Source organism: Micromonospora sp. NPDC049282, from assembly GCF_043197045.1.
Lineage (GTDB): Bacteria > Actinomycetota > Actinomycetes > Mycobacteriales > Micromonosporaceae > Micromonospora.
This window is the reverse complement of sequence record NZ_JBICSL010000020.1, coordinates 1-99,119: the sequence shown is the minus strand read 5'-3', so window position 1 is coordinate 99,119 and position 99,119 is coordinate 1. Positions and strand designations below refer to the sequence as shown.

Genomic DNA, 99,119 nt, shown 5'->3' with positions numbered 1-99,119 from the left:
GACCGGGCTGCCGGCGGCCCGAGAGGGCCGGGCTCCACGCGGTCTGCCAGGTATAACGCCCCGCCCCCGGCGCCGATTCCGCCATGACGGTGGCGCCGACCACGCCCGGCCCGCCCGAACCGGACAGACCCCACCCCACCCCACCCACCCCACCCCCGAACTGCACAAATCACCCACCGAGCCCAGAGGTGGGCGGGTTCCCCGTGCACCGACTCCAGTTCGCCGAAGGGGCGGGATCGGACGCGCCGGGACACCGCCACCACGGCGACCTGGAGTCGATCAAGGGGCGGGATGCCGCCACCTCGGCGAGGTGGCGTCGATCAAGCGCGGGATACCGCCGTGTCGGCGAGGTGCAGTCGCGGCACGTCGACCACGTGCGGCCGTGACCCGGGCGGACCGGTCCACGCCGAGCCACCCCGCTCGGGCCGTGCGGGGGCGGGTGGTTGAGAGTGGGGTTCGTGAGGTATCTGCGCAGCGACGGCCGAGTCGCGATCCGCCGTCCCCGCCCCGCCGACGAGGCGGAGTTCGTGGCCGCCGCCCGGCGCAGCCGGGACCTGCACCACCCGTGGCTGGCCGCGCCGGACGACGCCGAGCGGTACGCGGCGTACCTGCGCCGGACGCGGACGCGGGACACCTCCGGGTTCCTGTTCTGCGACCACGTCAGCGGCGAGATCGCCGGGTACGCGAACATCGGCGGCATCGTGCTCGGCGCGCTACGAGGCGGCTACCTCGGTTACGCCGCGTTCCGCCCGTACGCGGGGACCGGTCACGCCTCGGCCGGCGTGCGACTGGTGATCGAGCACGCGTTCGGCGCGCTCGGGCTGCACCGGTTGGAGGCGAACATCCAGCCGGGCAACGAGCCGTCGCGGCGGCTGGCCCGCCGTCTCGGCTTCCGGCTGGAGGGCTTCTCCCCGGACTACCTGTTCGTCGACGGGGCGTGGCGCGACCACGAGCGCTGGGCGATCACCGCCCCGCCGACGCCCTGACCGGCCGCCGCCTCAGCTGCCGGGCTTCGGGAACGCGACCGGGCTGCGGTGCCCGGCCCGGTCCACCGCCCGCACGCCGAAGAACACGTTGTCCTTGGACAGGTCGATCGTCACCTCGGTGACGTCCCCGACCGCCAGCACCTTCTGCCACCGGTCGGCCGTGGTCTCCCGCCAGACCACCTCGTAGCCGGCCAGGTCCGGTTCGGCGCCGCGCTGCCAACGCAGCGTCGTGTCGTTGGTCAGGTTCGTGGTGACCACGATCGCCCCCTTCGGCGTGCCCGGCGCCTGGGCGAGCGACCACAGCGTCGCGGCGTTCACCCGGGCCACCCGGGTGATGTAGTCGAAGTCGCAGAACTCCGGCAGGTCGCCGTACTGCACGCCGTCCACCACCCGGACGTCCTGGTGCTGGTGGGCGAAGTCCTCGGCCGGCTCGGTGAACCGGCCGGCCGGCCAGCCCTCGCGCAGGAACGAGATGTGGTCGCTGCCGCGCAGGTAGCGGTCGCGCCGGTAGATCACCCGGACGTCCATCCCGGTCGCGCCGTTGTCGGCCACGTCGCTGACGAACCGGGCGAGCTGTCGCGACGGGGAGTCGTTCTCGCCGCCGACGGACTGCCGCACGCTCGCCTCGGCCGGCGTCTCCGCGGTCGGCACGCCCTCGGCGAAGAGCCGCACGGTACGCGGGTCGCGGGTGCCGTCGTCGGCGGTGCTGCTGCCGACGATGTCGTTGCTGAACATGGCCTGCACGTCCACGCCGGCGGCCTTCAACCGGCCGGCCAGGTACGCCGAGCCGTACAGTCCCTGTTCCTCGGCGGCGACGGCGGCGAGCACGATGGTGGCCTCGGTGCGCCGGGTCGCCAGCACCCGGGCCAGCTCCATCACCACGGCCACCCCGGACGCGTCGTCGTCGGCGCCGGGCGCGTCGCCGACCGCGTCCATCACGTCGGTGGCGCGCGAGTCGTAGTGGCCGGTGATCACGTACACCCGCTCGGGCGTGACGTCGCCGCGCAGCGTGGCCACCACGTTGGTGATGGTGGTGGCGGTCGGGATCCGGGAGGCGGGCTCCTGCACGTACGACTGGAGTTCGACGGTCATCCGGCCGCCGGACGCGGCGGCGTACCCGGACAGTTGCGCGTGGATCCAGTCGCGGGCGGCCCCGATGCCGCGTACCGGATCGTCCTGGCTGGATAGGGTGTGCCGGGTGCCGAACGCGGCGAGTCGCCGGACGGTGGCCTCGATCCGGGCTCGGTCGATCTCGCGCAGCAACGCGGTCAGCTCGCGGTCCGGCGGCTGCGGCCGGGCCGGCCGGCCCGGGCCGTGCGGGACGGCGGCCGCGGCGGACGCGGGGTCCGCGGCGAGCGGCGTGGCGACGGCGGCGGCGGTGGCCGCGGCGGAGGCGGTGAGGAAGGTACGCCGGGTCGACCTCGTGGGTCGGCCCTCGGCGGTCTCGTGGTTTCCCATCCCGGCATCCTCGCGCCGATCACGAGGAATGTCCATATCGGCGCAGGTGGATGGATGGTCGGGACGTTTGTCGGAGGTCTGCCCGGGAACGGCAGCAGACATGACGAAACCACGTGTGGTGATCGTGGGGGCCGGGTTCGCCGGGTACCACGCGGCCAAGACGTTGTGCCGGCTGGCCCGCGACCGGGCCGAGATCGTCCTGCTGAACACGACCAACTACTTCCTCTACCTGCCGCTGCTGCCCGAGGTGGCGGCCGGCGTGATCGAGCCGACCCGGATCTCGGTGCCGCTCGCCGGCACCCTCGACGGCGTCCGGGTGGTGGTCGGCGAGGCGGACCGGGTGGACCTGCAGAACCGCTGGGTCGGCTACCGCTCCGCCGAGGGCGACCACGGTCAGCTCGCGTACGACCGGCTGATCCTCTCCGTCGGCAGCGTCAACAAGCTGCTGCCCATCCCCGGCGTGACCGAGTACGCGCACGGCTTCCGCGGCCTGCCCGAGGCGCTCTACCTGCACGACCACGTGGTCCGGCAGGTCGAGCTGGCCGAGCTGACCGACGACCCGGCCGAGCAGCGGGCCCGCACCACGTTCGTGGTGGTCGGCGCCGGCTACACCGGCACCGAGGTCGCCGCGCACGGACAGCTCTTCACCGACCGGCTGCTGGCCCAGCGCCCGCACCTCAAGGTCCGGCCCCGCTGGATGCTGTTGGACGTCGCCCCCCGCGTGCTGCCCGAACTGGACCGGCGGATGTCCGTCACCGCCGACCGGGTGTTGCGCCGCCGAGGCGTCGACGTCCGGATGGGCACCTCGGTCGGCGAAGCCACCCCGGACGGGGTGATGCTCACCGACGGCGAGTACGTCCCCACGTGCAGCCTGATCTGGTGCGTCGGGGTGCGCCCCGACCCGCTCGTGGCCGAGCTGGGACTGCGCACCGAGAAGGGCCGGCTGGTGGTCGACGAGTACCTCAACGTCCCCGGCTTTCCGGAGGTGTTCGCCTGCGGCGACGCCGCCGCCGTACCGGATCCGACCCGCCCCGGCCAGGTGTGCGCGATGACCGCGCAGCACGCCCAACGGCAGGGCAAGCTGGCCGCGCACAACATCGCCGCCTCGTACGGGCAGGGCGCCCGTAAGTCGTACAAGCACCACGACCTGGGCTGGGTGGTGGACCTGGGCGGCAAGGACGCGGCGGCCAACCCGCTGAAGGTGCCGCTGTCCGGCCTGCCGGCCAAGGCGGTCACCCGGGGCTATCACCTGCTGGCCATGCCCGGCAACCGGCCCCGCGTCGCCGCGGACTGGGCGCTCGACGCCACGCTGCCCCGCCCGGCGGTGCAGCTCGGCCTCGTCCCGGCCAACGCGGTGCCGCTGGAGAGCGAGTCGCCGGAGCTGGTCCGCCGGGCCTGACGGCCCGGCGCTCATCCACCGGCCGGCGGCCGGTCCCACGTCACCGGGCCCGGACCGTCGGCCGGACCGCCTGCGGCGGCCGGGTCGCCGTCGGCCGGCGCGGCCAGGGCCAGTCGCCCGGCGGGGACGAACTCGCGCAGCAGCACCTGCACGACGCCGGCCGCCGGGATCGCCAGCAGCGCGCCCACCAGGCCCGCCAGCTCGGCCGCCAGCAGCACGCTGAACAACACGGTCAACGGGTTCAGCCGGACCGCGCGGGACATGATGACCGGTTGGAGCAGATGGTTCTCCACCTGCTGGTACAGCACGAAGAAGACCAGCACCACGATGCCGGCGGTGGGGGAGCGGGCGAACCCCGCCCCGGCCGCGACGATCGCCCCCAGCGTGGCCCCGACCAGCGGGATCAGGTCGGCCACGGCGACCACCAGGGCGATCACCGCGGCGAACGGCACCCCGAGCAGGAGCAGCACGGCGAAGGTCAGGACACCGCAGATCAGGCTGATCACCAGGTTGCCGCTCAGGTAGCCGGTGACGATCCGGGACGAGTCGCGGCCGATACGCCGCAACCGCTCCGCCGGGCCGTCACCGACCAGCCGCAGTGTGGCCGCCGTGATCCGGGGCGCCTCCAACACCATCAGGTACGCCAGCACCACCACCGTGACCAGCGCGGCGACGGCCTGCGCCACGCCGCGCACCAACCCGACCGTCGGTTCGCCCAGCCGGGAGCCGTACCGGCGCAACTGGCCGGGCTCGGCGTACCGCAGCAGGTGCAGGCGGTCCAGCAGCTCGCCGACCGGTCCCCGGCCGGCCTGCGCCTCGTGCACCACGTGCGGCGCCCGGTCGGCCAGCCGACCCAACTCGTCCACCAGCGGCAGGACGATGAGCGTGCCCAACGCGGCGAGCAGCACGAACGCCACCAGGAAGACCAGCAGGGTGGCCAGCGCGCGCCGGCGTACCCGGCGCTCCAGCCGGTCGACCAGCGGCTTGAGGGCGACCGCGAGGAACGCCGCGACCAGACCCCAGACGAGCACCCGCCGGGTCGCCCAGACCAGCGCCAACCCGACCACGCTGGCCAGCACGAGGCCGATCACGATCAGCGTCCGGCGGGCGGTGGACCGGTCGTCGGCGACGCTCATCCGGCGCGGCTACCCGCCCTGCCCGGCGGAAAACCCGGGCTCAGGCCAGGTCGGCGTCGGTGACCGGCCACGCGTCGGCGGCGAACGCGTCGAGCGTCGCGCCGTGCAGCACGGTGCCCGGCACCGGGTCGCCGGCGACCCGGGCGGCGAGGCGACGCACCGGCAGCCGCCCCGGGCGGAGCGTGCCGGCGAGCACCACGTTGCCGTACCGCCGGCCGCGCAGCATCCGCCGGTCGGTGAGCAGGCAGACGTCGGCGAAGACGGCGCGCAGCGTGGCCACCTGCGCGCGGGTGTGCGCCAGCGGCGGCAGGTCGGTGAGGTTGACCAGGTAGACGCCGTCCGGGCAGAGCACCCGGGCCACCTGCGTGGCGAACTCCACGGCGGCCACGTGCGCGGGCATCCGGGCCGCCCGGTAGACGTCGCCCACCACCACGTCGTACGCCCCGGCCGGCGCCTCGGTGACCGCGTCGCGGGCGTCGCCGAGCGCGACCACCACCTCCGGCGGCACCGGCGGCAGCCGCCGGCGGACCAGGTCGACCACGCCGGGATGGCGCTCGACGACCCGCTGCGCCGAACCGGGGCGGGTGGCGGCCAGCCAGCGCGGCAGGGTGAGCGCGCCGCCGCCCAGGTGCAGGGTGCTCAGCGGCCGGCCGGGCGGCGCGCTCAGTTCGATCACGGCGGCGATCCGCCGTACGTACTCGAAGTGCAGGTGGCGGGCGTCGGCCACGTCCACGTAGGACTGCTCGACCCCGTCGGCGAGCAGCGTGCGCCCGGTGGGCCGGGCCGGGTCCACGACGATCTCCAGGACCTCGGTGTCGCTCTCCACCTTCGGCAGGCTACCGGGCCGTCCAGATGTCAAGCGGGGGCCCCGCCTATGCCGGAGGCGTTGAGCGGGGCCCCGCCTTGCACCTCAGCCGGCGGCCATGCCGGCGCCGGCCTCGTCGATCGCGGCGTCGACCCGGTGCGCCAGGTCCACGTCCGCGGCGGTCACGCCGTCGACCTGCTGGGTCCGGACGGTGAGCAGGGCGTTGTCCGGATCCGGCCGGCCGATCTGCGGACCGCGGCCGCCGCTGTCCCTGAGCCGGTCCAGCCGGTCGAGCACCCGGTCCAGGTTGCCGCCGGGCAACTCGATGGTGCGCACCAACGTCCGCCGGTCGCTGGACCAGTAGGGGAGCGCGGCCAGCGCGTCCCGCAGCTCCGGCTCGGTCAGCGGCGCGGTGGCCGAGGAGGCGCCCACCAGACCGCCGCCGTAGTCCGCGGGCGCGAGCAGATCCCGCAACCCGTCGGGTACGCGCAGCGAGCCGACCAGCTCGGCGTCGGCGTCGGCCAGCGCGGCCAGGGTCGCCTCGGCCTGGTAGCGCGCCTGTTCCGGGGTGAGCCGGCTGCGCCGCCCGACCTCGGCCAGGAAGCCCGGCAGGTCCTGCCGCCGCTCGATGCCGTCCACCGGCACCACGTCGTGCAGTTTCACCGGCACCGCGTCGAGCAGCCGTTCCCGCTCGGTCTCGTCGAGCGCCCAGGCCAGGGCGAGCACGGTGGCCTCCGCCGCGATCTTCGCCTCGGCGAAGTCGACGCCGGCCCGCCGACTCACGGCGTCCACGAGATCCCGGTAACGCATCGGGACCGCCGCGTCCGGCCGTGGGTCGGGCAGCGGGCGCGGGCGCTCCGCCACCCCGACCGCCGGCGGTGCGGGACCGCCACGCGTGCTGTCCGGCTTGTGCCGGCCGGCCGGCGGCGGACCGGACCGGTCGTGCCGGTCCAGCGAGGTGACCTGCTTGGACGCGCTCAGGCTGGCACCGGTCTGGCTCGGCCGCCGGCCCTGCTCCCGGGCCTGGCGGGCCAGGGCCCGGCGGCGCTGGTTGTCGCCCTCCATCTGCTTCCGCATCTCCTCGCACCTCGTTCCTGGTCGGTGGCGCTTGCGCCGGTCGCCTTCCCGGCGCTGCGGGGAAGCTAACGGGCGCCCGTGGAGCGACCCGCTTCATTCGCTGCGGGTGAGGGACGCTCACCCGCCGGGGCCGCACGATCGCAGGGACCGGACAACTTCCGACGCACGCGGAAGGGTAGGTCGTCATGAAACGGATCGTGGAGATCGTCCCCGCCCGTCCCGGTTGGTACGCCCGCTGGCGCCTCGGCACGGACGCCACCCGGTGCTACCCGGTGACCCTGTGGGCGCTGCTGGAGGAGAACGACGGCGGCGGGCGCGAGGTGGTCGGGGTCGACTGCGTCGGGCAGTGGCCCGGCGAGGACGACGACGCGGACGCGGACTTCGTCCGTTACCTGTTCCAGACGCCCGATTCCGGTGTGCCGGAGGACGCCGAACCGCCGCTGGCGGGACGGGAGCGCGACAGCGGGCCGAGCCGTCCGGCCGTGCCCGCCGCCTGAGCCATCCTCCCGGCCCCCGACCCCTGGTCCCAGGGTCGGGGGCCACCCCCTGCCCGTGAACCCGGTGCGGGTTTCCTCAGCCCACCTCGCGGGCGTCGCCGGCCGCCGCGCGGGGCGGAGCGGGGAGCAGCTCGGTCAGGCCGGTACGGTCCAGCAACCGCCGGACGTGCGGGCTCACGTCGATCAGGTGGATCCCGGCGGTGCCGGACCGGTGGATCACCACCAACGCGCTCAGGCCGGACGAGTCGCACAGCGTCACCCCGGCGAAGTCGAGCCACAGCTCCTGGTGACCGTCGCGGCGCAGCTCGGCGGCGGCCTCGACGAGCTCCGCGGCGGTGTCGAAGTCGAGCTCACCGGCCACCCGCAGCCGGGCGGTCCCGGCGTCGAGCCGATCCACCTCGATGGTCAACAGCGGGGAGGGCATGGGCTCATGTTCCCAGTCGGCGGTGGTCCGGAAACCCCGGGGTCACGCGGACGCGGCCGAGCGGGACGCGGACCGCCCGTCGGCCGGCGGGCGGTCCAGCAGACCGGTGACCCCGGTCATGTCGAGGATGGTCGCCAGGAAGCGCGGGACCGCCCGCAGCGCGATCGCCGTCCCGATCTGCTGCCCCTCGCGCCAGGCGTGCACGATCACGGACAGGCCGGTGCTGTCCAGGAAGTTCAGCCCGCCGAAGTCGAGCACCAGCACCGCGGGCCGACCGGCCAGCAGGCGGTCGACCTCGGCGCGCAGCGGCGCCGCGGTGGAGTAGGCCAGGTCGCCGCCGACGCTGATGACCGGGGTGGCCGGGTCGGAGCGGTCCACGGAGATGCTCAGCGGTGCGGCTTCGGGCATTCTCCGTTGGGAAACCACCATCACGCCTTTCCGCAGGCTGCCGGCCGGGCAGGGACGACCGGATCGTAACAATGCCGGGCCCGGGCCGCTCGGCGCGTGCCGGACCGCCGCGACGTCGTCGAGTGGCGGTCGGGGCGTACCGGCGTAGGGTGGGGTGACGAGATCGACCACAGGCGCCGCCCCCGGCGCCCCGCGGATGTCGACGAGGAGAGTGGGGCTCAGCTGGTGACTGCTGCCGACGTCAGGGGTTCCGACCCGGGCGACGGACGGATCTCCACGCCGAGGGCCGCACGGGCTCGGATGTGGTCCGCCGCTACCGCGACGACGTCCGCGCTCCCGCCGCTGGCCCCCGACCACGACCTCGCCGCCGTCCCGGACTGGTCCGAGGTGGTGGAGCACTTCCGCGAAGGGCTCATCGTCTGCGACGCCGACGGCGTGGTGCGGCAGTTGAGTCCGGTCGCGGAGCGGCTCGTGCCCGAGGTGGTGCCCGGCGAGGTGCTCGCCGCCGCCGGGGTGGCGCCGCTGCGCGGCGACGGTCCGGCCGAGTTCACCCACCACGGGCGGCGACTGCGCCTGCGTCCGGTGCCGCTCTCCTCGGCCCGGCGTTGCTGGTACGTCGAGGACGTCACCGAGAGCGTCAGCCGGGCCGACGCGCTGCTCGCCGAGCGGGCCCGCTCGCTCTTCCTCGCCGTGGTCGGCGACAAGCTCGGTAATCCGCTGCACCCCGACCGTGCCGCGGCCGCCGTGGCCCGGCTCGCCGTGCCCACGGTCGCCGACGTGGCCGTGCTGGTGCTGGCGCCCCGATCCGGCCGGGCCCGCTGGTGGCGGGCGGTGCGCGCGGATGACGAGGCCCCCGCCGTGGACAACGGCGTGCTGCCGGCCACGGCGCTGCCCGCGGCGATCGAGACCGGTCTCGCCGGCACCGAGCCGCACGCGCTCGACTGGCTGGTCGAGCAGGCCGCCGAGGCGGGCTGGTTGCCCGGCCTCGACGTGCCCGGCGCGACCGCCCGGGTGGTGCCGCTGCCCGGCCGGGAGGCCCCGGCCGGGGTGCTGCTGGTGGCCCGCCGCGCCGGCCGCTGGTACGACGAGGCCGACGTCGACCTGGTCCGCGCGTTCGCGGCCCGGGCCGGGGCGGCGCTGACCACCGCGATGCTCTACCGCGACCAGGCCGAGGTCGCCGACACCCTGCAGGCCAGCCTGCTGCCGGTCGAGCCGGCGGCGGCCCCGGGCGTGCAGTGGGGCACCGCCTACCGGCCGGCGCAGGCCGGGCTGCGCATCGGCGGCGACTTCTACGGTTCGCACCGGCTCGCCGACGGTGGTTCGGTCTTCTTCCTGGGCGACGTGTCCGGCAAGGGCGTGGAGGCGGCGGTCTTCACCGGCCAGCTCCGCCAGTGCCTGCACGCCCTGCACCGGGTCGAGGCACAGCCGGGACGGCTGCTGAAGCTGCTCAACGACGCGCTGCTGGAGACCACCCAGGCTCACGGGCAGGGCCGCTTCGCCACCATGGTGCTCGGGGTGACCCGCCCGCACCGCGACGGCGGGCTGACCCTGGCCCTGGCCGGCGGCGGCCACCTGCCGCCGCTGGTGCTGCGCGAGTCCGGCGAGGTCGAGGTGGTGCCGTTGCGCGGTATGCTGATCGGCGTGGTGCCGGATCCGCGGATCGGCGAGACCACCGTGCACCTGGCGCCCGGGGAGACCTGCCTGCTCTACAGCGACGGGGTGACCGAGGCGCGCGGCGGATGGCGCGGCGACGAGCAGTTCGGCGCCGACCGGCTGCTCAACGCGGTGACCGGCTGCCACCGGATGCCCGCGCCGGCGTTGGCCGAGCGGGTCGAGCAGGTGACCTGTGACTGGCTCGCCCACGGCGACCACGACGACATCGCGGTGCTCGCGCTGCGGGCCACCGGCCCGGCCGGTCGGGCGTCCCGTCACCTGCACGCGGTGCCGGAGCCGAGGAGAGCCGACCGATCGACGGAGCTGCCCGCGTGAGCGCGACCACCACCGGGGCCGACCCGGCCCTTGCCTTTCCCGGCTACCTGGCGTGCCTGGCCGAAGCCGACGAGCAGGCCGCCGTGGCGGTGGCCCGAGGGCTGCTGGAGGCGGGCGCGCCGGCCGAGCGGGTGCTGCTCGACCTGGTCGCGCCGGCCCAGGCCGAGGTGGGGGAGCGGTGGGCGCGCAACGAGTGGAGCGTGGCCCAGGAGCACGCCGCCACCCACATCAGCGAGCGGGTGGTGGCCGCGGTGGCCGGGTACGCCGATCCCCGCCCGACCCGCGGCCGGATCGTGATGGCCTGCATGGACGGTGAGTGGCACGCGCTGCCGGCCCGGCTGGTCGCCGAGGTGCTGCGGCTGCGCGGCTGGCAGGTCGTCTTCCTCGGCGCCAGCGTCCCCGCCGCGCACCTGGTGTCCTACCTGCACCGTTACGACGCCGACGCGGTGGCGTTGGCCTGCGCGCTGCCGATGCGGTTGCCGCACGCCCACCGGATGATCGAGGCGTGCCGCCGCTCGGACGTGCCGGTGGTGGTGGGCGGGCGTGGCTTCGGCGCGGACGGCCGCTGGGCCCGGGTGCTCGGCGTGTCGTGGGCGCCGGACGCGCCGGGCGCGGCCGACCTGGTCGCCGACGACCGGGCGCTGCGCGCGGCGCCGGCGGCGCGGCTGGACCACCTGGCCGACGACGAGTACGCCAGCCTGGTCAAGCGCCGCGCGGAGCTGATCGACAGCGCGCTGGCCGACCTGCGTGAGCGGGTGCCGGCGGTGGCCGACTACACCCGGCGCAGCTCGACTCCACGGTCGCGGATCTGGGCTACATCGTCGACTTCCTGGCCGCCGCGCTGTACGTCGACGATCGGACGCTGTTCGCCGAGTTCGTGGAGTGGCTGGTGGAGATCCTGGTCAGCCGGGGCGTGCCGGCCGGCGCGGTCGCCCTGACGCTTGACCACTACGGACACCAGCTGCGTGACTTCCCCCGTGCGTCCGGCTTCCTCGACCGGGGGCGTGCCGTGGTCGGGGGACTGTCGGCGGCGGCCGTGGGCCGCTGACTCGCGAACGCTCCGATGCCCCCTATACTTGCTGCACTGCAAGGGTTCGCCTGTGGTGGGAGCGAGAGGGGCCACGGTGACGTTCACCGTCACGTACGCCCAGCGGGGCGAGGCCGGCGCCGGTCTGCGGCTAGTCGGTGAACTCGACCTGGGCACGGCCGGCGAGCTGAACACGGCGATCGACCGGCTGGTCGCCGAGGGCCGCCGTGAGCTGCTGCTGGACCTCACCGAGCTGACGTTCTGCGACTCGACCGGCATCGCCGCCTTCGTCCGGGGGGACAACCTCGTCGCCGTCGACGGCGGCTGGTTGCGGCTGACCGGGGCGACCGGCCGGGTGGCCCGGGTGCTCCAGGTGACCGGCCTGGCCGAGGTGCTCGCACACCGCCGTGACGCGGTCGACCCGACGGCGTCGGCCAGCTCCTGATCGGATAGATTTTCCCGCCAGCGGCCGGCCGTGGGGCCGGTGCCCTCCTCGAGACGAAGCAGGTAGTCCCATGGGTCAGCCCAGCCCCAACCCCGTTCGCATCCTGGTGGTGGACGACGACCCGGGTGACGTCCTGATGATCGAGGAGGCGCTCGAGGAGTCGGACGTCGAGAAGGTCATCGACGTGGTCGCCGACGGCGAGGAGGCGATGGAGTTCCTGCGCCGCGAGGGCCGGCACACCGAGGCGCAGCGGCCGGACGTCATCCTGCTCGACCTGAACATGCCCCGGATGGACGGGCGGCAGGTGCTCGGCGAGGTCAAGCAGGACGAGAACCTGCGGACCATCCCGATCGTCGTGCTGACCACCTCCAACGCGGACACCGACGTGGTCAGCAGCTACACGCTCCAGGCCAACGCGTACGTGACCAAGCCGATCGACCTGGACGACTTCAACGACGTGGTGCGTCGCATCGACGAGTTCTTCGGCCGGGTGGTCGTGCTCCCGAAGCACGCCTGACGGCCCGGAGGTTCGGGCCTGGCGGATACTGAACATTTTGCGCGAACGGCCGTCCCCGGCCTCGTCCGCCCCGCAGGATCGTCGGTGGGGGACGTAGGCGGCTGCCTGGGGGGCGACGATGAGGTTCTCGGTGGTGGAGTCCGGTTACGACCGGCGCCAGGTGGATTCCTGCCTGGACGAGCTGGATCTCCAACTGGGCCGGCTGGCGGCGCGCGTGGAGGGCGCGACGGGCACCGGCCGGGAGTGGGACCAGATCCGGTTGGACGCCCGGCACCTCGGTGATTTCCTCCGGCGCCGTGCCGCGCCGGCCGAGGACGCGTCCGCCGCCGATCCGTCCGCCGCCGATCGGCAGGCCGCCGCCCTGCTGGCCCGTGCCCGCGCCGAGCTGGAGGCCGCCCGGGACGAGGCCCGCCGGGTGCGGGAGGAGGCGTACGCGGAGGCGGTGCGGGCACGTCGCGAGTTCGAGGCCGCGTTGCTGGCCCGCCGCCGCCACGAGGCCCGCGTCGAGGACATCCTCTCCGGCGTCCGGTGAGGAAGGGCCCCTTGTCAACGCCTCGGGTAGCGGCGGGGCCCCCGCTCGACACGTGCGGGCGCACAGTCAGGTGAGCGCCGCCACCACGGCGGCGGCCCGGTCCTCGTGCTTGGCGTAGGCGTCGGGGTAGGCGGACACCTGCACCGCCTGGGCCGCGCCGGTGACGCTCATGTCCTCCCAGCCGGGCACCTCGGCCAGCGCGGTGAAGAACGCGCGGGCCGCGTACGCCGGCCCCATGAGCTGGGCGACCGTGCCCCAGCCGCTGCTCGGGCGCTGCTGGAACAGCCCGACCGAGTCGTGGTCGGAGCCGCTGCCCTGGTGCGGGTAGTCGAACGACTCGGGCAGCACGTCGCTGGCCAGGTTGTGGAGGTCGCTCTCCTGCATGGCGGTGGCCACCGCCACCACCAGTGCCCGGCGGGGGAGTTTCATGTCCCTCCCGACGTCGACGACTGCCTTGGCGTTGTCCATCTGCCGTTGGTCGAGGCCGGCGACGGGACGGGGGTGCGCGGGACGGACGGCCTTCCTCGGCGCCTTCCTCCGGGTCGGCGCGGGGCTCGGCGTCACCGCCGGGGCGGGCGGCGCCGGCGCGGCGACCGGCGGCGCGGCGCGGGTGAAGTCGCGGGAGGCCCGCTGCTCGGTGACGGCCCGGTCGGCCAGGGCCTCGCGGACCTTTAGGTTCGGCGGCGCGGCCTCGCCGACGCCGACCACGCCGACCAGACCGAGGCAGCAGGTCACTCCGGTGGCGACCGCGATCCGGCCGGGGACGGAGCGTCCCGGGCCGCGACGGGGCGGTTCCGGGGCGCGGTGCCGTCCCACTCTCCGTTCGGCCGATGTCGGGTCGATCGTTCGGCGAACCGGGCGCTCTGCGGACGGTGGCTGGGGATCGGAGTGGTCGGGGTGCACCCGCCGAGGCTAGAGATCCTCCCGCCGCTTGCCATCGGGCTACTTGGTGGGATGCGCCACACTTTGCCGGAATCCGCCCCCGCATTACCGTCGGTGGATCGCAAACGGCGCCAACCTCTCGTCTCCGAAAAGCCTTTGATGTCGGTTCTGTCGGTAGGAAAGGTGCTCCCGGTGGGGCGCGACACCGACGTCCGCAGCCTCGTCCGTTCGGCCGAGGGCCCGCCGTTCACCTGGTCCGCCACCGCACACCGGCCCACCGATGCCACCGGCCGGCCCGGGTACCCGAATCGGTCGCACGGAACGCCCGGCCGCTCGATACGATCCGGACGGTGACGGGGCAGATGGTCGACGAGCGGGCCGCCGGCGAGCCCGCCGGGCGGCGGGGCCGGCGGGGGATGGTCGTCGTCGCCTGCGCCGTGCTGCTCACCGTGCTCCTCGTCGGGCACCGGGCGGTGCCCAACGTGCAGGGCCTGGGCAGCCTGGTCGACAGCGCCACCCCGCTGCTCGGTCTCGGCGTACCCCTGCTCGGGCTGGCGGCGCTGCTGCGCCGCTCCCGCCGGGCGCTGCTCGCCACCCTGCTGCCGGCGCTGGTCTGGGCCGGGCTCTACGGCCGCGCGTGGCTGCCCCCGGCCGCCGGCGCCGACGGCACCTCGGTGCGGGTGGCCAGCCAGAACCTGCGCGCCGGCAATCCCGACCCGGCCGCCACCGTCGACGCGCTGGCCGGCGGGTCCCCCGACCTGATCGGGCTCCAGGAGGTCGACGACGACGAGCGGATGGCGCCCGCCCTGTCCGGTCGCTACCCGCACCGCACGGCCGTCTCCACCGTCGCGCTGTGGAGCCGCTGGCCGATCCGTGAGGCCCACGGCGTGGACACCGGGCTGGGCTGGGACCGGGCCCTGCGCGCCGTGGTGGCCGCCCCGCCGGGCGACCTGACGGTGTACGTCGTGCACCTGGGCTCCGCCCGGGCCGGGCACACCGCCACCCGGGACGAGACGGTCGGGGCGCTGGCCCGCACGGTCCGCGCCGATCCGGCCGAGCGGCTGGTGGTGCTCGGCGACCTGAACACGGCCACCACCGACCGGGCCTTCGCCCCGCTGACCCGGCTGCTCGGCGACGCCCAGGCCGAGGCCGGGCAGGGCTTCGGCTTCACCTGGCCGGCGGAGGTCCCGCTGACCCGGCCGGACCACGTCCTCTACCGAGGGCTCACCCCGACCACGGCCGGCGTCGTACACACCCCGGACACCGACCACCGCGCGGTGACCGCGGGCTTCCGTTGGTGAGACGACCGCTCAGTGCCGGCCGCTCTCGGCCGGGGTGACCGTGAGCCGGTGACGGCTCGGGTCGCTGCTGGAGAACGGCCAGAGCCGGTCGGCGTACGCGACCAGATCGGACAGTTGCTCTCGGGTGAGCCCGGCCGAGGAGATCTCGGCGTGCACGTCGGCCCGGTAGCGGCCGTCGTCGTCGCGGCCCAGCTTCGCCTCCGCGGTCACCTGCACGGTGTGCGCCTCGTCGGTGATCTCCCCGGCCGCCTCGACGGCGGCGTGGTGCAGGCACGAGGCGAACGCGGCGGCCAGGAGCTGTTCCGGCGTCAGACCGGTGCAGTGCGGCGCCAGCGGGGACGCCAGGGCGGAGGAGAAACCGCCGTCGTCGGTGCGTACGTGGCCACCCGCCGCGGTCGCCGTGGCCGACTCGGCCAGCCAGGAACTCGGATCCGGCATCGCGTGCCTCCCGTCACTCACCGGCCGGTGTTCCCGGCCCCCGACCGGCGAAACCGCGGCCGGGCCGGGAGTGCGGTCAGCGGATCCGGCCGCTCGTGGCGGCGTCCACGGCCATCGCCTCGGTCGCCTCGGCGGCGGCCCGGCCGGTCCACGGCGACACCTCAGGGATCCGCTGGCGGGGCAGCACCACGGTCATCGGCACGTAGATCCGCGCGTCCACCGCCTCGGCGAGCAGCAGCGCGGCCATCGGGCTGGTCGGGCGCGCGGCCGGATCGGAGTCGAGGCAGCGCTCGCACAGCTCCGCCACCTCGGCCGGCAGCCCGGGAACCTCCGGCAACGGCCGGGGCGGCAGGCGGCGGCGCACGCCGAGCAACTGGGTGGTGCTGGCGGCCTCGTAGGGCAGCCGGCCGGTCAGGCAGTAGTAGAGCAGCACGCCGAGCGCGTACATGTCGGCGGCCGGGGTCGCCGGTTGCCGGTCGAGCTGCTCCGGGGCCAGGTAGGCCGGCGTGCCCACCACGATCCCCTCCGGCGCCTGGTCGGGTGCGCCGGCCGGGGTGGCGATGCCGAAGTCGAGCACCTTCACGCCCGACGGGGTGAGGATCACGTTCGCCGGTTTCACGTCCCGGTGCACGATGCCGTGCCCGTGCGCGGCGGCCAGCGCGGCACACACCTCGGCGCAGACCCGCACCGCGATGCGCCAGTCCAGCGGACCGGCGCGCAGGTGCGCGGCGAGCGTCTCACCCTCGGCCAGTTCCATCACGATGTACGGAACCGGGCGTCCGTCCGGCAGCGTGGCGGTGCCGAAGTCGTGCACGCTCGCGACGTTCGGGTGCACCAGCCGGGCCGCCGAGCGGGCCTCGGCCCGGATCCGTTCCACCGAGCCGGCGTCGCCGTCGAGCCCGGGTGAGATCACCTTGATCGCGACGGTCCGGTCCAGCACGCGGTCGTGGGCCCGCCAGACCTCGGACATGCCACCCAGCGCGGCTCGCTGTTCGAGCTCGTACCGCCCGCCCAGCGTCCTCATCGACCACTCCTCGTCCTCATCCCGATCCCCCGGGTTCCGCTACCCCGGGCCCGAGCTGCGCAAACCGCCGGGAACGGGTGGGCCGCCGGGGTAGCTTCGCGAGCGGGGGTGTCGACACCGGAACGGAGGGTGAGCGGTGGCGCTGGTGCGCGTGCGGTTCGTCGGCGGGCCGGCCGACGACCTGGTCCGGGATCTGCCGGCCGAGCCGGACGGCGCGCCACCGGCCCGCTGGATCCTGCGCCACCCCGACCAGCCGGCCGACGGCGTGGCGGACCACCTCTACGAACGTGGCGTACGGGCCGGGCCGGACGGCTGGACCATGCGCTTCGTGCGCACCGACCCGTTCGGCGCGACCGAGTGAACCGGCGGCCGGCTCAGGTCGGTCGGAGCCCGGTGGTGCCGAGGATGACCGAGGCGACCAGCTCCGGGTCGTCGTGCATCGGCACGTGCCCGCAGCCGGGCAGGTCCAGGTGCCGCGCGGTGGGCAGCCGGGTGCGGGCCAGCGCCGCCTGCCGGTGGGGCAGGATCCGGTCCCGGGTGCCCCACGCGACGGTCACCGGGACGGTGGGCGCGCCGGCGAACGCGTAGCCCCGGCCGGCCCGGGCGACCGCGCGGAACGCGCGCGCCTCGCGCAACGCGCGGGCGTCGGCGAGCGCCACGTCGAGCGCCATCCGGTTCGGCCGGGCCAGGAGCATGCCCATGGCCAGGGCTCGCAGCGCCGGCGCGGCGAACAGGTGACGCAGCACCGGCTCGGGCAACCGGGCCGCGTTGCGGTGCAGGGTGAGCACGGTGAGCGCCCAGCGCAGCTCGCGCGGGGTGCAGAAGCCGGCCGGCGACAGCGCGGTCGCCGAGGAGACCGCGCCGGCCGCGGCCAGTTCCAGCGCGATGGCTCCGCCGAGGCTGTTGCCGGCCACGTGCGGCCGGTCCAGCGCGAGCGCGGCGAACAGCTCGACCATGCCGGTCACCAGCGCGGGCATGTCGGCGGGCAGGCCGGCGGCGGGCACCGGGGACCGTCCGAAGCCGGGCAGGTCGACGGCGATCACGTCGTGGGTCTCGGCGAGCCGGTCGAGCACCGGCAGCCAGGCGCCGGAGTGGTGACCGATGCCGTGCAGCAGCACCAGCGTCGGCCCGGCGCCGCGTCGCTCGAAGACCACCTCCACCGGCGTGCTCACCGCCGTGACCCCGGGGTGCTCGCCCCGAAACCGCGGCCCAGCGACCGGGCCTGCTCCTCGATCAGCGGCACGGTGACCCGGGCGGTCCGCCGGACCAGCCGGTCGGCCAGCGGGCTGACCAGCAGCGACCGCACCGCCTGCACCGCGCCCACGGCACGCGGCACGTAGACCCGGCGGCTGCGGCGCTCGATCGCCCGGACGAACGCCTCGGCGCACTCGGTGACCGTGGTGTTGCGCCGCATCGGCCAGGGCAGCCGCGCCAGCGCCGTGTCGAACGCCGGCAGGTCGGCCCGGGCCTCCCGGACCAGGTCGGTGTCCACCCAGGAGGGATGCGCGGTGCCCACGGCCACCCCGCGGTGTGCCAGCTCCAGCCGGACGGCGGTGCCGAAGTGCTCGACGCCGGCCTTGGAGGCGCAGTAGGCGGCCATGCCGGGCAACGCGGCGAACGCCGCGGCCGAGGAGACGATCAGCAGGTAGCCGCCGCGGTCGATCAGCGCCGGCACGGTGGCCGCCGCCGTGCGCATCACCCCGATCAGGTTGACCTCGACGGTGCGCGCGAGCGCCTCGACGTCACCCACGGCGATGGTGCCCCGGTTGGCGACGCCGGCGTTGGCCACCACCGCGTCGATCCCGCCGAGCGCGGCGACCGTGCCGTCGACCGCCGCGGTCAGCGCGGCCTGGTCGGTCACGTCGGCGGCGAACCAGACGTGCCCGGGACCGAGTTCGGCGGCGAGCGCGGCGAGCCGGTCGGGTTCCAGCCCGACCAGCGAGAGTCGCGCGCCACGGGCCGCGGCGAGCCGGGCGGTGTGCGCGCCGATGCCCCGGGCCGCCCCGGTCACCAGCACCACCCGGCCGGCCAACCGGCCGCCGGGACGACCGTCGATGGACATGCCGGTAAGTTACCACCGGGTAGCCTGCCGGGGAAGCCCCGTACGCGCCGCCGCGACCCCGCACAGCTGGTACACAGGATCGGAACAGCGCCGGTACAGCGGGTGCGCCCACGATGGGGAGCATGGTCATGAACGGGCAGGCCGCGCAGGGCCGGATCGAACTGCGCCGACCGGACGGCGAACCGGTGCGGGTGCTGGTGGTCGACGACGAGCCGACCCTCACCGACCTGCTCTCGATGGCCCTGCGCTACGAGGGCTGGCAGGTGAGCACCGCCGGCAACGGGATGGCGGCGATCAGCGCGGCGCGGCAGTTCCGGCCGGACGCGGTGGTGCTCGACGTGATGCTGCCCGACCTGGACGGCTTCCAGGTGCTGCGCCGCCTGCGCGAGCAGTCGCCCAGCGTGCCGGTGCTCTTCCTGACCGCCCGCGACGCGGTGGAGGAGCGGATCGCCGGGCTCACCGTCGGCGGCGACGACTACGTCACCAAGCCGTTCAGCCTGGAGGAGGTGATCGCCCGGCTGCGCGCCCTGCTGCGCCGCTCCGGGTTCGCGGTGGCCGCCCGGGAGGAGGCCGTCCTCACCGTCGGCGACCTCAGCCTCGACGAGGACAGCCACGAGGTCCGACGCGGCGACGACCTGATCACGCTCACCGCCACCGAGTTCGAGCTGCTGCGCTACCTGATGCGCAACCCCCGCCGGGTGCTCAGCAAGGCGCAGATCCTGGACCGGGTCTGGAACTACGACTTCGGTGGCCAGGCCAACGTGGTCGAGCTGTACATCTCGTACCTGCGCAAGAAGATCGACGCCGGCCGGACGCCCATGATCCACACGCTGCGCGGGGCGGGTTATGTCCTCAAGCCCGCCGAGTGACGCGCGCGGGCGGCTGAGACGCCGGCTGGCCGGCTGGTCGCTGCGCCGCCGCCTGGTGCTCTCCGTGGTGGCGCTGCTGGCGCTGGTCAGCGTCGGCATCGGCGGCCTGACCACGGTCGCCCTGCGCCACTTCCTGATCACTCGGATCGACGACCAGCTCACCGGGGGCGAATCGCGCCGGCACGTGCGGCAGCCCTCACCCTTCGAACTGCCGGCGAGCCGGCCGGACAACTTCCGCCCGGGTTTCCCACCCGGCTACCCGGCCGAATCGGTGGCGGCGCGGGTGATCGACGGGAAGGTGGACCTGGCGTTCCGGCAGACGGCCGCGCAGCCGGCCACCGTGCCGGTGGACGAGGTGGCCGCGCTGGCCCGGCTCCGCTCCGGCGACGGGCCGCGCACCGTCGGGCTCGACGGGCGCGGTGACTACCGGGCCGTGGCCCGGCAGATGCCCGACGGCGACATCCTCGTCTTCGCCATCCCGCTGTCCGAGGTCGACGAGACGGTCATGTGGATGGTGGTGGCCCAGGCCGGGGTGATCGGCGCCGGCCTGGTCGTCGCCGGCGGCCTCGGCGCGTTGATCGTGCGGGGCACGCTGCGCCCGCTGAACCGGGTCGCCGCCACCGCCGCCCGGGTCACCGAGCTGCCGTTGGACCGGGGCGAGGTGGCCCTGTCGGTCCGCGTCCCGGCCGCCGACACCGACCCCCGCACCGAGGTCGGGCAGGTCGGCGGCGCGCTCAACCGGATGCTCGGCCACGTCGCCGCCGCGCTCGCCGCGCGGCAGGCCAGCGAGACCCGGGTACGCCAGTTCGTCGCCGACGCCAGCCACGAGCTGCGGACGCCGCTGGCCGCCATCCGGGGCTACGCCGAGGTGGCCCGGCGCGGCCGGCAGGAGGTGCCGCCGGACGTGGCGCACGCGCTGCGCCGGGTCGAGTCGGAGAGCACCCGGATGACCAGCCTCGTCGACGACCTGCTGCTGCTGGCCCGGCTGGACTCCGGCCGCCCGCTCACCGCCGAGCCGGTCGACCTCACCGCCATGGCGGTGAACGCGGTCAGCGACGCGCACGTGGCCGGCCCGGAGCACCGCTGGCAGCTCGACCTGCCGGACGAGCCGCTCACCGTCACCGGCGACGCGCACCGGCTGCACCAGGTGCTGACGAACCTGCTCGCCAACGCGCGGGTGCACACCCCGCCCGGCACCACGGTGACCACCCGGCTGGCGGCCGCGCCGGACGGGGTCGGGCTCAGCGTCACCGACGACGGGCCGGGCATCCCGGAGGACCTGCAACCGGAGGTGTTCGAGCGGTTCGCCCGGGGTGACAGCTCCCGCTCCCGGGCGCACGGCAGCACCGGCCTGGGCCTGGCCATCGTCGCCGCCGTGGTGGAGGCGCACCACGGCCGGGTCGAGGTGGCCAGCCGAGCCGGCCGCACCGCGTTCACCGTGTGGTTGCCGGGATCCACAGCGGAGGCATAGGCGGTTCACGGGCACGCGCCAGTGGGCTCTCCGAGGCTTGCCGGCATGGACAGAACCGAGAGCCTGCTGAACGCGCCGACGGGCGGGCCGCCCGCGACCGTGCCGCCCGCGGCCCCCGTACCCGAGCCGACCTCCACCCCGGCGGACCCGCCGGCCCGCGACCCCCGGTGGGCCCGCCCGGCCCTGCTGGGTCTGCTGACGGCCACCGGGTTGCTCTACCTGTGGGGCCTGGGCGCGTCCGGTTGGGGCAACGCGTTCTACTCGGCGGCCGTTCAGGCCGGGTCGGAGAGCTGGACGGCGTTCTTCTACGGGTCCTCGGACGCGGCCAACTCGATCACGGTGGACAAGACGCCGGCCTCGCTCTGGCTGATGGCGCTCTCGGTGCGCCTCTTCGGGCTGAGCGGCTGGTCGATCCTGGTGCCACAGGCGCTGCTCGGCGTCGCGTCGGTAGGCGTGCTGTACGCGGCGGTCCGCCGCTGGTACGGGCCGGCGGCCGGCCTGCTCGCCGGCGCGGTCCTGGCGCTGACCCCGGTGGCCACGCTGATGTTCCGCTTCAACAACCCCGACGCGCTGCTGGTGTTCCTGCTGCTGGCCGCCGGGTACGCCGTGGTGCGGGCGGTCGAGACCGCGAGCACCCGGTGGATCGCGCTGGTCGGCGTGCTGGTCGGCTTCGGCTTCCTCACCAAGATGCTCCAGGCGTTCCTGGTGGTCCCGGTGTTCGCCGGCGTCTACCTGCTGGCCGCGCCGACCGGCCTCGGGCGGCGGATCCGCCAGCTCCTGCTGGCCGGGCTGGCGGTGCTGGTCTCCGCCGGCTGGTGGGTGGCGATCGTGGAGCTGGTGCCGGCGAGCGCCCGCCCGTACGTCGGCGGCTCGCAGCACAACAGCATCCTGGAGCTGACCCTCGGCTACAACGGCCTGGGCCGGATCACCGGCGACGAGGTGGGCAGCGTCGGCGGGAGCGGCCGGCCGGGCGGCGGGGGCGGGCCGTTCTCCGGTCAGGCCGGCCTGCTGCGGATGTTCGACACCGAGATCGGCGGGCAGATCTCCTGGCTGCTGCCGGCCGCGCTGATCCTGCTGGTGGCCGGCCTGTGGCTGGCCGGGCGGTCGGCGCGTACCGACCGGCGCCGGGCCGGCCTGCTGCTCTGGGGCGGCTGGTTGCTGGTCACCGGGCTGATCTTCAGCTTCATGTCCGGCATCTTCCACGCCTATTACACGGTCGCCCTGGCCCCGGCCGTCGGCGCGCTCGTCGGCATCGGGGTCACCCAGCTCCGACGGGCTCGCACCGCGCCCGGCCGGTGGCGCGGGTACGCCGCCACGCTCGTCCTGGCCGGCGCGCTGGCGGTCACCGCCTGGTGGTCGTGGCGCCTGCTCGGTCGCAGCCCTGCCTGGCAGCCCTGGCTGCGGACCGCCGTGCTGGCCACCGGCCTGACCACCGCCGTGCTCCTGGCCCTCCTCGACGCCCCGGTGACCAAGGCGTTCGCGTCGCGTCGGGCGGCCCGCGGCGACGCGCACCCCTTGATCACCTGGCCCGGGGGTCGGAGGTGGGCGCGGTGGGTGTCGGCGGGGGTGCTGGCGCTCGGGCTCGGTGCCGGGCTGGGCGGGCCGGCGGCGTACGCGCTGCAGACCGCGGCCACTCCGCACACCGGCTCGATCCCGAGCGCCGGCCCGTACGTCGCGGGCGGTTTCGGCCCGGGCGGCCGGGGCGGCTTCCCGGACGGGCGGATGCCGGGCGGCGCGGAGTTCCCCGGCGGCGGGTTCCCGGGCTTTCCGGGCGGCGGCGCCGGACCGGTTCCGGGCGGCACGAACGCCGGCCGCAACGGCGCGTTCCCGGGCTTCCCCGGCGACGGGCGCGGGCAGCGGGGCGGCGGCATGGGCGGGCTGCTCGACGCCCGCGAGCCGAGCGCCGAGATGACCGCGCTGCTCACGGCCGACGCCGCCGACTACACCTGGGTCGCGGCCACGATCGGCTCGAACAACGCCTCCGGCTACCAGTTGGCCACCGGCGAGCCGGTGATGCCGGTCGGCGGCTTCAACGGCAGCGACCCGTCGCCGACGCTGGCGGAGTTCCAGCGGTACGTGGCGGACGGCCGGATCCACTGGTTCCTCGGCGGCGGCGGGTTCCGGGCCGAGGGGGGCAGCAGCGCCTCGGCCGAGATCAGCGCCTGGGTCACCGAGAACTTCACCGCGACCACCGTCGACGGGGTGACCGTGTACGACCTGAGCAGCGGAACGCAGGGCTGAGCGATGATCCTCATGCCGGAGCCCCGGGCCGCCGTGCACGCCCGGCCCACCGCCGACGGCGCCGTGCTGGACGTGGTGGTCCCGGTGCACAACGAGGAGGTCGACCTCGGCCCCTGCGTGCGGCGGCTGCACGCGTACCTGACCGCGCAGTTCCCGTACCCGTTCCGGATCACGGTGGCCGACAACGCCAGCTCCGACGGCACCCGGGCGGTGGCCGAGACGCTCGCCGCCGAACTGCCCGAGGTGGGGGTGCTGCACCTGGCGGAGAAGGGGCGCGGACGGGCGCTGCGGGCCGCCTGGTCCGCCTCGCCGGCGCCGGTGCTCGCGTACCTGGACGTGGACCTCTCCACCGACCTGGCGGCCCTGCCGCCGCTTGTCGCGCCGCTGCTGTCCGGCCACTCCGACCTGGCCATCGGCACCCGGCTGGCGCGCACCAGCCGGGTGGTCCGGGGCGCCAGGCGGGAGGTGATCTCCCGGGGCTACAACCTGCTGCTGCGCGGCACGCTCGCGGTGCGCTTCTCGGACGCGCAGTGCGGGTTCAAGGCGATCCGCGCCGACGTGGCGGCCGAGCTGCTGCCGCTGGTCCAGGACACCGGCTGGTTCTTCGACACCGAGCTGCTGGTCCTGGCCCAGCGGGCCGGGCTGCGGATCCACGAGGTGCCGGTGGACTGGGTGGACGACCCGGACAGCCGGGTCGACGTCGTCGCCACCGCCCTGGCCGACCTGCGCGGCATCGGGCGGCTGGGGCGGGCACTGGTCACCGGCGCGCTGCCGTTGGCGCGACTGCGCGCCCAGCTCGGCCGGGGGCCGCTGCCGGTGCCACCGGCGCAGGTGCCGGTCGGACTGCCCGGCCAGTTCGTCCGCTTCGCCGCGGTGGGGGCGGCCAGCACGCTCGCGTACCTGCTGATCTTCGTGGTGGCCCGCGGCCCGCTCGGCGCGCAACCGGCGAACCTGCTGGCGCTGCTGCTGACCGCGGTGGCCAACACGGCGGCGAACCGGCGGCTGACGTTCGGCGTCACCGGCCGCCGGAATGCCGGGCGGCACCACGCGCAGGGGCTGCTCGCGTTCGCCCTCGGTCTGGCCGTGACCAGCGGCTCGTTGGCGGCTCTGCACGCGGTCACCGCCCCGCCGCGTGCGGTGGAGCTGGCCGTGCTGGTGGCGGCCAACCTCGCCGCCACCGCGCTGCGCTTCCTGCTGCTCCGCCTGGCCATGCACCACCGCCGCTGACCCCGACCCCGTCGATCATGAGGTTGGCGGTCGCGACACGCCGCCGCCCCGGCCGCCGACCTGATGATCGACGGTGGGTGGCAGGGTGGGTGGATGTACCGGGAACGGGCGGCGGTGGGGATCCGGTCGGCGGTGCGGTGGACGAGCGTCTCGTCCGGCGACGGGTCGGTGCGGGTGCTGCCGGACGGCTGCCTGGACCTGCTCTGGTCCAGCCGGGCCGGGCTGCTGGTCGCCGGGCCGGACCGCACCGCGCACCTGTCGCGGTCGGCGCCGGGGGAGCGGTGGATCGGGCTGCGCCTGTCCCCGGGCGTCGGCCCGGCGGTGTTCGGGGTGCCCGCCGAGGAGTTGCGGGACCGCCGCGTCCCGCTCGCCGAGCTGTGGGGCCGCGTCGCCGGCGAACTGGCCGAGCGGGTCGAGGCGGCGACGGCCGGGCCGGGATGGTCGGCGGCGGGCGCCACGATCCTGGAGGAGGTGGCCCGGGCGCGGCTGCGGGCCGCCGGTGGGCCCGACCCGCTCGGCGCGCGGGTGGCCGCCCGGCTGGCCGCCGGGGCGACGGTGGCCGCGACCGCCGCCGAGGTCGGCCTCGGCGCGCGGGCCCTGCACCGGCGCAGCCGGCTCCTCTTCGGGTACGGGCCGAAGACGCTCGCCCGCATCCTGCGCATGGGCCGCGCGCTCGACCTGGCCCGGGGCGGCGCGCCGCTCGCCGAGGTCGCGGTGCGGGCCGGGTACGCCGACCAGGCCCACCTCACCCGCGACGTGCGCGAGCTGACCGGGGCGCCGCCGACTCGGCTGCTCACCCGGACCGTCGACTGACCGGGCGACGGGCGCGGCCCCGCCGCCCCGGATCACCCGGCCGGCAGCGGTGCGAACAGGTCCACGCCGTTGCCGTCCGGGTCGTGCACGACCGCGTACCGCTGGCCCCAGACGGCGTCCCACGGGGGCAGCTCCCCGTGGTGGCCGGCGGCGGTCAGCTCGGCGTACCAGCGGTCCACCTCGGCCGGGTCGGCGCAGCGGAAGGCGAGGCTCATCCGTGAGTTGCCGCCGCTCGGGTCGAAGTCGGGACGGAAGCCGCGGATGGTCTCGACGGTGTCCCAGGCCAGCCGTACCCCGCCCGGCAGGGTGACCTCCACGTGCGGTTCCGCCTCGGCGCCGACCGGGATCGGCAGCCCCAGACGGCGGTAGAAGTCGAGGGTCCGGGCCATGTCGGTGATGACCGTCCCGACGAGATCGAACTGCGGTGTCATGCCGGCCACGGTAGGCGCGCCCGGCCCGGCCCGTCTTGAACGGATCGGACGGACGGGAGTGTCCCGGTGTGCCCGCGCGGTGTCCGGTCGACAGCGTACGGTAGGGGACGAGTCCGGCTTTGAGTAATAAAGCTCGCATACCGGGCCGCGCACCGATGACCGGCGAAGGAAGGGAAGCAGCCGTGACGCACCTGGCCTACCTGGACGCGGGATCCGGCAGTCTCATCGTGCAGGCGGTGGTCGGCGGGGTGGCCGGAGTGGCCGTGGCCGCCAAGCTCTACTGGCGCCGACTGGTCACCCGGTTCCGTCGCCAGCCCACCGACCAGGGCTGACGGCGTGACGGTCCCCGACACCGGCGTCCGCGTCGAACCCGGCTCCTTCCGCGACCCCGGCAACCGGGTCTTCCACCGGGGCGGGGAGGTGCTGCGCGGGCTCGACGAGCGCTCCGCCCGCGACTGGCGGGCGCTGTCCGCCACGGACTTCTTCCGCGACCTCACCGCCGCCGGCCAGCTGGTCGGCACGGAGGAGCTGACGCCGACCCCGGTCGACGCGTCCTGGGCCGCGGTGCTGCGGCACGACCGCATCCCGTTCGTCTCGCACCCCTACGAGTGGTCGTACGCGATGCTGCGCGACGCGGCGCTGCTGCACCTGGACGTGCTGCGCGCCGCGCTGGAGGCCGGCTTCACCACCAAGGACGGTTCGGCCTACAACGTGCAGTGGCACGGCGCCCGCCCGGTGTTCATCGACGTCGGCTCGTTCGAGGCGCTCCGCGAGGGCGAACCGTGGGCCGGCTACCGGCAGTTCTGCCAGACGTTGCTCTACCCGCTGCTGATCCAGGCCCACCTCGGGCTGGACTTCCAGCCGTTCCTGCGGGCCCGCGTCGACGGCGTCGAGCCGGACCAGATGCGGCGGCTGTTCGCCGGGACCCGCCGCTGGCGCGCCGGCGTGCCCACCCACGTGCACCTGCACGGCGCCATGCAGGCCCGCAACTCCGGCGCCAGCACCCGCGACGTCCGCGCCCAGCTGCGCGCCGCCGGGTTCTCCCGCGAGCTGGCCCTGGCCACCGTGCGCGGACTGACCCGGCTGGTCCGCCGCCTCGACCACCGGCCCGGCGACAGCCACTGGTCGGACTACCAGCGCACCTGCGCCTACTCGGTGCCGGACCGGCAGGCCAAGGAGGCCTTCGTCGACCGGGCGGTGGCCGCCGTCGGTCCCGGCTCGGCGCTGGACCTGGGCGCCAACGACGGCCGGTACGCGCGCATCGCGGCCCGGCACGCCGCCCACGTGGTCGCCGTCGAGCAGGACCCGGCCGTGGTCGACACGCTCTACCGCGCGCTGCGCGACGAGCGGGAGCGGCGGATCCTGCCACTGGTCATGGACCTGGCCGACCCGTCGCCCGGCGGCGGCTGGCGGGGCGTCGAGCGGGCCGCGTTCACCGACCGGGCGCGCGCCGACGTGGTGCTCGCCCTGGCCGTCGCGCACCACCTGGCGATCGGCCGGAACGTGCCACTGCCCGATCTGCTCGACCAGCTCGCCGCGCTCACCGAGGCCGGCGGCAGCCTGGTGGTGGAGTTCGTCCACCCGGACGACCCGATGGCCCGCCGGTTGCTGGCAAACAAGCCCGACGGCCTCTTCCCCGACTACCGGCGGGACACGTTCGAGGCGCTGCTGGCCCGGCGCGGCCGGGTGGTGGCCCGCACCGAGCTGCCGTCCGGCACCCGCACCCTCTACCAGGTGGTGGTGGGTGGCTGAGGGCACCCTCGCGCCGCCCCGCGAGCGCCCGACCGAGACCGACCGGCCCCGACGCCCGGGCCGCTGGCGGGCCGAGGCGGCGCGGCTGGCGGAGGTGGTGGCGCTGGTCGGCCTGGTGATCACCCAGCCGCTGTTGGACGTGCTCGGCCGCAGCCCCGACTTCTTCCTGTTCCACCGGGCCTCCCGGGGCGACGTGCTGCTCCTGGTCGCCCTGATCGCGCTGGCGCCGACGCTGCCGTTCGCCGCGCTCGGCGCGCTGGCCCTGCTCGGCGGTCGGGTCACCCGGACCGTGGTGCACACCGTGCTGGTGGGGCTGCTGCTCGCCGCGCTGGCGATCCAAGTCGGCCGGCACCTCACGCCGCTCCGGGGCGTACCGCTGCTGCTGGTGGCCGGCGGGGCGGGCACCGCCGCGGCGGCCGCGCACCGGCGGTGGCGGGCGCTGCGCCGGGTGCTGCGGGTGGCCGCGATCGGCCCGGTGTTCTTCGTCGGGCTGTTCCTGTTCGCGTCGCCGGCCTCGGCGGTGGTGCTGCCCCGGGGCGACGGCGGCGCGGCCGGCGTGGCCGGGGCGGGCGCGCATCCGCCGGTGGTCATGATCGTGCTGGACGAGCTGCCGCTGGTGTCCCTGCTCGGTCCGGACGGGCGGGTCGACGCCACCCGCTATCCGAACTTCGCCGCGCTGGCCGCCGGGTCGACCTGGTACCGCAACGCCACCGGGGTCAGCGGCTGGACGCCCTACGCGTTGCCGGCCATGCTCATCGGCCGCTACCCGGAGCGGGCCGTGGCGCCGCACTACTCGCAGTACCCGGACAACCTGTTCACCGCGCTCGGCGGCCTCTACCGGATCAAGGCCGAGGAGAGCATCACCCGGCTCTGCCCACCCAGCCGCTGCGAGCAGCCGGCCAACCGGCCGCAAGGGCTCGGGGTGCTGACCCGGGAGAGCGGCAAGCTGCTGCGCCAGCTCACCGCGCCGGTGGACAGCCGGGTCGACCCGGAGGACTCCTACCGGGAACAGACCGCGGCCGAGGCCGGGCTGGACGCCGCCGAGCCGGTTCCCGACGACCCCAAGTTCCGCTGGGACACCCTCGACGACAACCAGCCGGCCCGGTTCACCTCGTTCCTCGCCGGGCTGCGCCCCGCCACCCGGCCCACGCTGCACTTCCTGCACCTGCTGATGCCGCACTCGCCGTGGGCGTACCTGCCCTCCGGGGCGCACTACGACGCGCCGGAGGACCTGCCCAACGACGGCGCCGGCTGGGTGGACCTGGCCCGCGCCCGACACCTGGCCCAACTCGGCTACACCGACCGGCTGATCGGCGAGACGCTGCGCACGCTGCGCGCCACCGGCCTCTACGACCAGGCGCTGGTGCTGGTCACCGCGGACCACGGGGTGAGCTTCCGCCAGGACTGGCAGGGGCGGGGGATGGGCGCCATCGACCACGCCGCGAACCAGGTGGCCTGGGTGCCGATGTTCGTCAAGGAGCCCGGCCAGCGCGCCGGCCGGGTGGACGACCGCAACTGGGAGCACGTCGACCTGCTGCCCACGATCGCCGACGAGACCCACGTGCGGGTGCCGTGGCGGATGGACGGCGTCTCGGCCAAGGCCGCCCCGCGCGGGCGGGCCGACAAGCGCTTCTACGACCGGCCCGGGCAGCCGGTGACGATCACCGGCGGGTCGCCCACGCCGGTGCCGCTGCCCACCGCCGACCCGCTGGTGGGCACCCGGGTCGGCGCCGTGCCGACCGGCGGTTCCGCCTCGGTGGCGAACCGGGCCGCGTTCGACGCGGTCGACCCCGGGCGCGGGCTGCCGGCGCTGGTCTGGGGGACCGTGCCCGGCACGGTGCCGGACGGCGCCCGGCTCGCGGTCGCGGTCAACGGCACGGTCGGCGCGGTGGTGCCGGTGGTGCCGCCGGACGCCGGCGGGCGGCGGTTCGCCGCGTTCCTCCCCGACGACCGGCTCTTCGCCGCCGGGGCCAACCGCCTCGACCTCTACCGGATCGGAGCCGGCGGGGCGCTGCGGCGGCTCAACCTGTCCTGATCCGCGCTCCCGGCGGTTTCCGACCCAGCAAGTCGGGAATGAGGTGACGCACACCTCACCCCCAAACCATGCCGAGCATTGTCCACCACACCGTGATTACGGTAGAAGCGAAGGCAATTCAACGAAGATCTTGCCGGCGAAGCGAGGAACAGATGACGGAAGTCAAGCTCGACCACCCCGGTGGGCAGCTGTCGATGCCGGTGCAGTCCGCGGTCGAGGGCCCCGCCGGGATCGGGGTGAGTAAGCTGCTCAAGGAAACCGGGATGACCACCTACGACCCCGGTTTCGTCAACACCGCGTCCTGCTCGTCCGCGATCACCTACATCGACGGTGACGCGGGCATCCTGCGGTACCGCGGCTACCCGATCGACCAGCTGGCCGAGAAGTCCTCCTTCCTGGAGGTCTCCTACCTGCTGATCTACGGCGAGCTGCCGACCCAGACGCAGCTCACCGAGTTCAGCGAGCGGATCCGGCGGCACTCGCTGCTGCACGAGGAGATGCGCCGCTTCTTCGACGGCTTCCCCCGCGAGGCGCACCCGATGGCCGTGCTCTCCTCGGCCGTCAGCGCCATCTCGACCTTCTACCAGGACAGCCTGGACCCGTTCGACTCCGAACACGTGGAGATGTCCACGGTGCGGCTGATGGCGAAGGTCCCCACCATCGCCTCGTACGCCTACAAGAAGTCGATCGGCCAACCGCTGCTCTACCCGGACAACTCGCTCGGCTACGTCGAGAACTTCCTGCGGATGACGTTCGGCGTGCCGGCCGAGCAGTACGAGGTCGACCCGGTGGTCGCCCGGGTGCTGGACATGCTGTTCCTCCTGCACGCCGACCACGAGCAGAACTGCTCCACCTCGACCGTGCGACTGGTCGGCTCCAGCAACGCCAACCTCTTCGCCTCGGTCTCGGCCGGCGTGAACGCGCTGTTCGGCCCGCTGCACGGCGGCGCCAACCAGGCCGTGCTGGAGATGCTCCAGAAGATCCAGGCCGACGGCGGCGACGTCCGCACCTTCGTGCGGAAGGTGAAGGACAAGCAGGACGGCGTGAAGCTGATGGGCTTCGGCCACCGGGTCTACAAGAACTACGACCCGCGCGCCGCGATCGTCAAGAAGGCCGCCCAGGACGTGCTCGGCCGGATGGCCAAGCCGGACCCGCTGCTGGACCTCGCGATGCAGCTCGAGGAGATCGCGCTCGCCGACGACTTCTTCGTCTCCCGGCGGCTCTACCCGAACGTGGACTTCTACACCGGCCTGATCTACAAGGCCATGGGCTTCCCGACCAAGATGTTCACGGTGCTGTTCGCGCTGGGCCGGCTCCCCGGCTGGATCGCGCAGTGGCGCGAGATGATCAACGACCCGGAGACCAAGATCGGTCGCCCGCGGCAGATCTACACCGGCGCTCCCGAGCGCGACTACGTCCCCGCCACCGACCGCTGAGGTGTAAGGAGGGGCTCCCTGTCAACGCCTGAGGTATAGGCGGGGCCCCCTCTCAACACGGCGCACGCGAGAAAGGCCGCCGACCCGGGTAGGGTCGGCGGCCTTTCGCGTGCGCCGGAGCGCCGGTTGTCAGGAGGGGGCCCCTGCTCTACCGGAGGCGTTAACCGGGGGCCCCCTCCTTCACCGCAGGTCGGCGGCGGTGAGGAGGTTGCCGGAGGGGAGGGCCGGGAGGGTGCGGCCGGCGCCGTCGGCGTACTCCTCCAGCGGCGTGCCCTCGGCGTGCCGGGTGACGACGGTGACCTCGTGCCCGGCGGCGGCCAGCGCGACGGAGAGCGCGTGCACGTGGCGGCCGAGGCCACCGACGAGCACCGGCGGGTACTCCCACGACAGCATCAGGATGCGCCGGCTCCGGGACGCGACGGCGCATCTCGAAAAGGACGATCGTGACGGACGACACCTGTGCTTTCGGGTTACCGTCCGAACGGGTGGATTGGTGGCGGGAACGCCGGGGCATCAACGGCGTGCGCACCGGCCGCCCGTCCGGTGCGCTGACGATCATGGGCCCGAAGGAGCGACATGCAGGTCTGGCCGGGCGACAGCTACCCCCTCGGCGCCACCTACGACGGGATGGGCACCAATTTCGCGATCTTCTCCGAGGTGGCGGAGAAGGTCGAGCTCTGCCTCTTCGACGAGTGGGACATCGGCACCGAGCGCCGGGTCGAGCTGCGCGAGGTCGACGCGTACGTCTGGCACGCCTACATCCCCGGCGTCGAGCCCGGCCAGCGCTACGGCTTCCGGGTGCACGGGCCGTGGGACCCGGCCGACGGGGTGCGGTGCAACCCGCACAAGCTGCTGCTCGACCCGTACGCGAAGGCGGTCGACGGCGAGGTCGCGTGGGACCCGTCGATCTACGACTACGAGGTGGGCGGCGACCCGGACCGGATGAACACCACCGACTCGGCGCCGCGGATGCCGAAGTCGGTGGTGGTGAACCCGTACTTCGACTGGGGCAACGACAAGCCGCCGCGTACGCCGTACCACCACTCGGTGATCTACGAGGCGCACGTGCGCGGGTTGACCATGCGGCACCCGGACATCCCGGAGGAGCTGCGCGGCACGTACGCGGGGATCGCGTCGCCGGTGATGATCGAGCACTTCCAGCGGCTCGGGGTGACCGCGGTCGAGCTGATGCCGGTGCACGAGTTCGTGCACGACCACCGCCTGGTCGACCTGGGGCTGCGCAACTACTGGGGCTACAACACGATCGGCTTCTTCGCCCCGCACCACGGCTACTCGGCGCTGGGCCGGCTCGGCCAGCAGGTCCAGGAGTTCCGCGGCATGGTCAGGGCGCTGCACGCCGCCGGCATCGAGGTCATCCTCGACGTGGTCTACAACCACACCGCCGAGGGCAACCACCTCGGGCCGTCGCTGAGCTTCAAGGGCATCGACACCCCGAGCTACTACCGGCTGTCGGAATCCGACCGGCGCTACTTCGTCGACTACACCGGCACCGGCAACAGCCTCAACGTGCGCAGCCCGCACTCGCTGCAACTGATCATGGATTCGCTGCGCTACTGGGTCACCGAGATGCACGTCGACGGCTTCCGCTTCGACCTGGCGGCCACCCTGGCCCGCGAGTTCTACGAGGTGGACCGCCTCTCCACCTTCTTCGAGGTGGTGCAGCAGGACCCGGTGGTCGGCCGGGTCAAGCTGATCGCCGAGCCGTGGGACATCGGCCCCGGCGGCTACCAGGTGGGCAACTTCCCGCCGCAGTGGACCGAGTGGAACGGCAAGTACCGCGACACCGTCCGCGACTTCTGGCGCGGCGAGCCGGCCACGCTCGCCGAGTTCGCGTCCCGCATCTCCGGCTCCGCCGACCTCTACCAGGACGACGGCCGCCGCCCGTTCCACAGCATCAACTTCGTCACCTGCCACGACGGCTTCACGCTGACCGACCTGGTGTCGTACAACGACAAGCACAACGAGGCCAACGGCGAAGAGAACCGGGACGGGGAGAGCCACAACCGCTCCTGGAACTGCGGCGTCGAGGGCGACACCGACGACCCGGGCGTGCGGGCCCTGCGGGCCCGGCAGCGGCGCAACTTCCTGGCCACGCTGATCCTGTCCCAGGGCGTGCCGATGATCGGCCACGGCGACGAGCTGGGCCGCACCCAGCGCGGCAACAACAACGCCTACTGCCAGGACAGCGAGCTGGCCTGGGTGGACTGGGAGCGGGCCGACGACGAGCTGCTCGCGTTCGTGCGGCGGCTCACCGACTTCCGCAACCGGCACCAGGTGTTCCGCCGCCGGCGGTTCTTCACCGGGCTGCCGGTCGGTGGCCGGGCCGCCGGCTCCGGCCTGCCCGACCTGGCCTGGTACACCCCGGACGGCCGGGAGATGACCGGCGAGGACTGGGGCAACGACTTCGGCCGCTCGGTGGCCCTGTTCGTCAACGGCGACGGCATCCCGGAGCGCGGCCAGTACGGCCAGCGCCACCGGGACAGCTCCTTCCTGCTGCTGTTCAACGCGCACGACGCGCCGCTGGACTTCACGCTGCCCGGCGAGGAGTTCGGCCCCAGGTGGGAGCTGGTGATCAGCACCGCGGAACCGGATCCGGAGAAGACGACAGTGGTCGAGGCGGGTGGCACGGTCTGCGTGCCGGACCGCTCGCTGCTGGTCCTGGAGAGGACTCCCTGAGCATGCCCGACACCCCCTGTTCGACCTACCGGGTGCAGGTGCGGCCCGGTTTCGACCTGGACGCCACCGCCGACCTGACCGACTACCTGTCCGCGCTCGGTGTCACCCACCTCTACACCGCGCCGCTGCTCACCGCCACCCCCGGCTCCCAACACGGCTACGACGTGGTCGACCACCGCGCGGTCAACCCGGAGCTGGGCGGCGAGGCCGGCCGGCAGCGGCTGGTCCGGGCGCTGCGCGCGGCCGGGCTGGGCCTGGTCGTGGACATCGTGCCCAACCACGCCGGGGTGGCCCGACCGGCGGCCAACCCGGCCTGGTGGGACGTGCTGCGGGCCGGGCGCGAGTCGGCGTACGCGGGCTGGTTCGACATCGACTGGGACCGCGGCCGGCTGCTGCTGCCGGTGCTCGCCGACGCCCCCGAGGCGCTCGACGACCTCAAGCTGGTTGACGGGGAGCTGCGCTACCACGAGCACCGTTTCCCGATCGCCGACGGCACCGGCGACGGGACGCCCCGCGAGGTGCACGACCGGCAGCACTACGAGCTGGTGAACTGGCGGCGCGGCGACGCCGAGCTGACGTACCGCCGGTTCTTCGCCGTCTCCGACCTGGCCGGGCTGCGGGTGGAGGACCCGGGCGTCTTCGACGCCACCCACGCGGAGATCCTGCGCTGGGTCGACGCCGGGGACGTCGACGGCATCCGGGTGGACCACCCGGACGGGCTGCGCGACCCGGCCGGCTACCTGGCCCGGTTGCGCGCCGCCGCGCCGGAGCGCTGGCTGGTGGTGGAGAAGATCCTGGAGTACGGCGAGGACCTGCCGGACTGGCCGGTCGACGGCACCACCGGGTACGACGCGCTGGCCGCGATGTGCGGGCTCTTCGTCGACCCGGACGCCGAGCCGGACTTCACCGCGCTCGACGGCCGGGTCACCGGCCGGCACACCTCCTGGGAGGACCTGACCCACACCACCAAGCTGGAAGCCGCCACCCGGCTGCTCGCCGCCGAGCTGACCCGTCTCGCCGCGCTCGTGCCCGAGTTGCCCGGCGAGCAGGTCCGCGCCGCGCTGGCCGCGCTGGCCGCGTGCTTCCCGGTCTACCGCGGCTACCCGCCCGAGGGCGCCCGGCACCTGGCCGCCGCGCGCAGCGAGGCCGGCCGGCGCCGTCCCGACCTCACCGGCGTGCTCGACCAGGTCACCGCCCGCCTCCGCGACCCCGACCACGAGCTGGCCGCCCGGTTCCCGCAACTGACCGGCGCGGTGATGGCCAAGGGCGTCGAGGACACCGCCTACTACCGGTGGAGCCGCTTCGTGGCGCTCAACGAGGTGGGCGGCAGCCCGGCCCACTTCGGCGTGCCGCCGGCCGAGCTGCACCGGTTCGCCACCGCCCGCCAGGTGCGCTGGCCGGCGAGCATGACCACGCTCTCCACCCACGACACCAAGCGGGGCGAGGACGTCCGTGCCCGGCTCGCGGTGCTCAGCGAGTTGCCCGGGCGCTGGGCCGAGCGGGTCAGCGACTGGATGTCCCGGGCGCCGCTGGCCGACCCCGCGCTGGCCCACCTGCTCTGGCAGACCGCCGTCGGAGCCTGGCCGGTCGAGCGGGACCGGCTGCACGGGTACGCCGAGAAAGCCGCCCGGGAGGCGTCGGTGCGCACCAGCTGGGCCGACCCCGACCCGGCCTTCGAGCACGAGCTGCACGCCCTGGTCGACCGGATGTACGACGACCCGGAGCTGCACGCCCAGATCACCGCGTTCGCCGACGAGATCACGCCGGCCGGCTGGTCCAACGCGCTCGGGCAGAAGCTGGTCCAGCTCGCCATGCCCGGCGTGCCAGACACCTACCAGGGCACCGAGCTGTGGGAGAACTCCCTGGTCGATCCGGACAACCGCCGCCCGGTCGACTTCGCCGTACGCCGGGACGTGCTGGCCCGGCTCGACGCCGGCTGGCAGCCGGCGGTGGCCGCGGACGGCGCGGCCAAGCTGCTCGTGGTCTCCCGCACCCTGCGGTTGCGCCGCGACCACCCGGAGCTGTTCACCGGCTACCGGCCGGTGCCGGCGCGCGGCCCGGCCGGCGCGCACGCGGTGGCCTTCGACCGGGGCGGCGCGGTCGCGGTGGCGACCCGGTTGCCGCTGCGGCTGGCCCGCGCCGGCGGCTGGCGGGACACGACCCTGTCACTTCCCGTTCATCGGATGACCGACGTGTTCACCGGTCGGGTCTACAGTGGTTCTGAGCTGCTCCTGGATGATCTGCTGAGCACCTGTCCCGTCGCCCTCCTCGCACCCACCGACCCTGTGGAGGCCGCCGCATGACCGAGTTCACGGTGTGGGCGCCCGAGGCCGCCCGGGTGCGGCTGCGCCTGCCCGGCGTGGCCGATCACGACATGCGTCCCGGGCGGGACGGCTGGTGGCGGGTCGAGGCGCCCGACGCCGGTCCGGGCACCGACTACGCGTTCCTGCTCGACGACGACGCCCAGGCGCTGCCCGACCCCCGCTCGGCCTGGCAGCCGGCCGGCGTGCACGGCCCCAGCCGGGTGTACGACCACGCGGCGTTCGCCTGGACCGACGCCGCCTGGACCGGCCGGCAACTGCCCGGCAGCGTCCTCTACGAGCTGCACGTCGGCACGTTCACCCCGGAGGGCACGTTCGACGCGGCGATCGGCAAGCTCGACCACCTCGTCGACCTCGGCGTCGACCTGGTCGAGCTGCTGCCGGTCAACGCGTTCAACGGCGAGCACAACTGGGGCTACGACGGGGTCTGCTGGTATGCGCCGCACGAACCCTACGGCGGGCCGGACGGGCTGAAACGGTTCGTGGACGCGGCCCACGCCAAAGGGCTGGGGGTGATCCTCGACGTCGTCTACAACCATTTCGGGCCCTCCGGGGCCTACGCGCCGCGGTTCGCGCCCTACCTGACCGAGCAGAGCAACACGTGGGGCCGCACGGTCAACCTGGACGGCGCGCACTCCGACGGGGTGCGCCGCTACATCGTCGACAGCGTGCTCATGTGGCTGCGTGACTACCACGTCGACGGGCTGCGGCTGGACGCCGTGCACGCCATGCCGGACGGCCGCGCCACGCACTGGCTGGAGGAGGTGGCCGTCGAGGTGGAGTCGCTGTCGACGGCGCTGGGCCGGCCGCTGTCGCTGATCGCCGAGTCCGACCTGAACGACCCGACGCTGATCACCGCCCGGGAGGCCGGCGGCTACGGCCTGCACGCCCAGTGGAACGACGACGCCCACCACGCGCTGCACACCCTGCTCACCGGTGAGCGGCAGGGCTACTACGGCGACTTCGGCTCGCTGGAGTGCCTCACCGACGTGCTCACCGGCGCGTTCTTCCACGCCGGCACCTGGTCCAGCTTCCGGGGCCGCAGCCACGGTCGGCCGGTGGACCGGCAGCGCACGCCCGGCCACCGGTTCGTGGCCTACCTGCAGAACCACGACCAGATCGGCAACCGGGCCACCGGCGACCGGATCTCCGCCACGCTCTCGGCCGGGATGCTGCGGGTCGGCGCCACGCTGCTGATGACCGCGCCGTTCACCCCGATGCTGTTCATGGGGGAGGAGTGGGCGGCCACCACGCCGTGGCAGTTCTTCACCAGCCACCCCGAGCCGGAGCTGGCCGTCGCGGTCGCCACCGGCCGCCGGCGCGAGTTCGCCGCGCACGGGTGGGCCACCGACGACGTGCCCGACCCGCAGGACCCGCAGACGTTCCTGCGGTCCCGGCTCGACTGGGCGGAGCTGGACAAACCCGAACACCGGGAGATGTACGAGTTCCACCGCCGGCTGATCGCGCTGCGCAGGTCTCGGCCCGACCTGTCGGACCCGCGGCTGCACCGGGTCGAGGTGCGCCACGGCGACCAGTTCCTGGTGATGCGGCGCGGCGACACGCTCGTGGTGGCCAACCTGGCCGACCGGCCGCAGCGGGTGAACCTGCCCGGGGTGGTGCGCCGGGTGCTGCTGGCGACCTCCGAGGGGGTCTCGGTGATGCGCGACGGCCTGCAACTGCCGGCGGAGAGCGCGGCGATCGTCTCACTCTGACCCGCATCGCCCCGCCCGGCGGACACCCATGGCGTTCCTGGCGCGCCTGGCTTCGGTCCGTCCGGCCCCTGTCGAGCTGACGTCAGAAACGACTCACGTACCGTGGCGCGCGGACCGCTGCTGGTTCAGGCCGCGCTCGCCGCCGCCGGCTGCGGCGAGTCCCGCCGCGCGAGTGGGTTGCTGGATCGGGCCGCCGAGTTGGCCGCGCGGCACACGTCCGGGTACGAGTCACACCGGGCCGGTTTCGGTTGCTCAGCCGTCGAGTTGGCGCGTGTGGTGGCGGCGGTGGAGTCGGGTGACGGCGGCGAGGCCGTGCACCGGCACGAGCGGATGCTCCGGCGGGAGGCATGGCGGCGGCTGCCCGTCGAGTTTCGGGGCGCCTACCTGCTGGATGCCGCGCGGGCGTACCTCCAGGTGGGTGACCTGCGCGGGGGCGGGCGGTGGTGGAGGCGGACAGCGTCGCGCCGGCCGAGGTCCGACTGCGTCCGGTGGCGCGTACCGTCGTCGTGGAGATCGCCCGGGGCCACCCGGCACCGCCCGGCGTGGCCCGCCTGGAGACGCTCGTCGGCCTGACCCGCTGACCGCCGCGCCGATGAGTCCGGGGCCGGGGCGCGGTCCTAACGGGGACGGCTCGACCCCTGGAGGCTGCCATGTCCGACACGCTGTCCCGCGACGACCTGTGGGCGCTCGCCCATGCCGAGCGGGCCGCGCTCGCCGACGACCTGGCCGGGCTCGACGCGGCGCAGTGGGCGCAGCGGTCGCTGTGCGGCCGGTGGAGCGTGGAGCAGGTGGTCGCACACCTGACCGCGGCGGCCAGCCTCGGCCGGGCCCGCTGGCTGGTCAGCGTGCTGGGCGCCCGGTTCGACTTCGACAGGCACAATGACCGCCGGCTGGCCGAGCACCGGGGCGCCGACCCGGCGGAGACGCTGGAATGGTTCCGCCGGATCATCCGCAGCACCACGTCGACGTTCGGCCCGATCGAGGCGTGGCTCGGCGAGGTGATCGTGCACGCCCAGGACGTCCGCCGCCCGCTCGGCCTCGGCCGTACGCCGCCGGTCGAGGCCGTCACGCCGGTCGCCCGCTTCTTCGCCGGCCGGGACTTCACGGTGGCCGGGCGCACCGCCGTGGCGGGACTGCGGGTGGAGGCGACCGACGGGCCGTTCACCGCCGGCGCCGGCCCGCTGGTCAGCGGCACCACGCTGGCGCTGACCATGGCGATGGCCGGGCGGGCCGCATACTGCGACGATCTCACCGGACCCGGCGTGCCCACCCTGCGGGCGCGCTGCGCCCCAGCCTGATCGCTGGCTGCGGCAGCATACTGAGTATGCTCCTGGCCATGCCACCCGCACCTCGCACCCTGGCGCTCGTCACCCCCGTTGCCGGCTTCCTGCTCGGCTTCCTCGACTTCATCTGGATCAAGTGGGTGCCCTACCCGTTCGCCGAACTGGGCAACTCCACCGCCACCTGGGCGGTCGCCGCGTTCGCGCTCGGCTGGTGGGTCCGGACCGGCGCGCTGCGGGCCGCCGTGGCCGCGACCGTCCTGTTGATCGTCGCCGTGCCCAGCTACTACCTGGCGGCGGCGCTGCTCCAGGGCGACGACCTGGCCGTGATCGCCGCGCCCAGTTCGCTGCTCTGGATGGCGTTCGGCGTGCTCGCGGGCGTGGTGTTCGGCGTCGCCGGCGTCTGGGCGCGGACGTCCGGGTGGCGGGCGGTGGTGGCGACCGCGCTGCCGGTGGCCGTGTTCGTCGAGGAGGCGCTGCGCTTCGCCGGCAAGGCCCGCACCGGCTATCCGGGCGCGTGGTGGAACGTGGCCATCGACCTCGGGCTCGCCGCGCTGCTGCTGGAACTGGTCGGCCGCACCCTGCGGGGGCGGCTGCTCGCCGCGGCCGTGGCACTCCCGCTGGCCGTCGTCGGCACGTTCGCGTTCACCGCCGTCGGCGGCTGACGGGTGGGGGATGGTATGCCGGATATTTCGGGCAGGGAAGGCCATCGTCGATTACTTAGCGTAGTCGGATTGCCGGTAATGCCCTGTCAGCCTGTTACCTAACGTGGGGCCGTCATCTCGGCAGCCCGGCCTGGGCCGGGTAGGGAACAGGAGCAACCCATGTCCCAGCACACCAGATCCTGGCGCCACGCCACGGTCGCCCTCGCGCTCTGCGGCGCCGCCGCGGTCGTGGTGGTCGCCCCCGCCACCCCGGCCGCCGCCGCCGTCCCCGGCCTGGTGCGGATCTCCGCGGTCAGCGCCACCAACTCGAACGACTTCCGGACGGTCACCGCGACCTGCCCGGCCGGCAAGGTCCTCACCGGCACCGGCTACGAACTCAACGGCGCCGCCGGTGAGGCGATCGTGGACGACCTGCGGCCCAACGGCGGGGTGGCCACCGCGCCCACCGCCGTCACCGTCGGCGCGTACGAGGCCGACCCGTTCGCCGGCAACTGGAGCGTCACCGCGTACGCGATCTGCGCCAATCCGGTTCCCGGGCTGGTCCGGGCCACCGTGACCAGCGCGAGCAACTCCAACGACTTCCGCAGCGCCATCGCGTCCTGCCCGGCGGGCAAGGTGCTCACCGGCGCCGGCTACGAACTCAACGGCGCGACCGGCGAGGCCGTGGTGGACGACTTCCGGCCCAACGGCGGACCGGCCACCGCGCCCACCGCGCTCACCGTGGAGGCGTACGAGGCCGACGCGTTCGCCGGCAACTGGAGCGTCACCGCGTACGCGATCTGCGCCAACCCGGTCCCCGGGCTGGTCCGGGCCGTCGTGACCAGCCCGACCAACTCCAACGACTTCCGCAGCGCAGTCGCACCCTGCCCGGCGGGCAAGGTGCTCACCGGCGCCGGCTACCAACTCAACGGCGCGACCGGCGAGGCCGTGGTGGACGACTTCCGGCCCAACGGCGGACCGGCCACCGCGCCCACCTCGGACACCGCCGGCGCCTACGAGGAGGACGCCTTCGCCGGCAACTGGAACCTGACGTCGTACGCGATCTGCGCGACCGCGTAGACCGCATGTGGGCCGTCCCCCGGTCATCCGGAGACGGCCCCGAACCCGCTCAGGGGATCGGCCACTCGTGCACCGGACGGTTGCTGTGCATCAGGTCGACGTAGTGGCGGACCACCTCGCGCAGCGCGTCCGGGCGGTCCAGGTGGTCGGCGGACTCCAGCCGGTGCAGCGTCTCCACCTGCCAGGTCGCGCCGTTGCGGCCGGTCAGGCAGCGCTGCTCGATGATGCCGAGCAGCCGGTCCCGCTCGGCCGGGTCCAGCCCCCACCGGTCCAGCCCGTGGTGGGCCATCGGCAGCAGCCGGCGCAGCACCAGCTCGGTCACCGGCAGGTAGCCCAGCCCGGGCCAGAACACCTGGGTGTCGATGCCGTGCCGGGAACACGCGTTGAAGTTCTCCTCCGCGGCGCTGAACGACATCTGCGACCAGAGCGGACGGTCCGACTCGGCCAGCGCCCGGACCAGGCCGAAGTAGAACGCGCCGTTGGCGACCGTGTCCAGCACGGTCGGGCCGGCCGGCAGCACCCGGTTCTCCACCCGCAGGTGCGGCCGGCCGCGCAGCACGTCGTAGACCGGCCGGTTCCAGCGGTAGATGGTGCCGTTGTGCAGGCGCAGCTCGGCGAGCTTCGGCACGCCGCCGCTGGCCAGCGTCGCCGCCGGGTCCTCCGGGTCGCAGACCGGCAGCAGCGCCGGGAAGTAGCGCACGTTCTCCTCGAACAGGTCGAACACGGAGGTGATCCAGCGCTCCCCGAACCACACCCGGGGGCGTACCCCCTGGGCCTTGATCTCCTCCGCCCGGGTGTCGGTGGCCTGCTGGAACAGCGGTACGCGGGTCTCCCGCCACAGCTCCCGGCCGAAGAACAGCGGCGAGTTCGCGCCGAGCGCCACCTGGATGCCGGCGACCGCCTGGGCCGCGTTCCAGTAGTCGGCGAACTGCGCCGGGCTGACCTGGAGGTGGAACTGGGTGCTGGTGCAGGCCGCCTCCGGGGTGATGCTGTCGGCGGTGGTGGCCAGCCGCTCCACCCCGCTGATCGAGATCGGCAGGTCCTCACCGCGGGCGGCGAGGATCTGCTCGTTGAGCAGCGCGTAGCGGGGGTTGGTGGAGAGCGTCTCGGCGGTCAGGTGCTCCGGGCGCAGGGTCGGCAGGACGCCGATCATCACCATGTGCGCGCCGACCGTGCGGGCCTTCTGCTCGGCGGCGTTGAGGCTGGCCCGCACATGCTCCTCGAACTGCGCGGTGCCGGTGCCGGCGAGCCGGCGCGGCGCCACGTTGATCTCCACGTTGAACCGGCCCAGCTCGGTCTGGAACGCCTCGTCGGCGATCGCCTCCAGCGCGTCCGCGTTGCGCATCGCCGGGTCGAAGCTGTCGTCGACCAGGTTCAGTTCGATCTCCAGCCCGGTCATCGGCCGCTCCACGTCGAACCGGGACTCGCGCAGCATCTCGGCGAAGACGTCCAGGCACCGCCGTACCTTCTCCCGGTAGCGGGCCCGATCCTCCCGGCTGAAGGTGCGCGCGCCGACGTCCTCGCCCATGGTCACCGCCTTGTCACCGTTGGTTCTCCCAACCTCGCACGGAGCGGCCGGTCAGGAAAGGCCCGAAGGACCTCTCCTGTACCCAGAACCGCGCCCGCTCACCCTCCGCGGACGGAAGGCGGGGCCCCGCTCAACGCCTTCTGCATAGGCGGGGGCCCCTTTCAACACCTGGTCCCAGCTGGGCCGGCTACCATGGCCGGCGGCTTCGGAGGGGTGAGTGTTGATGCGCGACGGGTGGATCCGGGCGTTCGTGGTGGCGGCGATCGCCGAGGCGTGCTCCTGGGCGGCGCTGCTGGCCGGCATGGCGGTCAAGTACGGGCCGCCGCGCAACGAGATCGGCGTGCAGGTGTTCGGCCCGATCCACGGCGCGCTCTTCGTGGCGTACGGGCTGCTGGTCCTCGTGGTGGCCCGGCGCCGCCGCTGGTCGCTGGTGCAGACCGGACTGGCCCTGGCCAGCGCGGTGCCGCCGTTCGCCACGGTGGTCTTCGAACGCTGGGCCCGCCGCCGCGGCCTCCTCGACGCCCCCGGCGCCGCCCCTGCCGAGCGCGCGCTCACCGGCGTCGGTGGTTGAGAGGGGGCCCCGCCTCTACCGGGAACGTCAAGCGGGGGCCCCTCCTTTCACGTCAGTGCGGAGCAGGCGGCCACGCCGAGCAGCAGGACGGCGCCGAGCGTGGCCTGCAGAAGCAGCGCCGGACCCAGGTGCGACCAGAGCGTCGCGGTACGGGGCGTGAGCAGTTGCCCGGTGGTCAGGTTGACGATCCGCTCGATCCGGGGCGGCAGGTCGGCGTCGCGCTGCGGGCGCAGCGTGAGCTGCACGTGGTCGCCCGGATGAAGCGCGCTCTGCGGCAGGTGGCCGTGCAGTTCCACCTCGACCAGGCGGTCGGCGGCGTCGCGTACCCGGACCGGGGTGACCAGGAACTCGGGTCCCTTCTTCAGGTCCTTGAAGCGGCGCCTGGCGCCCCCGCCGCCGCTGCTGAGCAACGCGCGGAGCACCCGTAGCAGCAGCCCCACCACGCCCGCGGCGGTCAGCACCGCGACCAGCACCGGCTGGCCCACGCGCACCTCGCGGGCGTAGCCCTCCATCAGCCGGATCAGGCGTCCGGTGACGACGCGTTCCGTGGGATGCGCCACGCGTCGGGTCTGCAGGTCCGTGTCCATGTTCACCACCGAGAGTTCCGTTCCGTGCACAGATGGTATCGATCCTTGGGGTTGAACGACGTGAATGAACGGCGGTCACGGCCCGGTCAGGGGTGAAGGTGACATCGGCCGGGGTGCGGGTATGCGTGCGGCCGAGCTGGAAAGGGGTCGAGCATGCAGCTGTCCTTCCTGCGCCCGCTCTACGACCGTCCCGGGCCCTGGTGCTCGGTCTACCTGGACGCCTCCCGGGACACCCACGACTCCCGCCCGCAGGTCGACCTGCGCTGGCGGGCCCTCAAGGGTGACCTGCTGGCCCAGGGCGCCGACCAGGTCACCGTCGAGGCGGTGGAGGAGGTGGTGCGCCGGCACGAGCCGATGCCCGGCGACTACGGCATCGCGGTCTTCGCCAGCCGGGGCCGGGTGGTGCTCACCGAGTACCTCTCCGCGCCGCCGCTGCGCGACCTGGCCACCTGGGCCGCGCTGCCGCACACCATGCCGCTGGTCGCCCAGCGCGGCGAGCAGGTCGCCTGGGTACGGGTGCTGGCCGACCGCACCGGCGCGGACGCGATGGCGGTCAGCGCCGGCGGGGTGCCGCGGCGGGCCCGGGTGACGGGCCGGCAGAGCCGGCAGCTGCGCCGCGTGCAGCCGGGCGGCTGGTCGCAGTCCCGCTACCAGCGCGCCGCCATGGAGGCGTGGCACCACAACGCCGGTGACGCGGCGGCCGCCACCGCCGACCTGGCCGAGCGCGTCGGCGCCGACGTGGTCGTGGTGGCCGGGGACATCCGGGCCACCGGCATGATCGCCGCCCAGCTGCCGGAGCGCTGGCAGGACGTGCTGGTCCGCACGGACGCCGGCGCGCGTACCGGCGGCGCCGAGAACACGCTGATGGACGACCTCACCGTGCAGACCGTCGCCGAGGTCGCCGACCGGCGCGTCGCCGCCGCGCTGGACCGCTTCGGCGTGCAGGAGGACGTCGGCGCCGGGCTCGACGCGGTGGTCGCCGCGCTGCAACGCAACCAGGTCGACACCATGTTGATCGTCGACGACGCGTCCGCCGACGGCGAGCTGTGGGTCGGCCCCGAGCCGACCGAGATCGCCACCGACCCGGCGCAGCTGGCGGACATGTCGGTGGCCGACCCGCAGAAGGTACGCGCCGACGCCGCGCTGCTGCGTGCGCTGATCGGCACCGACGCGGACCTGACCGTGCTCGCGCCGGAGGAGGCGCCGGAGCTGACCGACGGGGTCGGCGCGGTGCTGCGCTACGTCGACGCCGGCACGCCGGGGCGGGGCGATGGCTGACCGTACCGTCGCCGACCTGGTGGTCGAGCGCCTGCGGGCCTGGCGGGTACCGCGGGCCTTCGGCTATCCCGGCGCGGCGCTCGCCCCGCTGATCGCCGCGCTCGACGACGCCGGCGGCGATCCGGCGTTCGTCCCGGCCCGGCACGAGGAGACCGCCGCCTACATGGCCACCGGTCACGCCAAGTTCACCGGCGGCATCGGGGTGTGCCTGGCCACCCAGGGCCCCAGCGCGGTGCACCTGCTCAACGGCCTCTACGACGCCAAGCTGGACAGCAAGCCGGTGGTGGCGATCATCGGCGAGGACGTCAGCGGCCCGCTCGGCGGGGCGCACGAGGAGATCGGGCTGAGCCGGCTCTTCGGCGACGTTTGCAACCAGTTCGTCCGCTACGGTCGCAGTCCGGAACAGGTGGCGGTGCTGCTGGACCAGGCGTTCCGGACCGCGGCGGCGACCCGCAGCCCGACCTGTGTGGTGCTGCCCCGGGCGCTGCAGGTGACCGCCGTGCCGGACCTGCTGCCGCAGACCGCCGGCGTGATCACCGCGACGCCCGGCGAGCCGCTGGCCCGGGTGCTGCCGCACGACGCCGACCTGGACGCCGCCGCCTCGCTGCTCGGCGTCGGGCAGCGGGTGGCGCTGCTGGTCGGCCAGGGGGCGCACGGCGCGGCCGAGGAGGTCGTCGCGCTCGCCGACCGGCTCGGCGCGGGCGTGGCCACGTCGCTGCTGGGCAAGCCGGTGCTGGACGAGCGGCTGCCGTTCCACACCGGCGTGCTCGGCGAGGTCGGCACCACGGCGGCCGCGCAGCTCATGGGTGGCTGCGACACGCTGCTGCTGGTCGGCACGAACGACCCGTGGACGGACTGGTTCCCGATGGCGGGGCAGGTCCGCACCATCCAGATCGACATCGACGGCCGACGGATCGGCACCCGGTACCCGGTCGACGTGCCGCTGGTCGGGGACGCCGCCGAGACGCTGCGGGCGCTGCTGGCCCGGGTGCCGGAGCGGCCCAACGTGCAGTGGCGCGCCGTGGTGGAGAGCGCGGTGGGCCGCTGGCGGACCGCTGCCGCCGACCGTGCCGCCGCCCCGGCCGAGCCGCTCAACCCGCAGCTGGTGCTCCGCGAGCTGTCCGCGCGGCTGCCGCGACGCGCCTCGGTCGCCGTCGACGTCGGCTCGGTCGTCTACTGGTACGCCCGGCACCTGGAACTGCCGCCGGGCGTGCAGGCCCGGCTCTGCGGCACGCTGGGCTCGATGGGCTGCGCCCTGCCGTACGCGGTGGCCGCCAAGCTGGCCCGCCCGGACCAGCCGGTGCTGGCGCTGCTCGGCGACGGGGCGATGCAGCTCAACGGCCTGGCCGAGCTGATCACCGTGGCGCACCACTGGACCGAGTGGCCCGATCCCCGGCTGGTCGTGCTGGTGCTGAACAACCGGGACCAGTCCGGCGTGGATGGCGGTCGCCCGCCGGGCGCTCCGGGCGGCCGGCGGCCCGACGTGCCGTACGCCGGTTGGGCGAGGCTGCTCGGCCTGCACGGAATCCGGGTGGACCGGCCGGACCTGATCGGCGCGGCGTGGGACGAGGTGCTCGCGGCGGACCGGCCCAGCCTGCTGGAGGCGGTGGTGGACCCGGCCGTGTCGTTGGACGTGCCCGAGCCGGCGTTCGCGGACCTGCGCGGCCTGGTGGCCGACGGCGACGCGGCCCGGCGGGTGCGGGAGCGGGTGATCCAGACCGAGGCCATCGCGACGGAGGACCTCGTTTAGCCGGACCCCTGTGGGGCACTGCGACCAGGCGTCTGCCGCCACCGGGAGGTCCTGCTTGTCCACCACCGATCGTCGTCACGGCCCCGCCCCGCTGCCGGCGGCGCGCGGGCCGGTCTCCGCCGCGCTGCTCACCGCGCTGCCCGGGTCGCCCGGCGAGCTACCGGCCGGGCTGGGCGACGGGTTCGCCACGGTGGCCGCGCCGCTCACCGACGAGGATCTCCAGCTCACCCTCTTCCTCTGCTACGAGCTGCACTACCGGGGCTGGCGGGACGTGGCCGAGGAGTGGGAGTGGGAGCCGGCCCTGCTGGCGCTGCGGGCCCGGGCCGAGCGCCCCTTCGAGGCGGCGCTGCGGCGGCTCGCCGGCCCGCTGCCGGCGGTGCTGCCCGCCGCGCTGCCGGCGGCCCTGACCGACCTGGTGGCCGCGGACGACGGCCCCGCGCTCGCCGCCACCCTGCAACGCCGGGCCGACCTGGAGCAGTTCCGCGAGTTCGTCACCCACCGCTCGATCTACCACCTGCGGGAGGCCGACCCGCACAGCTGGGCGCTGCCCCGGCTCGGTGGGCCGGCGAAGGCGGCGCTGGTGGAGATCCAGATGGACGAGTACGGCAACGGCCGGCTGGACCGGATGCACGCCGAGCTGTTCCGTACCACGATGGACCGGCTCGGCCTGGACACCGGGTACGCCGCCCACCTGGACCGGGTGCCGGCGGTGACGCTGGCGATCAACAACCTGATGTCGCTGTTCGGGCTGCACCGGCGGCTGCGCGGGGCGTTGCTCGGGCACCTGGCCGGGTACGAGATGACCTCGTCGTTGCCGAACCGTCGCTACGGCAACGGGTTGCGCCGGCTGGGCTTCGACGCGGTCGCCACGCGGTTCTACGACGAGCACGTCGAGGCCGACGCGGTGCACGAGCAGATCGCCGCGTACGACATGTGCGGCGGGCTGGTCCGGGCGGAGCCGGCGCTCGCCGGGGACGTGTTGTTCGGGGCGGCCGCCGGGCTGGCGGTGGACCGCCTCTTCGCCGGCCACGTGCTGTCCGCCTGGTCCGCCGGCGGATCCTCCCTGCGCGCACCGGACCGCGCGCTGGCCGCCGCCTGAGCCGCGCGCGTCAAGCGGGGCCCGTTCCTCTACCGGAGGCGTCAAGCGGGGGCCCCTCCTCAACTGCGGAAGTTGGCGACCTTGTGCGTGCCGTCGCAGAACGGCTTGATCGCGCTCCTGCCGCACCGGCACAGCGCCACCGTGCCCCGCCGCCGCTCGATCGGCTCGCCCTCCGGCGTGACCAACGCGAAGTCGCCGCGCACCAGCAGCGGTCCGTCCCGGTACGGGGTGATGGTCGCCGCCGGGGTGCTCTCGTCGTCGGGCATGCGCCCTGCAGTGCCCGTCCCGCCGGTGCCCAAACCCGCACCGCCGTGCCGTTGCGCCCGCGTCGGCGGTTCGGCGGCGTGAGGGCACCCGACCGGGCGTTGGTCCGCCCCGTGGGGAGATGCCCCGTTTAGACCCCAGAGGGAGGGGAAGCCGGGCCGCGTGGCGAGCGAACGAGGCAGGCGGGGCCGGGCGGGGGAAGCCGGGCTGCCCGGTGAGCGGGTGGTGGCGGTGGGCAGCGCCGCCCGTACCCTGGTCGCCGCGACGGCCCGGGCGCTGCGCGGCGACGACTGCGGCGACCTCGGCCACGCGGGTCCGCTGTCCCGGCTCACCGGGACGCCCGATCCGGTACGCCGCGCCGCCGCCAGCCGGGCGGCCGGCCGGGCCGCGCTCACCGCCGCCCAGGTCGCCCGCGTCGACGCCGAACGGGTGGCCGGCTGGTTCGTCGACCAGTACCCGGACCGGCGCTGGCCGGGGGCGTTGCTCGGCTCGCCGCACGGCGCGGCGGCCCACCTCGCGGTGGCGCTCGGCGTGCCCTGGCTGCCCGCCGGCTTCGAACTGACCGCGCAGTGGGCCCGGGGCGCGGTGGACCGGCCGGACGCCGCGCACGACCACGGTGCGGCACTGGCCGGGCGGCTGCTCGCCGGCAACCCCCGGGTGCACGTGCGGCAGGTGCACTGCCCGGCCAGCCGGGGCGTCACGGCCGGCGCCACGGTGACGCTCACCGCCCGCTGGGGGACGCTGCCCGGGGCGTACGCGCGGTTCCTGGCCGACCGGCTGGAGCCGGCGGCGCCGGTGCTGCTGTTGCACGACGCGCGCACGTGGCCGGTACGCGACGACGGTGGCGGGCACAGCTTCCAGGCCGGCTGCCCGGGCAGCGGCCTCGACCCGGTCGATTTCCACCCGGACGCCCACGCGCTGCGTCACGTGCTGCGCGCGGCCGGCGGCGACGAGACGCGCTGGAGCGCCCCGGAGGTGACGGTGTCGGCGGCGTTCGCCGAACACGGCGTCGAGTCCGGTTTCGAGCACGGCGCGCGCAAGTGGGGCGACGGGCACGGCCACCCGCTGCACCGGGTGGTCGTCCCGCAGCCGGACGCGTTGAGCGCGGCCACCGCGGACCTGTACCGGCGCTGGTTGCGCCGGGCCGGCAAGACCGGGGACCGGCTGGTGGTGGAGTGCGGCCGGCTGCTCGACCCGGGGCAGGTGCTGCGCGCCGGCCTGGTGCCCTACTGGTGCGAGAACGCCACCCGCCGCCGGGTGGAGGGCGTCGAGTGGTGGCTCGCCGGCAGTGAGCCGTTCAGCTCGGTGGACGTGCTGCCCGAACCGCCCGGGCTGCGCTCGCCCGCGCTCGCCGGACTGCCCCAGTGGCTGGCGGTGGCCGGGTTCGGGCGCCGGCGGCGGGCCCTGGACCGGGGCGCGGCCCGCGGCTACCCGGTCACCTCGGTCCCGACCCGACGTGCCACGGAGGTGTTGCGCAACCAGCCCTGCGACCTACCCGCGCCGCCGCCGCTGGGGATGGCCGAGGCGCTCGCCGCGCTCCGGGACGCCGGCGCGCACCAGGGCCTGCTGGTCTGCTGAGCGGCAACCTGGCGAAACATCCTCGCGATCCTGCGGTACGTGATTGAGTACCTACGGAGCGGGAAGACCGCTCGCCGCGGAACGGCCCACGACGCCGCGCGGCGGGCAGCCACCGCTTTCGACGTAATCCGTCACGTAACCCAACTTCCTCACCCGGTGCGTGGCCCGACCACGCGCACGACCGGTTTCCGACCGGGCGGGGGACCCTTCGGCGAGGGAGGCGCGGATGTTCGGACAGACCGCCACACCCACACCACCGACCACCGATCGGGGTCTGGAGGACCTCGACGCGGCGGCGCTCGCGTACGCGGCCCGGATCGAGGGGCTGCCACCCGAGCGGCGGCAGGAGGCGCGCGACGATCTGGTCCGCTTCGCGTTGCCGTTCGCCGGCCGGCTGGCCCGCCGCTACCGGGGCCGCGGGGAACCGCTGGAGGATCTGGAGCAGGTGGCCCGCCTCGGCCTGGTCAACGCCGTCGACCGGTACGACCCGGAGCGCGGCTCGTTCACCGCGTACGCCGCGATCACCATCGTCGGCGAGATCAAACGGCACTTCCGCGACCGCACCTGGGGCGTGCACGTGCCGCGCCGGCTGCGCGACCTGATCCTCGAGGTGGGACAGGCGACGGCGACGCTGACCAGCGAGCTGTCCCGCGCCCCGTCGGTGGCCGAGCTGGCCGAGCGGTTGGAGACGCCGCAGGAGGAGATCCTCGCCGCGCTGGAGTCCGCCGCCGGGTACAGCCCCGCGTCGCTCAACGCGCCGGTGGGCGGGGAGAGCTCGGCCGAGTTCGGCGACCTGGTGGGCGAGTCCGACAACGCGCTGGAGTCCGTCGACGACCGGGTCACGGTCAGCGGCCTGCTGCACCGGCTGCCCTGGCGGGAGCGGCGGATCCTGGCCATGCGCTTCTACGGCAACCAGACCCAGGCGGAGATCGCGGCCCGGTTCGGCATCTCGCAGATGCACGTGTCCCGGCTGCTGTCGCGCGCGTTGACCTGGCTGCGCCAGGCGATGCTCGCCGAGGCGCCGCCGCCGTGGCAGAACGGCCCCGCCGAGGCCGAGCCGGCGAAGGCCCGGATATCGGTCCGGCAGAACGGCGACCGGGTGGTGGTGGAGGTCGGCGGCGAGGTCGACCGGGCCGGCGCGGACCAGTTGCGCCGGGCCGTGCTGGCGGCGGTCACCGGGCAACCCCGCGAGGTGGTGGTCGACCTGGTCGGCGCGGGCGGCTTCGACGCCGGTGGGATCGCCGCGCTGATGGCCGGTCGCGACGCGGCCGCCCGGACCGGGGTGCCGCTGCGGCTGACCCGGGTGCAGCCGGCGGTGCGACGCTCGCTCACCGCCGCCGGCCTGCCGGCCACCGACTGAGCACCTCGCGCGCCGCGCGCCGGCCCGCCGATGTCGGCGAGCGCGGCGTCGCGGCGCGTGGCAGGCGATGCCCGGCGTGCGGCGCCCCGGCGTGCGGCGCCCCGGCGTGCGGCGTCCCGGCGTGCGGCGTCCCGGCGTGCGGCGTCCCGGCGTGCGGCGCCCCGGCGTGCGGCGTCCCGGCGTGCGGCGCCGGTGTCAAGCGGGGCCCCCTCCTGTACCGGAGGCGTTGACCGGGGGGCCCCTCCTTAGTTTTCCGGGGTGTCGCCGTGCCCGCGCGGGTGCCGCCACCGGTCGTTCGGCTGCTCCTCGCGCTGGGCGTCGAGGTCCGTCTCCTCCGGCGCGTCGGTCTCCTCGAAGCTGGGCCGGCGCACCTGCTCCGGCTCCGGCACGTCCACCGGGCGGGCGCCGGACTGCGGCGCGGGCTGGTACTCCACCGCCTCGCGGGCACCGTGCGCGCCCTCGGCGGCCGGCGACTCCGGTACCTGCGTGACGTGGTGGAACTCCTCGCTGAGGCGCTGCGGCGGCTTGGTGGTGCGCTGCGGCAGGTCGCGACCGAGGTCGGCAACGAGCGGACCGTACTTGGCGTCGAACGCCGGGCGCTCGGAGCGGATCCGCGGCATCCGGTCGAAGTTGCGCAGCGGCGGCGGGCAGGTGGTGGCCCACTCCAGCGAGTTGCCGAAGCCCCACGGGTCGTCCACGGTGACCATGGCGCCGTACCGCCAGGACCTCCAGACGTTGTAGATGAAGAACAGCGTGGACGCGCCGAGCACGAACGACCCGATGCTGGAGATCTCGTTCAGCCCGGTGAAGCCGTCGCCGGGCAGGTAGTCGGCGTACCGGCGGGGCATGCCCTCGTTGCCGAGCCAGTGCTGCACCAGGAACGTGGCGTGGAAGCCGATGAACATGGTCCAGAAGTGCATCTTGCCCAGCCGCTCGTCGAGCAGCCGGCCGGTCATCTTCGGGAACCAGAAGTAGATGCCGCCGAACGCGGCGAACACGATGGTGCCGAAGAGCACGTAGTGGAAGTGCGCCACCACGAAGTACGAGTCGGTGACGTGGAAGTCGACAGGCGGGCTGGCCAGCAGCACGCCGGTCAGGCCGCCGAGCAGGAACGTGACCAGGAAGCCGATCGCGAACAGCATCGGCGTCTCGAACGTCAGCTGCCCCTTCCACATGGTGCCGATCCAGTTGAAGAACTTCACCCCGGTCGGCACCGCGATCAGATAGCTCAGGATGCTGAAGAACGGCAGCAGCACCTGGCCGGTGGCGAACATGTGGTGCGCCCAGACCGTCATCGACAGCACCGTGATGGCCACCGTGGCCAGCACCAGGCCGGTGTAGCCGAAGATCGGCTTGCGGGAGAAGACCGGGATGATCTCGGTGATGATGCCGAAGAACGGCAGCGCGATGATGTAGACCTCGGGATGGCCGAAGAACCAGAACAGGTGCTGCCACAGCATCGGCCCACCGGTCGTCGGATCGTAGACGTGCGAGTGCAGGATGCGGTCCGAGGCGAGCGCCATCAACGCGGCGGCCAGCAGCGGGAACACGAAGATCACCAGGACGCTGGTGAGCAGCAGGTTCCAGGTGAAGATCGGCATTCGGAACATGGTCATGCCGGGGGCGCGCAGGGTCAGGATCGTGGTGATCATGTTGACCGCGCCGAGGATGGTGCCCAGGCCGGAGACGACCAGTCCGATCACCCACATGTTCCCGCCCACGCCGGGGGAGTGCTGCGACTGGCTCAGCGGGGTGTACGCGGTCCAGCCGAAGTCCGCCGAGCCCTGCGGGGTGAAGAAGCCGCCGACCGTGATGGCGGCGCCGAAGAAGTACAGCCAGTAGGCGAACGCGTTCAGCCGCGGGAAGGCCACGTCCGGCGCGCCGATCTGCAACGGCACCAGGTAGTTGCCGAACCCGAACACCATCGGCGTCGCGAACAGCAGCAGCATGATCGTGCCGTGCATGGTGAACATCTGGTTGTACTGCTCCGGGGAGAGCAGCTGCATCCCGGGCCGCGCCAGCTCCGCCCGGATGAGCATCGCCATGAACCCGCCGATGATGAAGTACGCGAACGACGTGCCCAGATAGAGCAGGCCGATCAGCTTGGCGTCGGTGGACCGCAGCAGTCGCCACAGCGAGTCGCCGTGCACCGCCTTCCGGACCGGGCCGGGAAACCCGCCGAACCGGGCCGGCGCGAGGATCGCGGGCCCCCGGTCATGTGCCGGTTCCGTGACTACCCGCTTGGGCATGGCATCTCACCCCGTGTGACGACAGACAGGACGGGCACGCGTACCCGGCCCCTCTGACCATAAAACCAGGCGAGAGCGGAGAATTCGGTCAGTTCGCCGGGAGCATGGCCCAGACGACCTTGCCGGCGCCGACCGGCGTGCTGCCCCAGCGCTGGGTCAGCTCGCGCACCAACATCAGCCCGCGGCCCCCCTCGGACTCCAGGTCGCGGCCGGTCGCGGCACGCGCGTCGGCCGGGCTGCCGTCCATCACCGCGACCCGCAGGTACGGCCGGCGCAGGGTCAGCGTGACCTGCATGGGCGTGCCGGCGTGCCGGACCACGTTGCCGACCAGCTCGCTGAGCACCAGCGACGCCGGACCGACCAGCTCCGGCACGTTCCACCGACCGCACGCCTCGGTGACCAGTTCCCGAGCCCGCCGGCAGGCCCCGGCGACCGGCTCCAGCCGGGCCCGCAGCCGCGGCGACGCCTCGGCGCCGGCCAGCGCGGCGGCCTCGGCGCGGTCCCCGCGCACCGGCACCACCCGGCAGGCGGTGGTCTCGTTCAGCCAGGCCGCCGCCTCCCGCGGCGGGGCGGAGAGCACCAGCGGCACCGCCGGCCAGTCGTCGGCCCGCCGGCAGGCCGCGGCGAAGACGGAGAGCGCCAGCGGCTCGATGACGTGGACGTCCTCCAGGTCGACCACGAGCGCGTCCGGCTGCGCGGCCAGGCACCGGTCCAGCACCTCGTGCACCGCGCGCGTGGTCCCCAGGTCGAGTGCGCCGGCCAGCCGTACGACGGTGACCGGGGACTCGTCTCGGACCTCGCACCTGATCCGGGTCGACATCGGGCCCTCGTTTCCAACTCGTCGGGAGGACTACCGACGTACCCGGGCCCCGGACCACCGAAACCGGGCCAGCCGGCGCGTCACGTCGGCGGTGAGCGCCGTCGTCTCCGGGCAGGTCAGCGGCGGTGGTCGCGGCGGCCGGCGAACAGTCCCAGGGCCAGCATGGCGGCGCCCACGAGCAGGTGCAGCCAGGTGTCGGCCCGGTTGACCGCCAGCACGTTCGCCTCGCTGCGCCGGTCCACGGCCAGGCCGTGGAGCCAGAGCACCAGGTAGCACGCGCCGCCGCCGAGCAGGAACGCGCGGGCGCCGGCGACCGTGCGGGCCAGCGTCAGGCCGGCCGCGCCGAGGGCCAGGTGGACGAGGTTGTGCAGCGCCGAGACCTGGAACAGCCCGAGCAGCCGGGCGCCGGATCCGGGTCCGGCGAACCGCAGGTCGGCGTACGAGCTGGTGATGCCCGGCACGAAGCCCAGCACCCCGAGCAGCAGCAGGAGCACGGCGAACCCCGAGGCGGCCCGGCGCACCGGCGCCCGGCCGTCGGCCGGGTTGCGCCGCGCCCGGGAGTGCGCCATCGAGTTCGTCACGCCGGCCTCCTCGCCACCCGGGACCCGCCGGTTTCCCCGACCCGCCGACGACAAACGCCGGCCCGGCGCGCGGGGCGGCCGGGCCGGCGGACGGCGTCGGGTGATCAGGCGAGCTGCAACGGCTTCGTGGCGCCCTGGCGGACCCGGTCGTACAGCTCCACGTACCGCTGCGCCATCCGGGCCGGGGTGAACCGCTCGGCCGCCTCGCGCCGGCACTCGTCCTCCGCCAGCATGCCGGCGGCGAGCACCAGCTCGCCCAGCTCCTCCTCCTCGGTGGTGAGCAGGCCGGTGCGGCCGTGCTCGATCAGCTCCGGCAGGCAGCCGCGGGTGGTGGCCACCACCGGCGTGCCCAGCGACAACGACTCCACCACCGCGGTGCCGCCCGGCTCCTCCCAGCGCAGCGGGAACAGCGACGCACGCGCCGAGGCGACCAGGTCGTCGCGCTCCTGCCCGGCCACCGTGCCCACCCAGCGCACCAGGTCACCGTCGACGTACGGGGCGACGTGCTCGTGGAAGAACCGCACGTCCGGGTTCTGCCGGGCCTCGGCGCCGGCCGCGGCCAGATCCTCCGGCCGGTGGTACGGGCCGACCGGCCCGGCCAGCACCAGCGGGAAGCCGACCTCCCGGGCCAGCCGGGCGCCCAGGTCCTGCCCCTTGCCCGGGTTGATCCGGCCGAGGATCACCACGTGCTCGCCCTTCGCCACCGCCGGGCGGCGGTCCGCGTCGACCGCGAGCGGGGTGGACAGGTGGACGTGGCCGACCGAGTGCTCCCGCAGCGCGCGCGGCGCCCGGGCCAGCTGCGAGGCGGACACCCCGTTGACCCGGACCCGGTCGCCGCCGTCCAGGTTCCCGTACAGCTCCGGGTGCTTGGCCAGGTCCCAGTGCAGGGTGTGCAGCACCGGCGGCGCGTCCGGCCCCATCGCGGCCAGGGTGGCCAACCCGACCGCCTCCACGTGGTCGTGCACCAGGTCGACGTCGTCGCGCCGGTGCAGCTCGCGCACCACCTGGGCCAGGTGTGCCTGGGACACGCCACAGACCTGGTTGTACGGCCGCTGCAACGCGTGGAACTGACCGTCCGGGAAGACCGCGATCCGCTCGTCGACCGGCAGCGTGCTGCTGTCCACCGAGGCGAGCACCACCCGTACGCCGAGCCGGCGCAGCTCCGGCACCAGCGTGGCGATCACGTTCTCGATCCCGCCGTAGCCCGGCGGCGGCACGGACAGCCACGGACCGGCGTTCATCAGCACGGTGAGCGTCATGCGCCGCCCTCTTCCTCAGTTGTCGATGTCATGCGGGTACGCGCCGGCGGGGGACGCGGTGGCGCAGCTCGGCCAGGGGCGGGCGTTCCTCGACCGAGACGTCGTTGACGACGATCTCCCGGTCCAGGTTGGGCAGTGCCTCCGAGCCGCCCCGGCGGAACTGGGTCAGCAGCGGCGTCGGCGTCGTCCCGGGCACCGCCCAGCCGCGCCGTTGCAGCCGGGACCAGGCGGTCAGCATGATCTGCGCCGACATCCGGCCCAGCGCGGCGGTGTCCTGGTGCCGGTGCTTGCGCTGGCCCAGGTCGACCTGGGCCAGCGCGTCCAGCCCGACCAGTTCCAGCAGGTCGATGAGCATCGCCGTCTCGACGCCGTACCCGGTGACGAACGGCACCCGCTCCAGCACCTCGCGGCGGCCCGCGTACTCGCCGGCGAGCGGCTGCACGAAACCGGCCAGCTCCGGCCAGAACAGGTTGAGCAGCGGCCGGGCCATCAGCTCCGTCACCCGGCCGCCGCCGTCGGGCTCCACGCTCGTCGCGCCGACCAGCGGGCGGTGGTAGAAGCCCTTGACGAACTCCACGCCCGGGTCGGTGAGCAGCGGCCCGAGCAGGCCGGTGACGAAGTGCGGCCGGAACTCGCGCAGGTCGGCGTCGATGAAGGCGACCACGTCGCCCTCGGCGGCGGCCAGCCCGGCCCAGAGCGCGTCGCCCTTGCCGGTCAACCGTGGCAGCCCGCGTGTCATCGCGTCCTGTCCCACCACCTCGGCGCCGGCCGCGCGCGCCACCTGCGCGGTCCGGTCGGTGGACCGCGAGTCCACCACGATCAGCTCGTCGACCAGCGGCACCCGGTCCATCAGGTGCTCGCGGATGGTCGACACGATCGCGCCGACCGTGGCCTCCTCGTCACGTGCCGGCAGCACCACGCTGACCCGGCTGGACCCCTTGGCCCGCAGCAGTCGCCCGGCCGGCCAGTCGTCGGCCGTGCTGGTGCGGTACGTGGCCCACGCCTCCACCACCGGTGAGACGGTCAGATCTGATTCCCGCACGGGCACCCCCCATTAGTGGTGGAATCGCGGATCCTGTTTTCCCAGTTCCGAACCCGCGCTAACCGAATCCTGCCCAATCCCGTGATCACGGGGATGAACGTCACGTTGCGCAGATGGTCGCGTTTGCCGGGACGCCGGCCGGGGGAGTGCTGTCCGCGGTGTCACAGTCACGGTGAGAGGGCGGTCGGATGCGGGTAGGACTGGTCGGAGCCGGCGGGGTGGCGCAACGCCACGCCCGCGTGCTCACGGGCTTCGAGGACGTGGAACTGCTCGGCGTGACGGACGTCGCACCGCAGGCGGCGGAGGCGCTCGCCGGCACGTACGGCGGTCGGGCCTTCGGGGACGTGGCCGAGCTGCTCGCCGCCGGGCCGGACGCGGTGTACGTGTGCGTGCCGCCGTTCGCGCACGGCCCGGCCGAGGAGGCGGTGATCGCCGCCGGGGTGCCGATGTTCGTGGAGAAGCCGGTGGCGGTCGACCTGGAGACGGCCGAGCGGATCGCCGGCCTGGTGGAGCGGCGCGGGCTGCGCACCGGCGTCGGGCACCACTGGCGCTACCTGCACGTGGTGGAGGAGGCGCGGCGGCTGCTCGCGGACCGCCCGGTGCGGATGGTCAACGGCGCCTGGCTGGACAAGGTCCCGCCGGTGGCCTGGTGGGCGCGGCGGGACCGCTCCGGCGGGCCGGTGGTGGAGCAGGCCGCGCACGTGCTCGACCTGGTCCGCCTGCTGGCCGGCGAGGTCACCGAGGTGACCGCGTACGGCGACGGCACCCCGCCGCCGGTCGACGGCGCCGACATCGACTCGGTGACCGCGGCCACGCTGCGGTTCGCCTCCGGGGCGGTCGGCACGCTCGCCGCCGCCTGCGTGCTCACCTGGAAGCACCGCGCCGGCCTGGAGATCCTCGCCGACGGGCTGGCGCTGTCGCTGGCCGAGGACGGCCTGACGATCCGCGACGCCGACGGCGAGCGTCACCTGCCCGCCGACCCGGACGCCGCCCGGGTCGCCGTCGACCGGGCGTTCGTCGACGCGGTGCGCGGCGCCGGCGACGACGTGCGGGTCCCGTACGCCGAGGCGCTGCGTACCCAGCGGCTCGCGCTCGCGGTGGCCGAGTCGGCACGGACCGGCCGGCCGGTGGCGCTGCCGACCGGCCCGGCGGCCCGGCTCACCGCCGCGGTGGCGGACGCGGACGCGGGGGTGAGCGTCGATGCGTGACCGGGTGGTGGTGGTCAGCGGACCCGGCCGGGTCGAGCTGGTCGAGCAGGACGCGGCCGAGCTGCGCGACGGCACGTTCCGGGTGGAGACGCTCTACAGCGGGGTCTCCGCCGGCACCGAGCTGAGCTTCGTCAAGGGCACCAACCCCTATCTGCACGTCACCTGGGACGCCGGCCTCGGGCTGTTCCGGCCGGGCGGGGCGAGCACGCCGTACCCGGTCGAGCGGCTGGGCTACATGCAGGTCGGCCGGGTGGTGGAGAGCCGTACGCCGGCGGTCGCGGTGGGCACGGTCGGCGCGATGACGTACGGCCACCGCAGCGGCTGGGTCGCCGACCCGGTCGCCGAGCGGTTCGTGCCGCTGCCCGACGACCTCGACCCGCTGCTCGGCGTCTACGTCGCGCACATGGGTCCGATCTGCGCCAACGGGCTGCTGCACGCCGCGGCGGACCTGTGCGGCGCCGACGTCCGTACCCTCGGCGACGGCATCCGGGGACGGCGGGTGGCGGTGGTCGGCAGCGGCGTGGTGGCGCTGCTCACCGCCCTGTTCGCCCGCCGGCACGGCGCCGCGTCGGTGGTCGTGGTGGACCCGACCCCGGCCCGCCGGCAGGTGGCCGAGTCGCTCGGCCTGGAGACGCTCGACCCGGCGGCGGACGACCCGGCCGTGGTGCTCAAGACCCGCTGGAACCATGCCGCCGGCGACCGGGGCGCGGACGTGGTCTTCCAGTGCCGCGGCCAGGACTGGGCGTTGCAGCTCGCGCTGCGCCTGCTGCGACCCCAGGGCACCGTGATCGACCTGGCCTTCTACCAGGGCGGCGCGGACGCGGTCCGGCTCGGCGAGGAGTTCCACCACAACGGGCTGTCGCTGCGCTGCGCCCAGATCGGGCGGGTGCCGCGCGGGCTCGCCCCGACCTGGGACCGGGAGCGACTCTCCGCCGAGACGGTGGAGCTGCTGCGCCAGTACGGCGACCAGATCCGCAAGCACCTCGTCTCCGCGGTGGCGCCGCTGGACGAGGCGCCGACCCTGCTCACCGACCTGGCGGAGCGCCGCCGCTCGGAGCTTCAGGTGGTCCTGACCGGCTGACGCCGGTGCGGCGACCGGCCGCCCCGGTGCGACACCCGGCTACCGTTCGGTCCATGACCGCCGAAGCCGGCCCGACGCCGGGGCTCGCCGCTCTGCTGCCCTACCTGCGCGCCCACCGCGGCACCCTGGTCGCGGTGGGCGCGTTGTCGCTCACCGGGTCCGCCGCCGCGCTCGCCCAGCCGCTGCTCACCCGCACCGTGCTGGACCGGATCACCGCCGACCGCCCGGCCACCACGCTGGTGGTCGCGCTGGTCGCCCTGGTGGTGGCCGGCGCGCTGCTCGGCGGGCTCCGCGACTACCTGCTGCAACGCACCGCCGAAGGGCTGGTCCTGGGCGTCCGTCGGCGACTGGCCGGGCACCTGCTGCGGCTGCCGATCGTGGAGTACGACAGGCGCCGCACCGGCGACCTGCTGTCCCGGGTGGGCGCCGACACCACGCTGCTGCGGGCGGTGGTCACGTCCGGCCTCTTCGAGACCGTCACCGGGGCGGTGATGGTGGTCGGCGCCGGCACCGCGATGCTGCTGCTGGACCCGCCGCTGTTCGGGGTGACGCTGGCCGCGGTCGCGGTCGGCGTGGCCTTCTCGGTCACCGTCGCCCGCCGGGTGCGCGGGCTGGCCCGGCGCGCGCAGGAACGCGTCGGCGAGATGACCTCGGCGGTCGAGCGGGCGATCTCCGCGGCGCGGACCATCCGGGCCAGCCGCGCCGAGGGCCGGGAGACCGGCACGGTGGTGGCGAGCGCGACCGCGGCGTACCGGGCCGGGTTGGGGGTGGCCCGGGCCGAGGCGGTGGTGGGCCCGGCCGGCACGGTCACCGTGCAGGGCGCGTTCCTGCTGGTGCTGGCCGTGGGTGGGGCCCGGGTGGCGGCCGGGGCGATCAGCGTGGGCGACCTGGTCGCCTTCGTGATGTTCCTGTTCTTCCTGGTGCTGCCGCTGGGCCAGGCGGTGCACGCGTACACCCGGTTGCAGAGCGGCCTGGGCGCGCTGGCCCGGATCGAGGAGATCCTCGCCGTGCCGGACGAGAGGGCCCACGACCTGCCCGGCGCGGCGGCCCCGCCGTCCGCCGGCGTGCCGGCCCGGGTCGAGTTCGACCGGGTCGGCTTCGGCTACCCGGGCGGCCCGCCGGTGCTGCGCGAGGTGAGCTTCACCGTGCCGGCCGGCACCCGGACCGCCCTGGTCGGCCCGTCCGGCGCCGGCAAGTCCACGCTGCTGGCGCTGGTCGAGCGCTTCTACGAGGTGGGCGAGGGGGCGGTGCGCCTGGACGGCGTGGACGTGCGGGAGTTGCCCCGCGACGCGCTGCGCGCCCGGCTCGGCTACGTCGAGCAGGAGGCGCCGGTGCTCGCCGGCACGCTGCGCGACAACCTCCTCATCACCGCGCCCGACGCCACCGACGAGCGGCTGCGTGCGGTGCTCGACGAGGTGAACCTGGGGCACCTGGCCGACCGGACCGCCGACGGGCTGGACGTGCAGGTGGGGGAGGGCGGCGTCCTGCTCTCCGGCGGGGAACGGCAGCGGCTGGCCATCGCCCGGGCGCTGCTGGCCGGGCCGCCGGTGCTGCTGCTCGACGAACCGACCAGCAACCTCGACGCGCGCAACGAGGCGGCGTTGCGCCGGGCGATCGACGCGGTGGCGGTACGCCGCACCCTGGTGATCGTGGCGCACCGCCTCTCGACCGTGGTGGACGCCGACCAGATCGTGGTGCTCGACGGCGGCCGGGTGGTGGCGGTCGGCACGCACGACGAGCTGACCACCATCAGCCCGCTCTACCGGGAGCTGGCCACCCATCAACTGCTCGTGGCCTGATCCGCCCGGACCGCCCGGACCTGCGGTGCGGGCGCGAAACCAGGACACGCGCCGACGGCGGTGCCGGGCGGGGGTCACAATCGGCTCCGGTTCGCGTACCGTTGCGGCTCATGGGTGTGTCGCAACGGATGAAGACCAGGTTCCGCCGCTTCCTCCAGCGCCCGGGGACGACGGTCGACCTGGCCCCGCTGGAGAAGCTGCTACCGGCGATCGAGGCTCGGGAGGCCGCGCTGGAGCAGCTCTCCGACGCCGAGCTGACCGAGGCCGCCGGCCAGGCCGAGAAGTACGAGGAGATCTGCGCGATCGGGCGTGAGGCGGCCCGTCGCGGGCTCGACCAGCGTCCCTACGACGTGCAGCTGCTCGGCGCCATGGCGCTGCTCTCCGGCAAGGTCGCCGAGATGGCCACCGGTGAGGGCAAGACGCTCACCGCGACCGTCGCCGCGTACGGGCACGTGCGGTTGGGCAACGGACCGGTGCACGTGCTCACCGTCAACGACTACCTGGCCCGCCGCGACGCGGAGTGGATGGAGCCGGTCTACACCCTGCTCGGGCTCACCGTCGGGTGGGTGAACGAGGCCTCCACCCCGGAGGAGCGGCGCGCCGCGTACGGCTGCGACGTCACCTACGTCGCGGTCAGCGAGGCCGGCTTCGACTACCTGCGCGACCAGCTCGCCACCGACCTGGCCGACCGGGTGCAGCCGCCGCTGAAGACCGCGATCGTGGACGAGGCCGACTCGATCCTCATCGACGAGGCGCGGGTGCCGATGGTGCTCGCCGGCGCGGTGCCGGGTGAGCAGGATCCGGTGCACGCCGCCGCCGCGCTGGTGCGCGGCCTGCGCAAGGGCAAGCACTACACCGTCGCCGAGGACGGCCGCAGCGTCGCCTTCACCTCCCTCGGCCTGGCCACCGTCGAGGCCAAGCTGGGCGGCATCGACCTCTACGACGCCGAGCACGTCGGGCAGCTCTCCGCGGTGAACGTGGCGCTGCACGCGTACGCCCTGCTGCACCGCGACGTCGACTACATCGTCCGGGACGACTCGGTCGAGTTGATCGACGAGATGCGCGGCCGGGTCGCCCAGCGCCGCCGCTGGCCGGACGGGCTGCAGGCCGCGGTGGAGGCGAAGGAGGGGCTGGACGCCACCGCCGAGGGTGAGGTGCTGGGCACGGTCACCGTCCAGGCCTACATCGCGCTCTACCCGACGGTCTGCGGGATGACCGCGACCGCGGTGCTCGTCGGCGACCAGCTGCGCGAGTTCTTCGGCCTCGAGGTGGCGGTGATCCCGCCGAACACCCCCTGCGTCCGGGAGGACGAGTCGGACCGGATCTACGCCACCCGCGCCGAGAAGGAGGAGGCGCTGGTCGACGAGATCAGCCGCTGCCACGAGGCGGGGCGTCCGGTGCTGGTGGGCACGCTCGACGTCAAGGAGTCCGAGGGGCTGGCCACCGCGTTGCGCGCGGCCGGCGTGCCGTGCGTGGTGCTCAACGCCAAGAACGACGACGAGGAGGCGGGGATCATCGCCGAGGCCGGCGCGTACGGCGCGGTGACGGTCTCCACCCAGATGGCCGGCCGGGGCGTGGACATCCGGCTCGGCGGCAGCGACCAGTCCGACCGGGAGCGGGTGGCCGAGCTGGGTGGCCTCTACGTGATCGGCAGCGGCCGGCACGACAGCCGCCGGGTCGACGACCAGCTGCGGGGCCGGGCGGGCCGGCAGGGTGACCCGGGTGGGTCGACCTTCTTCGTCAGCCTGGAGGACGACCTGGTCGTCCGGCACGCCGGCGACACGGTCCCGGCCTCGCCCCGGATGAACGCCGACGGCCTGGTCACCGACGCGCAGGTCGACTACGCGGTGGAGCACGCCCAGCGGGTCGCCGAGGGCGTCAACCACGAGATCCACCGCAACACCTGGCGCTACAGCCACGTGATCGAGCAGCAGCGCAAGGCCCTCGCGGAGCGGCGGGAGCGGCTGCTGACCACCGACGTCGCGGCGCTCATGCTGCTGGAGCGGGTGCCGGGGAAGGCCAACGAGATGGACGAGGACCTGCTCGCCGACGTGGCCCGCAAGATCGCGCTCTACCACCTGGACCGGCTCTGGGCCGAGCACCTGGCCGAGCTGTCCGAGGTGCGCGAGGGCGTGCACCTGCGGGCGCTGGGCCGCCTCGACCCGCTGGACGAGTTCCACCGCAGCGCGGTGCCGGCGTTCAACGCGCTGATGCCCGAGATCGAGACGCGGACCATCGCCACGTTCGAGGAGACCGAGTTCGACGAGGGCTGGGAGCCGGACGCGTCGAAGCTGGTGCGGCCGACGGCCACCTGGACCTACCTGGTGCACGACAACCCGTTCGGCTCGGAGCTGGACCGGCTGATCGCGTCGGTGGGTCGACGGCTCATCTCCGGGTCGCGCTGACCCGGATCGCGGGGCCCCTCCGGTCGATACGGCCGGAAGGGGCCCTTTTGCGCGGTTTCGATGCCGGTCCGGCGGGGTAGTAGGCCGAGGCTCGGCCATAGAGAGGACGGACATGGGACAGGCAACGGCGCCGGACGGGGACACCGCGTGGGCGGAAGCGGAGGCGGTGGGGGCCTCGTCGCGGTGAACCTCGACGCCTGCCAGCCGATGACCGACGACCTGGGCGTGTTGGAGACCGCCGCACTGCTGCGTGAGCTGACCGCCGGTCTGATCGCCGTGGCCGAGTTCGACGAGGCGCTGGACCGGCTGGTCCGGATCGCTCGGGACGCGGTGCCCGGCGTGGACTGCTGCGGCTTCACCGCGCTGCGGGCCGGTGAGCCGGCCGGGGTGGCCGCGTCCGACCCGCACCGGGCCGAGCTGGACGACCTGCGGCACGGCCCGGACACGCCCGCCCTGACCGCCATCCGCCGCCGCGAGATGATCATCGCGGGTGGCTTGGCGGACGAGACGCGCTGGCCGGCCTGGATCGCCCGGGCCCGAGCGTTGGGCGTGCACGGGGTGGTCTCCGCGCCGGTGGACGTGGACGAGCAGGTCATCGGCGCGATCAACCTGTACGCGCAGTCGCCGGAGGCGCTCACGCCGAGCCACCAGCTCACCGCGATGCTGCTGGCCGAGCACGCCGGGCTGCTGCTCGCCGCGGTCCGCGACCGGGAGCGGGCGACCGCCCGCGCCGACCAGCTCGACGGCGCGCTGCTCGCCGAGGGGGTGGTCGGCCAGGCGATCGGGGTGATCATGACGCAGCGGGGCTGCCCCGCGCCGGAGGCGCTCGACGTGCTCCGCAGCGCCGCCTCCTCGTTGGACATCCCGCTGCGCGAGGTCGCCGAGCGGCTCGTGCTCACCGTCTCCCGGCCCCGGGACAACTGACCGACAGTCGTTTCGCGTCGCGGGGCGTCGGGTAGCACCCTGGACTGGTGAGCTGCGCCGACGTGGGGAGAACGTTATGGAGAGCCGACTTCGGGTGCAGGGGCACCCCATCCAACCGATGCTGGTGACGTTCCCGTTCGGGCTCTTCGTCAGCGCCGCCGTCTTCGACCTGGCCGACGTCGCGGGCGGTCCGGCGTTCCTCGGCGAGGTGGGCTACTGGACGGCGGTCGCCGCGCTGGTCGCCGCCGGGCTCGCGACGGTCGCCGGGTTGATCGACCTGTGGGACGTGCGGATCGGCCGGGCCAACCGGACCGCCATCACGTTCCACCTGGTCAACGCCGTGATGGCGGCGATGTTCCTGCTCACCTGCCTGATCCGGGCGCACGCGCCGCAGCGCGGCGCGACCGGCGGTCAGCTCGCCACCGAGCTGGTCGCGCTGGCGGTGGGCGCGGTCGGGGTGGGCCTGGGCGCGCGCCTGATGCAGCAGTTCGACCGGGGCCACGCCGCGGAGCCGACCGGGCTGGAGACGATCCCCGGCGCCACCGTCGAGATCGCCCGTCCCCGACCGTTCTGACCACCGCCCCCTGTTCGCCGCCTCCCGGTGGGGCGCCGGGCACAGCCGAGCCGTGCGCGGAAATCGCGTTGCCCGCCGCGGTGGTCCGGCGGCAGGCTCGGCCCATGGTCACCGATCGCGGGTTCGACGAGCTGGTCACCGAGGCCGAGGCGGCGCCGGTCGAGGGGTGGGATTTCTCCTGGTTGGACGGGCGGGCCACCGAGGAGCGTCCACCGTGGGGCTACGCGCGTCTCGTCGGCGCCCGACTGGCTACCGTCCACGCCGCCCTGGACATCGACACCGGCGGCGGTGAGGTGCTGGCCGAGGCGCCCGCGCCGCCACCGCTGCTGGTCGCCACCGAGGCGTGGCCGCCGAACGTACCGGTGGCCCGGCGCAACCTGCACCGGGTCGGGGCGTCGGTGGTGCGGGTGGCGCAGCGGCCACCGCTGCCGTTCCGCGACGCGACGTTCGACCTGGTGGTCAGCCGGCACCCGGTGGACACGTGGTGGGACGAGGTGGCCCGGGTGCTGCGCCCCGGCGGCAGCTATCTCTCGCAGCAGATCGGCCCCGGCACGATGCGGGAACTCAGCGAGGCGATCCTCGGGCCACTGCCGCCACCGGAGCACCGCCACCCGGAGCACGCGGTCGCCGCCGCCGAGGCCGCCGGGCTGACCGTGGTCGACCTGCGGACGGCCACCCTGCGTACCGTCTTCCACGACATCGGTGCGGTGGTCTGGTTCCTGCGCAAGGTGGTCTGGACCGTGCCCGGCTTCACGGTCGACCGCTACCGCACGGAGCTGCGCCGGCTGGACGAGCGGATCCGGGCCGAGGGCCCGTTCGTGGCCCACGCCCGGCGGTTCCTCATCGAGGCGCGTCGCGGGTGACCGGGCGGTGCGCGGCGGCGTGGTGCGCGGCCAGCACGTCGGCGCCGAAGTCGGCGGCCGGGCGGCGCAGCACCGTGTGCGCGTGGTTGCCGTCTTCGGTGGTGTTGTCGTACTCGATCAGCAGGTCGTCGCCCTGCACCCGGTAGTAGTGCCGCCGGCCCGGCTCGACCGGGCCGGCCCAGGCGAAGTGCAGCTCGCCGCCGTCGAGCCGGTCCGCCTCCCGGGCGGCCAGCTCGGCCGGGAGCCGGTCCAGGTAGAGCGCGACCAGACGGTCGAGCGACGCGCGGCCGGTCGGCCCGAGCCGACCGCGCGCCACGCCGAGCGGGTCGAGCCGGCCGGGCGCGGTGGCCCGGGTGGCGCTGATGATGTCGGCCGGCGCCTCCTCGGCGATGACCGCCGCGGAGCGCCCGCCCGGGCCGAGCGCGTCCAGCAGTTCGCGGGCCAGGTCCTCCTCCGGGCCCAGCGGTCGGGAGACCGGCCGGCCGCCGTGCCGGACCGTGGCCGGGTTCGCGCCGAGGAAGACCGGTGCGGGGGAGACCCGGTCGTCGGCGACGGTCATGCTCACCGACAGGTGGTGGCCCTCGAACCGCCACGCCCAGCGGTCGTCACGCGCCGGGTCGCCGAAGATCGCCACCCAGTAGTCGCCGCTGTGCCGGCCGCGCCGCCAGCCCTCCGCCCGGTCGAGCACCTCCTCCAGCGCCATTACGGCCATCGCCTGCGCGTAGGCGGCCGGGCTCAGCGCGGTGGCGAGCAGCCGGTGGGCGGCCTTGCGGGCGGTGACGTCGAGGTCGGCGACCGCGACACCCGGTCGGGGTCGGGGCCGGTACTCCAGCCACCGCCGGGCCGGCTCGTCGTCGAAGTCGTGCCGGGCGCGCCGGCGGGCCGGGTCGTCGAGCGCCGCCAGCAGCGTCGTGGCCGCGGCGCGCATCCGCTCGGGTACGGGATCCTCCACCGATCCTGTATACCCGGCCCGGGCGTCACTCGCGGCCGAGCAGCGCCAGCATCTCGGGCAGCGTGAAGAACCGGGCGGTCTCGACCGCCGAGGGGCCGCCGTGGTCCGGGTCGGCGCCGGCGTCGAGCAGCGCCCGGACCGCCGCCGCGTTCTGCCGGAACACGGCCGCCGCCAGCGCGGTCTGCCCCCGGTCGTTGACCCGGGCCGGGTCGGCGCCACGGGCGAGCAACGCGGACACGGTCTCCGGGTGGGAGTGGTAGGCGGCCAGGATCAACAGGGTGTCGCCCCTGGCGTTGGTGAGGTTGACCGGCAGTCCGGCGTCCACGTTGGCCGCCAGTTCCTCGGTCGCGCCGGCCCGGGCCAGGTCGAACATCCGGTGGGCGAAGTCGATCGTCGCGGCGTCCAGTTCGTCGGGCATCCGCCCAGGTTAGGGCGTTCGGGCCGGCCGCGCCTGGTAGCTTGCGCAACCGGCGCGGGAGGCGGTCATGGACGATCAGGTGTACGTGGGCAACGCGGCGGTGGACGGGGCGACCGACGCCGGCTGGCTGCTGGGTCACTTCAAGCCGGCCGGCGACGTGCGGCACAGCGCCGAGGTCGAGGTGAAGTGGGGCGTGCACCCGGCGGGGGAGACCCGGGCGCGGTGGGCCACCGGCGAGCGGCGGACCGCGCTGCTGGTGCTGATCAGCGGCGCGTTCCGGGTCGAGCTGCCGGACCGCACGGTGGTGCTGCGCGCACCCGGTGACTACGTGGTGTGGGGCCGGGGCGTGGACCACTCCTGGTACGCGGAGCGCGAGTCCACCGTGCTGACCGTGCGCTGGCCGTCGGTGCCCGGCTACCGGGTGGGTCCGCCCGTGCCGCGCTGACCCGCGGGTCGGTCGACGAATCGCCTCCCAGTATTTGGTATAACCTACTAAACCTATAGGCTTTGCCGTCTAGAGTGTGGGGGCACGCACCGCTTCGCACCGTGAGGACCTCCCGCCCGATGACCAGGACCGACCCGACCGATCTGCTCACCGTCGCCGCCCGCTGGGCCGACCCGACCGGCTGGCCGGTGCCGCTGGGCTTCGACCGGTCCGAACGCTGGTACGCGCGGCTGCACGCCGACGGCGAGCACGAGGTGTGGGCGCTGAGCTGGCTGCCCGGGCAGGGCACCGACCTGCACGACCACGGCGGCTCCGCCGGCGCCTTCCTGGTCGTCGCCGGCATGCTCACCGAGGAGACGGTAAGCGGCGGCCGGTTGCGCCCGCACCGCCTGGCCGCGGGCGCCGGCCGGCGCTTCGGCGCCCGACACGTGCACCAGGTCACCAACCGCGCCGAGCAGCCCGCCGTCAGCGTGCACGTCTACCGGCCGGCGCTGCGCCGGATGACCCGCTACCACCTCGACGCCGGGCGGCTGCGGGTCGCCGAGGTGGCCGAGGCCGGCGTCGCGTGGTGAGCCGGCCGGCCGTCCCGCCCCCGATCCCCGCCGCACGGAAGGACGCCACCATGGCGCAGACCCCCGCCCCCGCCGAGAGCTGTCCGGTCCCCCCACCCGGATCGCGGGGCATCGACGAGATCCTCGCCGCCGCCCGCGCCCGGCTGCGTCGCCTCGACCCGGAGCAGGCGCACCTGGCCCACCGGGGCGGCGCGCTGCTGGTCGACATCCGCCCGGCCGGCCAGCGTGCCGCGCACGGCACCGTGCCCGGCGCGCTCACCGTCGAGCGCAACGTCCTGGAGTGGCGCTTCGACCCGCGCTGCGCGGCCCGGCTGCCGCAGGCGGTCGACTACGACGTGCCGGTGGTCGTCCTCTGCCAGGAGGGCTACACCTCGTCGCTGGCCGCCGCCGCGCTGCGGGACATCGGCCTGGGTCGGGCCACCGACGTGGTCGGCGGCTTCGCCGCCTGGCGCATCGCCGGTCTGCCCACCCTCGGCCCCACCCCGCCACCCCGCCCCTCGTCCACCGCGCCCCCGGTCACCGCCGGCCGGGCGCTCCGCTGACCGTCCCGCCGCACCCGGCGGGGCGGGGCGACCGCCCGCACAGGAGGCTCCCATGTCCGTCGTCGCCCTCAACACCCGTCCGGCCCGACCGGGCTGCCCCGACCGGGCCCTGCCGCCCCGGCCGCGTACCGCACCGACCCTCACCATCACGCTCGACCTGGGCGCCGGCCCGCTGACGCCCGGCCTGGCCCGGCTGGTCGACCTGCTGGACGAACTCGCCGCCTCCGGTGAGGGTCTGGTCCGCCCCGGCGAGCACCGGGCCGCTCGGGCCGTGGTCGACCTGCGCCGTCCCGCCGCGCCGCCGGCCGAGGCCCGCGAGGCGGTCCCGCCGGGCGAGCCCGGCGGGGTGCGCATCCTCACCGGCACCCGACGGGTCCGGCACGGCGACGTCGAGGTCGGCCTGACCCGCATCGAGTACGACCTGCTGCTCTTCCTCGTCGAACATCCCCGCCGGGTGTTCACCCGGCGGCAACTGCTCGCCAACGTGTGGGGCTACGAGCACGCGGTGGCCCGGACCGTGGACGTGCACGTGCGCCGGCTGCGCGCGAAGTTCGGGCCGGACACGCCGCTGGTGACCACCGTGTACGGCGTCGGCTACCGACTCGCCGACGACGCCCCGATCGAGGTGGACCGCGACGCGTGAGCCGGCCCCGGCCGACCGCGGCGTGCCCGGCTCCCGGGCACGCCGCGTTCACGTCTGCGACGAAGTCGCCATCGTGAACCGGCCGGGGACCCCCCGTAACGCCTCGTCCGGTCGCTCTGCTGTAATCAACGGACCTCGTACGCAGAGCGAGCACTCCGCTCCGATGTGTTCGTCAATTGTCACATTCATGCAACGCAGTGGCCCCTTGACCCTCACGCGAGCGCCGGGAAGCATCGATGAAGCGGTGTCCCGGGCCGTGGGGAGATACCCGGACCAGCCAAGGAGGACCATGTCGGTCAGCCCCGCCTCGTCGCGCGCCGGATGGCATACGTCCCAACCCGCGGTCCCCGGCCGTCCGCCCGGCGGCCAACGCCGCCCCGCCAACACGGCCACCCCGGTGCTCACGGTCACCCTGAACATCCCGCTGGCCTGCGAGGAGTCGCTCACCCCGGCCGCCCGCCGGCTCCTCGACGCCGCTCGCGAGCTGCTCGAACACGGCGACGCGGTGATCAGCGCGGGCACCGCCGCGACGGAGCGCCGCCCCGAGGTGCCGGCCGGCCGCGCCCCCGCCCGCCCGCTCGCCTCGACGATCCCGGCCCTGCACATCCTGGCCTCGTCCCGGTCGGTGCTGCGCGACGGCGAGCCGCTGCCGCTGACCCGGCTGGAGTTCGACCTGCTGCTGCACCTGGTCGCCCACCCGCGCCGGGTCTTCACCCGGCTGCAACTGCTCAACGCGGTCTGGGGGTACGAACACGCCGGCGTCCGCACCGTCGACGTGCACGTCCGCCGGCTGCGCGGCAAGGTCGGCGTGGACGTCCCGCTGGTCACCACCGTCTACGGCGTCGGCTACCGGCTCGCCGACGACGCCCGGGTGACCATCGACCGCACCGGCTGACCACCCGCCACGCGCTCGACCCCCCGCCACCCGTCGACCGCCCGCCGGACGGAGCCCCGACCGCCCGGACGCGAACCCGAGGTGAGCCACTCCCGCCGGCCGGGCAGGATGGTCGGATGCGCGTCCGTCCGATCAGCCCCGACCGGCTCGTCGCCGAGCTGGCCGGGCGCCTGGCCCACGCCGAGGCGCCCGGCCGGCTGCGGGTGGCCGTCGACGGTCCGCCGGCCGCCGCGCCGGACACCCTCGCCGCCGCCCTCGTCGACCCGCTGCGCGCCGCCGGCCGGCCGGCGCTGCACGTACGGGCCGCGGACTTCCTGCGGCCCGCCTCGATCCGCCTCGAACAGGGGCGCACCAACCCGGACGCCTACTACGAGGGCTGGCTCGACGAACCCGGGCTGCGCCGCGAGGTGCTCGACCCGGCCGGGCCGGACGGCAGCGGCCGGCTGCTGCCGTCACTCTGGGACGCCGACGCCGACCGGGCCAGCCGGGCCGGCTACCAGGACCTGCCGGCCGGCGGGGTGGTCCTGGTCAGCGGCGCCCTGCTGCTGGGCGGCACGCTGCCGTTCGACGTCACCGTCCACCTGGAGCTCTCCCCGGCGGCGCTGGAGCGGCGCACCGAGCCGGCGTGGCGCTGGACCCTGCCGGCCTTCGCCCGCTACGCCGACGAGGTCGACCCGGCCTCCTTCGCCGACGTGGTGGTCCGCGCCGACGACCCCCGCCGTCCCGCCCTCGTGGAGCCGACCCGACCGGGCGGCACGCACTCAGGAAAGTGACAGGAGAACTCCGGTTTGGCCCGCCGACGGCAGGGGTATTCGCCCGGCTCACAGAGCACGGGTGATCTCGCCCGCGCACCCGATGTTTCTCCACCGGGTCCTCCGGCGCTCGTCGCCCGGGAGGACCCGGCACGAGGCCGCAGGAAAGGCAGGCAGCGATGCTCGTCCACGACACGACGGCCACGGGCCGCTCCCAGGCGGAGGTCGACCAGATCCGGCAGTCCCTGCGGTCCCGCTACGACGAGCTGACCGCGGAGTACGACCACGCCCTCATGCAGAGCCAGGTGCTGCGACTGGTCGAGGTCGGCGACACCGCCGGCGACGACCAGGCCGACAGCGGCACCAAGACCGCCGAGCGGGACACCGCGCAGTCCCTGCTGCGCACCATCCTGGAGCGCCGGACCCAGTTCGAGCGCGCGCTGGCCCGGCTCGACGAGGGCACGTACGGCTTCTGCGAGGGCTGCACCGCGCCGATCCCGGTGGAGCGACTGGAGATCTTCCCGTCCGCCACGTCCTGCGTGGCCTGCAAGCAGACCCGGGAGCGGCGGGCGGCCTGAGCCGTCCCGCCCTCCTCGCCGGTCGGTCCCATGGGTGAGATCAAGGTCGGCACCGCGTCGTGGACCGACCGGACCCTGCTCGACTCCGGCTGGTACCCGGCGGACGCCGACACCCCGGAGCGCCGGCTGTCCTACTACGCCCGGCGGTTCCCGCTGGTCGAGGTGGACGCCACCTACTACTCGCCGCCCGCCGAGCGCACCGCCCGGCTGTGGGCGGAGCGCACGCCGCCCGGGTTCACCTTCAACGTCAAGGCGTTCAGCCTGCTGACCGGTCACCCGACCCGGGTCTCCGCGCTCTACAAGGACCTGCGGCCGGAGACGGAGAAGCGCAACGTCTACCCGGACGACCTGCCGCCGCAGGCGTACGAGGAGGTGTGGACCCGCTTCCTGTCCGCCCTGGACCCGCTGGTCTCCGCCGGCAAGCTGGGCGCGCTGCTGTTCCAGTTCCCGCCCTGGTTCACCATCAAGCGGGAGAACAAGCAGTACCTGACCGAGGTGGCCCGGCGGTGCGCCCCGCTGCGCCCGGTCTTCGAGTTCCGGCACGCTTCCTGGTTCGACGGCGACAACGCCGACGAGACGCTGGACTTCCTGCGCGGGCACGAGCTGCCGTTCGTCTGCGTGGACATGCCACAGGGCCACAAGTCGTCCGTACCCCCGGTGCTGGCCGCCACCGCGGACCTCGCGGTGGTCCGGTTCCACGGGCACAGCGACAGGTGGACCAGCAAGGACATCCACGAGAAGTTCGGCTACGACTACTCCGACCGGGAGCTGCGCGACTGGGCCCCGAAGCTGCGCGAGCTGGCCGGCCAGGCCGAGCGGACCCACGTGCTGATGAACAACTGCTACCGCGACTACGCGCAGCGCAACGCCGCCACGCTCGTCGACCTGCTGGAGCGTTGAGCCCGCCTCACCCGCATCGGGTGAGGCCGGCTCACCCGGCCGCCGCGCAGCATGGACGGTGCGCGCGGACGCACCGGCCCGCGCGCGGCGACGAGGAGGTGGGTCATGACGGTACGGGTGGTGGCGGACCGACGCCGCGGTGGCGTCCTGCACGTGATCGGCAACGCCGAGGTGCCGCGAGAGCGGCCCGGCCGGTTCAGCCCGACCCGGCTGTGGCGGGGGCCCAGCGGCCCGCCGCGACGCGCCGACGACCGACGCTGGGGAACCGACGCCCGGGGGTGAGCCGGATGGCTGAGCAACTGATGTCCGCGTTCGAGTCCTCGCTGGACAAGACGAACGTGATCCTCAAGGAGATCGAGTCGGCGTACGGCTGGCCGCCCGATCGGCGCAACCAGTCGTACGCGGCGCTGCGGACGGTGCTGCACCTGCTGCGCGACCGGATGCCGGTGACGGAGAGCGCCGAGTTCGCCCAGCAACTGCCGGTGCTGCTGCGCGGCATCTACTTCGACGGCTGGCAGCCGGAGAACGTGCCGATCAAGCTCAACCGCGACGACTTCCTCTACGAGGTCCGCCAGGGCTTCCCGTACGACGTCGACGGCGGCCCGCAGCGGGTGACGCAGATCGTGCTGGACACGTTGCGCCGGCACGTCACGCAGGGCGAGTGGCAGGACGTCAAGTCGAACATGCCGCAGGGCCTCGGTCAGCTCATTCCCTGACCGGCCCCGTCCCGGCCCGTCCCGCCGTCTCGGCGGGACGGGCCGGTGGCGTCCGGGAGACCGGCCGCCCGGCCCGCCGGGCCAGCCCGGCGAACGCGACCGCGTCGACGATCGCCGCGCCGCCCGGGTCGTTGTTGAAGTAGACGTACGCCGGCTCGCCGTCGCCGAACGCGGCGGCCAGCCGGTCCACCCAGCCGGCCAGCGCGGCGCGGCCGTAGCGGGGCCACGGCCGGGCTCGGCCCTCGTGCAGGCGCAGGTAGCCGAAGTCGGTGGTGCGCCACCGCGGGGTGATCGGCCGGCTGCGCCGGTCGGCCCAGACCAGCGCCGTCCGGTGCCGCTCCAGCACCCGTCGGGTGTCGTCGGTCCACCACGACGGATGCCGCGGCTCCACCGCCACCCGCACGTCCGCGGGGAAGCGGCGCAGCACGTCGGCCAGCGCCTCCGGGTCGGCCCGCAGCGTCGGCGGGAGCTGCACCAGCACCGGACCCAGCCGGTCGCCGAGCCCGGACGCCCGGTCGAGGAAGCGGGCCACCGGCTCGGCCGGCTCGCGCAGCCGCTTCACGTGGGTCAGGTAGCGGCTCATCTTGACCGCCACGCAGAAGTCGCCGGGCGTGCGCTCCCGCCAGGCGACGAACGTGTCCCGCTCGGGCAGGCGGTAGAACGCGTTGTTCACCTCGACCGTGGCGAAGCCCTCGGCGAAGTGCTCCAGCCAGCGCCGCTGCGGCAGGCCGGCCGGGTAGAACCGCTCCCGCCAGTCCTTGTACTGCCAGCCCGACGTGCCGACGAGGAACACCGCCGCCCCCCTCAGGCCAGGTCGATCCGGAACACCTCGAACGCGGCGCCGTAGCGGACGCCGAGCCGGGCGCCGGCGGGCCGGGCCATCCCCTCCAGGAACTCCTCGGCGTCGAAGCTGCCGTCGCCGAGCCCGCTCAGGTAGGCGCCGTGCGCCCGCAGCGACGCCACCCCGGCGTCGAAGCTCGCGGTCACGTCCACCCCGTGCCGGGCCACCGGCGAACCGGCCGCCCAGACCTCCCGGACCCGGGACCACGGCTGCGTGCCGTCGGTCAGCTGCTCCGGGAAGACCCACCGGTTGCCGGCGTCGCGGACCGCGTCCAGCGTGGCCCGGCCGCAGGCGATGTGGTCGGCCTGGTTCAGCGCGTACTCGCCGTCCCAGGTCTCCCGGAAGTTGTTCGTGAGCACCACGTCCGGCCGGTGCCGGCGGACCACCCCGGCGATGGCCCGGCGCAGCGGCACGCCGTATTCGAGCAGGCCGTCGGGCAGGCCGAGGAACTCGACGGCGGACACCCCGACCACGGCGGCGGACGCGCGCTGCTCCTCCTCGCGCAGCACCCGGCTGCGCTCCGGCGGCATCCCGTCGATGCCCGCCTCGCCGCTGGTGAGCAGGCAGTAGACGACCTCCTTGCCCTGCCGGGTCCAGCGGGCCACCGCGGCGGCGGCGCCGAACTCCAGGTCGTCCGGGTGGGCCACCACGGCCAGCGCCCGTTGCCAGTCCTCGACCAGCGGGGTGAGCGGTTCCGGCTGCGCCACGTGCGTACCTCCTCGCGCGTCTCCTCCGGCCATCCTGGCACCGACCGGGCCCGGCCGCCGACCCGGCGGGAACCGTCGGTGCGCGCCGGTCCGGGCGTCTACCGTGTGGTTAGAGAAGATCGGGCGTGGGGTACCCCCCGCTGAAGACGATCCCCGGACCACGCGGGGCGGCACACCGAGGGAGCACCCATGGCATTGAACGACGACGACATCCAGACCAACGGCGGCGGCGGCCTGGAGGGTCCGGCCGACGGTGGCGCGACCCCGGGTCAGCACGACGGTGGCGCGGACGGCGGCGCGGAGGGTCCGGCCGACGGTGGCGCGACCCCGGGTCAGCACGACGGTGGCGCGGACGGCGGCGCGGAGGGTCCGGCCGACGGTGGCGCGACCCCCGGTCAGCACGACGGCGGCGCCGACGGCAGCGCCTGACACATGACCGTGACGCACGTCGACCCGCCGGGTGGCCGCGGCCACCCGGCGGGTCCGTCTCCCGCCGCCGCGGCGCTGACCCGGTGCGTCGCCGTCGAACCGGCCAAGTTCGCCGCCGACCACTGGGGGCGCAGCCCACTGCTGTCCCGGGCCGCCGAACTGCCCAACCCGGACGGCTTCACCGACCTGTTCAGCCCGGCCGACGCCGACGAGCTGCTCAGCCGGCGCGGCCTGCGTACCCCGTTCCTGCGGGTGGCCAAGGACGGCCAGCTCGTGCCGGCGGCGCGGTGGACCGGCGGCGGTGGCGCCGGCGCCGAGATCGGCGACCAGGTGCTCGACGACAAGGTCCTGGCGCTCTACGCCGACGGCGCCACCCTGGTGCTGCAGGGCCTGCACCGCACCTGGCCGGCGCTCGTCGACCTGGCCCGTGACCTGGGCGCGGCGCTGGCCCAGCCGCTGCAGGTCAACGCCTACCTGACGCCGGCCGGCAGCCAGGGCTTCGCCACCCACTACGACACCCACGACGTGTTCGTGCTCCAGGTCGACGGTCGCAAGCGCTGGCGCATCCACCCGCCGGTGCTCACCGACCCGCTGGAGCGCCAGCCGTGGGGTGGCCGGGCCGACGAGGTCTCCGCCACCGCCGAGGGCCGGCCCGCGCTGGACGTGGTGCTCGAACCCGGCGACGCGCTCTACCTGCCGCGCGGCTGGCTGCACAGCGCCCAGGCCCAGGAGTCCAGCTCGCTGCACCTGACCGTGGGGATCCGGGCGCTCACCCGCTACGCCATGGTGGAGGAGCTGGCGGCCCTCGCCGCCGAGGACGCCCGGCTGCGCGCCGGCCTGCCGTTCGGCCTCGACCTGGCCGACCCGGAGGCGATCGAGCCGGAACTCACCGAGACCGTCGAGGCGCTGCGCGACTGGCTGCTGCGGGCCGACCCGGCGGCGGTGGCCGCGCGGCTGCGAGCCCGGGTGTGGCCGGCCGCCCGGCCGGCGCCGATCCGGCCGCTGGCCCAGGCCGACGCGCTGGCCCGGCTCGACCCGGACAGCCGGGTGGCGCTCCGCGGCGGCCTGCGCTGGCAGCTCACCCCGACCGGCGCCGGCACGGTCGCGCTGCGCCTGGTCGACCGCACGCTCACGCTGCCCGGCACCTGCGAGCCGGCGCTGCGCGCGCTGCTCGCCGGCGAGGTCACCCGGGTCGGCGACCTGCCCGGCCTGGACGACGACGCCGACCGCCTGGTGCTGACCCGCCGCCTGCTCAAGGAGGCCGTCCTGGTCCCCGCCTGACGCTGCTCCTGGCTGTGGGTGCGTCTGTTGTCGCTGGGACGACAACAGACGCACCCACAGCGATACCGGCCCGGGTCAGCGGGTGTAGGTGACGGCCAGGAGCAGCAGCGTGGTGGCCAGGCCGCTGGCTGCCACCAGGATCATCGGGCGCGGGGTCAGCACCGCGTGCCGCCGGTCCGCCAGCAGCCGGGCCGGCGCCAACCCGACCAGCGGGCCGAGCAGCGTGATCACCAGCGCCAGCACCGGCAGGCCGACCGCCAGGTCGCCGCCCGAGCCGGCGCCCAGCGCCCGCGCGCCGGTCCCCAGCAGGTACGCCACCAGCGCGCCGCCGACGCCGCACGCGATCAGCAGCGGGTTCACCGAGCCGGGCAGCTCGCCCGGCTGCCCGGTGCGCTCCAGCAGCTCCCGCACGCCGCGCAGCAGCGGCACCGGGTCACCGGCGACGCCGCGCACCGGACCCGGCGGGTCGCCGAGGCGCCGGGCGCCGCCGCCGAGGCGGGCCCGCAGCTGCGCCCACAGGTGGGTCACCTCGCCGTCCACCCGCTCCACCATCCGCTGCGCCTCGGCCACCTCCGCCTCGGCGCGGCGCACCTGGTCGGCCGCGTCGGACACCGCCCGCTCGGCGGCGGCCACCTGCTGGGCGTACCAGGCGTGCGCCTCGGCGCGCTGGGCGGCCACCCGGGCGGTCAGCTCGGCGAGCCGGCGGATCTGGGCGCTGTACGTCTCACTGGAGACCGGTTCGTTCATCGGGTGGGACCATAAGGGATGATCACCTGTCCGGTGCGGTGCACCGCGCGGTCGAAGTAGAGACCGCGCCACGGCCGGGGATACCAGTCCGGCCCGCCGCTGCCCGGGTAGAGCGAAGAGGCCAGCTCACCGCCCTGCACGTCGAGCGCCACCCAGGCCCCGATCTGGTCCGTACGGGCGCCGGCGCCACCCAGGTCGACCCGCATCCGGGCCACCCCGCGCCACCAGGCCAGCACGTGGGTGCGCCGCTCCGGTCCGTCGTGCAGGATGCGGCGCAGCTGCTCCCGCCCGGTGCGGGTGCCCGCCTTGCCGGCCAGTGCCCCGGCCGCCGCGTCCACCGCGTACAGCAGCAGGAAGTGCGGCGTACGCGGGGTGCCCGGCGCGGCCAGCCCGTCGCCCACCTCGGCCATCAGCTCGGCCACCGTCTCCTCGTCGTACCAGGAGGCGTCGCCGGGCAGGTCCTCGTAGAGCGCGCGGGCGGCCGGGTCGGCGTCCGGGTCGAGGCAGGCGATGGAGAAGCGGGCGGCGCCGGGGGCGTACTGCCGGGCCAGTGAGCGGGCGGCGGCGTCGAGCACCGCGCACGCCTCGTCCACCCGGGTGCCCAGCACGGCCAGGTTCCGCCCCGGCGCCCGGGGCAGCCGCAGCGACGCCGAGCGGGACTGCACGTCGATGATCTCGCCGAGCAGCGCCACCGGGTTGCGGGGCATGCCCTGCTCGGGGGCGACCAGGGCGCGGAAGTCCGGCGCCTCGGCCAGCCGGGGGATCGCGTCGCCGTCGAAGAGCCGGGCCGGCGCGGCGTCCTGCGGACGCATCCGCCACAGCCGGTGCTGCAGCTCGCTCCAGGTCTCCCAGTCGCTGGCCGACGGGATGCGGGCCACCTCGTTCCCCTCGGCCAGGCCGGACTCGGCGTTGACCACGGCGTGGTGGCGGGGCAGCGACTGCGCGGCGTCGTTGCGCTCGGCCAGGATGCGCAGCGCCTTCGGCAGCGCGATGCGCAGGGTGAACTGGGCGACCAGGGCGGGCCGGCCCCACAGCGCCTCGATGCCGCGCACGTCCTGGGAGGCGAGCACCAGGTGGATGCCCTGCGAGCGGCCCCGCCGGGCCAGATCCTCCAGCAGGTCGGCGGCCTCCCGGGCGACCACGTCCCGGCCGGCGAGCAGCGCCTGGAACTCGTCGACCACCGCGACGATGCGCGGCCAGTGCCCGGTCGGGTCCACCGCGCGAAGCTCGGCCAGCTTCGTGACCTCGTGCTTCTTCGCCGCGTCGGCCCGGCGGCGCAGCTCCTCGGCGAGGAACCGGAGCAGGGCCAGCCCGAACTCGCGGTCGGTGTTGACGTTGATCCCGACCAGCCGCATGTGCGGCAGCCAGCTGGGGTCGCGCCGGCCCTTGGCGAACCGGGCGAAGGACACCCCCTCCTTGAAGTCGAGCAGATAGAACTCCAGCTCGGCGGGGGAGTAGCGGGCGGCGAGCGCGCCGATCCAGGCGAAGATCAGGTTGGTCTTGCCGGTGCCGGACGGGCCGCCGATCAACGCGTGCGGCGGGTAGTCGCCGAGCGTGAGCAGCACCGGCCGCCCGTGCGGGCCCTCGCCGATCGGGGCGCTGAGGCCGTGCGCCGAGTCCTCCCGCCAGTATTCTTCGGGCGGGGGGAGCAGGTCGGTGAAGGGCGTCGGCGGCGGCCCGGCGGCGACCCGGGAGGCGACCGCGCGGCAGGTCTCGGTGACCAGGGCGGGCGGCGGCGGGTCGTCGAGCGCCACCGGCAGCCCGGCGATCCGGGCGTCGTCCGGGTCGACCACGATCCGGGTGACGGTCCGGTCGTCGGGCAGGTCGATGCCCCGGACCACCAGGTGCACGCCGCAGGCGGCGCCGGTGCGGACCACCCGGTCGAGTTGGCCGCGTTCGTGCCGGGACAGCTCGTCGCCGCCGAGCAGCACCGCCACCCGCCACGGCTCGGGCCGGCGCCCGGTGGCGGCGGCCAGCTCGCGCAGCGACGCGTACTCGCCGGCCAGCACGGTGGCGTTGATCCGGCGGATCTGCTCCACCAGCTCGTCCAGGAGCCGGCCCAGGCCGCCCGGGCCGACGGAGGTGAGCAGGCCGGCGGTGCCGAGCGGCGCGAACCCGGCCAGCCCGCCGCCCAGGTGCTCCGGGTCGTAGCCGTACAGCCGCACCGCGCCGGGGTCGGCCCGGCCGACGGACCGCAGCAGCAGCGCGGGCACCACCGAGGCCAGGCCGTCCCGGTCGCCGCCGGCCAGGTGCGCGTGCCCGGCGTCGAGGAGCGGGACCAGCGCCGGCACCGGTTCGGCGCCGGCGATGCGTACCGTGCCGATCCGGACCGCGCCCGGCGGCTCGGCCCGGCCCGCGGGCGTGGCCTGCCAGCGGTTCCATGGCGCGGACGCCGCCCCCGGCGCCTCCCGCCGTGCCGCGTCGGCGGCGCGACGCGCCAGCTCGGCGAGACGGGCGGTGTGCCGGGCGTCGATCTCGGTGAGCCGCCGGTCGCGCGCCGCGCCGACCCGGGCGGGCACCGCGGCGGCGGCGCGGCGGGTACGGTCCAGCCGCTCCCGGCCGGCGACCAGCTCGGCGTCGGCGGCGGCCAGCCGGCTCCGGGTGGCGCCCAGGGCCTCGGAGAGCATCCCCCGCACGCGCGTCACCAGTTGGGCGCGGACGTCAGCCACGCGACGGCTCCCGTTCCTCGATGTCCTTCGGCAGGTCCCGGCCGAGCCGGTCGAGCAGCACGCCGGTGAGCACCCCGGCGGTGACGGCCGGGTCGGCCGCGTGCGGCTGCTCCGGCCCGTCGTCGCGGCGCGGCGGGGGCATCCGGCAGACCCGGGTGAGCAGCGTGTCCAGCACCGGCGGCGGCAGCCCGGGCAGCAGGTCGCGGACCCGCCCGTCCAGCTCGCGGCGCAGCCGGGTCAGGTCGTCCGCGCGGGGCGGGTGGCCGAGCAGCTCCCCGGCCAGGTCGCGCAGCATCGGCGGGGCGATCGCGGCCAGCCCCAGCCCGACGTCGGCGTGCGCCCGGCGCAACTCCCGGTGCAGGCGGTCCCGGTCGCCGGAACGGATCCCGACCACCACCCGGCGCAGCAGCTCGCGGGAGTTCTCCACCCGCTCGTCCGGCTCGTCCGGCGCGCCTTCCCGACCGCCGGTCAGCTCCGCCACCCGTACCGCCCACCAGCGTCGCACCGCGGGCGGCTCGTCCGGCTCGGCGGCCGCGCCCGGCGCGGGTGGCGCCTCGCCGCGCGGCGCGTCGTGCCGCGGTCGTCGCTCGCCCGGTGGCGCGGTGGACGCGCCGTCGGCGGCCAGCCCGATCGCGGCCAGGTACGCGGTGAGCTGCTCCTGCGCCACCCGCAGCGCGTAGCCGGCGGTCTCGGCGTGCTCGGTGGCCGCGGTCAGCTCCGGCACGCCCATCGGGTCGGCCGACTCCTGGCGCACCCAGCGCAGCCGTTCCTCGGCCTGGCCGAGCTTCTCCAGCGCGGCGGCGAGCTGCGCCAGCGGCAGCTCCTCGGCGGCGGCGCGGACCTGCGCGCCGATGTCCTCGACGATGGACACGGCCGGCCCTTCAGAGCGTCGCGACGTAGAGCTGTGCCTGCTCCACCGCCACCAGCGTCGCGGCGAGGCACTCCTCCAGTTCCTGGCTGGCCTGGGTCAGCGAGGCCTGCGCCGCCTCGACCGTCTCGTGGCCGCTGCCCTCCAGCGCGCCGGCCAGCGTCTGCTGCGCCTCGGCCAGCTTCTCGCCGGCCGCCTGCACCGCTGTCTGGCCGTCACCGATCTGCTGGAGAGCGACATCGATGGCGGCCTTCAGCTCGGCGACGCTCGCCACGGGGACCTCCTGGGGGCAGGGGAGATGTCCATTACAACCCATCCCGACGGGTGGACGAACATCCACCCTCGCGTCGTTCCTGCCCCGGTGTCCGATTAGGGCCCTGACGTGCGCGAAGGCCGTGTCGGACGGTTCCGCCGGTCCCGTCGGCGGGCGGGCCGGTCCCGGTTGCGGGACCTCGGCGTCAGCGGCCCAGCCACCGCGGGCCGCGTACCTCGGCGCCCAGCGCGGTCACCCGGGCCCGCAACTCCCGGTCGGCGGTGACCACCACCCGCCGCCGGTCCGGAGCGGCGGCGACCAGCTCGACCACGGTGTCGTCGCCGGACCCGGCCGCGGACACCACGTCGACGCCGGGCGCCGGCGCCACGTGCCGGGCCGCGCCTTCCACCACCAGCACCACCTGCACCGGTGGTGGCAGCTCCGGCGGCACGCCGGCGCCGGCCAGCGGCGCCAGCGCGTCACGCAGCCGGACCGCCGCGCCGGCCCGGTCCCGCCACCAGCCGTCCGGCCGTGCGCCCACCACGTTCGCGCCGTCGACGACCAGCAACGCTCTGCTCTCCATGCCCCCAGCCTGCCACCGGTGCGCGTTTGTCGGGCACACGGCCGGGTAGCCACCGCCGACCGCGCCGCGCCGTGTCGCGTCCCGGTCGTGCCGACCGACTGCGGAGGACGAAGATGATGGGACCCGGTGACTTCGGCAACGACCCGTGGGACGAGTTCCTGGCCCGCTACTTCGGCCGGGGCGAGGCAGGACGACGGCCGGCGCACCGGGTCGACATCACCCGCCTGATGACCGCCGACGCCCGGGAGATGCTGGCCGACGCGGCCCGCCGGGCCGCCCAGAAACACAGCAACGACCTGGACACCGACCACCTGCTCTGGGCGGCGTTGCAGCGCGAGCCGCTGCGGGACCTGGTCCGCCGCGCCGGCGCCGACCCGGACGCGCTGGTGAACGCGCTCGGTGGACGCGCCGAGGGCGCGCCCGGCGGCGAGGTTCCGCCGAACCTGTCGCTCACCCCGGCCGCGAAGCGGGCGCTGCTGGACGCCCACCAGCTCTCTCGGGCCATGGGCGCCAACTACATCGGCCCCGAGCACATCCTGATGGCGCTGCCGCTCAACCCCGAGTCGCCGGCCGGCCGGATGCTCGCCGCCGGCCGGATCCAACCCGAGTCGTTGCAGGCGGCCAGCGCCGAGCGCGGCGCGGCGAACGGCCCGCGCCCGGACCGGGGCACCCCCACCCTCGACCAGTACGGGCAGGACCTCACCGAGCTGGCCCGGATGGACCAGATCGACCCGGTGATCGGCCGGGCCGACGAGATCGAGCAGGCGGTGGAGATCCTGTCCCGGCGCACCAAGAACAACCCGGTGCTCATCGGTGAGGCCGGCGTCGGCAAGACCGCCATCGTGGAAGGGCTGGCGGAGCGGATCTGCGACGGCGACGTGCCGCAGACCCTGCTCGGCAAGCGGGTCGTCCAGCTCGACCTGCCCGGCCTGGTCGCCGGCACCCGCTACCGGGGCGACTTCGAGGAACGCCTGAAGAAGGTGATCGACGAGATCCGGGCCCACCGCGACGAGCTGATCATCTTCCTGGACGAGATCCACACCCTGGTCGGCGCCGGTGGCGCCGGAAGCGAGGGCGGGATGGACGCGTCCAACATGCTCAAGCCGGCGCTCGCCCGCGGTGAGCTGCGGGTGATCGGCGCGACCACGCTCGACGAGTACCGGCGCAGCATCGAGAAGGACGCCGCCCTGGCCCGTCGGTTCCAGCCGGTGCTGGTGCCCGAGCCGACCGTCGAGGACACCGTCGCCATCCTGCGCGGCCTGCGCGACCGCTACGAGGCGCACCACCAGGTCCGGTTCACCGACGAGGCGCTGGTCGCCGCCACCGAGCTGTCCGACCGGTACGTCACCGACCGGTTCCTGCCGGACAAGGCGATCGACCTGATCGACCAGTCCGGCGCCCGGGTACGCCTGCGCACCCGCACCCCCGCCTCCGACGTGCGTGAACTGGAGCAGCAGCTCGACGACGTACGCCGGGACAAGGAGCAGGCGGTCTCCGACGAGCAGTACGAGCGGGCCTCCTCGCTGCGCGACAAGCTCGCCGAGCTGGAGGACCAGATCCGTCGCGCCCGCGGCGACGAGGGACCCAACCACGTGCCCGAGGTCGGGCCGAAGGAGATCGCCGAGGTGGTGTCCCGGGCCACCGGCATCCCGGTCACCCAGCTCACCGAGGAGGAACGCGACCGCCTGCTGCGTCTGGAGGGGCACCTGCACGAGAGGGTGATCGGGCAGGACGACGCGGTCGGCGCGGTGTCCGAGGCGGTGCGCCGCTCGCGTACCGGGCTGGCCGACCCGAACCGGCCGATGGGCAGCTTCCTCTTCCTCGGCCCCACCGGCGTCGGCAAGACCGAACTGGCCCGCGCGCTCGCCGAGGCGCTGTTCGGCGAGGCGGACCGGATGGTCCGGGTGGACATGAGCGAGTTCCAGGAGCGGCACACGGTCAGCCGGCTGGTCGGCGCCCCGCCCGGCTACGTCGGCTACGAGGAGGCCGGCCAGCTCACCGAGGCGGTCCGCCGGCGCCCGTACGCGGTGGTGCTGCTGGACGAGATCGAGAAGGCGCACCCCGATGTCTTCAACATCCTGCTCCAGGTGCTCGACGACGGCCGGCTCACCGACAGCCAGGGCCGGACGGTGAACTTCAAGAACACCGTACTGATCATGACGAGCAACCTCGGCTCGGAGCTGATCACCGGCGCCCAGCGCACGGTCGGGTTCGCCACCGGCGATCCGGGCCAGCAGGAAGCCACCGAGCTGCGGGAACGGTTGATGCGCCGGCTGCAGGAGAACTTCCGCCCCGAGTTCCTCAACCGGGTCGACGAGATCATCATCTTCCAGCGGCTCGAGGCCGAGCAGTTGCGCGAGATCACCGGCCTGCTGCTGGAGGAGACCCGCCGCCGGCTGCACGCCCAGGACATCCAGGTCGAGATCAGGGCCGCCGGCGTCGACTGGCTCGCCGAGCACGGCTACCAGCCGGAGTTCGGCGCCCGCCCGCTGCGCCGGGTGATCCAGCGCGAGCTCGACAACCGGCTGTCGAGGATGCTGCTGGAGAACGAGATCTCGCCAGGGCAGAAGGTCACCGTGGACGCCCGCGACGGCCAGCTCGTCGTCGACGTGTCCGCCGGTGAGCGCGGATACACGGCCGCCACCACATCCCATCCCCGGTGAGGGGTGCGGCCACCCTCGACGGGCCGGCCCGGCCCGTCGCGCACGGATCGGAGGGCGGACATGACCGAACCCGAGGAGACCCGGGAGGACACCGCGGCCGGCGAACCGATCGAGGCGGCGCCGACGGCCAACCCGTCCCGGGTCCGGGTGCCGCCGGAAGGTCCGACCCAGCAGACACCGCACGGCGAGGGCGATCCGGAACCGTCCGGGCCGCCGCCGGGAGAGGAGGCGTGATGGTACGCGAGGCGCGACTCGACCCCGAGGTCGAGGTGATCTGGGACGACTTCCACGCCGAGGTGAACGTACCCTCCGAGCAGCTGCGGCAGTGGCTGCTGACCCGCGGGTCGGGGGAGGAGGCCTTCGGCCCGGACCCCGACCTTGACCTGCCCGAGCCCGGCCGGCAGATCCTCGCCGTGCTGCGCAAGCGCAAGGTCGACCTCACCCCGGAGGACATCGAGGTGATGCGGGAGGCGATCACCCGGATCCGGGAGCTGACCGCCGACAAGCCGGACCGGGGCAACGCCGACGACGAGTGGCGGCACGCGCTGCTCGACCTCGGCCACGACGTGCTCGTCGAACGCTGAGCCGGCGGCGGGCGCCCGGGCGGACACCCGCCCGGGCTGACCGGGCATGGCCTCACGGCCCTCCCTTCGCTCGGTGCGTTCGCTCATGCGGGCGGACCGGGCATGGCCTCACGGCCCTCCCTTCGCTCGGTGCGTTCGCTCATGCGGGCCGACCGCCCTACTCGGACTCCGTGCTGGGCAGTCGCAGACCGGCGGCGTCGGCCGCGGCCCGCAGGTCCGTCCGGGCCCGTTCCTCCCGGCTGAGCAGGTCGGCGTACTCGGTGACGTCCGCCGGGTCCGGCACCTCCGGCAGGCGGCGCAGGAACGCCTCCACGTCGGCGGCGGCGGCGGTGTGCGCGGTGGCCGCCTGACGCAGCAACTCCCGCTGGTCGGCGGCCGGATACAGATCAGTCATGCCGCCGTGATACCCGCGTTCAGGCGGTTCGCACCCCGCCCGCGCCGTGCGGCTGCACCCCGAAGTCCGGATGGGCCAGCAGCCAGGCCAGATAGTCCGGGTGGTTGGCCAGCGCGTCGGTGTACGCCGCCGCGGCCGTCTGCAGCACCGGCTCCGCCACCGCCGCCGCGGGCGCCTCCGGATGCCAGCCGAACAGCAGCCGCCAGCGCAGCGGGGTGCCGGCCAGCCGGCGGGTGACCAGCCCGGCCACCGGGCGGAAGGTGGCCTGGCACAGCGCCACCGCCGTGCCCGCGTCGACCAGGTCCAGCGCGGCGCGTACGTCCGCCTCGTACACCTTGCGGGGGGTGAAGCCGGCGCGGGCGCAGGCGGCGGCGAAGCAGTCGCCGAAGCAGCCGTCGCCCGGCGCGGCCACCCACTGCTCGCGCCGCAGGTCGATCAGGTCGATCTCGTCCCGGCCGGCCAGCGGGTGGGTCTGCGGCAGCAGCACGAAGACCGGGTCCACGGCCACCTCCCGCCAGCTCAACCCGAACACCGGCGACGGCGCGGCGTCCCCGCACACGCCGGTGAGGGCGAAGTCGAGCCGGCCGCCGGCCACCATCTGGGCCAGCTCGTCCACGGACCAGGACGCGTACGTGGAGATCTGCGCGTCGGCGTGCTCGGCGGCGAGCCGGTGCACCAGCCGGCCCAGGATCGGGCTGTTCACCCCGCCGAACCGGTAGCGGCGCAGCGGATCGCCCGCGCCGGCCAGCCGGGCCGCCTCGTCCTGCAGGCCCTTCATCGCCGGCAGCAGCACCCGGGCCCGGTCCAGCACCAGCTCACCCAGTGCGGTGGGCCGGGCGCCGCGGCGGTCCCGCTCGAACAGCGGCCCGCCGAGCACCCGCTCGATCCGTTGGAGCTGGGCGGTCAGCGCCGGCTGGGCCAGGCCGAGCATGGCGGCCGCCTTGGTGACGCTCCCCGTCTCGGCGATCGCGCAGACCACCCGCAGGTGTCGCAGCTCCAGATTCATAGGGTGACGGTAGGACCACGAACGGGTGTCCGGGAAGGGGCGGTTCGGGTCAGGCGTCCCGGCGATGCTCCAGGTCGGCCAGGCGGGTACGCCGCCCGGTGACCGCGTCGCGCACCTTGTCCAGCACCCCCACCGCCGGCTCGACGATCTTGTTCCAGGGCGGGGTGGCCGGGGTGCCCGGGTGCGGCCGGGTGGGCGCCGCCTCCTCCGCGATCTCCCACCGGTTGCCCAGCCGGATCAGCTCGGCGTCGCTGGCCACCTCGCGCAGCGGCGTGACCAGCGCGGCGACCCGGCTCACGTGCCGGCGTACCCGTTCGGCCACGTCGGCGACCACCGCGTCGTCCGGACCGGACAGCTGCTTCAACGCGGTGAGCAGGGCGGCGTCCGCCTCGATCTCCCGCGCGACCAGGTCCTCGCTCTCCGGCACCGCGGCGCGGGCGGCCGGGAAGAGGTACTGCTCCTCGGCGGAGAGGTGCCGCGACACCGCCGCGTTCAGCACGTCGAGCACCCGGCGGCGGCCGGCCGGGTCCAGCCCCGGCTCGGTGACCCGGTCGGCCAGGTCGAGCAGGGTGCGGTGCTCGGCGTCCACGAGGTCGGCCAGGCTCCGCCCGCCCGGCCGGTACGCGTCGTCGGCGGCGGGCGGGAGCGGCGGCAGGGGGACGGTCATGGTGCCCTCCTCGTGGTGGCCGGAATCGATGTTCGGCGTTACCCGGCCGCGCGTCCCGCGAAACCGGTCCGGACCGCGCCGGTGGTCGCGACCCGCCCGGCTGGTATAAGGAAGCGATGACGACCTCCGCCTCACCCGAGCCCACCGACGAGGTCGTGGACCTCTGCCGGGACCTGCTGCGCATCGACACCACCAACACCGGGGACAACGACACCAGCGCGGGAGAGCGGCGCGCCGCGGAGTACGTCGCGGAGAAGCTCGCCGAGGTCGGCGTCGACGCCGAGATCCACGAGTCGGCGCCCGGCCGGGCCAACCTGGTGGCCCGGATCCCCGGCACCGAGCCGGGCCGGGACGCGCTGCTGGTGCACGGTCACCTCGATGTGGTGCCCGCCGACCCGGACGAGTGGTCGGTGCACCCGTTCTCCGGCGAGATCCGCGACGGCTACCTGTGGGGCCGCGGCGCGATCGACATGAAGGACTTCGACGCCATGGTGCTGGCCGTGGTGCGCGACTGGCAGCGCGCCGGCGTCCGGCCCCGGCGCGACGTGGTGCTCGCCTTCACCGCCGACGAGGAGGCCGGCAGCGACTACGGCGCGCACTTCCTGGCCCGGAACCACCGAGGGCTCTTCGACGGCTGCACCGAGGCGATCGGCGAGGTGGGCGGCTTCTCCTACTCCGTCGACGACGCGCGCCGGCTCTACCTGATCGAGACCGCCGAGAAGGGCATCGACTGGCTGCGCCTGCACGCCAGGGGCCGGCCCGGGCACGGCTCGATGGTGCACGACGACAACGCGGTGACCGCGCTCGCCGAGGCGGTCGCCCGGATCGGCCGGCACCGCTTCCCGGTGGTCATGACCGACACCGTGCGGGCGTTCCTGGCCGAGGTCTCCGACGTGCTCGGCATCGAGATCGACCCGGACGACCCGGAGACCGCGATCGCCAAGCTCGGCCCGATCGCCAACATCATCGGCGCCACCGTCCGCAACACCGCCAACCCGACCCGGCTGGCCGCCGGCTACAAGGACAACGTCATCCCCGGCCGGGCCACCGCCACCATCGACTGCCGCAGCCTGCCCGGGCAGAGCGAGGAGTTGGAACGGCAGCTGCGCGAGCTGGTCGGCCCGGACATCGCCATCGAGTACGTCCAGCGGCAGCCGGCCCTGGAGACCACGTTCGACGGCGACCTGGTGGAGCAGATGTCGGCCGCGCTGCGCGCCGAGGACCCGGGCGCCCACCCGGTGCCGTACATGCTCTCCGGCGGGACCGACGCCAAGGCGTTCTCCCAGCTCGGCATCCGCTGCTTCGGCTTCGCGCCGCTGCGGCTGCCCGCCGACCTCAATTTCTCCGGCCTGTTCCACGGCATCGACGAGCGCGTCCCGCTGGACGGACTACAGTTCGGCGTGCGGGTTCTCGACCGCTTCCTCCGCAACTGCTGACCGCGCCCGCCGCGGCGCCGCCGACGCGGACCTCCCCCCATCGCGAAGGGACTGCCTCACATGACCGACCAGCACGCTGAGCTGGACGCCGCCCTCGAGCAGGTGATCGACGCCGCCCGCGCCCACCTCGCCGCCGTCCGGGCCGCTCAGGGCCGGATCGACGACGACGCCGTCTGGCAGGCGTACGTCGCGTTGAACAACGCCTCGTTCGCCTACGACGAGCAGCTGCTCGACGCGTTCGGCGAGGTGACGCCCTGGGACGTCGAGTCGATCGACCCGGACGAGGCGGACGAGCGTTTCGGCGCGGTCGAGGGCGGCGAGCCTACCGACCCGCACCCGCGGGTGATCTCGGTGCGGCAGCGGCGCGACTACCGGGTGCCCAGCGTCGCCGCGCTGCTCCGGGTGGCCGAGGCGGCCCGCCGCGAGGGCACCCCGGAGGACGACGAGCCGGCGCCGGTGGAGGGCGTCGGCGAGGCGGTGCTGGAGCTGCTGCAGAGCGGCGACGGCTCGCTCTCCGCGCTGGACGTGCCCGAGCTGGAACCGCTCGACGGCGTGGTCATGGTCAGCGAGGTCGGCACCCCGGTCGACCTGGAGTCGTTCGACGACGACGACCCGGTCGGCCCGTTCCAGCCGGCCGTCGACGACCGGCTTGTCGGGCGCCTCGACGAGCACCCGTTCCTGGAGCTCGACGAGGAGCACGATCACGCCCACTAGGCCGTGACCGCCTCGGGGCCGCACGGCGCGGCGCGGCCCCGGGGCGAAGCCCCGTCAGTACGACAGGCCCGGCTGCGGCTTGTTCACCACGCGACGGCGCAGCATCACCTGCCGCGTGCCGTCCCGGTAGAGCCGCACCCGGGCCAACTCCCAGCCGGAGAACTCCGCCTGGATCGCCAGCTGCGCCGCGGCGGTCAACCGATCGACGTTCGAAGGCAACCGCAGCGGCGCGTATTCGTAGTCCATGACCCCTATGCTGCCCAGCTCGCGGGCCCTTTGCCACCCCCCGACCGTGACCCGGATCGCCTCGCGGGCGCCGCGACCCGGCCCGCTCTCCTTGCGGCCGGTGGGCGGCGGTCGGTCAGCCGTCGCGCTCCGGGTAGCCGACCGGCACCGCGGACACGTCGTCCAGCGCCGTGACGATCTCGTCCGGCAGGGTCATCCGCTCGACCTGGAGCGCGCCGAGGAGCTGCCCGACGGTCCGGGCGCCGAGGATCGGCGCGGTGACCCCGGGCCGGTCCCGGACCCAGGCCAGCGCCACCTCCGTCGGCGACACGCCGAGGCCGCCGGCGGCGATGGCCACCGCCTCCACGATGCTGGAGCAGCGGGGCTCCAGGTAGGTGCCGACGAAGCGCTCGAAGTGCGGCGACACGGCACGCGAGTCGGCCGGGCGGCCGTTGCGGTACTTGCCGGTGAGCACCCCCCGGCCCAGCGGCGACCAGGGCAGCACACCCAGCCCCATCCCGGCGCAGGCCGGCAGCACCTCGCGCTCGATGCCGCGCTCCAGCAGCGAGTACTCCACCTGGGCGGCGACCACCGGGGCGCGCCCCGGCCAGGCGGCCTGCCAGGCGGCGGCCCGGGCGGTCTGCCAGCCGGAGAAGTTCGACACCCCCACGTACCGGGCCTTCCCGCTGGACACGGCGTGGTCCAGCGCGGTGAGCGTCTCCTCCAGCGGAGTGTCCGGGTCGTAGCCGTGCACCTGCCACAGGTCGACGTGGTCGGCGCCGAGCCGGCGCAGCGAGGCGTCAAGCGTGCGCAGCAGGTGCCCGCGCGAGCCGTCGCGGCGGCGCCCGCTGCCCGGCCGCAGCCCCGCCTTGGTGGCGATGAGCAGCTCGTCGCGGTCGACCAGGCTGCCCAGCAGGGAGCCGATCACCGACTCCGCGTCGCCGTCGGCGTACACGTCGGCGGTGTCGACGAGGTTGCCGCCCGCGTCGAGGTAGCTCTTCAGCTGGGCGGCCGCGTCGTCGGCGTCGGTGTCCCGTCCCCAGGTCATGGTGCCGAGCGCGAGCCGCGAAACCGCCAGCCCGCTTCGGCCGAGCGGTCGCTGTTGCATGGGTGAACCTTATTTCGATCCCGGCGTCACGGATATCCTCGCCGTAGTCAACTTCCCGCGCGACCGCAGGGCCGGTGTGACGTGTTCGGGGCGAGCCGGTCGTCGGTGGCGGCACCGGCATTGCGTAACCTGATGCGACCTGTGGTGCGGACGGTGGGAGGACCAGTGCGACTCGGGCTCAACCTCGGATACCAGACGGCCTGGAGCACGCCGGCCGACCACCTGGCGTTCGCCCAGGAGGCGGACCGGCTCGGCTACTCGGTGGTGTGGGCGGCGGAGGCGTACGGCTCCGACTCGCCGAGCATGCTCTCCTGGATGGCCGGGCAGACGCAGCGCATCGACCTCGGCTCCGCCGTCATGCAGATCCCCGCCCGCACCCCGGCGATGACCGCGATGACCGCCGCGACCATCGACGCGCTCTCCGGCGGCCGGTTCCGGCTCGGCCTCGGCGTCTCCGGCCCGCAGGTCTCCGAGGGCTGGCACGGCGTCCGGTTCGCCAAGCCGCTGTCGCGCACCCGGGAGTACGTGGACATCGTCAAGCTCGCGGTGGCCCGCAAGGAGGTCGCGTACGACGGCGAGCACCACACGCTGCCGCTGCCGGACGGCCCGGGCAAGGCGCTGCGGCTGAGCTTCCACCCGCCGCGCGAGCACATCCCGATCTACCTGGCCGCCGTCGGCCCGAAGAACCTGGAGCTGGCCGGCGAGATCGCCGACGGCTGGCTGGCCGTCTTCTACGCCCCGGAGTTCGCCGAGGAGCACCTCGCCGCGATCCGGGCCGGGCGGGCCACGGCCGGCAAGGAGCTGGCCGGCTTCGACGTGGTCCCGTCGGTGCCGGTCGTGATCGGTGACGACGTCGCCACCTGCGCCGAGCTGGTCCGCTGGTACGCCGCGCTCTACGTGGGCGGGATGGGCAGCCGGAAGCAGAACTTCTACAACCAGCTCGCCACCCGGATGGGCTACGGCGACGCGGCCCGGGAGGTGCAGGAGCTCTACCTGGCCAAGCGGCAGCGCGACGCGGCCGCCGCGGTGCCGATGGAGTTCATCGACCGCACCTCGCTGCTCGGGCCGAAGGAGCGCGTCGCCGAGCGGATGCGGGAGTATGCCGCCGCGGGCGTGACCACGCTGTCGGTGACGCTGTTCGTGGCCGACCGGGACAGCGGCGTGCGGACGCTGCGCACCGTCGCCGAGGCGCTGGAGCTGTCCGGGGTCGGCGAGTGACCTGGGTCGAGGCCATCGTCCTGGGCATCGTCCAGGGGCTGACGGAGTTCCTGCCGGTGTCGTCGTCCGGGCACCTGCGGATCACCTCGGCCATCTTCTTCGGCCGTGACGCGGGCGCGTCGTTCACCGCGGTGACGCAGCTCGGCACCGAGGCCGCCGTGCTGATCTACTTCTTCAAGGACATCTGGCGGATCGTCCGCACCTGGTGCCTGGGCCTGGTCGACCGGTCGGTGCGCTCCAGCCTCGACTACCGGATGGGCTGGTACGTCATCGTCGGCACCATCCCGATCGGGATCCTCGGGCTGCTCTTCAAGGACCAGATCCGCACCGCCGGCCGGAACCTCTACCTCATCTCCTTCACGTTGATCTTCTTCGCCCTGGTGCTCGCGTTCGCCGAGTACTGGGGCCGGCAGACCCGCACGTTGGAGAACTTCCGGATGCGCGACGGCGTGGCGATGGGCCTGGGGCAGGCCATGGCGCTGATCCCCGGTGTCTCCCGCTCGGGCGGCACGCTGACCGTCGGCCTGCTCCTCAACCTCACCCGGGAGACGGCGGCGCGTTACTCGTTCCTGCTGGCCATCCCCGCCGTGGTGATCTCCGGCGTGTTCAGCCTGCCGGACGTCTTCGAGCCGTCCGCGCCCGGCACCGCCGCGCCGAGCGTGGCGCAGATGGTGGTGGCCACGCTGATCGCGTTCGCCATCGGCTACGCGGCCATCGCCTGGCTGCTGCGCTACGTCGCGCACCACACGCTCTACCTCTTCGTGCTCTACCGGGTGGCGCTCGGCACGCTCGTGCTCTGCCTGCTGCTCACCGGCACCATCAGCGCCACCTGATCCCGGCCACACGACGAAGGCCGGCACCCCGTGACGGGGTGCCGGCCTTCGCGGTGTCAGCTGTTCCAGTGCTGGGCGACGATGTCGGCGGCCTGCTGCTCCCACTGCGCGTACGCGTCGGGGTAGGCGCTGACCTGCACGGTCTGGGCGGCCTGGGTCAGCGGCATGTCCTGCCAGCCGTCAACCTGCTTCAGGCCCTTGAGGAACGCGAGCGTGGAGTACTCGGGGTCGGTGATCTGCTCCGGCGTGCCCCAGCCGCTGGAGGGGCGCTGCTGGAACAGGCCCAGCGAGTCGTGGTCGTTACGGTCACCGAGGTGGCCGAGGTTCTCCAGCTTCGACTCCTGCAGGCTGGTGGCGATCGAGACGACCGCGGCCCGCTCGTCCATGCCGGCCTTCTTGGTGGCCGCGATGATCGCCTTCACGTTGCCGGTCTGCTCGTCGTTCAGGTCGATGCGGGACTGCGCGCCCTGCACGCCGTGCGGGACGAGCGCGGCGGGGTCGGCCTGGGCGGTGACGGCCGCCTCGCGGGCGGTGGGGGAGCTGTCGTGGTGGTTGAGCGGGCCGGCGGCCAGGCCACCGGCGACGGTCAGACCGGCGATACCGAGGATGCTCTTGCGCAGCATGGTGTTCATGGGGGCTCCGTTCGGGGGTCGACACACCCGGGGGCGGGTGTGCAAGCACCGTCAGGCGGCGCTCTCGTCGGGGGTTCCGGCGGGCCACGGGGCGGGGGCCTCGTCGTGGCGGCGGAACCATGTGCAACGACCGGCGACCCGCCGTCATTCCCGGGGATCCGGGATCCCTCTGGCGGGCGTTTCCGCTGCTCAGCCGTGCACCGGGTATAACGCCCCCGCCCCCGGACCCATTCCAGCCGGCAGGTGCTCCCGACCACTCTCGGACCGGACATACCGCCTACCCGACACCCATCGTCCCCACCCGCCCCAAACACCCCCACCCCACCCACCCCGCACCGCCTCCCCCTCCCGCCGATCTTGCACTCGCGGCCCGGGGAACGCCCGACCTGTCCCGGTGTGGGCGGGCCGCAAGCGCACGATCGGTTGACCGGGTGTCCCAGGGCCCGTTGTACCGCTCGCGCCGGCCGGTTCGGGGGTGGGCGGGAGTGTGGTTGGTGCTGTGGTGGTGGGGGAGGTTGCCGAGGTGGCACGGCCTAGGGTGGTGAGCGTGGCGACCCTTCTGCTCTTGCGACACGGCCGGACCACCGCGAACGCCGACGGTGGCCTGGCCGGCCGGCAACCTGTCGAGCTGGACGACACCGGGCGGGCCCAGGCCACGGCGGTCGGCGGTCGGCTCGCCGGGCTGCCGCTGGCCGCGGTGGTGACCAGCCCGCTGATCCGCTGCCGGCAGACCCTGGAGCTCGCGTTGCCGCAGGCCGAGCCGGTGGTCGAGGACGGGCTGATCGAGTGCGGCTACGGCGCCTGGGAGGGGCAGTCGCTGAAGAAGTTGGCCAAGGAGCCGCTCTGGCCCGTGGTGCAGCAGCATCCGAGCGCCGCCGCCTTCCCGGAGGGGGAGTCGATGGCGGCGATGTCCGCGCGGGCGGTCGCGGCGGTGCGGGCATGGGACGCGCGGGTCACCGCCGAGCACGGGCCCGAGGCGGTCTGGCTGGCGTGCAGCCACGGCGACGTGATCAAGGCCATCGTGGCCGACGCGCTCGGCGTACACCTGGATCTTTTTCAGCGGATCGTGGCCGATCCGGCGTCGGTGACGGCGATCCGCTACACGCCCCTGCGGCCGTTCCTGGTCCGGCTCAACGACACCGGCGGTGACCTGTCCGCGCTGGTCCCGCCGCCGCGCAAGCGGCGCCGGCGGGCGGCCCGCACCATCGGGTCGGACGCGGCGGTCGGTGGTGGCGCGGGCGCGGCCCGGTGAGCCGGGCGGCGCCGGTCGCGTCCGGGCGGTCGGCGCGGCGCGTTGCGCTCTGGGCGGATTCGGCGTCGGTGGGCTGCGCGGTGCTTCCGCGCTCCGGATAGGGTCGTGGGTATGACGCACCAGGTGCACGCGTTCGAGCCGCCGGAGCGGTTCGTCGCCGGAACGGTCGGCCCGCCGGGGGAGCGCACGTTCTTCCTCCAGGCGCGCGGCGGCGGCCGGCTGGTCAGCGTGGCGCTGGAGAAGGTCCAGGTGTCGCTGCTCGCCGAGAAGCTGGAGGAACTGCTCTCCGAGGCGCAACGCCGGTTCGGGGTGAAGGTGCCGGAGTCGGCTCCGGTGGTGGTGGGCGACAACGAGCCGCTCGACACCCCGGTCGACGAGGAGTTCCGGGTCGGGACGCTGGGCCTGGCCTTCGACGTGGACACCGCCACCGTGGTGATCGAGGCGATCGCCGTGGGCGAGGCGGAGGTCGAGGTCGAGCTGGGCGAGGCGGACGACGACGAGGTCGAGATCGACGAGGAGCCGGACGAGCCGGACGAGGACCTCGACCGGCTCCGGGTGCGGCTGACCCCCGAGGCGACCCGCGAGTTCATCGAGCGCGCCAAGCGGGTGGTCAACGCCGGCCGGCCGCCCTGCCCGCTCTGCGGCCAGCCGCTCGACCCGGCCGGCCACCTCTGCCCCCGGCACAACGGCTATCACCGGTGACCTCGTCGGAACTGCAGCCCCGACAGGACGGCGCCGAGGCGCTGCGGCTGCTCGCCGACGGTGAGCTCACCCTGGAGGGACGGCTGGTCGACGCCTCCAACGCCACGCTGCGCGCCGTCGTCGCCCTCGGCGAGGTGAGCGCGCACTGTGTCTACAAGCCGGTGCGCGGCGAGCGCCCGCTCTGGGACTTCCCGGACGGCACGCTCGCCGGCCGGGAGGTGGCCGCCTACCTGGTCTCCCGGGCCACCGGGTGGGACCTGGTGCCGCCGACCGTGCTGCGCGACGGCCCGTTCGGTCCCGGCTCCTGCCAGCTCTGGATCGACGAGCCGGCCGACGCCGAGCCGCTGGTCGGCTTCGTGCCCGCCGAGTCGGTGCCGCCGCGCTGGTTCCCGATCGCCGCGGCGCGCGACGACGACGGCGCGGCCTACGCGCTGGCGCACGCCGACGACCCGCGGCTGGCCCGGCTGGCCGTCCTCGACGCGGTGATCAACAATGCCGACCGCAAGGGCGGGCACGTGCTCGTCGGCACGGACGACCGCATCTACGCGGTGGACCACGGCGTCACCTTCCACGTGGAGGAGAAGCTGCGCACGGTGCTCTGGGGCTGGGCCGGCCGCCTGCTGCCGCCGGACGCGGTCGAGATGCTCGACGGGCTGGCCAGCCGGCTCGGCGGCGCGCTCGGCGAGGAACTGGCCGAGCACCTCACCATCGGCGAGGTGGCCGCGGTGGCGGCCCGGGTGGAGCGGCTGCGCGACTCCGGCCGGTTCCCGGTGCCCCCGGAGGAGTGGCCGGCCATGCCCTGGCCACCCATGTGAGCCGCTGTCGCGTTGATCACCCGTGGGTCGGCACCCGCACGCCTGACGGATCGTTAGGCTGGCTGTCATGGAGTCTTGGGCGGGACACGAGGTGCCACGGCTGCCGGGTGAGGGCGCGCCACTGAGGTTGTACGACTCGGCGCGACAGGGCTCCCACCCGTCCCGGCCCGACGGCGTCGCCTCGATGTACGTCTGCGGCATCACCCCGTACGACGCCACCCACCTCGGGCACGCCGCCACCATGATCACCTTCGACCTGGTGCAGCGGATGTGGCGCGACGCCGGCCTGACCGTGCGCTACGTGCAGAACGTCACCGACATCGACGACCCGCTGCTGGAGCGCGCCGAGCGCGACGGCGAGGACTGGAAGGTCCTGGCCATGCGGGAGACCGCGCTGTTCCGCGAGGACATGGAGGCGCTGCGGATGATCCCGCCGGCGCACTACGTCGGCGCGGTCGAGTCGATCCCGGACATCGCCGACAAGGTGCTCCTGCTGCTCAAGGACGGCGCGGCGTACCGGCTCGACGACGGCACCGGCGACGTCTACTTCGACATCTCCGCCGCCCCCGCGTTCGGCTACGAGTCCAACCTGTCCCGCGCCGAGATGCTGGAGATCTTTCCGGAGCGCGGCGGCGACCCGGACCGCGCCGGCAAGCGGGACCCGCTCGACCCGCTGCTGTGGCGCGGCGCCCGGGAGGGCGAGCCGTCCTGGCCCGGCGGCGAGCTGGGCCCCGGCCGTCCCGGCTGGCACATCGAGTGCACGGTCATCGCGTTGAACCTGCTCGGCGACCGGATCTCCGTGCAGGGCGGCGGCAACGACCTGATCTTCCCGCACCACGAGTGCTCCGCGGCGCACGCCGAGCGGCTGACCGGGGAGACGCCGTTCGCCGACCACTACGTGCACGCCGGCATGATCGGCCTGGACGGCGAGAAGATGTCCAAGTCCAAGGGCAATCTGGTCTTCGTCTCCCGGCTGCGTGCCGACCGGGTCGACCCGATGGCGGTGCGGCTCGCCCTGCTCGCCGGCCACTACCGCAGCGACCGGGCCTGGACCGACGAGCTGCTCGCCGAGGCGCTCCAGCGGCTGGACCGCTGGCGGCGGGCCGCCGCCGCGCCGGCTGGCCCGTCGGGTGAGGCGCTGCTGGCCGAGGTACGAGGACGCCTCGCCGACGACCTCGACACGCCGGACGCGTTGAGGGCGGCCGACACCTGGGCCGCGCGGGCGCTCAGCGGTGACGGCGGCGACGCGACCGCCCCGAAGCTGTTCGCCGACACCGTCGACGCGCTCCTCGGCATCCGCTTGTGAGGCGGAGCCCCGGTCGGGCTTGACGGCGGCGCCTGCGGCGTCCGCTGGGGAGTCAGATGTTCAGCGGTCCACCATTGCGCACGGCGTCGTCCTTGATGGCGATGAGGTTGGCGGAGACGTACGAGATGTCATGGGTCCGGTGCCACTCGCTCGGAAAGTGCGTCACCAACCGCGACACCTGGAATCGGCATTTGATCTCAGGCACGAATCGAGAATAGTTCGCGTCGGTGAAGTACCAGAACGAGTTCTCGTTGTAGAACGCCACATGAGTCGGATCCTGGAAGGCACCCCGACCGTCGGTGCTGGGCGTCAGCGACAACAGCATCCCGTTCGGCGCGAGCAGCCGGTAGAGTTCGTTGAACAGTGAGATCTTGTCCGGAACGTGTTCCAGGAAATCCGCAGCCCGAATGACTCCGACGCTGCTGTCCGGCAGATCGATCCCCTTTGCCACGTCGCAGACGATGTCGACTCCCGGCTCGTCTCGGCAGTCGAGACCGAGATACCCTTCCGGCTTGTTGTGGGCCGAACCCAGATCGAGCGCCAGCAGGCCCTGCCGTCGCGACCAGGCCAGCGCGTTCTGCTGAATGTTCCGGTCGTAGATCTCCACCGTGCGCTGTTGGATGCGGGCGTTGAACTCCGGAACACGCTGCGTGTTCCTGGTGTGCATGCGTTGCAGGTACAGGCATTTTGGGATGTGATGGAACTCGGTCACCTGATAGATCCGAGCCATGAGATCGGCGTCGTCGGCGACATCGAGCGACTCGTCGTATCCGCCAACTTTCTCGTAGATGTCCCGGCGGAAGGCTCGCACATGGTTCGGTGCGTACCAGATGTAGCTCACGTTGTGCGGCGTCGGCGCCAACGCCCGGCACGCCAGCACGTCGCGGCCGTCCACCCGCTCGTCGTAGTGCCGCCAGCCGAACGAACTCGCGAAGCGGTCCTCGCAACGGCCGCCGTCCTCCTGGATCTGTGCGGTGTCGCTGTAGACGAACCCGACCTCGGGGTTGGCGTCGAAGGCGTCGACGATCTGTTGCAGGCAGTCGCTGCCGAGCAGATCGTCGTCGTCGAGCTCGACCAGGATGTCCCCGACGGCTTCGGCGCAGGCGTACCCCTTCACCGCGCCAACGCCGTTCAGGTCGTCCTTCACGATGAGCCGGACCCGGTCGTCGGGCGTCTCGGGCCGCCAACGGGACCCCTGGTTGAGGACGACCACCCATTCCCAGTCCGTGAAGGTCTGCGCGACCAGTGACCGGAAACATTCGTCGATGAAACGGGTACGGTTGCTCCCCGTGAAGACCGTCACGCGCGGCGTTCGCATCGAGCCGATCACCTACCCGCTGACTTGGTTGAACGAGTTGCCGGGTCCGGGCGGTACTCGGCCGGAACGGCTGAGGTGAGCCCCTTGTCCAGCCGGACCGCCGCCTTGAAGGCGTCCCGCGCCTCCGCGTCGTCACCCGACCGGGACAGCAGAATGCCCAGCCGGAGGTAGGCGGTCGATGCCTTGTTGTCGATCGACACGATGCTCCGGTAGATGTCCATCGACGTCGTCGGGGCCTTACCTTCCAGCGCGATGGCCTTGTTGAAGAGAGCCGGCTTGTACTTGGCGTCGGCTGCCAGTGCCTTGTCGTAGTTGCTGATCGCCTCGTCGGGCTGGTTGCGCGACTGGGCGATGAAGCCCAGGTTGAACCAGGCGAACTTGTTGTTGGCGTCACTGGTCAGCACCTTCTCGAAGGTGGCCTTCGCCGCGTCCAAGTCGCCGGACTTGCCCTGCTCGACGCCGAGCTTCAGGAGATCCGCCGGCGTGGACCCGTTGTCGGCGCCGCCGCTCGACTTCTCGCTCTTGCCGGAGTTGCTCGTCTGCGGCTTGTCAGCGGCTTTCTCACTGCATGCCGCGACTCCTGTCACTAGGACTGCGCCACAGGCGAGTGATCCCAGAATCTGACGCGCGATCAATTTTCCTCCCTGGTGGTAACGGAATTGTCCGACTTGGTCGTCGACCGGCCGGCATTGCTACGGTCGGTCGTTGTCCGGCCCGGCGGATCTTCCGGGGCGGTCAACGCCACCGGTGTGGTCAGCGAGATGCAGGACACCCAGATGTCGGCACCTCCGCCGGTGAAGGTGAACTGGTAGCCACTTGTGGAGAGGGGCTGGATCAGCACCGGGTTGACGCCCGCGCCCGAGAGCTGGTAGCCGGTGCCGACGGCGATGTCGCCGGGTACGCACCCGAAATCGACGGGGGTATCCGCAATCACGGTCAGCGGACCCTGAATGTAGGCGGACTGGATCCCGTTGCCGGCCAAGCCCTGAGGGCCTTGTGCGCCTTGCAAGCCCTGCGTGCCCTGGAAGCCCTGTGCACCCTGGAAGCCCTGTGCACCCTGGAAGCCCTGTGCACCCTGGAAGCCTTGTGCGCCTTGTAGGCCGGTGTTGCCCTGAGCGCCCTGTGCGCCGGTGTTGCCTTGCGTGCCTTGGAAGCCCTGGGCTCCTTGTGCGCCGGTGTCGCCCTGGGTGCCTTGCGCGCCTTGGGCGCCGGTGTTGCC

99 protein-coding genes and 3 pseudogenes are annotated in these 99,119 nt (G+C 74.4%); 63 read left to right on the top strand and 39 right to left on the bottom strand.

Annotated features, from left to right (window positions below; genetic code table 11):
* Positions 1–458: 458 nt before the first annotated feature.
* A complete protein-coding gene (locus tag ACGFI2_RS26325) occupies positions 459–986 on the top strand; it encodes a GNAT family N-acetyltransferase (RefSeq protein ID WP_393521740.1) in 528 nt (175 codons plus the stop codon).
* A 12-nt stretch (positions 987–998) separates the two neighbouring features.
* Here ACGFI2_RS26325 and ACGFI2_RS26320 read toward each other — a convergent pair whose 3' ends face one another.
* The gene (locus ACGFI2_RS26320; protein WP_393521738.1) at positions 999–2,444 is read right to left on the bottom strand and encodes a M20/M25/M40 family metallo-hydrolase; all 1,446 of its coding nucleotides are present in this window, start codon (positions 2,442–2,444) and stop codon (positions 999–1,001) included.
* A 100-nt stretch (positions 2,445–2,544) separates the two neighbouring features.
* Between ACGFI2_RS26320 and ACGFI2_RS26315 the strand changes: the two genes are divergently transcribed.
* Positions 2,545–3,843, top strand: a complete 1,299-nt coding sequence (locus ACGFI2_RS26315; RefSeq protein WP_393521736.1) for an NAD(P)/FAD-dependent oxidoreductase — start codon at positions 2,545–2,547, stop codon at positions 3,841–3,843.
* An 11-nt stretch (positions 3,844–3,854) separates the two neighbouring features.
* Here ACGFI2_RS26315 and ACGFI2_RS26310 read toward each other — a convergent pair whose 3' ends face one another.
* The 3 genes from ACGFI2_RS26310 to ACGFI2_RS26300 form a co-directional block, all read right to left on the bottom strand.
* Complete coding sequence (locus tag ACGFI2_RS26310; RefSeq protein WP_393521734.1) at positions 3,855–4,979, bottom strand: AI-2E family transporter; 1,125 nt, start codon at positions 4,977–4,979, stop codon at positions 3,855–3,857.
* A gap of 40 nt (positions 4,980–5,019) precedes the next feature.
* On the bottom strand, positions 5,020–5,805 hold the full coding sequence (locus ACGFI2_RS26305) for a spermidine synthase (RefSeq protein WP_393521732.1): 786 nt from the start codon (positions 5,803–5,805) through the stop codon (positions 5,020–5,022).
* A gap of 84 nt (positions 5,806–5,889) precedes the next feature.
* Positions 5,890–6,861: a DUF2267 domain-containing protein gene (locus ACGFI2_RS26300; protein WP_393521730.1), complete on the bottom strand. Its 972-nt coding sequence runs from the start codon at positions 6,859–6,861 to the stop codon at positions 5,890–5,892.
* 185 nt (positions 6,862–7,046) lie between these two features.
* Here ACGFI2_RS26300 and ACGFI2_RS26295 point away from each other — a divergent pair, with 185 nt between their 5' ends.
* The gene (locus ACGFI2_RS26295) at positions 7,047–7,358 is read left to right on the top strand and encodes a hypothetical protein (RefSeq protein ID WP_393521728.1); all 312 of its coding nucleotides are present in this window, start codon (positions 7,047–7,049) and stop codon (positions 7,356–7,358) included.
* Positions 7,359–7,434: 76 nt separating this feature from the next.
* On the opposite strand, the gene ACGFI2_RS26290 is transcribed toward ACGFI2_RS26295, so the two are convergent.
* Together ACGFI2_RS26290 and ACGFI2_RS26285 are read right to left on the bottom strand one after the other, a co-directional pair.
* Positions 7,435–7,782 carry an STAS domain-containing protein gene (locus tag ACGFI2_RS26290; RefSeq protein ID WP_393521726.1) on the bottom strand — a complete coding sequence of 116 codons (348 nt, stop codon included), beginning with the start codon at positions 7,780–7,782 and terminating at the stop codon, positions 7,435–7,437.
* A 42-nt stretch (positions 7,783–7,824) separates the two neighbouring features.
* On the bottom strand, positions 7,825–8,190 hold the full coding sequence (locus ACGFI2_RS26285; RefSeq protein ID WP_393521724.1) for an STAS domain-containing protein: 366 nt from the start codon (positions 8,188–8,190) through the stop codon (positions 7,825–7,827).
* A 225-nt stretch (positions 8,191–8,415) separates the two neighbouring features.
* Between ACGFI2_RS26285 and ACGFI2_RS26280 the strand changes: the two genes are divergently transcribed.
* From ACGFI2_RS26280 to ACGFI2_RS26255, 6 genes are all read left to right on the top strand, one after another.
* Complete coding sequence (locus ACGFI2_RS26280; RefSeq protein ID WP_393521722.1) at positions 8,416–10,179, top strand: SpoIIE family protein phosphatase; 1,764 nt, start codon at positions 8,416–8,418, stop codon at positions 10,177–10,179.
* Entirely contained in the window at positions 10,176–11,117 is a 942-nt protein-coding gene (locus ACGFI2_RS26275; protein ID WP_393521720.1) for a B12-binding domain-containing protein, read from the top strand. Before ACGFI2_RS26280 ends, ACGFI2_RS26275 begins: the two co-directional genes overlap by 4 nt.
* A complete protein-coding gene (locus ACGFI2_RS26270) occupies positions 11,069–11,227 on the top strand; it encodes a hypothetical protein (RefSeq protein WP_393521718.1) in 159 nt (52 codons plus the stop codon). Before ACGFI2_RS26275 ends, ACGFI2_RS26270 begins: the two co-directional genes overlap by 49 nt.
* 76 nt (positions 11,228–11,303) lie before the next feature.
* Positions 11,304–11,651, top strand: coding sequence for an STAS domain-containing protein (locus ACGFI2_RS26265; protein ID WP_393521716.1), 348 nt, complete (start codon positions 11,304–11,306; stop codon positions 11,649–11,651).
* A gap of 70 nt (positions 11,652–11,721) precedes the next feature.
* Complete coding sequence (locus ACGFI2_RS26260) at positions 11,722–12,168, top strand: response regulator (RefSeq protein ID WP_393521714.1); 447 nt, start codon at positions 11,722–11,724, stop codon at positions 12,166–12,168.
* Between the two features lie 118 nt (positions 12,169–12,286).
* Positions 12,287–12,700, top strand: a complete 414-nt coding sequence (locus ACGFI2_RS26255; protein WP_393521712.1) for an ATPase — start codon at positions 12,287–12,289, stop codon at positions 12,698–12,700.
* A 66-nt stretch (positions 12,701–12,766) separates the two neighbouring features.
* Here the strand turns inward: ACGFI2_RS26255 and ACGFI2_RS26250 are convergent, their stop codons facing one another.
* On the bottom strand, positions 12,767–13,603 hold the full coding sequence (locus ACGFI2_RS26250; protein ID WP_393521710.1) for a hypothetical protein: 837 nt from the start codon (positions 13,601–13,603) through the stop codon (positions 12,767–12,769).
* 329 nt (positions 13,604–13,932) lie between these two features.
* On the opposite strand from ACGFI2_RS26250, the gene ACGFI2_RS26245 reads away from it, so the two are divergent.
* A complete protein-coding gene (locus tag ACGFI2_RS26245; RefSeq protein WP_393521708.1) occupies positions 13,933–14,883 on the top strand; it encodes an endonuclease/exonuclease/phosphatase family protein in 951 nt (316 codons plus the stop codon).
* A 9-nt stretch (positions 14,884–14,892) separates the two neighbouring features.
* Here the strand turns inward: ACGFI2_RS26245 and ACGFI2_RS26240 are convergent, their stop codons facing one another.
* Positions 14,893–15,321: an OsmC family protein gene (locus ACGFI2_RS26240; RefSeq protein ID WP_393521706.1), complete on the bottom strand. Its 429-nt coding sequence runs from the start codon at positions 15,319–15,321 to the stop codon at positions 14,893–14,895.
* A gap of 76 nt (positions 15,322–15,397) precedes the next feature.
* The gene (locus ACGFI2_RS26235; RefSeq protein WP_393521704.1) at positions 15,398–16,345 is read right to left on the bottom strand and encodes a serine/threonine-protein kinase; all 948 of its coding nucleotides are present in this window, start codon (positions 16,343–16,345) and stop codon (positions 15,398–15,400) included.
* A 136-nt stretch (positions 16,346–16,481) separates the two neighbouring features.
* Here ACGFI2_RS26235 and ACGFI2_RS26230 point away from each other — a divergent pair, with 136 nt between their 5' ends.
* Entirely contained in the window at positions 16,482–16,706 is a 225-nt protein-coding gene (locus tag ACGFI2_RS26230) for a hypothetical protein (RefSeq protein WP_393521702.1), read from the top strand.
* 13 nt (positions 16,707–16,719) lie between these two features.
* Here the strand turns inward: ACGFI2_RS26230 and ACGFI2_RS26225 are convergent, their stop codons facing one another.
* Together ACGFI2_RS26225 and ACGFI2_RS26220 are read right to left on the bottom strand one after the other, a co-directional pair.
* On the bottom strand, positions 16,720–17,517 hold the full coding sequence (locus tag ACGFI2_RS26225; RefSeq protein ID WP_393521700.1) for an alpha/beta fold hydrolase: 798 nt from the start codon (positions 17,515–17,517) through the stop codon (positions 16,720–16,722).
* Positions 17,514–18,407 (bottom strand): SDR family oxidoreductase, encoded by an 894-nt coding sequence (locus tag ACGFI2_RS26220; protein ID WP_393521698.1) that lies wholly within the window; start codon positions 18,405–18,407, stop codon positions 17,514–17,516. The genes ACGFI2_RS26225 and ACGFI2_RS26220 overlap by 4 nt, the downstream gene beginning before the upstream one ends.
* A gap of 128 nt (positions 18,408–18,535) precedes the next feature.
* Here ACGFI2_RS26220 and ACGFI2_RS26215 point away from each other — a divergent pair, with 128 nt between their 5' ends.
* From ACGFI2_RS26215 to ACGFI2_RS26195, 5 genes are all read left to right on the top strand, one after another.
* Positions 18,536–19,276 (top strand): response regulator transcription factor, encoded by a 741-nt coding sequence (locus tag ACGFI2_RS26215; RefSeq protein WP_393521757.1) that lies wholly within the window; start codon positions 18,536–18,538, stop codon positions 19,274–19,276.
* Positions 19,254–20,747: an ATP-binding protein gene (locus ACGFI2_RS26210; RefSeq protein ID WP_393521696.1), complete on the top strand. Its 1,494-nt coding sequence runs from the start codon at positions 19,254–19,256 to the stop codon at positions 20,745–20,747. Before ACGFI2_RS26215 ends, ACGFI2_RS26210 begins: the two co-directional genes overlap by 23 nt.
* Before the next feature lie 45 nt (positions 20,748–20,792).
* Positions 20,793–22,988: a glycosyltransferase family 39 protein gene (locus ACGFI2_RS26205; RefSeq protein WP_393521694.1), complete on the top strand. Its 2,196-nt coding sequence runs from the start codon at positions 20,793–20,795 to the stop codon at positions 22,986–22,988.
* A 3-nt stretch (positions 22,989–22,991) separates the two neighbouring features.
* Positions 22,992–24,215 (top strand): glycosyltransferase, encoded by a 1,224-nt coding sequence (locus ACGFI2_RS26200; protein WP_393521692.1) that lies wholly within the window; start codon positions 22,992–22,994, stop codon positions 24,213–24,215.
* Between the two features lie 93 nt (positions 24,216–24,308).
* Complete coding sequence (locus ACGFI2_RS26195) at positions 24,309–25,028, top strand: helix-turn-helix domain-containing protein (RefSeq protein WP_393521690.1); 720 nt, start codon at positions 24,309–24,311, stop codon at positions 25,026–25,028.
* Between the two features lie 32 nt (positions 25,029–25,060).
* Here the strand turns inward: ACGFI2_RS26195 and ACGFI2_RS26190 are convergent, their stop codons facing one another.
* Entirely contained in the window at positions 25,061–25,459 is a 399-nt protein-coding gene (locus tag ACGFI2_RS26190; protein ID WP_393521688.1) for a VOC family protein, read from the bottom strand.
* A gap of 182 nt (positions 25,460–25,641) precedes the next feature.
* Here ACGFI2_RS26190 and ACGFI2_RS26185 point away from each other — a divergent pair, with 182 nt between their 5' ends.
* The 4 genes from ACGFI2_RS26185 to ACGFI2_RS26170 all read left to right on the top strand — a co-directional run bounded on the left by ACGFI2_RS26185 (position 25,642) and on the right by ACGFI2_RS26170 (position 30,682).
* A complete protein-coding gene (locus ACGFI2_RS26185; RefSeq protein WP_343441732.1) occupies positions 25,642–25,791 on the top strand; it encodes a hypothetical protein in 150 nt (49 codons plus the stop codon).
* Between the two features lie 4 nt (positions 25,792–25,795).
* On the top strand, positions 25,796–27,211 hold the full coding sequence (locus ACGFI2_RS26180) for a methyltransferase domain-containing protein (protein ID WP_393521685.1): 1,416 nt from the start codon (positions 25,796–25,798) through the stop codon (positions 27,209–27,211).
* Complete coding sequence (locus tag ACGFI2_RS26175; protein ID WP_393521683.1) at positions 27,204–29,246, top strand: sulfatase-like hydrolase/transferase; 2,043 nt, start codon at positions 27,204–27,206, stop codon at positions 29,244–29,246. Before ACGFI2_RS26180 ends, ACGFI2_RS26175 begins: the two co-directional genes overlap by 8 nt.
* 152 nt (positions 29,247–29,398) lie before the next feature.
* On the top strand, positions 29,399–30,682 hold the full coding sequence (locus tag ACGFI2_RS26170; protein WP_393521681.1) for a citrate synthase: 1,284 nt from the start codon (positions 29,399–29,401) through the stop codon (positions 30,680–30,682).
* Positions 30,683–30,871: 189 nt separating this feature from the next.
* Here ACGFI2_RS26170 and ACGFI2_RS26165 read toward each other — a convergent pair.
* Positions 30,872–31,075, bottom strand: a pseudogene (locus tag ACGFI2_RS26165) (glycogen/starch synthase); the annotation flags it as partial.
* 183 nt (positions 31,076–31,258) lie between these two features.
* Between ACGFI2_RS26165 and glgX the strand changes: the two are divergent.
* The 7 genes from glgX (at position 31,259) to ACGFI2_RS26130 (ending at position 40,416) form a co-directional block, all read left to right on the top strand.
* A complete protein-coding gene (gene glgX / locus ACGFI2_RS26160; RefSeq protein ID WP_393521679.1) occupies positions 31,259–33,379 on the top strand; it encodes a glycogen debranching protein GlgX in 2,121 nt (706 codons plus the stop codon).
* Positions 33,380–33,381: 2 nt separating this feature from the next.
* Positions 33,382–35,682 (top strand): malto-oligosyltrehalose synthase, encoded by a 2,301-nt coding sequence (gene treY / locus ACGFI2_RS26155; RefSeq protein WP_393521677.1) that lies wholly within the window; start codon positions 33,382–33,384, stop codon positions 35,680–35,682.
* Entirely contained in the window at positions 35,679–37,412 is a 1,734-nt protein-coding gene (treZ, locus tag ACGFI2_RS26150; protein ID WP_393521675.1) for a malto-oligosyltrehalose trehalohydrolase, read from the top strand. Before treY ends, treZ begins: the two co-directional genes overlap by 4 nt.
* A 440-nt stretch (positions 37,413–37,852) precedes the next feature.
* Positions 37,853–37,993 (top strand): hypothetical protein, encoded by a 141-nt coding sequence (locus ACGFI2_RS26145; protein ID WP_393521673.1) that lies wholly within the window; start codon positions 37,853–37,855, stop codon positions 37,991–37,993.
* A 69-nt stretch (positions 37,994–38,062) separates the two neighbouring features.
* Positions 38,063–38,710, top strand: a complete 648-nt coding sequence (locus ACGFI2_RS26140) for a maleylpyruvate isomerase family mycothiol-dependent enzyme (protein ID WP_393521671.1) — start codon at positions 38,063–38,065, stop codon at positions 38,708–38,710.
* Between the two features lie 38 nt (positions 38,711–38,748).
* Positions 38,749–39,357, top strand: coding sequence for a DUF6518 family protein (locus ACGFI2_RS26135; RefSeq protein ID WP_393521669.1), 609 nt, complete (start codon positions 38,749–38,751; stop codon positions 39,355–39,357).
* A 159-nt stretch (positions 39,358–39,516) separates the two neighbouring features.
* The gene (locus ACGFI2_RS26130) at positions 39,517–40,416 is read left to right on the top strand and encodes a hypothetical protein (protein ID WP_393521667.1); all 900 of its coding nucleotides are present in this window, start codon (positions 39,517–39,519) and stop codon (positions 40,414–40,416) included.
* Between the two features lie 49 nt (positions 40,417–40,465).
* Here the strand turns inward: ACGFI2_RS26130 and ACGFI2_RS26125 are convergent, their stop codons facing one another.
* A complete protein-coding gene (locus tag ACGFI2_RS26125) occupies positions 40,466–41,944 on the bottom strand; it encodes a glutamate--cysteine ligase (RefSeq protein ID WP_393521665.1) in 1,479 nt (492 codons plus the stop codon).
* A gap of 223 nt (positions 41,945–42,167) precedes the next feature.
* Between ACGFI2_RS26125 and ACGFI2_RS26120 the strand changes: the two genes are divergently transcribed.
* Positions 42,168–42,515, top strand: a complete 348-nt coding sequence (locus tag ACGFI2_RS26120) for a DUF3817 domain-containing protein (protein WP_393521663.1) — start codon at positions 42,168–42,170, stop codon at positions 42,513–42,515.
* A gap of 47 nt (positions 42,516–42,562) precedes the next feature.
* On the opposite strand, the gene ACGFI2_RS26115 is transcribed toward ACGFI2_RS26120, so the two are convergent.
* Entirely contained in the window at positions 42,563–43,111 is a 549-nt protein-coding gene (locus ACGFI2_RS26115) for a hypothetical protein (protein ID WP_393521755.1), read from the bottom strand.
* Between the two features lie 144 nt (positions 43,112–43,255).
* On the opposite strand from ACGFI2_RS26115, the gene ACGFI2_RS26110 reads away from it, so the two are divergent.
* Genes ACGFI2_RS26110 through ACGFI2_RS26100 form a run of 3 tightly spaced genes read left to right on the top strand, consistent with a single transcriptional unit; the run spans position 43,256 to position 47,229 of the window.
* Positions 43,256–44,380: a Vms1/Ankzf1 family peptidyl-tRNA hydrolase gene (locus tag ACGFI2_RS26110; RefSeq protein ID WP_393521662.1), complete on the top strand. Its 1,125-nt coding sequence runs from the start codon at positions 43,256–43,258 to the stop codon at positions 44,378–44,380.
* Positions 44,373–46,130: a thiamine pyrophosphate-binding protein gene (locus tag ACGFI2_RS26105; protein WP_393521659.1), complete on the top strand. Its 1,758-nt coding sequence runs from the start codon at positions 44,373–44,375 to the stop codon at positions 46,128–46,130. The genes ACGFI2_RS26110 and ACGFI2_RS26105 overlap by 8 nt, the downstream gene beginning before the upstream one ends.
* 55 nt (positions 46,131–46,185) lie before the next feature.
* Entirely contained in the window at positions 46,186–47,229 is a 1,044-nt protein-coding gene (locus tag ACGFI2_RS26100) for an iron-containing redox enzyme family protein (RefSeq protein ID WP_393521657.1), read from the top strand.
* 59 nt (positions 47,230–47,288) lie between these two features.
* Here the strand turns inward: ACGFI2_RS26100 and ACGFI2_RS26095 are convergent, their stop codons facing one another.
* Complete coding sequence (locus tag ACGFI2_RS26095; protein ID WP_393521655.1) at positions 47,289–47,495, bottom strand: CDGSH iron-sulfur domain-containing protein; 207 nt, start codon at positions 47,493–47,495, stop codon at positions 47,289–47,291.
* A 160-nt stretch (positions 47,496–47,655) separates the two neighbouring features.
* Between ACGFI2_RS26095 and ACGFI2_RS26090 the strand changes: the two genes are divergently transcribed.
* Both ACGFI2_RS26090 and ACGFI2_RS26085 read left to right on the top strand, forming a co-directional pair.
* On the top strand, positions 47,656–49,071 hold the full coding sequence (locus ACGFI2_RS26090) for a hypothetical protein (protein WP_393521653.1): 1,416 nt from the start codon (positions 47,656–47,658) through the stop codon (positions 49,069–49,071).
* Between the two features lie 226 nt (positions 49,072–49,297).
* Complete coding sequence (locus tag ACGFI2_RS26085; protein WP_393521651.1) at positions 49,298–50,431, top strand: SigB/SigF/SigG family RNA polymerase sigma factor; 1,134 nt, start codon at positions 49,298–49,300, stop codon at positions 50,429–50,431.
* Positions 50,432–50,676: 245 nt separating this feature from the next.
* Here the strand turns inward: ACGFI2_RS26085 and ctaD are convergent, their stop codons facing one another.
* The 5 genes from ctaD to ACGFI2_RS26060 form a co-directional block, all read right to left on the bottom strand.
* On the bottom strand, positions 50,677–52,680 hold the full coding sequence (gene ctaD, locus ACGFI2_RS26080; protein ID WP_393521649.1) for a cytochrome c oxidase subunit I: 2,004 nt from the start codon (positions 52,678–52,680) through the stop codon (positions 50,677–50,679).
* A gap of 88 nt (positions 52,681–52,768) precedes the next feature.
* On the bottom strand, positions 52,769–53,500 hold the full coding sequence (locus tag ACGFI2_RS26075) for an ATP-binding protein (RefSeq protein WP_393521647.1): 732 nt from the start codon (positions 53,498–53,500) through the stop codon (positions 52,769–52,771).
* Between the two features lie 116 nt (positions 53,501–53,616).
* A complete protein-coding gene (locus ACGFI2_RS26070; RefSeq protein WP_393521754.1) occupies positions 53,617–54,069 on the bottom strand; it encodes a DUF4383 domain-containing protein in 453 nt (150 codons plus the stop codon).
* 116 nt (positions 54,070–54,185) lie between these two features.
* On the bottom strand, positions 54,186–55,340 hold the full coding sequence (locus ACGFI2_RS26065; RefSeq protein ID WP_393521645.1) for a glycosyltransferase: 1,155 nt from the start codon (positions 55,338–55,340) through the stop codon (positions 54,186–54,188).
* Positions 55,341–55,368: 28 nt separating this feature from the next.
* Positions 55,369–56,349 (bottom strand): glucosyl-3-phosphoglycerate synthase, encoded by a 981-nt coding sequence (locus ACGFI2_RS26060; protein ID WP_393521752.1) that lies wholly within the window; start codon positions 56,347–56,349, stop codon positions 55,369–55,371.
* A 221-nt stretch (positions 56,350–56,570) separates the two neighbouring features.
* Between ACGFI2_RS26060 and ACGFI2_RS26055 the strand changes: the two genes are divergently transcribed.
* The 7 genes from ACGFI2_RS26055 (at position 56,571) to ACGFI2_RS26025 (ending at position 65,236) form a co-directional block, all read left to right on the top strand.
* Positions 56,571–57,590 carry a Gfo/Idh/MocA family protein gene (locus ACGFI2_RS26055; RefSeq protein WP_393521643.1) on the top strand — a complete coding sequence of 340 codons (1,020 nt, stop codon included), beginning with the start codon at positions 56,571–56,573 and terminating at the stop codon, positions 57,588–57,590.
* Positions 57,583–58,671 (top strand): zinc-binding alcohol dehydrogenase, encoded by a 1,089-nt coding sequence (locus ACGFI2_RS26050; RefSeq protein ID WP_393521641.1) that lies wholly within the window; start codon positions 57,583–57,585, stop codon positions 58,669–58,671. Before ACGFI2_RS26055 ends, ACGFI2_RS26050 begins: the two co-directional genes overlap by 8 nt.
* 53 nt (positions 58,672–58,724) lie before the next feature.
* Positions 58,725–60,470 carry an ABC transporter ATP-binding protein gene (locus ACGFI2_RS26045; RefSeq protein WP_393521639.1) on the top strand — a complete coding sequence of 582 codons (1,746 nt, stop codon included), beginning with the start codon at positions 58,725–58,727 and terminating at the stop codon, positions 60,468–60,470.
* 110 nt (positions 60,471–60,580) lie between these two features.
* A complete protein-coding gene (gene secA2 / locus ACGFI2_RS26040; protein WP_393521637.1) occupies positions 60,581–62,875 on the top strand; it encodes an accessory Sec system translocase SecA2 in 2,295 nt (764 codons plus the stop codon).
* Between the two features lie 207 nt (positions 62,876–63,082).
* Positions 63,083–63,799, top strand: coding sequence for a GAF and ANTAR domain-containing protein (locus tag ACGFI2_RS26035; protein WP_393521750.1), 717 nt, complete (start codon positions 63,083–63,085; stop codon positions 63,797–63,799).
* A gap of 76 nt (positions 63,800–63,875) precedes the next feature.
* A complete protein-coding gene (locus tag ACGFI2_RS26030; protein WP_393521635.1) occupies positions 63,876–64,373 on the top strand; it encodes a DUF2231 domain-containing protein in 498 nt (165 codons plus the stop codon).
* Between the two features lie 104 nt (positions 64,374–64,477).
* Complete coding sequence (locus tag ACGFI2_RS26025) at positions 64,478–65,236, top strand: class I SAM-dependent methyltransferase (protein WP_393521633.1); 759 nt, start codon at positions 64,478–64,480, stop codon at positions 65,234–65,236.
* Here ACGFI2_RS26025 and ACGFI2_RS26020 read toward each other — a convergent pair.
* Together ACGFI2_RS26020 and ACGFI2_RS26015 are read right to left on the bottom strand one after the other, a co-directional pair.
* Positions 65,214–66,164, bottom strand: a complete 951-nt coding sequence (locus ACGFI2_RS26020; RefSeq protein WP_393521748.1) for a DUF3500 domain-containing protein — start codon at positions 66,162–66,164, stop codon at positions 65,214–65,216. The two genes, ACGFI2_RS26025 and ACGFI2_RS26020, sit on opposite strands and share 23 nt — an antisense overlap.
* A 49-nt stretch (positions 66,165–66,213) precedes the next feature.
* Positions 66,214–66,606, bottom strand: coding sequence for an ankyrin repeat domain-containing protein (locus ACGFI2_RS26015; protein WP_393521631.1), 393 nt, complete (start codon positions 66,604–66,606; stop codon positions 66,214–66,216).
* A 67-nt stretch (positions 66,607–66,673) separates the two neighbouring features.
* Here ACGFI2_RS26015 and ACGFI2_RS26010 point away from each other — a divergent pair, with 67 nt between their 5' ends.
* The 10 genes from ACGFI2_RS26010 to ACGFI2_RS25965 all read left to right on the top strand — a co-directional run bounded on the left by ACGFI2_RS26010 (position 66,674) and on the right by ACGFI2_RS25965 (position 72,649).
* Entirely contained in the window at positions 66,674–67,051 is a 378-nt protein-coding gene (locus ACGFI2_RS26010) for a signal peptidase I (protein WP_393521630.1), read from the top strand.
* Positions 67,052–67,170: 119 nt separating this feature from the next.
* Positions 67,171–67,623: a cysteine dioxygenase gene (locus tag ACGFI2_RS26005; RefSeq protein WP_393521628.1), complete on the top strand. Its 453-nt coding sequence runs from the start codon at positions 67,171–67,173 to the stop codon at positions 67,621–67,623.
* Between the two features lie 50 nt (positions 67,624–67,673).
* Positions 67,674–68,165, top strand: coding sequence for a rhodanese-like domain-containing protein (locus ACGFI2_RS26000; RefSeq protein ID WP_393521626.1), 492 nt, complete (start codon positions 67,674–67,676; stop codon positions 68,163–68,165).
* 52 nt (positions 68,166–68,217) lie between these two features.
* Positions 68,218–68,808 (top strand): winged helix-turn-helix domain-containing protein, encoded by a 591-nt coding sequence (locus ACGFI2_RS25995; RefSeq protein WP_393521624.1) that lies wholly within the window; start codon positions 68,218–68,220, stop codon positions 68,806–68,808.
* A gap of 289 nt (positions 68,809–69,097) precedes the next feature.
* Positions 69,098–69,703: a winged helix-turn-helix domain-containing protein gene (locus ACGFI2_RS25990; RefSeq protein WP_393521622.1), complete on the top strand. Its 606-nt coding sequence runs from the start codon at positions 69,098–69,100 to the stop codon at positions 69,701–69,703.
* 116 nt (positions 69,704–69,819) lie between these two features.
* Positions 69,820–70,476 (top strand): uridine kinase, encoded by a 657-nt coding sequence (locus ACGFI2_RS25985; RefSeq protein ID WP_393521620.1) that lies wholly within the window; start codon positions 69,820–69,822, stop codon positions 70,474–70,476.
* 158 nt (positions 70,477–70,634) lie between these two features.
* Positions 70,635–71,033, top strand: a complete 399-nt coding sequence (locus ACGFI2_RS25980; protein ID WP_393521618.1) for a TraR/DksA family transcriptional regulator — start codon at positions 70,635–70,637, stop codon at positions 71,031–71,033.
* Between the two features lie 30 nt (positions 71,034–71,063).
* Positions 71,064–71,933 (top strand): DUF72 domain-containing protein, encoded by an 870-nt coding sequence (locus ACGFI2_RS25975; RefSeq protein WP_393521616.1) that lies wholly within the window; start codon positions 71,064–71,066, stop codon positions 71,931–71,933.
* A 105-nt stretch (positions 71,934–72,038) separates the two neighbouring features.
* On the top strand, positions 72,039–72,215 hold the full coding sequence (locus tag ACGFI2_RS25970) for a hypothetical protein (RefSeq protein WP_393521614.1): 177 nt from the start codon (positions 72,039–72,041) through the stop codon (positions 72,213–72,215).
* A gap of 5 nt (positions 72,216–72,220) precedes the next feature.
* Positions 72,221–72,649: a DUF2267 domain-containing protein gene (locus ACGFI2_RS25965; protein ID WP_393521612.1), complete on the top strand. Its 429-nt coding sequence runs from the start codon at positions 72,221–72,223 to the stop codon at positions 72,647–72,649.
* Here ACGFI2_RS25965 and ACGFI2_RS25960 read toward each other — a convergent pair.
* Both ACGFI2_RS25960 and ACGFI2_RS25955 read right to left on the bottom strand, forming a co-directional pair.
* On the bottom strand, positions 72,639–73,442 hold the full coding sequence (locus ACGFI2_RS25960; RefSeq protein WP_393521610.1) for a DUF72 domain-containing protein: 804 nt from the start codon (positions 73,440–73,442) through the stop codon (positions 72,639–72,641). The genes ACGFI2_RS25965 and ACGFI2_RS25960 overlap by 11 nt on opposite strands.
* A gap of 11 nt (positions 73,443–73,453) precedes the next feature.
* A complete protein-coding gene (locus ACGFI2_RS25955; protein WP_393521608.1) occupies positions 73,454–74,197 on the bottom strand; it encodes a PIG-L deacetylase family protein in 744 nt (247 codons plus the stop codon).
* Positions 74,198–74,386: 189 nt separating this feature from the next.
* Between ACGFI2_RS25955 and ACGFI2_RS25950 the strand changes: the two are divergent.
* Together ACGFI2_RS25950 and ACGFI2_RS25945 are read left to right on the top strand one after the other, a co-directional pair.
* Positions 74,387–74,623 (top strand): annotated as a pseudogene (locus tag ACGFI2_RS25950) (hypothetical protein); the annotation flags it as partial.
* A 12-nt stretch (positions 74,624–74,635) separates the two neighbouring features.
* Positions 74,636–75,907 (top strand): cupin domain-containing protein, encoded by a 1,272-nt coding sequence (locus tag ACGFI2_RS25945; protein ID WP_393521746.1) that lies wholly within the window; start codon positions 74,636–74,638, stop codon positions 75,905–75,907.
* A 75-nt stretch (positions 75,908–75,982) separates the two neighbouring features.
* On the opposite strand, the gene ACGFI2_RS25940 is transcribed toward ACGFI2_RS25945, so the two are convergent.
* From ACGFI2_RS25940 to ACGFI2_RS25920, 5 genes are all read right to left on the bottom strand, one after another.
* Entirely contained in the window at positions 75,983–76,654 is a 672-nt protein-coding gene (locus ACGFI2_RS25940) for a hypothetical protein (protein ID WP_393521606.1), read from the bottom strand.
* Positions 76,651–79,323 carry an FtsK/SpoIIIE domain-containing protein gene (locus tag ACGFI2_RS25935; RefSeq protein ID WP_393521604.1) on the bottom strand — a complete coding sequence of 891 codons (2,673 nt, stop codon included), beginning with the start codon at positions 79,321–79,323 and terminating at the stop codon, positions 76,651–76,653. The genes ACGFI2_RS25940 and ACGFI2_RS25935 overlap by 4 nt, the downstream gene beginning before the upstream one ends.
* Positions 79,316–80,194, bottom strand: coding sequence for a hypothetical protein (locus tag ACGFI2_RS25930; RefSeq protein ID WP_393521602.1), 879 nt, complete (start codon positions 80,192–80,194; stop codon positions 79,316–79,318). Before ACGFI2_RS25930 ends, ACGFI2_RS25935 begins: the two co-directional genes overlap by 8 nt.
* 10 nt (positions 80,195–80,204) lie before the next feature.
* Complete coding sequence (locus tag ACGFI2_RS25925) at positions 80,205–80,465, bottom strand: hypothetical protein (RefSeq protein ID WP_030504016.1); 261 nt, start codon at positions 80,463–80,465, stop codon at positions 80,205–80,207.
* A 184-nt stretch (positions 80,466–80,649) separates the two neighbouring features.
* Positions 80,650–81,027: a hypothetical protein gene (locus ACGFI2_RS25920; RefSeq protein WP_393521600.1), complete on the bottom strand. Its 378-nt coding sequence runs from the start codon at positions 81,025–81,027 to the stop codon at positions 80,650–80,652.
* 113 nt (positions 81,028–81,140) lie between these two features.
* On the opposite strand from ACGFI2_RS25920, the gene ACGFI2_RS25915 reads away from it, so the two are divergent.
* From ACGFI2_RS25915 to ACGFI2_RS25905, 3 genes are read left to right on the top strand one after another with little or no spacing between them, the layout of a single operon-like run.
* A complete protein-coding gene (locus ACGFI2_RS25915) occupies positions 81,141–83,690 on the top strand; it encodes an ATP-dependent Clp protease ATP-binding subunit (RefSeq protein ID WP_393521598.1) in 2,550 nt (849 codons plus the stop codon).
* Positions 83,691–83,750: 60 nt separating this feature from the next.
* Positions 83,751–83,924, top strand: coding sequence for a hypothetical protein (locus ACGFI2_RS25910; protein WP_393521596.1), 174 nt, complete (start codon positions 83,751–83,753; stop codon positions 83,922–83,924).
* Positions 83,924–84,274 (top strand): DUF3140 domain-containing protein, encoded by a 351-nt coding sequence (locus tag ACGFI2_RS25905; protein WP_393521594.1) that lies wholly within the window; start codon positions 83,924–83,926, stop codon positions 84,272–84,274. The genes ACGFI2_RS25910 and ACGFI2_RS25905 overlap by 1 nt, the downstream gene beginning before the upstream one ends.
* A 157-nt stretch (positions 84,275–84,431) precedes the next feature.
* On the opposite strand, the gene ACGFI2_RS25900 is transcribed toward ACGFI2_RS25905, so the two are convergent.
* From ACGFI2_RS25900 to ACGFI2_RS25890, 3 genes are read right to left on the bottom strand one after another with little or no spacing between them, the layout of a single operon-like run.
* On the bottom strand, positions 84,432–84,668 hold the full coding sequence (locus ACGFI2_RS25900; RefSeq protein ID WP_393521592.1) for a hypothetical protein: 237 nt from the start codon (positions 84,666–84,668) through the stop codon (positions 84,432–84,434).
* A gap of 19 nt (positions 84,669–84,687) precedes the next feature.
* The gene (locus ACGFI2_RS25895) at positions 84,688–85,674 is read right to left on the bottom strand and encodes a LysR substrate-binding domain-containing protein (RefSeq protein ID WP_393521590.1); all 987 of its coding nucleotides are present in this window, start codon (positions 85,672–85,674) and stop codon (positions 84,688–84,690) included.
* 49 nt (positions 85,675–85,723) lie between these two features.
* Positions 85,724–86,341 carry a hemerythrin domain-containing protein gene (locus tag ACGFI2_RS25890; protein ID WP_393521588.1) on the bottom strand — a complete coding sequence of 206 codons (618 nt, stop codon included), beginning with the start codon at positions 86,339–86,341 and terminating at the stop codon, positions 85,724–85,726.
* A gap of 116 nt (positions 86,342–86,457) precedes the next feature.
* On the opposite strand from ACGFI2_RS25890, the gene ACGFI2_RS25885 reads away from it, so the two are divergent.
* Positions 86,458–87,777, top strand: a complete 1,320-nt coding sequence (locus tag ACGFI2_RS25885) for a M20/M25/M40 family metallo-hydrolase (protein ID WP_393521586.1) — start codon at positions 86,458–86,460, stop codon at positions 87,775–87,777.
* Between the two features lie 60 nt (positions 87,778–87,837).
* Positions 87,838–88,491, top strand: a complete 654-nt coding sequence (locus tag ACGFI2_RS25880) for a hypothetical protein (protein ID WP_393521584.1) — start codon at positions 87,838–87,840, stop codon at positions 88,489–88,491.
* Between the two features lie 54 nt (positions 88,492–88,545).
* On the opposite strand, the gene ACGFI2_RS25875 is transcribed toward ACGFI2_RS25880, so the two are convergent.
* The gene (locus ACGFI2_RS25875) at positions 88,546–88,737 is read right to left on the bottom strand and encodes a DUF5703 family protein (RefSeq protein WP_107155556.1); all 192 of its coding nucleotides are present in this window, start codon (positions 88,735–88,737) and stop codon (positions 88,546–88,548) included.
* A gap of 115 nt (positions 88,738–88,852) precedes the next feature.
* On the bottom strand, positions 88,853–89,824 hold the full coding sequence (locus ACGFI2_RS25870; RefSeq protein WP_393521582.1) for an aldo/keto reductase: 972 nt from the start codon (positions 89,822–89,824) through the stop codon (positions 88,853–88,855).
* Between the two features lie 165 nt (positions 89,825–89,989).
* Between ACGFI2_RS25870 and ACGFI2_RS25865 the strand changes: the two genes are divergently transcribed.
* Positions 89,990–91,042 carry an LLM class F420-dependent oxidoreductase gene (locus tag ACGFI2_RS25865; protein WP_393521744.1) on the top strand — a complete coding sequence of 351 codons (1,053 nt, stop codon included), beginning with the start codon at positions 89,990–89,992 and terminating at the stop codon, positions 91,040–91,042.
* On the top strand, positions 91,039–91,875 hold the full coding sequence (locus ACGFI2_RS25860; RefSeq protein ID WP_393521580.1) for an undecaprenyl-diphosphate phosphatase: 837 nt from the start codon (positions 91,039–91,041) through the stop codon (positions 91,873–91,875). The genes ACGFI2_RS25865 and ACGFI2_RS25860 overlap by 4 nt, the downstream gene beginning before the upstream one ends.
* Positions 91,876–91,931: 56 nt before the next feature.
* Here ACGFI2_RS25860 and ACGFI2_RS25855 read toward each other — a convergent pair whose 3' ends face one another.
* On the bottom strand, positions 91,932–92,507 hold the full coding sequence (locus ACGFI2_RS25855; protein ID WP_393521578.1) for a hypothetical protein: 576 nt from the start codon (positions 92,505–92,507) through the stop codon (positions 91,932–91,934).
* A 538-nt stretch (positions 92,508–93,045) separates the two neighbouring features.
* Between ACGFI2_RS25855 and ACGFI2_RS25850 the strand changes: the two genes are divergently transcribed.
* The 4 genes from ACGFI2_RS25850 to mshC all read left to right on the top strand — a co-directional run bounded on the left by ACGFI2_RS25850 (position 93,046) and on the right by mshC (position 96,582).
* A complete protein-coding gene (locus ACGFI2_RS25850; protein WP_393521742.1) occupies positions 93,046–93,759 on the top strand; it encodes an MSMEG_4193 family putative phosphomutase in 714 nt (237 codons plus the stop codon).
* 111 nt (positions 93,760–93,870) lie between these two features.
* Entirely contained in the window at positions 93,871–94,461 is a 591-nt protein-coding gene (locus tag ACGFI2_RS25845) for a DUF3090 domain-containing protein (RefSeq protein WP_393521576.1), read from the top strand.
* Positions 94,458–95,276: an SCO1664 family protein gene (locus ACGFI2_RS25840; protein WP_393521574.1), complete on the top strand. Its 819-nt coding sequence runs from the start codon at positions 94,458–94,460 to the stop codon at positions 95,274–95,276. Before ACGFI2_RS25845 ends, ACGFI2_RS25840 begins: the two co-directional genes overlap by 4 nt.
* 67 nt (positions 95,277–95,343) lie before the next feature.
* Positions 95,344–96,582: a cysteine--1-D-myo-inosityl 2-amino-2-deoxy-alpha-D-glucopyranoside ligase gene (gene mshC, locus ACGFI2_RS25835; RefSeq protein ID WP_393521572.1), complete on the top strand. Its 1,239-nt coding sequence runs from the start codon at positions 95,344–95,346 to the stop codon at positions 96,580–96,582.
* A 52-nt stretch (positions 96,583–96,634) separates the two neighbouring features.
* On the opposite strand, the gene ACGFI2_RS25830 is transcribed toward mshC, so the two are convergent.
* From ACGFI2_RS25830 to ACGFI2_RS25820, 3 genes and pseudogenes are all read right to left on the bottom strand, one after another.
* Positions 96,635–97,912, bottom strand: coding sequence for a glycosyltransferase (locus tag ACGFI2_RS25830; RefSeq protein WP_393521570.1), 1,278 nt, complete (start codon positions 97,910–97,912; stop codon positions 96,635–96,637).
* The gene (locus ACGFI2_RS25825) at positions 97,909–98,535 is read right to left on the bottom strand and encodes a tetratricopeptide repeat protein (protein WP_393521568.1); all 627 of its coding nucleotides are present in this window, start codon (positions 98,533–98,535) and stop codon (positions 97,909–97,911) included. Before ACGFI2_RS25825 ends, ACGFI2_RS25830 begins: the two co-directional genes overlap by 4 nt.
* Positions 98,532–99,119 (bottom strand): annotated as a pseudogene (locus ACGFI2_RS25820) (hypothetical protein); the annotation flags it as partial. The gene ACGFI2_RS25825 and the pseudogene ACGFI2_RS25820, both read right to left, overlap by 4 nt.

Excerpts from the sequence above, each read along its gene's own strand:
- treZ (WP_393521675.1), top strand. The coding sequence starts at position 35,679 with ATGACCGAGTTCACGGTGTGGGCGCCCGAGGCCGCCCGGGTGCGGCTG.
- ACGFI2_RS26310 (WP_393521734.1), bottom strand. The coding sequence starts at position 4,979 with ATGAGCGTCGCCGACGACCGGTCCACCGCCCGCCGGACGCTGATCGTG.
- ACGFI2_RS25900 (WP_393521592.1), bottom strand. The coding sequence starts at position 84,668 with ATGACTGATCTGTATCCGGCCGCCGACCAGCGGGAGTTGCTGCGTCAG.
- ACGFI2_RS26025 (WP_393521633.1), top strand. The coding sequence starts at position 64,478 with ATGGTCACCGATCGCGGGTTCGACGAGCTGGTCACCGAGGCCGAGGCG.
- ACGFI2_RS26135 (WP_393521669.1), top strand. The coding sequence starts at position 38,749 with ATGCCACCCGCACCTCGCACCCTGGCGCTCGTCACCCCCGTTGCCGGC.
- ACGFI2_RS26005 (WP_393521628.1), top strand. The coding sequence starts at position 67,171 with ATGACCAGGACCGACCCGACCGATCTGCTCACCGTCGCCGCCCGCTGG.
- ctaD (WP_393521649.1), bottom strand. The coding sequence starts at position 52,680 with ATGCCCAAGCGGGTAGTCACGGAACCGGCACATGACCGGGGGCCCGCG.
- ACGFI2_RS26030 (WP_393521635.1), top strand. The coding sequence starts at position 63,876 with ATGGAGAGCCGACTTCGGGTGCAGGGGCACCCCATCCAACCGATGCTG.
- ACGFI2_RS26255 (WP_393521712.1), top strand. The coding sequence starts at position 12,287 with ATGAGGTTCTCGGTGGTGGAGTCCGGTTACGACCGGCGCCAGGTGGAT.
- ACGFI2_RS26140 (WP_393521671.1), top strand. The coding sequence starts at position 38,063 with ATGTCCGACACGCTGTCCCGCGACGACCTGTGGGCGCTCGCCCATGCC.
- ACGFI2_RS26000 (WP_393521626.1), top strand. The coding sequence starts at position 67,674 with ATGGCGCAGACCCCCGCCCCCGCCGAGAGCTGTCCGGTCCCCCCACCC.
- ACGFI2_RS26050 (WP_393521641.1), top strand. The coding sequence starts at position 57,583 with ATGCGTGACCGGGTGGTGGTGGTCAGCGGACCCGGCCGGGTCGAGCTG.
- ACGFI2_RS25940 (WP_393521606.1), bottom strand. The coding sequence starts at position 76,654 with ATGAACGAACCGGTCTCCAGTGAGACGTACAGCGCCCAGATCCGCCGG.
- ACGFI2_RS26110 (WP_393521662.1), top strand. The coding sequence starts at position 43,256 with ATGCAGCTGTCCTTCCTGCGCCCGCTCTACGACCGTCCCGGGCCCTGG.
- ACGFI2_RS25915 (WP_393521598.1), top strand. The coding sequence starts at position 81,141 with ATGATGGGACCCGGTGACTTCGGCAACGACCCGTGGGACGAGTTCCTG.
- glgX (WP_393521679.1), top strand. The coding sequence starts at position 31,259 with ATGCAGGTCTGGCCGGGCGACAGCTACCCCCTCGGCGCCACCTACGAC.
- ACGFI2_RS25990 (WP_393521622.1), top strand. The coding sequence starts at position 69,098 with ATGTCGGTCAGCCCCGCCTCGTCGCGCGCCGGATGGCATACGTCCCAA.
- ACGFI2_RS25970 (WP_393521614.1), top strand. The coding sequence starts at position 72,039 with ATGACGGTACGGGTGGTGGCGGACCGACGCCGCGGTGGCGTCCTGCAC.
- ACGFI2_RS26205 (WP_393521694.1), top strand. The coding sequence starts at position 20,793 with ATGGACAGAACCGAGAGCCTGCTGAACGCGCCGACGGGCGGGCCGCCC.
- ACGFI2_RS25910 (WP_393521596.1), top strand. The coding sequence starts at position 83,751 with ATGACCGAACCCGAGGAGACCCGGGAGGACACCGCGGCCGGCGAACCG.
- ACGFI2_RS26085 (WP_393521651.1), top strand. The coding sequence starts at position 49,298 with ATGTTCGGACAGACCGCCACACCCACACCACCGACCACCGATCGGGGT.
- ACGFI2_RS26295 (WP_393521728.1), top strand. The coding sequence starts at position 7,047 with ATGAAACGGATCGTGGAGATCGTCCCCGCCCGTCCCGGTTGGTACGCC.
- ACGFI2_RS26130 (WP_393521667.1), top strand. The coding sequence starts at position 39,517 with ATGTCCCAGCACACCAGATCCTGGCGCCACGCCACGGTCGCCCTCGCG.
- ACGFI2_RS25965 (WP_393521612.1), top strand. The coding sequence starts at position 72,221 with ATGGCTGAGCAACTGATGTCCGCGTTCGAGTCCTCGCTGGACAAGACG.
- ACGFI2_RS26240 (WP_393521706.1), bottom strand. The coding sequence starts at position 15,321 with ATGCCGGATCCGAGTTCCTGGCTGGCCGAGTCGGCCACGGCGACCGCG.
- mshC (WP_393521572.1), top strand. The coding sequence starts at position 95,344 with ATGGAGTCTTGGGCGGGACACGAGGTGCCACGGCTGCCGGGTGAGGGC.
- ACGFI2_RS25980 (WP_393521618.1), top strand. The coding sequence starts at position 70,635 with ATGCTCGTCCACGACACGACGGCCACGGGCCGCTCCCAGGCGGAGGTC.
- ACGFI2_RS26210 (WP_393521696.1), top strand. The coding sequence starts at position 19,254 with ATGTCCTCAAGCCCGCCGAGTGACGCGCGCGGGCGGCTGAGACGCCGG.
- ACGFI2_RS26055 (WP_393521643.1), top strand. The coding sequence starts at position 56,571 with ATGCGGGTAGGACTGGTCGGAGCCGGCGGGGTGGCGCAACGCCACGCC.
- ACGFI2_RS25985 (WP_393521620.1), top strand. The coding sequence starts at position 69,820 with ATGCGCGTCCGTCCGATCAGCCCCGACCGGCTCGTCGCCGAGCTGGCC.
- ACGFI2_RS26320 (WP_393521738.1), bottom strand. The coding sequence starts at position 2,444 with ATGGGAAACCACGAGACCGCCGAGGGCCGACCCACGAGGTCGACCCGG.
- treY (WP_393521677.1), top strand. The coding sequence starts at position 33,382 with ATGCCCGACACCCCCTGTTCGACCTACCGGGTGCAGGTGCGGCCCGGT.
- ACGFI2_RS26285 (WP_393521724.1), bottom strand. The coding sequence starts at position 8,190 with ATGCCCGAAGCCGCACCGCTGAGCATCTCCGTGGACCGCTCCGACCCG.
- ACGFI2_RS25855 (WP_393521578.1), bottom strand. The coding sequence starts at position 92,507 with ATGAACACCATGCTGCGCAAGAGCATCCTCGGTATCGCCGGTCTGACC.
- ACGFI2_RS25905 (WP_393521594.1), top strand. The coding sequence starts at position 83,924 with ATGGTACGCGAGGCGCGACTCGACCCCGAGGTCGAGGTGATCTGGGAC.
- ACGFI2_RS25875 (WP_107155556.1), bottom strand. The coding sequence starts at position 88,737 with ATGGACTACGAATACGCGCCGCTGCGGTTGCCTTCGAACGTCGATCGG.
- ACGFI2_RS25975 (WP_393521616.1), top strand. The coding sequence starts at position 71,064 with ATGGGTGAGATCAAGGTCGGCACCGCGTCGTGGACCGACCGGACCCTG.
- ACGFI2_RS26195 (WP_393521690.1), top strand. The coding sequence starts at position 24,309 with ATGTACCGGGAACGGGCGGCGGTGGGGATCCGGTCGGCGGTGCGGTGG.
- ACGFI2_RS26220 (WP_393521698.1), bottom strand. The coding sequence starts at position 18,407 with ATGTCCATCGACGGTCGTCCCGGCGGCCGGTTGGCCGGCCGGGTGGTG.
- ACGFI2_RS25885 (WP_393521586.1), top strand. The coding sequence starts at position 86,458 with ATGACGACCTCCGCCTCACCCGAGCCCACCGACGAGGTCGTGGACCTC.
- ACGFI2_RS25880 (WP_393521584.1), top strand. The coding sequence starts at position 87,838 with ATGACCGACCAGCACGCTGAGCTGGACGCCGCCCTCGAGCAGGTGATC.
- ACGFI2_RS25995 (WP_393521624.1), top strand. The coding sequence starts at position 68,218 with ATGTCCGTCGTCGCCCTCAACACCCGTCCGGCCCGACCGGGCTGCCCC.
- ACGFI2_RS26200 (WP_393521692.1), top strand. The coding sequence starts at position 22,992 with ATGATCCTCATGCCGGAGCCCCGGGCCGCCGTGCACGCCCGGCCCACC.
- ACGFI2_RS26315 (WP_393521736.1), top strand. The coding sequence starts at position 2,545 with ATGACGAAACCACGTGTGGTGATCGTGGGGGCCGGGTTCGCCGGGTAC.
- ACGFI2_RS26070 (WP_393521754.1), bottom strand. The coding sequence starts at position 54,069 with ATGGCGCACTCCCGGGCGCGGCGCAACCCGGCCGACGGCCGGGCGCCG.
- ACGFI2_RS26035 (WP_393521750.1), top strand. The coding sequence starts at position 63,083 with ATGACCGACGACCTGGGCGTGTTGGAGACCGCCGCACTGCTGCGTGAG.
- ACGFI2_RS26260 (WP_393521714.1), top strand. The coding sequence starts at position 11,722 with ATGGGTCAGCCCAGCCCCAACCCCGTTCGCATCCTGGTGGTGGACGAC.
- ACGFI2_RS26015 (WP_393521631.1), bottom strand. The coding sequence starts at position 66,606 with ATGCCCGACGAACTGGACGCCGCGACGATCGACTTCGCCCACCGGATG.
- ACGFI2_RS26215 (WP_393521757.1), top strand. The coding sequence starts at position 18,536 with ATGAACGGGCAGGCCGCGCAGGGCCGGATCGAACTGCGCCGACCGGAC.
- ACGFI2_RS25920 (WP_393521600.1), bottom strand. The coding sequence starts at position 81,027 with ATGGAGAGCAGAGCGTTGCTGGTCGTCGACGGCGCGAACGTGGTGGGC.
- secA2 (WP_393521637.1), top strand. The coding sequence starts at position 60,581 with ATGGGTGTGTCGCAACGGATGAAGACCAGGTTCCGCCGCTTCCTCCAG.
- ACGFI2_RS26170 (WP_393521681.1), top strand. The coding sequence starts at position 29,399 with ATGACGGAAGTCAAGCTCGACCACCCCGGTGGGCAGCTGTCGATGCCG.
- ACGFI2_RS26120 (WP_393521663.1), top strand. The coding sequence starts at position 42,168 with ATGCGCGACGGGTGGATCCGGGCGTTCGTGGTGGCGGCGATCGCCGAG.
- ACGFI2_RS26065 (WP_393521645.1), bottom strand. The coding sequence starts at position 55,340 with ATGACGCTCACCGTGCTGATGAACGCCGGTCCGTGGCTGTCCGTGCCG.
- ACGFI2_RS26105 (WP_393521659.1), top strand. The coding sequence starts at position 44,373 with ATGGCTGACCGTACCGTCGCCGACCTGGTGGTCGAGCGCCTGCGGGCC.
- ACGFI2_RS26125 (WP_393521665.1), bottom strand. The coding sequence starts at position 41,944 with ATGGGCGAGGACGTCGGCGCGCGCACCTTCAGCCGGGAGGATCGGGCC.
- ACGFI2_RS26300 (WP_393521730.1), bottom strand. The coding sequence starts at position 6,861 with ATGCGGAAGCAGATGGAGGGCGACAACCAGCGCCGCCGGGCCCTGGCC.
- ACGFI2_RS25870 (WP_393521582.1), bottom strand. The coding sequence starts at position 89,824 with ATGCAACAGCGACCGCTCGGCCGAAGCGGGCTGGCGGTTTCGCGGCTC.
- ACGFI2_RS26075 (WP_393521647.1), bottom strand. The coding sequence starts at position 53,500 with ATGTCGACCCGGATCAGGTGCGAGGTCCGAGACGAGTCCCCGGTCACC.
- ACGFI2_RS26045 (WP_393521639.1), top strand. The coding sequence starts at position 58,725 with ATGACCGCCGAAGCCGGCCCGACGCCGGGGCTCGCCGCTCTGCTGCCC.
- ACGFI2_RS26290 (WP_393521726.1), bottom strand. The coding sequence starts at position 7,782 with ATGCCCTCCCCGCTGTTGACCATCGAGGTGGATCGGCTCGACGCCGGG.
- ACGFI2_RS25890 (WP_393521588.1), bottom strand. The coding sequence starts at position 86,341 with ATGACCGTCCCCCTGCCGCCGCTCCCGCCCGCCGCCGACGACGCGTAC.
- ACGFI2_RS26190 (WP_393521688.1), bottom strand. The coding sequence starts at position 25,459 with ATGACACCGCAGTTCGATCTCGTCGGGACGGTCATCACCGACATGGCC.
- ACGFI2_RS26020 (WP_393521748.1), bottom strand. The coding sequence starts at position 66,164 with ATGCGCGCCGCGGCCACGACGCTGCTGGCGGCGCTCGACGACCCGGCC.
- ACGFI2_RS26010 (WP_393521630.1), top strand. The coding sequence starts at position 66,674 with ATGGACGATCAGGTGTACGTGGGCAACGCGGCGGTGGACGGGGCGACC.
- ACGFI2_RS25845 (WP_393521576.1), top strand. The coding sequence starts at position 93,871 with ATGACGCACCAGGTGCACGCGTTCGAGCCGCCGGAGCGGTTCGTCGCC.
- ACGFI2_RS26095 (WP_393521655.1), bottom strand. The coding sequence starts at position 47,495 with ATGCCCGACGACGAGAGCACCCCGGCGGCGACCATCACCCCGTACCGG.
- ACGFI2_RS25895 (WP_393521590.1), bottom strand. The coding sequence starts at position 85,674 with ATGAATCTGGAGCTGCGACACCTGCGGGTGGTCTGCGCGATCGCCGAG.
- ACGFI2_RS26235 (WP_393521704.1), bottom strand. The coding sequence starts at position 16,345 with ATGAGGACGCTGGGCGGGCGGTACGAGCTCGAACAGCGAGCCGCGCTG.